Annotated in this window: 94 protein-coding genes and 6 pseudogenes; 61 read left to right on the top strand and 39 right to left on the bottom strand. The window is 60.7% G+C overall.

Translation table 11 applies throughout. From position 1 onward, the window contains the following. Nucleotides 1-142 precede the first annotated feature (142 nt). Entirely contained in the window at nt 143-934 is a 792-nt protein-coding gene (locus AACY31_RS18950) for a response regulator transcription factor (RefSeq protein ID WP_339481159.1), read from the top strand. 28 nt (nt 935-962) lie between these two features. Here AACY31_RS18950 and argC read toward each other — a convergent pair whose 3' ends face one another. After that, nucleotides 963-1,892, bottom strand: a complete 930-nt coding sequence (gene argC / locus AACY31_RS18945) for an N-acetyl-gamma-glutamyl-phosphate reductase (RefSeq protein WP_339492575.1) — start codon at nt 1,890-1,892, stop codon at nt 963-965. Between the two features lie 113 nt (nt 1,893-2,005). Here argC and AACY31_RS18940 point away from each other — a divergent pair, with 113 nt between their 5' ends. The 3 genes and pseudogenes from AACY31_RS18940 (at nt 2,006) to AACY31_RS18930 (ending at nt 5,262) form a co-directional block, all read left to right on the top strand. Then, nucleotides 2,006-2,890 carry a LysR family transcriptional regulator gene (locus AACY31_RS18940; protein WP_339481162.1) on the top strand — a complete coding sequence of 295 codons (885 nt, stop codon included), beginning with the start codon at nt 2,006-2,008 and terminating at the stop codon, nt 2,888-2,890. A 166-nt stretch (nt 2,891-3,056) separates the two neighbouring features. Beyond that, nucleotides 3,057-3,323: pseudogene (locus tag AACY31_RS18935) on the top strand (hypothetical protein); the annotation flags it as partial. Between the two features lie 79 nt (nt 3,324-3,402). Next, a complete protein-coding gene (locus AACY31_RS18930) occupies nt 3,403-5,262 on the top strand; it encodes an ABC transporter ATP-binding protein (RefSeq protein WP_339492574.1) in 1,860 nt (619 codons plus the stop codon). A 153-nt stretch (nt 5,263-5,415) separates the two neighbouring features. On the opposite strand, the gene AACY31_RS18925 is transcribed toward AACY31_RS18930, so the two are convergent. The 4 genes and pseudogenes from AACY31_RS18925 to AACY31_RS18910 all read right to left on the bottom strand — a co-directional run bounded on the left by AACY31_RS18925 (nt 5,416) and on the right by AACY31_RS18910 (nt 8,201). Then, entirely contained in the window at nt 5,416-5,859 is a 444-nt protein-coding gene (locus AACY31_RS18925) for an HIT family protein (RefSeq protein WP_339481164.1), read from the bottom strand. A 111-nt stretch (nt 5,860-5,970) separates the two neighbouring features. Further along, nucleotides 5,971-6,186, bottom strand: a pseudogene (locus AACY31_RS18920) (hypothetical protein); the annotation flags it as partial. Between the two features lie 18 nt (nt 6,187-6,204). Next, on the bottom strand, nt 6,205-7,545 hold the full coding sequence (locus AACY31_RS18915) for a sensor histidine kinase (RefSeq protein ID WP_339481167.1): 1,341 nt from the start codon (nt 7,543-7,545) through the stop codon (nt 6,205-6,207). Then, on the bottom strand, nt 7,542-8,201 hold the full coding sequence (locus AACY31_RS18910) for a response regulator transcription factor (RefSeq protein WP_339481169.1): 660 nt from the start codon (nt 8,199-8,201) through the stop codon (nt 7,542-7,544). The genes AACY31_RS18915 and AACY31_RS18910 overlap by 4 nt, the downstream gene beginning before the upstream one ends. Nucleotides 8,202-8,332: 131 nt before the next feature. Here AACY31_RS18910 and AACY31_RS18905 point away from each other — a divergent pair, with 131 nt between their 5' ends. The 7 genes from AACY31_RS18905 to fnr all read left to right on the top strand — a co-directional run bounded on the left by AACY31_RS18905 (nt 8,333) and on the right by fnr (nt 16,597). Then, nucleotides 8,333-8,668, top strand: a complete 336-nt coding sequence (locus AACY31_RS18905) for a PepSY domain-containing protein (RefSeq protein ID WP_339504960.1) — start codon at nt 8,333-8,335, stop codon at nt 8,666-8,668. Between the two features lie 85 nt (nt 8,669-8,753). Beyond that, on the top strand, nt 8,754-9,224 hold the full coding sequence (locus AACY31_RS18900; RefSeq protein ID WP_339492573.1) for a DUF2271 domain-containing protein: 471 nt from the start codon (nt 8,754-8,756) through the stop codon (nt 9,222-9,224). A gap of 25 nt (nt 9,225-9,249) precedes the next feature. Then, on the top strand, nt 9,250-11,430 hold the full coding sequence (locus AACY31_RS18895) for a PepSY domain-containing protein (RefSeq protein WP_339504959.1): 2,181 nt from the start codon (nt 9,250-9,252) through the stop codon (nt 11,428-11,430). Beyond that, nucleotides 11,420-12,379, top strand: coding sequence for an FAD:protein FMN transferase (locus AACY31_RS18890; RefSeq protein ID WP_339504961.1), 960 nt, complete (start codon nt 11,420-11,422; stop codon nt 12,377-12,379). Before AACY31_RS18895 ends, AACY31_RS18890 begins: the two co-directional genes overlap by 11 nt. Nucleotides 12,380-12,629: 250 nt before the next feature. Continuing rightward, nucleotides 12,630-13,973 carry an OprD family porin gene (locus tag AACY31_RS18885; protein ID WP_339481173.1) on the top strand — a complete coding sequence of 448 codons (1,344 nt, stop codon included), beginning with the start codon at nt 12,630-12,632 and terminating at the stop codon, nt 13,971-13,973. A gap of 584 nt (nt 13,974-14,557) precedes the next feature. Further along, nucleotides 14,558-15,706 carry an HD-GYP domain-containing protein gene (locus AACY31_RS18875; protein ID WP_339504958.1) on the top strand — a complete coding sequence of 383 codons (1,149 nt, stop codon included), beginning with the start codon at nt 14,558-14,560 and terminating at the stop codon, nt 15,704-15,706. 138 nt (nt 15,707-15,844) lie between these two features. Then, nucleotides 15,845-16,597: a fumarate/nitrate reduction transcriptional regulator Fnr gene (fnr, locus tag AACY31_RS18870; RefSeq protein WP_339481175.1), complete on the top strand. Its 753-nt coding sequence runs from the start codon at nt 15,845-15,847 to the stop codon at nt 16,595-16,597. Between the two features lie 183 nt (nt 16,598-16,780). Here fnr and AACY31_RS18865 read toward each other — a convergent pair. From AACY31_RS18865 to AACY31_RS18855, 3 genes and pseudogenes are all read right to left on the bottom strand, one after another. Further along, a pseudogene (locus AACY31_RS18865) lies at nt 16,781-17,331 on the bottom strand (MBL fold metallo-hydrolase); the annotation flags it as partial. Between the two features lie 111 nt (nt 17,332-17,442). Then, a complete protein-coding gene (locus AACY31_RS18860; RefSeq protein WP_339481177.1) occupies nt 17,443-18,333 on the bottom strand; it encodes a universal stress protein in 891 nt (296 codons plus the stop codon). Nucleotides 18,334-18,400: 67 nt separating this feature from the next. Further along, nucleotides 18,401-20,773 (bottom strand): phosphoketolase family protein, encoded by a 2,373-nt coding sequence (locus AACY31_RS18855; RefSeq protein WP_339481179.1) that lies wholly within the window; start codon nt 20,771-20,773, stop codon nt 18,401-18,403. A gap of 170 nt (nt 20,774-20,943) precedes the next feature. Between AACY31_RS18855 and AACY31_RS18850 the strand changes: the two genes are divergently transcribed. Further along, nucleotides 20,944-21,927, top strand: a complete 984-nt coding sequence (locus tag AACY31_RS18850; protein ID WP_339481181.1) for a zinc-dependent alcohol dehydrogenase family protein — start codon at nt 20,944-20,946, stop codon at nt 21,925-21,927. On the opposite strand, the gene AACY31_RS18845 is transcribed toward AACY31_RS18850, so the two are convergent. Next, nucleotides 21,917-22,810 carry a universal stress protein gene (locus AACY31_RS18845; protein WP_339492570.1) on the bottom strand — a complete coding sequence of 298 codons (894 nt, stop codon included), beginning with the start codon at nt 22,808-22,810 and terminating at the stop codon, nt 21,917-21,919. The two genes, AACY31_RS18850 and AACY31_RS18845, sit on opposite strands and share 11 nt — an antisense overlap. A 246-nt stretch (nt 22,811-23,056) precedes the next feature. Here AACY31_RS18845 and AACY31_RS18840 point away from each other — a divergent pair, with 246 nt between their 5' ends. After that, on the top strand, nt 23,057-23,620 hold the full coding sequence (locus AACY31_RS18840) for a GNAT family N-acetyltransferase (protein ID WP_339481183.1): 564 nt from the start codon (nt 23,057-23,059) through the stop codon (nt 23,618-23,620). 51 nt (nt 23,621-23,671) lie between these two features. Here AACY31_RS18840 and AACY31_RS18835 read toward each other — a convergent pair whose 3' ends face one another. Both AACY31_RS18835 and AACY31_RS18830 read right to left on the bottom strand, forming a co-directional pair. After that, nucleotides 23,672-24,583, bottom strand: a complete 912-nt coding sequence (locus tag AACY31_RS18835) for a universal stress protein (RefSeq protein ID WP_339481184.1) — start codon at nt 24,581-24,583, stop codon at nt 23,672-23,674. Between the two features lie 100 nt (nt 24,584-24,683). Further along, nucleotides 24,684-25,934 (bottom strand): MgtC/SapB family protein, encoded by a 1,251-nt coding sequence (locus tag AACY31_RS18830; RefSeq protein WP_339481186.1) that lies wholly within the window; start codon nt 25,932-25,934, stop codon nt 24,684-24,686. A gap of 257 nt (nt 25,935-26,191) precedes the next feature. On the opposite strand from AACY31_RS18830, the gene AACY31_RS18825 reads away from it, so the two are divergent. Genes AACY31_RS18825 through AACY31_RS18815 form a run of 3 tightly spaced genes read left to right on the top strand, consistent with a single transcriptional unit; the run spans nt 26,192 to nt 30,435 of the window. After that, a complete protein-coding gene (locus AACY31_RS18825; RefSeq protein ID WP_339481187.1) occupies nt 26,192-27,115 on the top strand; it encodes a universal stress protein in 924 nt (307 codons plus the stop codon). A gap of 60 nt (nt 27,116-27,175) precedes the next feature. Further along, a complete protein-coding gene (locus AACY31_RS18820; RefSeq protein WP_339481189.1) occupies nt 27,176-29,923 on the top strand; it encodes a cation-transporting P-type ATPase in 2,748 nt (915 codons plus the stop codon). 32 nt (nt 29,924-29,955) lie between these two features. Then, the gene (locus tag AACY31_RS18815; RefSeq protein ID WP_339481190.1) at nt 29,956-30,435 is read left to right on the top strand and encodes a hypothetical protein; all 480 of its coding nucleotides are present in this window, start codon (nt 29,956-29,958) and stop codon (nt 30,433-30,435) included. Between the two features lie 113 nt (nt 30,436-30,548). On the opposite strand, the gene AACY31_RS18810 is transcribed toward AACY31_RS18815, so the two are convergent. The 6 genes from AACY31_RS18810 to AACY31_RS18785 form a co-directional block, all read right to left on the bottom strand. Beyond that, complete coding sequence (locus tag AACY31_RS18810; RefSeq protein ID WP_339481191.1) at nt 30,549-30,836, bottom strand: cyd operon YbgE family protein; 288 nt, start codon at nt 30,834-30,836, stop codon at nt 30,549-30,551. Beyond that, the gene (gene cydX, locus AACY31_RS18805) at nt 30,833-30,955 is read right to left on the bottom strand and encodes a cytochrome bd-I oxidase subunit CydX (protein ID WP_339481193.1); all 123 of its coding nucleotides are present in this window, start codon (nt 30,953-30,955) and stop codon (nt 30,833-30,835) included. Before cydX ends, AACY31_RS18810 begins: the two co-directional genes overlap by 4 nt. 23 nt (nt 30,956-30,978) lie before the next feature. Then, the gene (gene cydB / locus AACY31_RS18800; RefSeq protein WP_339481194.1) at nt 30,979-32,115 is read right to left on the bottom strand and encodes a cytochrome d ubiquinol oxidase subunit II; all 1,137 of its coding nucleotides are present in this window, start codon (nt 32,113-32,115) and stop codon (nt 30,979-30,981) included. Next, on the bottom strand, nt 32,108-33,679 hold the full coding sequence (locus AACY31_RS18795) for a cytochrome ubiquinol oxidase subunit I (RefSeq protein WP_339481196.1): 1,572 nt from the start codon (nt 33,677-33,679) through the stop codon (nt 32,108-32,110). Before AACY31_RS18795 ends, cydB begins: the two co-directional genes overlap by 8 nt. Then, entirely contained in the window at nt 33,676-33,876 is a 201-nt protein-coding gene (gene cydP / locus AACY31_RS18790; RefSeq protein WP_139381059.1) for a cytochrome oxidase putative small subunit CydP, read from the bottom strand. Before cydP ends, AACY31_RS18795 begins: the two co-directional genes overlap by 4 nt. A 140-nt stretch (nt 33,877-34,016) precedes the next feature. Next, a complete protein-coding gene (locus AACY31_RS18785) occupies nt 34,017-35,339 on the bottom strand; it encodes a sigma-54 interaction domain-containing protein (protein WP_339504956.1) in 1,323 nt (440 codons plus the stop codon). Nucleotides 35,340-35,566: 227 nt separating this feature from the next. Here AACY31_RS18785 and AACY31_RS18780 point away from each other — a divergent pair, with 227 nt between their 5' ends. From AACY31_RS18780 to AACY31_RS18750, 7 genes are all read left to right on the top strand, one after another. Beyond that, nucleotides 35,567-36,445, top strand: coding sequence for an MBL fold metallo-hydrolase (locus AACY31_RS18780; RefSeq protein WP_339481199.1), 879 nt, complete (start codon nt 35,567-35,569; stop codon nt 36,443-36,445). Between the two features lie 40 nt (nt 36,446-36,485). Then, entirely contained in the window at nt 36,486-38,156 is a 1,671-nt protein-coding gene (locus tag AACY31_RS18775; protein WP_339481201.1) for a TIGR01244 family sulfur transferase, read from the top strand. 28 nt (nt 38,157-38,184) lie between these two features. Next, a complete protein-coding gene (locus tag AACY31_RS18770) occupies nt 38,185-38,988 on the top strand; it encodes a sulfite exporter TauE/SafE family protein (protein ID WP_339481203.1) in 804 nt (267 codons plus the stop codon). Nucleotides 38,989-39,031: 43 nt separating this feature from the next. Further along, entirely contained in the window at nt 39,032-39,466 is a 435-nt protein-coding gene (locus AACY31_RS18765; protein ID WP_339481205.1) for a YeeE/YedE family protein, read from the top strand. A 2-nt stretch (nt 39,467-39,468) separates the two neighbouring features. Further along, nucleotides 39,469-39,888, top strand: coding sequence for a DUF6691 family protein (locus AACY31_RS18760; RefSeq protein ID WP_339481207.1), 420 nt, complete (start codon nt 39,469-39,471; stop codon nt 39,886-39,888). A gap of 13 nt (nt 39,889-39,901) precedes the next feature. Further along, complete coding sequence (locus tag AACY31_RS18755; RefSeq protein WP_057448108.1) at nt 39,902-40,090, top strand: YgaP family membrane protein; 189 nt, start codon at nt 39,902-39,904, stop codon at nt 40,088-40,090. Between the two features lie 95 nt (nt 40,091-40,185). Continuing rightward, a complete protein-coding gene (locus AACY31_RS18750; RefSeq protein ID WP_339481210.1) occupies nt 40,186-41,277 on the top strand; it encodes an ArsO family NAD(P)H-dependent flavin-containing monooxygenase in 1,092 nt (363 codons plus the stop codon). 44 nt (nt 41,278-41,321) lie between these two features. Here the strand turns inward: AACY31_RS18750 and AACY31_RS18745 are convergent, their stop codons facing one another. Genes AACY31_RS18745 through AACY31_RS18715 form a run of 7 tightly spaced genes read right to left on the bottom strand, consistent with a single transcriptional unit; the run spans nt 41,322 to nt 47,616 of the window. Next, nucleotides 41,322-42,689, bottom strand: coding sequence for a sensor histidine kinase (locus AACY31_RS18745; RefSeq protein WP_339481212.1), 1,368 nt, complete (start codon nt 42,687-42,689; stop codon nt 41,322-41,324). Then, nucleotides 42,686-43,348 carry a response regulator gene (locus AACY31_RS18740; protein ID WP_092141796.1) on the bottom strand — a complete coding sequence of 221 codons (663 nt, stop codon included), beginning with the start codon at nt 43,346-43,348 and terminating at the stop codon, nt 42,686-42,688. Before AACY31_RS18740 ends, AACY31_RS18745 begins: the two co-directional genes overlap by 4 nt. Nucleotides 43,349-43,359: 11 nt before the next feature. Beyond that, entirely contained in the window at nt 43,360-44,004 is a 645-nt protein-coding gene (locus AACY31_RS18735) for a tetratricopeptide repeat protein (RefSeq protein ID WP_339481217.1), read from the bottom strand. Further along, nucleotides 44,001-44,810, bottom strand: coding sequence for an SDR family oxidoreductase (locus tag AACY31_RS18730; RefSeq protein WP_339504955.1), 810 nt, complete (start codon nt 44,808-44,810; stop codon nt 44,001-44,003). The genes AACY31_RS18735 and AACY31_RS18730 overlap by 4 nt, the downstream gene beginning before the upstream one ends. Next, nucleotides 44,797-45,471 (bottom strand): TenA family transcriptional regulator, encoded by a 675-nt coding sequence (locus AACY31_RS18725; protein ID WP_339492566.1) that lies wholly within the window; start codon nt 45,469-45,471, stop codon nt 44,797-44,799. The genes AACY31_RS18730 and AACY31_RS18725 overlap by 14 nt, the downstream gene beginning before the upstream one ends. Next, nucleotides 45,468-46,949 carry an AMP-binding protein gene (locus AACY31_RS18720; protein ID WP_339492564.1) on the bottom strand — a complete coding sequence of 494 codons (1,482 nt, stop codon included), beginning with the start codon at nt 46,947-46,949 and terminating at the stop codon, nt 45,468-45,470. The genes AACY31_RS18725 and AACY31_RS18720 overlap by 4 nt, the downstream gene beginning before the upstream one ends. Further along, entirely contained in the window at nt 46,939-47,616 is a 678-nt protein-coding gene (locus AACY31_RS18715; RefSeq protein WP_339481222.1) for a thermostable hemolysin, read from the bottom strand. The genes AACY31_RS18720 and AACY31_RS18715 overlap by 11 nt, the downstream gene beginning before the upstream one ends. A gap of 247 nt (nt 47,617-47,863) precedes the next feature. On the opposite strand from AACY31_RS18715, the gene AACY31_RS18710 reads away from it, so the two are divergent. Then, nucleotides 47,864-49,570 (top strand): amidase, encoded by a 1,707-nt coding sequence (locus AACY31_RS18710; protein ID WP_339481223.1) that lies wholly within the window; start codon nt 47,864-47,866, stop codon nt 49,568-49,570. A gap of 284 nt (nt 49,571-49,854) precedes the next feature. Beyond that, nucleotides 49,855-50,253 carry a VOC family protein gene (locus AACY31_RS18705; RefSeq protein WP_339481224.1) on the top strand — a complete coding sequence of 133 codons (399 nt, stop codon included), beginning with the start codon at nt 49,855-49,857 and terminating at the stop codon, nt 50,251-50,253. Nucleotides 50,254-50,416: 163 nt separating this feature from the next. On the opposite strand, the gene AACY31_RS18700 is transcribed toward AACY31_RS18705, so the two are convergent. From AACY31_RS18700 to AACY31_RS18685, 5 genes and pseudogenes are all read right to left on the bottom strand, one after another. Next, nucleotides 50,417-50,695 (bottom strand): GNAT family N-acetyltransferase, encoded by a 279-nt coding sequence (locus tag AACY31_RS18700; RefSeq protein ID WP_339481225.1) that lies wholly within the window; start codon nt 50,693-50,695, stop codon nt 50,417-50,419. A 78-nt stretch (nt 50,696-50,773) separates the two neighbouring features. After that, a complete protein-coding gene (locus AACY31_RS18695) occupies nt 50,774-52,828 on the bottom strand; it encodes a 2Fe-2S iron-sulfur cluster-binding protein (protein WP_339492562.1) in 2,055 nt (684 codons plus the stop codon). A gap of 382 nt (nt 52,829-53,210) precedes the next feature. Next, nucleotides 53,211-53,684: pseudogene (locus AACY31_RS28975) on the bottom strand (methyl-accepting chemotaxis protein); the annotation flags it as partial. A 114-nt stretch (nt 53,685-53,798) separates the two neighbouring features. Then, nucleotides 53,799-54,476: pseudogene (locus AACY31_RS28970) on the bottom strand (PAS domain-containing protein); the annotation flags it as partial. A gap of 174 nt (nt 54,477-54,650) precedes the next feature. After that, on the bottom strand, nt 54,651-55,556 hold the full coding sequence (locus tag AACY31_RS18685) for a transcriptional regulator GcvA (protein WP_339481228.1): 906 nt from the start codon (nt 55,554-55,556) through the stop codon (nt 54,651-54,653). 113 nt (nt 55,557-55,669) lie between these two features. Here AACY31_RS18685 and gstA point away from each other — a divergent pair, with 113 nt between their 5' ends. Continuing rightward, the gene (gene gstA, locus AACY31_RS18680; protein WP_339481229.1) at nt 55,670-56,287 is read left to right on the top strand and encodes a glutathione transferase GstA; all 618 of its coding nucleotides are present in this window, start codon (nt 55,670-55,672) and stop codon (nt 56,285-56,287) included. Nucleotides 56,288-56,378: 91 nt separating this feature from the next. Here gstA and AACY31_RS18675 read toward each other — a convergent pair whose 3' ends face one another. After that, a complete protein-coding gene (locus AACY31_RS18675; protein ID WP_339481230.1) occupies nt 56,379-57,335 on the bottom strand; it encodes a threonine dehydratase in 957 nt (318 codons plus the stop codon). Between the two features lie 92 nt (nt 57,336-57,427). Here AACY31_RS18675 and AACY31_RS18670 point away from each other — a divergent pair, with 92 nt between their 5' ends. The 13 genes from AACY31_RS18670 to AACY31_RS18610 all read left to right on the top strand — a co-directional run bounded on the left by AACY31_RS18670 (nt 57,428) and on the right by AACY31_RS18610 (nt 74,389). Beyond that, nucleotides 57,428-58,243 (top strand): helix-turn-helix transcriptional regulator, encoded by an 816-nt coding sequence (locus tag AACY31_RS18670; protein WP_339492560.1) that lies wholly within the window; start codon nt 57,428-57,430, stop codon nt 58,241-58,243. Between the two features lie 242 nt (nt 58,244-58,485). After that, nucleotides 58,486-60,360, top strand: a complete 1,875-nt coding sequence (locus AACY31_RS18665) for a 3-dehydroquinate synthase (protein ID WP_339481233.1) — start codon at nt 58,486-58,488, stop codon at nt 60,358-60,360. Beyond that, nucleotides 60,357-61,247, top strand: a complete 891-nt coding sequence (locus AACY31_RS18660; RefSeq protein ID WP_339481235.1) for a UbiA family prenyltransferase — start codon at nt 60,357-60,359, stop codon at nt 61,245-61,247. Before AACY31_RS18665 ends, AACY31_RS18660 begins: the two co-directional genes overlap by 4 nt. Then, on the top strand, nt 61,244-62,017 hold the full coding sequence (locus AACY31_RS18655) for an EboA domain-containing protein (protein ID WP_339481237.1): 774 nt from the start codon (nt 61,244-61,246) through the stop codon (nt 62,015-62,017). Before AACY31_RS18660 ends, AACY31_RS18655 begins: the two co-directional genes overlap by 4 nt. Before the next feature lie 39 nt (nt 62,018-62,056). After that, nucleotides 62,057-62,941: a TatD family hydrolase gene (locus tag AACY31_RS18650; RefSeq protein ID WP_339492558.1), complete on the top strand. Its 885-nt coding sequence runs from the start codon at nt 62,057-62,059 to the stop codon at nt 62,939-62,941. Next, the gene (eboE, locus tag AACY31_RS18645; RefSeq protein WP_339481241.1) at nt 62,938-64,167 is read left to right on the top strand and encodes a metabolite traffic protein EboE; all 1,230 of its coding nucleotides are present in this window, start codon (nt 62,938-62,940) and stop codon (nt 64,165-64,167) included. Before AACY31_RS18650 ends, eboE begins: the two co-directional genes overlap by 4 nt. Next, nucleotides 64,157-65,602: an alkaline phosphatase family protein gene (locus AACY31_RS18640; RefSeq protein WP_339504954.1), complete on the top strand. Its 1,446-nt coding sequence runs from the start codon at nt 64,157-64,159 to the stop codon at nt 65,600-65,602. The genes eboE and AACY31_RS18640 overlap by 11 nt, the downstream gene beginning before the upstream one ends. Continuing rightward, nucleotides 65,581-66,723, top strand: coding sequence for a hypothetical protein (locus AACY31_RS18635; protein ID WP_258690999.1), 1,143 nt, complete (start codon nt 65,581-65,583; stop codon nt 66,721-66,723). The genes AACY31_RS18640 and AACY31_RS18635 overlap by 22 nt, the downstream gene beginning before the upstream one ends. 10 nt (nt 66,724-66,733) lie before the next feature. Beyond that, nucleotides 66,734-69,118 carry a hypothetical protein gene (locus AACY31_RS18630; protein WP_339481245.1) on the top strand — a complete coding sequence of 795 codons (2,385 nt, stop codon included), beginning with the start codon at nt 66,734-66,736 and terminating at the stop codon, nt 69,116-69,118. Between the two features lie 117 nt (nt 69,119-69,235). Next, entirely contained in the window at nt 69,236-70,156 is a 921-nt protein-coding gene (locus AACY31_RS18625; protein ID WP_339481247.1) for a hypothetical protein, read from the top strand. A gap of 19 nt (nt 70,157-70,175) precedes the next feature. Further along, nucleotides 70,176-71,480: a hypothetical protein gene (locus tag AACY31_RS18620; RefSeq protein ID WP_339481248.1), complete on the top strand. Its 1,305-nt coding sequence runs from the start codon at nt 70,176-70,178 to the stop codon at nt 71,478-71,480. A 3-nt stretch (nt 71,481-71,483) separates the two neighbouring features. Next, entirely contained in the window at nt 71,484-73,301 is a 1,818-nt protein-coding gene (locus AACY31_RS18615) for a hypothetical protein (protein WP_339504952.1), read from the top strand. A 32-nt stretch (nt 73,302-73,333) separates the two neighbouring features. Further along, nucleotides 73,334-74,389: a hypothetical protein gene (locus AACY31_RS18610; RefSeq protein WP_339481251.1), complete on the top strand. Its 1,056-nt coding sequence runs from the start codon at nt 73,334-73,336 to the stop codon at nt 74,387-74,389. A gap of 324 nt (nt 74,390-74,713) precedes the next feature. On the opposite strand, the gene AACY31_RS18605 is transcribed toward AACY31_RS18610, so the two are convergent. Then, nucleotides 74,714-75,310: a TetR/AcrR family transcriptional regulator gene (locus tag AACY31_RS18605; protein WP_339504951.1), complete on the bottom strand. Its 597-nt coding sequence runs from the start codon at nt 75,308-75,310 to the stop codon at nt 74,714-74,716. A gap of 511 nt (nt 75,311-75,821) precedes the next feature. On the opposite strand from AACY31_RS18605, the gene AACY31_RS18600 reads away from it, so the two are divergent. The 8 genes from AACY31_RS18600 (at nt 75,822) to AACY31_RS18565 (ending at nt 86,854) form a co-directional block, all read left to right on the top strand. After that, nucleotides 75,822-76,835 carry an SDR family oxidoreductase gene (locus AACY31_RS18600; protein WP_339504950.1) on the top strand — a complete coding sequence of 338 codons (1,014 nt, stop codon included), beginning with the start codon at nt 75,822-75,824 and terminating at the stop codon, nt 76,833-76,835. A gap of 81 nt (nt 76,836-76,916) precedes the next feature. Next, nucleotides 76,917-78,437, top strand: a complete 1,521-nt coding sequence (locus AACY31_RS18595) for a class I adenylate-forming enzyme family protein (protein ID WP_339481256.1) — start codon at nt 76,917-76,919, stop codon at nt 78,435-78,437. After that, on the top strand, nt 78,427-79,038 hold the full coding sequence (locus tag AACY31_RS18590; protein WP_339481258.1) for an HAD-IB family hydrolase: 612 nt from the start codon (nt 78,427-78,429) through the stop codon (nt 79,036-79,038). The genes AACY31_RS18595 and AACY31_RS18590 overlap by 11 nt, the downstream gene beginning before the upstream one ends. A gap of 3 nt (nt 79,039-79,041) precedes the next feature. Further along, nucleotides 79,042-80,805, top strand: a complete 1,764-nt coding sequence (locus AACY31_RS18585; RefSeq protein ID WP_339481259.1) for an FAD-dependent monooxygenase — start codon at nt 79,042-79,044, stop codon at nt 80,803-80,805. Between the two features lie 118 nt (nt 80,806-80,923). Continuing rightward, nucleotides 80,924-82,039 (top strand): acyl carrier protein, encoded by a 1,116-nt coding sequence (locus tag AACY31_RS18580; protein ID WP_339504949.1) that lies wholly within the window; start codon nt 80,924-80,926, stop codon nt 82,037-82,039. Nucleotides 82,040-82,113: 74 nt separating this feature from the next. Further along, nucleotides 82,114-85,542 carry a beta-ketoacyl synthase N-terminal-like domain-containing protein gene (locus tag AACY31_RS18575; protein WP_339481261.1) on the top strand — a complete coding sequence of 1,143 codons (3,429 nt, stop codon included), beginning with the start codon at nt 82,114-82,116 and terminating at the stop codon, nt 85,540-85,542. Nucleotides 85,543-85,545: 3 nt separating this feature from the next. Beyond that, complete coding sequence (locus AACY31_RS18570) at nt 85,546-86,070, top strand: SRPBCC family protein (protein WP_339481263.1); 525 nt, start codon at nt 85,546-85,548, stop codon at nt 86,068-86,070. An 85-nt stretch (nt 86,071-86,155) separates the two neighbouring features. Beyond that, entirely contained in the window at nt 86,156-86,854 is a 699-nt protein-coding gene (locus tag AACY31_RS18565; protein WP_339481265.1) for an outer membrane protein, read from the top strand. Between the two features lie 72 nt (nt 86,855-86,926). On the opposite strand, the pseudogene AACY31_RS18560 reads toward AACY31_RS18565, so the two are convergent. Continuing rightward, nucleotides 86,927-87,055 (bottom strand): annotated as a pseudogene (locus AACY31_RS18560) (hypothetical protein); the annotation flags it as partial. Between the two features lie 203 nt (nt 87,056-87,258). Between AACY31_RS18560 and AACY31_RS18555 the strand changes: the two are divergent. Genes AACY31_RS18555 through AACY31_RS18540 form a run of 4 tightly spaced genes read left to right on the top strand, consistent with a single transcriptional unit; the run spans nt 87,259 to nt 92,408 of the window. Then, nucleotides 87,259-88,965, top strand: a complete 1,707-nt coding sequence (locus AACY31_RS18555) for a molecular chaperone HscC (RefSeq protein ID WP_339504948.1) — start codon at nt 87,259-87,261, stop codon at nt 88,963-88,965. Continuing rightward, nucleotides 88,962-90,626, top strand: coding sequence for a J domain-containing protein (locus AACY31_RS18550; protein ID WP_339504947.1), 1,665 nt, complete (start codon nt 88,962-88,964; stop codon nt 90,624-90,626). Before AACY31_RS18555 ends, AACY31_RS18550 begins: the two co-directional genes overlap by 4 nt. Continuing rightward, nucleotides 90,623-91,594, top strand: coding sequence for a DUF3829 domain-containing protein (locus AACY31_RS18545; protein WP_339493065.1), 972 nt, complete (start codon nt 90,623-90,625; stop codon nt 91,592-91,594). Before AACY31_RS18550 ends, AACY31_RS18545 begins: the two co-directional genes overlap by 4 nt. A gap of 25 nt (nt 91,595-91,619) precedes the next feature. After that, a complete protein-coding gene (locus AACY31_RS18540; RefSeq protein WP_339481270.1) occupies nt 91,620-92,408 on the top strand; it encodes a nucleotidyltransferase domain-containing protein in 789 nt (262 codons plus the stop codon). A gap of 87 nt (nt 92,409-92,495) precedes the next feature. Here AACY31_RS18540 and AACY31_RS18535 read toward each other — a convergent pair whose 3' ends face one another. The 4 genes from AACY31_RS18535 to AACY31_RS18520 all read right to left on the bottom strand — a co-directional run bounded on the left by AACY31_RS18535 (nt 92,496) and on the right by AACY31_RS18520 (nt 96,891). Continuing rightward, nucleotides 92,496-92,996, bottom strand: a complete 501-nt coding sequence (locus tag AACY31_RS18535; protein WP_339481271.1) for a GNAT family N-acetyltransferase — start codon at nt 92,994-92,996, stop codon at nt 92,496-92,498. A 337-nt stretch (nt 92,997-93,333) separates the two neighbouring features. Beyond that, the gene (locus AACY31_RS18530) at nt 93,334-94,578 is read right to left on the bottom strand and encodes a saccharopine dehydrogenase family protein (protein ID WP_018603827.1); all 1,245 of its coding nucleotides are present in this window, start codon (nt 94,576-94,578) and stop codon (nt 93,334-93,336) included. Nucleotides 94,579-94,603: 25 nt separating this feature from the next. Next, nucleotides 94,604-95,701, bottom strand: a complete 1,098-nt coding sequence (locus AACY31_RS18525) for a carboxynorspermidine decarboxylase (RefSeq protein ID WP_339481272.1) — start codon at nt 95,699-95,701, stop codon at nt 94,604-94,606. A gap of 254 nt (nt 95,702-95,955) precedes the next feature. Beyond that, entirely contained in the window at nt 95,956-96,891 is a 936-nt protein-coding gene (locus tag AACY31_RS18520; RefSeq protein ID WP_339481273.1) for a Ppx/GppA family phosphatase, read from the bottom strand. Between the two features lie 394 nt (nt 96,892-97,285). On the opposite strand from AACY31_RS18520, the gene AACY31_RS18515 reads away from it, so the two are divergent. The 4 genes from AACY31_RS18515 to phnE (AACY31_RS18500) are packed head-to-tail and all read left to right on the top strand — an operon-like array spanning nt 97,286 to nt 100,516. After that, entirely contained in the window at nt 97,286-98,137 is an 852-nt protein-coding gene (locus AACY31_RS18515) for a putative selenate ABC transporter substrate-binding protein (RefSeq protein WP_339481274.1), read from the top strand. After that, nucleotides 98,134-98,931 (top strand): phosphonate ABC transporter ATP-binding protein, encoded by a 798-nt coding sequence (locus AACY31_RS18510; RefSeq protein WP_339481275.1) that lies wholly within the window; start codon nt 98,134-98,136, stop codon nt 98,929-98,931. Before AACY31_RS18515 ends, AACY31_RS18510 begins: the two co-directional genes overlap by 4 nt. Beyond that, nucleotides 98,925-99,752, top strand: coding sequence for a phosphonate ABC transporter, permease protein PhnE (phnE, locus tag AACY31_RS18505; RefSeq protein ID WP_339481276.1), 828 nt, complete (start codon nt 98,925-98,927; stop codon nt 99,750-99,752). The genes AACY31_RS18510 and phnE (AACY31_RS18505) overlap by 7 nt, the downstream gene beginning before the upstream one ends. Further along, nucleotides 99,749-100,516, top strand: coding sequence for a phosphonate ABC transporter, permease protein PhnE (gene phnE, locus AACY31_RS18500; protein ID WP_339481277.1), 768 nt, complete (start codon nt 99,749-99,751; stop codon nt 100,514-100,516). Before phnE (AACY31_RS18505) ends, phnE (AACY31_RS18500) begins: the two co-directional genes overlap by 4 nt. 182 nt (nt 100,517-100,698) lie before the next feature. On the opposite strand, the gene AACY31_RS18495 is transcribed toward phnE (AACY31_RS18500), so the two are convergent. Next, nucleotides 100,699-101,622, bottom strand: coding sequence for a LysR family transcriptional regulator (locus AACY31_RS18495; protein WP_339481278.1), 924 nt, complete (start codon nt 101,620-101,622; stop codon nt 100,699-100,701). Between the two features lie 113 nt (nt 101,623-101,735). On the opposite strand from AACY31_RS18495, the gene AACY31_RS18490 reads away from it, so the two are divergent. From AACY31_RS18490 to yghU, 5 genes are all read left to right on the top strand, one after another. Continuing rightward, on the top strand, nt 101,736-102,731 hold the full coding sequence (locus tag AACY31_RS18490) for an aldo/keto reductase (RefSeq protein ID WP_339481279.1): 996 nt from the start codon (nt 101,736-101,738) through the stop codon (nt 102,729-102,731). Nucleotides 102,732-102,853: 122 nt separating this feature from the next. Then, on the top strand, nt 102,854-103,615 hold the full coding sequence (locus AACY31_RS18485; protein WP_339481280.1) for a substrate-binding periplasmic protein: 762 nt from the start codon (nt 102,854-102,856) through the stop codon (nt 103,613-103,615). Nucleotide 103,616: 1 nt separating this feature from the next. Next, the gene (locus tag AACY31_RS18480) at nt 103,617-104,960 is read left to right on the top strand and encodes a diguanylate cyclase (protein WP_339481281.1); all 1,344 of its coding nucleotides are present in this window, start codon (nt 103,617-103,619) and stop codon (nt 104,958-104,960) included. Between the two features lie 28 nt (nt 104,961-104,988). Then, entirely contained in the window at nt 104,989-105,723 is a 735-nt protein-coding gene (locus AACY31_RS18475) for a substrate-binding periplasmic protein (RefSeq protein ID WP_339492688.1), read from the top strand. Between the two features lie 43 nt (nt 105,724-105,766). Beyond that, nucleotides 105,767-106,606 carry a glutathione-dependent disulfide-bond oxidoreductase gene (yghU, locus tag AACY31_RS18470; protein ID WP_339481284.1) on the top strand — a complete coding sequence of 280 codons (840 nt, stop codon included), beginning with the start codon at nt 105,767-105,769 and terminating at the stop codon, nt 106,604-106,606. A 25-nt stretch (nt 106,607-106,631) separates the two neighbouring features. On the opposite strand, the gene AACY31_RS18465 is transcribed toward yghU, so the two are convergent. Together AACY31_RS18465 and AACY31_RS18460 are read right to left on the bottom strand one after the other, a co-directional pair. Further along, nucleotides 106,632-108,158 carry an FAD-dependent oxidoreductase gene (locus tag AACY31_RS18465; RefSeq protein WP_339481286.1) on the bottom strand — a complete coding sequence of 509 codons (1,527 nt, stop codon included), beginning with the start codon at nt 108,156-108,158 and terminating at the stop codon, nt 106,632-106,634. A gap of 215 nt (nt 108,159-108,373) precedes the next feature. Continuing rightward, nucleotides 108,374-108,583, bottom strand: coding sequence for a hypothetical protein (locus tag AACY31_RS18460; protein WP_339481287.1), 210 nt, complete (start codon nt 108,581-108,583; stop codon nt 108,374-108,376). A 258-nt stretch (nt 108,584-108,841) separates the two neighbouring features. On the opposite strand from AACY31_RS18460, the gene ribD reads away from it, so the two are divergent. Further along, nucleotides 108,842-109,369 (top strand): bifunctional diaminohydroxyphosphoribosylaminopyrimidine deaminase/5-amino-6-(5-phosphoribosylamino)uracil reductase RibD, encoded by a 528-nt coding sequence (gene ribD / locus AACY31_RS18455; RefSeq protein ID WP_339504945.1) that lies wholly within the window; start codon nt 108,842-108,844, stop codon nt 109,367-109,369. Nucleotides 109,370-109,506: the final 137 nt, after the last annotated feature.

Raw genomic sequence — 109,506 nt, 5'->3', positions numbered from 1 at the left:
CTTGCGGGTCTGCTTGCGCTTGCCGGCGTACTCGGCATCGGCGAAGGTCATCTGTTTCATCATTGAAAAGCTCGGCGACTGGTGTCCGGTGATTTTGCCTAATCAGGAAGTCTTTTTCAGAGTTTCCCTAAAGGGGTAGAAAATGCCGTTTGACCTGCACAGCCTGGCTTGGCATCGATCGATTGGGAAGCTGATCATGCAGCTCAATCGTCCAGATTTCTGGAGTTCACTTGTTCGCACATTGAATGAATATGTACAGATCGACAATTGGGTTGTATTGATTTTCAGCAACCAACACGTTCAGGTCGTTAGCCTTCCTGAGATCGCAGACGCGGAAGAAGTCGACGCATTCATTCATCGCTACGTGAAGGGTCTTTACTTGCTGGATCCGTTCTATATAGCTAATCGGGAAAATCCACAGAGTGGTTTCTTTCACCTATTGGATATTGCACCGGAATACTTTCTTGAAACCGAGTATTACCATCAGTACTTTGCACAGTACATCTCCAAGGATGAGGCGCAGTACAATGTCCAACTCGACCCCGACAGAACGTTATGCATGTCCATCGGCAGCAAAATCCACTTTAGCCAAGAACAAATAACCATGCTCGACATTATCAAACCGTGGGTGACTGCATTGATGCATCAGCGCATGGGTTTTGAAACTGACGTAGAAAAACACCTGATTGAGCCGCCTCTGTGGCCAGAAACGGTCAATCAGCTTGGCACGCAAATAACAGCACGCGAGAGTGACGTACTCCGTTTATTACTCAGCGGCTTCTCCAATAAAGAAATAGCCGGAAAGCTGTCCCTCTCGGCGGAGACCATAAAAGTTCACCGCCGCAACATCTACGCAAAATTAAATATCAAGTCGCAATCAGAGCTATTTGCTCGATTTTTCATGCCCCGGCAGAATATTCCCGCTACGCATTGATGTCAGGGCATCAGGCTGATTGGCGCGCTCATGCGCCTGCAAGCATCCAGTTCAGATTCTGCACCGCCGCGCCAGCAGCACCCTTCCCAAGATTGTCAAACACCGCAGCCAGCAAAACCTGCCCCGTCTCATCATTCTCAAACACCGACAACCGCAAATCGTCAGTTCCGTTAAGCGTTTGAGGATCAAGGGAGGTCAACGCTTTAGATTCCTGCATCGACATCACCTGTACATGGCGCGCATCGGCGTAGTGCTGCATCAAACACGCATGCAACTGACCCGCGTTCACGCCTGGTGCCAACAATCGGGTTTGCAAGGGTATGGTCAGCACGATCCCCTGCCGGAAAGCGCCATAGGCCGGCACAAACATCGGCCGCTCCGTCAGCCCGCTTTGCTGCTGAATCTCCGGAATATGCTTGTGTGCCAGCCCCAGCCCATAGACCTGAAACGCCGAGGCCTGTGCTGCGCCTGCTCCTTCATGCTCTTGCACGCCGACGCGCCCTTTTCCGGAATAACCCGACACGGCATGAATGCTCAGCGGGTAATCCTTGGGCACTAATCCGGCCTCCAGCAACGGGCGCAGCAATCCGATCGCCCCCGTTGGATAGCAACCGGGATTGCTGACCCGTCGCGCAGCGGCGATGCGTTGGACCTGTTGCCGACTCATCTCTGCGAAGCCATAGGTCCAGTCTGGATGGGTGCGGTGCGCCGAACTCGCATCGATCACCCGAACGGCGGCGTTTTCGATGGTCGCTACAGCGTCGCGTGCGGCTTGGTCGGGCAAGCAGAGAATGGCGATGTCGCAGTGGTTGATGGCTTCGGCGCGACGTTGCGGATCCTTGCGATGTTCGGGGCTGAGTGTGAAAAGCCGCAGATCGCTGCGCTCGCGCAGACGTTGATGGATTTGCAACCCGGTGGTGCCTTGGTCGCCATCGATGAATACAAGGGGACTTGCCATGGAATGCTCTCGGACATTGGAAATCAGGAGCCCAATCTTCAGCGACGCTCTAAGATAGTAAAAGTTGAATTTATAAACGATGAAATTCAGTTTTTCTGAACAAGGAATCGCTCATGCGCGAAATCAGCCTCGACCGTCTGCGCACGCTGGTCGCGATTGCCGACCTGGGATCCTTTGCCGAAGCGGCCCGTGTGCTGCACCTTGCACCACCCACCGTCAGTCTGCATATCGCCGACCTGGAGTCGCGCGTGGGCGGCAAGCTGTTGTCGCGCACGCGCGGGCGCGTTCAGCCTTCAGCGATAGGGAACACGCTGGTGGAACGCGCACGGCGCCTATTGGCAGACGCAGAGCAGGCGCTCGAGGACGTGGAGCGTCAGGTTCAAGGATTGGCCGGGCGCGTGCGACTGGGCGCCTCCACAGGGGCCATCGCACAGTTGTTGCCGCATGCGTTGGAGACGTTGAGCCAACGCCACCCCGCGATCGATGTACAAGTCGCGGTGCTCACGTCGCAGGAAACCCTCAAGAAACTTGCCGAGGGCGCTTTGGAGGTTGGTTTGGTTGCGCTGCCGCAGTCCCCGGTGAAGGGCTTGCGGATCGAGCCGTGGCGACGGGACCCAGTCATGGCCTTCCTGCCGGCTCGCTGGGAGTGCCCACAGGTTGTGACCCCCGACTGGCTGTCCGCTCAACCATTGATTTTGAATGACAGCACCACGCGCCTTTCGCGCTTGACTGCGCAGTGGTTCACCAGTGATGGCCGGCAGCCTGAGCCGCGCATTCATCTGAACTACAACGACGCGATCAAGAGCCTGGTGGCGGCAGGATATGGTGCGACGTTGTTGCCCCATGAGGCGGCCACGCCATTGCTTGATAACAGAATCGTCATGCGGCCTTTGAAGCCCTTATTGTGGCGTCAACTGGGGATTGCCCACCGCAGTCGGGACATCGAACGGCCTACGCAACATGTGCTGGATGTGTTGTGGGAGTTGAGTGCGCAGTGACTTTGTCAAAGGAAAACCCGGCATGCCGACAGTGGACATGAGGTATTCTGCGCGGCGTTAAACACGATCCAGGCCTGCGGTGTGCAACCGATGGTCACGCCCCCTTGATCGATCTGATGGCGCGCACCAGGAGGTCTGCATGTTGATTGGACATCGATTCGAGCGCACCGCCCAGAATGACCTGCTCCTTCTAATGGGTGTTTTCCTGGCACTATTGGAAACTCACGTCATCGCCTTGGTACCCGCTCTGTTTACCGGGCGGCTGCGCGTCGGCGCCTTTCGAACGGGCACGACCACCCTCTATTGGGCCGAGCAACCGCTCACCTCTTCATTCAACCTGCTGGTGGGCATGGCCGAGGTGTTGATCATCCAATTCATCGCCTGGGGCTGCCTGCGCACGGCGATCCAAGGCCGGATGAATTCCAATCCCTGAGAGCGGTCAATTCGACCACAGCGCCACATAAGCCTCAAAGCAGCCGTTAAATGGCAAAATGATCGTTTCGGAGACCCCCATGCTTCGCGTATTTGAACAAAGACTCGACCCCTTCCCACCCGACGAGGTACCGCCGCCACCCGAAGGCCTGGCTCGGTTTCTGTGGGCGTGCACACGGGGGGCCCGCGGTTACATCCTCACGTTTGCGCTGCTCAGCGCCGGTGTGTCGATCTACGAAGCCTGGCTGTTTTCCTTCCTCGGCCAAGTCGTGGATCTGCTCTCGACCTGGCAGGCCGGCGGTGAGGCGGCGGCGCAGGAGCGTCGCGTGCTGTGGGGCATGGGCATCGTCATGGTGGCCAGTATTGGGCTGGTGGCGTTGCGCACCATGGTGCAGCACCAGATATTGGCGATCAATCTGCCGTTGCGGCTGCGTTGGGACTTCCACCGCCTGATGCTGCGGCAAAGCCTGTCGTTTTTTTCCGATGAGTTCTCCGGCCGAGTCACCACCAAGGTGATGCAGACGGCGCTGGCCGTGCGCGACGTGCTGTTCACCCTGATCGAGATCGCACCCGGGATCGGCGTGTATTTCATCGCGATCATCGCATTGGCCGGTGGCTTCGCCCTGAAACTGATGCTGCCTTTCCTGGCCTGGATCGTGTTGTTCGGGCTGGCCATGCTCTATTTCGTGCCCCGCCTGGGGCAAGTCGGACAGGAACAAGCCCATGCGCGCTCCTCGATGACCGGACGTATCTCGGACGCTTACACCAACATCACGACCGTGAAACTGTTTTCCCACTCCAATCGTGAAGCGCACTTCGCGCGCGCGGCCATGGAGGACTTCAAGCAGACCGGCTTTCGCCAGATGCGCCTGGTCAGCCAGTTCGAGATTGTCAACCAAGCGTTGGTGGTGGGGTTGATCATGGCAGCAGGCGGTTATGCGCTTTGGCTGTGGCACCAGGGCGAAGTCGGCGCCGGTGCCGTGGCGGCGATCACCGCGATGGCGTTGCGTATCAACGGCATGTCGCATTGGATCATGTGGCAAATGACCTCGCTTTTCGAAAGCATCGGCACCGTGCAGGATGGCATGGCAACCCTGACCCACGGCCCCAAGGTGCAGGATGCGCCGGACGCCGGGGGGCTAGTGACCTCTGGCGGAGCGGTCACCTTCGACAATGTGAGCTTCAACTACAACGGGGAACGCCAGGTGCTCGATGGCTTGAACCTGAACATTCGCCCGGGCGAGAAAATCGGCCTGGTAGGTCGCTCCGGCGCGGGTAAATCCACGCTCATCAACTTGCTGCTGCGTTTCTATGATGTCGACAGCGGGCAGATTCGCATTGACGGACAAGACATTGCCCACGTGACGCAGGACAGCCTGCGCAGCGCCATCGGCATGGTCACCCAGGATACGTCCCTGCTGCACCGTTCCATTCGCGACAACATCGCCTACGGCCGCCCCGATGCAAGCGACACACAAATCCGCCGTGCCGCGGCCAATGCCCAGGCTGACGAGTTCATCAGCCAACTGAGCGACCGCCAAGGTCACAGCGGCTACGACACCTTGGTGGGCGAGCGCGGCATCAAGCTGTCGGGCGGCCAGCGCCAGCGCATCGCGATTGCTCGGGTGATGCTCAAGAACGCCCCGATCCTGCTCCTTGACGAGGCGACCAGCGCGCTGGATTCGGAAGTCGAAGTGGCCATCCAGGAAAGCCTCGATGACATGATGGAGGGCAAGACCGTCATCGCCATCGCCCATCGGCTGTCCACGATTGCGGCGATGGATCGACTGATTGTCATGGATGATGGACGCATCATCGAACAGGGTACCCACGCCGAATTGCTCGCCAAGAACGGTATCTATGCGCGGCTGTGGCACCATCAGAGTGGCGGGTTCCTGGGTGAAGACCGGTGTGAGACCGAGGTTATGGATCAGGTGTGAGCGTCCTTCGGCCCTGGGCAGACAACAGCCGCTTACTTTACCCATCACATCGCCCAATGCTGAGAGGCGCGCGAGACTAGGTTTGAGGCAAGGTCGCCGCCCGTCTTGATGAGTGGGGCACGCCCTGTGCCCCTTGCAGGCTCTTGCCCAGCGTCAGGCCCCCGAGCGAATGCGCTCGACCAGACGCGCCTGGAGTGCTTCCAGTTCCTCGGGATCCGCCTTGCCCCTGCCATGCACACCGGGCGCCTCACCTTCCCAACGAGGGATGATGTGCATGTGAATGTGATAGACCGTTTGCCCGGCCACAGCACCATTGAACTGCGCGACTTGAACCCCGTCCGGCTGCAATTCGTCCACGATGATGCGCGTCAGGCGCTGTACAGCAGACGTCATTGCGCCCAGGACAGCGGGCTCGACCTCAAGGATATTTCGCGCCTGGGAGGCTTTGGGGATGACCAGGACATGGCCGCGCGATTGAGGGAAAAGATCGAGGAAGGCCAACACATCGGCGTCTTCGTAAATCTTGTAGCACGGCGCATCGCCGCGAAGGATCAGCGCAAAAATGTTTTGCGGATCGTACTGACCGTGGAGACTCATGATCACTCCTTGAATGGGTTTAGAGAGGTTGGTGGGCTGCCGGTAAGAGATTTAGCACAGTCAGCGCCCTACTTGAAGCCAAGGGCTGGGCTTGCTCGAGATGGCGGCGGGTCAGTTAGCATCGGGGCTGAATGTCAAGCCGCTTTCGCCAGCCCCCAGCAGCGTAACGGCAATCAGCAAGTAGCGCTTATCAGTGCCGAGAAAACTTGGCGACACCAACGCCCCATGGGTATCGACGCCGTAGGCAATCCCGGCGTCGATGCCCATGGCCGAGCCCAGAGACATGGAATCGCTCATGTGGCCGACCTGCAATGGGAACACCGCCGCTGGCGAATGGCAGGCGGTTTAACCCGCAACGGTGGCAAGCGGTAGCCAGACCCGAACCTCAAACCCCTCCTGCCGGTCCTTTGCTGGAGACAACAGTTCGATTCGCCCATTGACCCCCTGCACAATCGTCTTGACGATCGCCAACCCCAATCCCGACCCACTGGTTTCGCTCTGACCGCGCACGAAACGTTCGGTCAGCCGCTGCAGGACGGCCACCGGCACCACCGCTCCGGCATTGATCACCCGCAGCAGCGCCTGGTCCGTGAGGGTAACTTCGATGGGTTGATCCATCGCACCGTACTTCAATGCATTCTCGATCAGATTGCGCAACAGGATGCCGAAGGCGTCCGGGTCGACGGTCGAATACACATGGGCCTGGGCAGGAAGTAGCAGCGCGATCTGACGGGTGCTGTTGTGGCGCCACTCATCCACCACATGAGCCAACAAGGGAACCAGGTCCTGGGGCGTTTGCGCGAGCAGTCCACCCCCTTCAGCCTTGGCCAATTGCATGAGTTTTTCCGATAACCGGGCCAATTCGCGCAAAGCGCTTTCGATCGTTTTCGCACGCAACCGCAACGGACCTTCAGGGGCCTCCTGGTACAGCCGCTGGACTTGCGCCAATGTCGCCGCCAAGGGTGTACGCAGCTCATGTGCGCTATTGGCGGTGAAGCTGCGCTCGGCCTCCAGGGCTTTGCGCAAGCGTTCCAGCAGGCGGTTGACCGCGTCCGCCAAGGGGGCGATTTCCGCCGGCAGCCGCGACACCTTGATCGGCGACAGGTCGCCCACCCCACGGGCCTCTACCGCGTAACGACAAACCAGCACGCTGCCCAGGCTCATGCGCACCAATAGCCAGGTCCCCAACAGGCTGATAGGGATCAGCGCCAATAATGGCCACAACAAGGCAAACAAGGCCTGCCGTGCGGCCCCGCGGCGATGGCGCAGTGGCTCGGCGACTTCGATGAATACCGTCCCACGCAGCGCACTGGCGCCATACAGACGGTACTTTCCAGTCCTGGAGAAACCTTCAATCGGATGCTTGCTGAATACCTTCGGGTTGGCATCGTGGGACTGCATCAGGACCCGGCCCCCAGCATCGCGCACCAGATAGCTCAAGTACTCCTTGTGCATCTTCAGGGTGGCAACCTGTTGCGCCTCGCCCGGGTTTTCTCGGTTGCTGATTTCCAGCACGGCCAAGGGCAGGATGCGTTGAGCCGTTTCCTCCAGTGCGCTATCAAAAACCTCGTTCAACTCATGTCGTACCCCACGCCAGGTGCCGACCGTCGCCACCAGCCAGAGCAACGTCATGCCCAGCGTCAGTCCCAGGCCCAGACGCTTTTGCAGACTGAAGGTCGTCTTCATGCCGACACCATCCGATAACCCATGCCCCGCACGGTCTCGATCAGGTCGCGCCCCAGTTTCTTTCGCAATCGACTGATATAGACCTCGATCGTATTGCTCTCGATTTCGGCGCCGAAGGCGTACAGCCGATCTTCGAGTTGTGCCTTGGACAGCAGCGCGCCGGGACGCTGGATGAACGCCTCCAACAGTGCCCATTCCCGCGCAGTGAGGTCCACGGCCACGCCGGCCCGATGCAACGTACGAGCCGTCATGTCGACGTGCAGTTCACCGAGCCTGATCTGGGGATTGGGGTTGCCGCTGTAACGACGGGCCACCGCAGCCACACGGGCCGACAGTTCAAACAGGTCGAAGGGTTTAACCAGGTAATCGTCGGCGCCGGCATTAAGACCGGCGATTCGATCAGATATCTGGTCCTGGGCCGTCAAGATAATCACCGCAGTCACGTCACCTGCGCTGCGCCGCTGACGCAGGAAGTCCAGCCCTCGACCGTCCGGCAACATCAAGTCAAGCAGGATCAGGTCATAAGCGGTGGTACTCACACTGCTGCGTGCATGGGCAAGGCTCTGCACCCAATCAACGGCATGGCCGTCATCGGCGATCTGCTCGCGCACCGCATCTCCCAACCTTGGCGAGTCCTCAACCAATAAAACCCGCATCGGGCAGCTCCTGTAGTCGTGGTGGTACCGCACCTTAGCGGCCTTACCTGACGTGAATCTGAAGATTCAGCTGGTTGTCAGGAATGCACCGTAGGGTATGCCTACAACGAAGCCCCGGCAGGAGACAGATCATGAAATCAGGTTTTATCGCCAGCACTGCGCTGATAAGTGTGCTTGCCAACGGTTACGCCTTGGCCGATGACGACTGCGGCGAACCGGTCAACGACTGGCAACCCCGGGAAACCCTGCGCCTGCAGGTGGAGCAGCGGTACGGCTGGACAGTGCAGCGCATCAAAGTCGACGACGGCTGTTACAAGCTCAAGGGCTTGGACCGCCAGGGCAATGTCATCGAAGCCCGCTACGCACCGGCATCGCTGCACCTGCGCAAGCTCGAGATCTACTTCCGGGACGATGAGGATGCCACCGCCTACCTCACCCCAGCCCCCGCCCCCGCACCCGCACCGTGACATTTCGACGCGTTGGCCCTGCCGTTCAGGTTGCTGTCAGCAAGCAGGTCCAGGCTCTCGCCCCAACGATCAAAAGGACAACCCCATGAAAAAAATCATCGCTGCAACCTGCCTCGCCGGCGCCATCATCCTGCCGGGGCTGGCTCAAGCCCGTGAAGTAACCCTCACAACCCAGCTCAAGCGCTACAGCGGCAACGATGCGTACCTGGCGATCTACGTCACCGACGCCAGCGGCCAATACCAGAAAACCCTCTGGGTGGCCGGCAAAAAGGCCAAGTACTACAAGCACCTGACCGACTGGGCCCGTGGAAGCAAGATGAGCCCGAGCGAGTACGACGGCGTCAGCGGCGCCAGCGTTGGCAGCGGCGACACACTCAACGTCAGCGTCGAGCTGGCAGACACCCTGATCGATGCCGGGTATCAGATCCGTATCGATAGCGCCGTCGAGGATAAGCGTGATGCCCGGGCCGACGTCAGCGTGCCACTGACCAGCGAAGGCGCAGGTAAGCCGGCGGCCGGTAATACCTACGTCGAATCCTTTACCTACGATCTGTAGCACCTGCCATTTGCGGAGGCCGAACATGCTTCGCCAGCTCCACGCCCTACCCGGTTTGATCGCCGCCCTTTTGGTCATGCTATTGGCCGTCAGCGGCGCGATATTGTCGCTCGATCCGGCCCTTGAACGGCTGAACAACACGTCCACTGCGGTCGGGCAGGTCAATGTCGCCCAGTTGGCGGGACGCGTCGCCGAGCACTTTCCAGCGGTGGAGCAGATCCAGCGTACGGCCTCCGGTACGGTTATCGTCTACTACAACCGTGACGGCGAGGTCGGCGCCGACGAGGTCGACCCGTTGACCGGTCAAGGCCTGGCACCGTACGAGCCCGGCACGTTCTTACGCTGGATGAAAGACCTGCATCGCTCGCTGTTCCTGGGTTCGCCGGGCCATGGGGTCGCGGGGGCCGGCGCGCTGGTCATGCTGATGCTCTTGGTGTCCGGGGCACTGTTGCTGGTCCGGCGCGTCGGCGGCTGGCGCAACCTGCTGCGTCCACTGCGGGGCAACTTCAGCCAGCGTTGGCATGCTGAACTCGGGCGGCTGGCGTTATGGGGGCTGCTGTTGTCGGCCTTGAGCGGGCTCTATCTGTGCGCCGTGACGTTCGACTTCATCGCCGACGGCAGCCAGGTCGAGCCCGCGTTCCCCGACCGCGTCAGTTCCGCCCCGGCCTTGCCGGTGGCGAACCTGCACGCTTTGGCGTCAATCGATCTGAATGACCTGCGCGAACTCGTCTACCCCAGTCCCAATAACCCGCAAGACGTGTTTTCCCTGCGCACGGCCCAGGGCGACGGTTATGTGGACCCGGCCAGCGGCACCCTGCTGTCGTATCAAGCCCATGACGGGATACACACCGTCTACGAATGGATCTATCGATTGCACACCGGTGAAGGACTGTGGTGGCTCGGCCTGCTGCTCGGCCTTAGTGCACTCTGCGTACCAGTGATGAGCATCACCGGCATCCTGATGTGGTGGCGTCGCCACAAAGCCGCGCCGAACATCCGTCATGACAGCACCGCGCAATCCGCCGACACTGTGATCCTGGTAGGCAGCGAAACCAACAGCACCTGGGGCTTTGCCAACACCTTGCATGAAGCCTTGCATCAAGCCGGCCACCGCGTTCACAGCGCGGCAATGAATCAATACGCCAACGCCTGCATCAACGCGCAGCGGGTGTTCATCCTCACCGCAACCCACGGTGACGGCAACGCCCCGGCCTCGGCTTCGCAGTTCCTGGCCCAATTGGCCAGCACCGGCCTGAAACCCGGCCAGGCGTTTGCCGTGCTGGGCTTTGGTGACCGACAGTTTGCCCAGTTCTGTCAGTTTGCTCACCAGGTGCAGGACGCCTTATTGCAGGCCGGTGGCACGCCGTTGATCGGACTGGACACCATCAACCGCCAATCCTCCCAGGAGTTTGCTCGCTGGGGCCACGCCGTGGGTGAGGTGCTGGGGCATGACTTGACGCTGATCCACACCGCACAGCCGCCACGCACCCAACAACTGATCCTGGTCGAGCGCATTGTCTATGGTGAACAGGTAGGCGCGCCCACTCACGTGCTGCGGTTCAAAGCCTCAGGGACATTACCGGCCTTTGAAGCCGGTGATCTGGTCGGCATCCTGCCCCCTGGCACCCCCCTCCCTCGGTTCTACTCGCTGGCCAGCAGCTCACAGGACGGCGTGCTGGAGATCTGCGTACGCAAACACAAAGGAGGCCTGTGCTCGTCATTCCTTCACAGCTTGGAGCTCGCAGCGCCCATCGACGCCTTCATCCAACCGAACCCACAATTTCGCCCCGCGTCGGGTGCGCACCCAGTGATCCTGATCGGCGCCGGTACCGGCATCGGGCCGCTGGCCGGTTTTATCCGGAACAACAAGGCCCACCACCCCATGCACTTGTATTGGGGCGGACGTAACCCGGACTCGGACTTTCTCTACGAAGCCGAGCTCAACCATTACCTGGCTGACCGTCGCTTGACGGCATTGCACGCGGCTTTTTCCCAGGTCATGGACCGTTCCTACGTGCAAGACCGGCTGATCAGCGACGCCCTGATGTTGCGACGGCTGATTGAAAAAGGCGCCCAGGTACTGGTTTGCGGCGGTCGCGAGATGGCCAAGGGCGTGATGCTGGCACTGGATGAAGTGCTGGCCCCTCTCAACCTGAATGTGCTGACCCTCAAGGCACAGGGGCGCTACCGTGAAGATGTCTACTGAATGGCGACGCTACAGTCTGAATGGCGAGACCATGGGCACGCGCTACACCGCCCTGTTCCATGCGCAAGCCGAACCGGATATCCACGCAATCAGCCACGCCCTGGCATGTGCCGTGGCCCGGGTGGACCAGCAAATGTCGACCTGGAAACCCGACTCGGACCTCAATCGCCTCAACAACGCACCTTTGCAAGAATGGATAGCCGTGCCCGAGGCACTGACCACGGTATTGTCTGCGGCGCTGCGCGTCAGCCGCCAATCGGACGGCGCCTTCGACATCGCCGTTGGTGATCTGGTGGACGCCTGGGGCTTCGGTCCCGGCGAGCGGTCCATCACCGAACTGGCGCCTGCGCCTGCGCCAACTCGACGCTCGACCCGTGCAGCGCTGGTCGTTGATTCACAACGCAACCAGGTGCGCAAACAGGCACCGCTTAACCTCAACTTGAACGGCATTGCCAAAGGTTTTGGTGTCGATGAGCTGGCCCGCTGCCTGGACAGGTTTGGCATCACACGCTACCTGGTAGGCATCGACGGCGAGATGCGCGCCCGCGGCAGCAAACCGGATGGGCAGCCTTGGGTCGTGGCCATGGAAAAACCTCGTCGGGGCGTGCGTGAGGTCATGGGTGTGATGGAACTCAGCGACGCCGCCATCGCCACCTCCGGGGATTATCGACACTGGGTCGACGTCAGTGGGCAATCCTTCGCCCACACAATGAACCCGGTCACCGGCGCCCCTCTGTGCAACGCACTCGCGGCCGTCACGGTGGTGTCGACCTCATGCATGCTCGCCGACGCCTGGGCCACAGCGCTGATGGTACTGGGCGAAACCCAAGGCCTGCGCCTGGCACAAGAACGCGGGATGGACGCATTGTTCGTCGTGCGCGACGGTTTTCAGCTCCAGGAAATATCCATAGTCGGCGGACGGTTGCAGGCTCAGGTCCAAACGCGCTGACGCCAAGTCTCAAGTGTTGGGGATCTACAATCGCTCCGGCAGTGAAACAAGGCCCAGCGCCGTACCTGAACGCAATTAACAACGTTTAACTCGCACGCTCGCGCCCCACGCCCAAGAATGAAGCCCTCTGCCCAGACCAGTTTCCTCAAGCGGGAAGCTGCCCGCCCACCATGCGGTGCGCCGGACATTTCCCACCTGGCTGCGCCTAGTGCCGCCCCTTCGCCCGCCCAATTTCACATGGAAATGAAGCATGTTGCCTGCACCACACCACTCAACCGTCGCCCTGAAGCCGCTCTGGCTGCTTACCCTGCTCAGCGGCAGCGCCGCGCCGGCAATGGCAGCTGAATTCGCACAACGCGCGCCTGGCTTTCTCGACGGGGCAACGCTGCAAGTCCTCAACCGCAACGTCTACCTCAACAATGACTATCGCACCCCGACCCCGGCAGGCAAAAGCTACAAACAGGAATGGGCCCTGGGCTTCATCGCCTCGTTCGAGTCCGGCTTCACCCCCGGCACGATCGGCGTAGGCATCGATGCCCACGCGTTCCTGGGAGTGAAACTGGACGGCGGCAAGGGGCATTCCGGAACGGGATTATTGCCGCTGGATGAGAACGGGCGAAGCGAGGACCATTACTCCAGCGCCGGCGGCGCGCTGAAATTCAACACCTCACGCACCACCCTGGCGGTCGGCGAAATGACGGTGCAGAGCCCGGTATTCGATACCGCAGACAAGCGCCTGCAACCCGAATACGCCAGCGGCCTGCTGCTTTCCAGCCGTGAGTTCGAAGGGGTCGACCTGCAAGCGGGTCACTTCAATGCGTTCAAGAATCAGGACGCTTCGACCAGCAAGGGTGATTTTTCCGGGTATGGGGCGACGACGCGCCACGGCGCCATCGACTTCATCGGCGCCGACCTGCTCACTGGCCAAGCCCTGGGCGGCGCGCTCTACGCCTCCGAACTGAGCGATACCTGGCGCCAGTACTATGCCAACCTGCATACCACCCTTGGCGAACTGTTCCTCGACGGCAACCTGTATCACACCCGCGACGATGGCAAAGCCATTGCCGGGGCCATCGACACCACCGCCTATAGCCTGAGCGGCAAGTACCGGCTCAATGCCCAGGCGTTCACCCTGGCCTATCAGAAAACCAACGGCGACACGCCCTTCGATTTCGTCGGCGGCGACTCCATCTACCTGGCCAACTCGATCAAATATGCCGACTTCAACGGCCCCGGTGAGCGTTCGTGGCAAGCGCGCTACGACCTTGACCTGGGCACCTTGGGCATCCCCGGCCTGAGTTTCATGGCCCGCTATGTGACTGGACGCGGGGTCGACGGCAGCCATGCCCCTCAAGGCGGTGCCTACAACCCATTCGATAGCGACACCGGCACTTACAGTCCGCAACAAGGCGCTGGCGGACGCCATTGGGAGCGCGACCTGGACCTGCACTACATCGTGCAGTCAGGCCCGGCCAAGGACCTGTCGTTGCAACTGTCCCATGTCACCCATCGCGCCAACAACAGCCAGGGCGGCGATGACATCGACCGGCTGTATATCGTCGTCCAGTACCCACTCAAGCTGGGGCCGTTCTGAGCCTGCCACAATTGATACCCAATACTTTATCCGTTATGGCGGCTTCACCGGTTTAACCGCGACAGACCGAAGCCGGCCTGACTATCACTTCCCAGTTCACCTTCAAGCCAATCAAGCCAGTCAAGCAGCGCGCCGACCTCAACCCGACCTTCCCCGCCCGGCCGGCTGAACACCGATACCGCATCAGGCAAAGGGACGCTTTCTACGCAAGGTCTCACCCACGCACCGCTCTCAAGCAGCCTTGGGCGGTGCGCCGCCACCCCCAACGCGATGCCATGTCCCGACCGCCGCCTGGCGCATCAAGGGATAGCTATCGAACACCGAGCCCTTGGGAGCGTCGAGGACTTGACAGCCCCTTCATTGCCCAAACGTTGTCGCGATCCGCGCCTGGCAACCTTGTACAAAACAGGTACAAACCGATACTAAGCAGGCTACAATGACATCACCATGACATCACCATGACATCAGCCATAACGGCGCATACTCCGCCTATCCTCAAGCAAGCGCCACTCCGGGAACGCTGAAAACAAAGCCAAGGACGTCCTGAGTAAAAGGGACACCGCGACTCCGAAAGAGCAAAGGCCATGTCGAACGATAAAGAAACCGAAAAACATTACATAAATAGCACTATCGAACCCTGTCGCTCTCGTTCCGAGTCCCCCTATTGGAACGGTCAACCCCCTCATCAAGACACCTCGCACGCCTCCCATTCCCTGGCCCCTCAGGCAAATGATGGAAATTTCCCCTCGATCAATAAGGCTGCTATTGCCAGTATCCAGGTGAGTTCTACGACGCTGAATGAAGAGCTGATCACGGCAAGGGAACTCTGTCGCCAATCGAAGTCGGCAGTCGTGGCGATGTTCAGTGATGCACGAATGGGGCGTGCCATTTCCATCGACCAAGCGGATAAGCTCGTCGACGATATAGCCCGTTCAATCATGCGTCACCCAAGTGCTTTCATCAGTCTGGCCCGACTAAAAACGGCGACTGAATATACGTATATGCATTCAGTCGCCGTCAGCGCCCTGATGATTGCCGTGGCTCAGCAACTGGATTTTCCTGAAGAGCTTATTCATCAAGCTGGACTTGCGGGTTTATTGCATGACATTGGCAAGATGGCCATTCCCGGCATCATTATTAACAAGCCGGGAAAACTGACCGATGATGAATTCGCGGTCATTCGTCAACACCCGCAGCTAGGCGCGCAAATATTGCGAACCTCGGCACCGCTGTGCGAAGCGGTGATTGACGTGTGCCTGCATCATCACGAAAAAATGGACGGGTCTGGCTATCCAGATCGGTTGATCGGTGAGCAGATCAGCCTCTTCTCCCGCATGGCGGCCATTTGCGATGTCTATGACGCAGTCACATCGGAGCGCCCCTACAACGAAGCCTGGTCCCCCGCCATTGCCATTCAAAAAATGTCGGGATGGAATCGACATTTCGATAAAACGGTATTCCAGGCCTTTGTGAAGTCAGTCGGTATTTATCCGGTTGGCTCCATTGTTCGCCTCAGCGGCGGCGCTATCGGCGTGGTCACCGAGCAGAACCCGTGTTCGTTATTGAGCCCAAAAGTAAATACCTTCTTCTCCACCTCTTTAAACGCCTACGTCACCCCCTCGATCATCGACTTGAGTGAACCGACCTCAAGCGAAAAGATCATTGAACGAATCACGGCAAAACAATACGGCTTCAAAAATACAGAAACATTGTGGAGCGGACGTCCCGCATAAAGCTGACACCTGGCGAAATAACCCAATTGCGGTCCCAGCTCAACGACGAATCGACCGAGGGCATGCCTTTAGTCGAAAAAAAACAAGCGCGACAGGATAGCTCTTCTATGCTTGGTCCACCCAAAGGAGCTCATCCGCGTGCCCAAGCCCGAAGCCCAACTTCTACATGTGCACTCCCTCAAGGCTGCTTGCTCCAACTGCAGCGTGCTTGAACTGTGCCTGCCCATTGGCCTGACGGGCGGTGAAGTGGAGCGCCTGGACACGCTGATCGCCCAGCGGGTGAAGGTCAAGAAAGGCGCAGCGCTGTATCGCACCGGCGATCCACTGCGCTCGTTGTATGCGGTGCGATTGGGTTTCTTCAAGACCAGCGTCCTTTCGGTAGACGGTCGCGAACAGGTCACCGGTTTCCAGATGCAAGGCGAAATGCTTGGCCTGGACGCGATCAGTACCGATCACTACGCCTGTAATGCCATTGCCCTGGAAGACAGCGAAGTCTGCCCGCTGCCTTTCAACCTCCTGGAAAAACTGGCCCACGACTTACCGTCGTTGCAGCACAACCTGAACAAACTCCTGAGCCAGGAAATCGTGCGCGATCACAGCATGCTGTTGATGCTCGGCAACATGAACGCCGACGAACGCCTGGCGGCGTTTCTATTGAACCTATCCCAGCGGCTTAACATGCGCGGTTATTCCCCCAGGGAATTCGTGCTGCGCATGAGTCGCGAAGCCATCGGCTCCTACCTGGGCCTGCGCCTGGAAACCATCTGCCGGGGCATCGCCCACCTGCGCCAGGAAGAACTGGTCGACATGCATGGGCGCAATGTCACCATTCTGAATTTGCCCGGTCTCAAGCAAAAAGTCGCCGGTTGCCATCGTCATGCGGAGCTGTGATGCCTGCTTCGCATGACATCTGATCCACATCAATGCCACTCAACGCCTCCAAGCCGAAATTAAGACTCAGCGTTCCAACCCTTCGTGAGCAAACCCGCTCCCACACCGGACCGTGGCGGGCACTAATCCGGCGACTGCAGAAAATTCCCTGTGGGAGCGGGCTTGCTCGCGAAGGCGGTCCACTCAGAGTTCGACGCTATCGCGGTACTCCGGCACCGACCAACCCAACTCGTCGCCAATGCGATGGCGCAAGACATCGGACGCATTGGGCTCCCCATGCACGACATAGGATCGGTACGTCCTTGCCATGGATGCGCACCGCAGGCTCGCCCGCCACAATCCTCACACCTCACACCTCACACCTCACACCTCGCCCCTCGCGTACCGCCAGCCTGAAAACCGGGCATCAGCAAGGTATTGATCGGGTCGGGTGCCAGGCTCTTGAGGTGGTGCAGCACTCGCCCGCCGGTGGCCATGCCACTGGCGGCGATGATCACCGCCGGGGTGCGTTGCAGGTCCAGGGCCATGGCGTCCTTGACCGAGCGCACCGGATGGGCGATGTGGCACATGCCTTCGCACTCCTCCTTGGAGAGGCGATGCTCGTCGCCAAAGCGCTGGTACAACCGAGTGACGTCGATGGCCATGGGGCTGTTGAGGTAGATCGGGATATCCGGGATCGCCCAGCGTTGTTTCAGGCGATACAAGTGGTACGAGTCAATACGACGCCGAGGAATGTCATGCGCATGGCGATGCGTCTGGATGATCGATAGTCAGTCTATTGGTCACATTGCTTGCCCGGGTTGCCGTTGATCTTTGTCAACAGCCCAGCGGTCAGGTCCGCTTCATCACACCGCCAGAACACTGCACGACACCTGGTAGAGGATGTGTTCGGTCGTGCTGCCCAATAGCCCATGCAGATCATTGTGCTGGAATCGCCCCATGACGATCACGTCCACTTCTTGCTCCAGGGCAAATTCACTCAGGGCCGAGACCGGATGGCCCAGTAGAAAGTGCCTGCGCTCGGCCGGCACGCCGAACAGGTGCGCCAGTTCCAGGAAGGTTTTTTCCAGGCTCATGCGCAGTTCCTTGCTGAGCTGCGACAGCGACAGGCCGCCACCGCCGGCATCCCCCAGATAGACTGACGACACCTCATAGGCGTAAACCAGATGCAGCTCGGCGTCGCACTGCAAGGCCAGCCCCATTGCCTGGCGGATGATCCGGTCATTCAGCCCGCTGTTCTGGGCAAATGCACTGGAAGGATCCACCGCCGCGACCACTTTGCGCGGCAGCGCATGACCGGTGGCCCCCACCAGGTACATCGGAACAGGACAGTTGCGCAGCAGTTGCCAGTCCAGCGGTGTGAAGAAAGCCCGCTTGAGCATGGGCTCGTGTTGCACCTGCTTGATCAGCAAATCGGGCTGGATCTGCGTGACGTGTTGCAGGATCTGCTTGCCCAGTTTCTGGGCCCATTCCACCTCAGTGGTGACCCGCAGGCCGCGGCGACGCATCTTGTCCGCCTCATCCTCCAACCAATGGCGATGGTCCTGGAGATAGTTCTGCCGCGCCTCCTCACGAGGCTCCTCTTCGAGCAGCGAAAGAATGTCCAGCGAAGGAATCAAGGCCGTGACATGCAAGTGCGCCCCGCTGGCTCCCGCCAGGGCCGCGGCGTGATGCAGGGCAGGCGAATGGCGTTGCGCCGGGTTGAGGATCAGCAGCAGGCGTTGATATTGGCTCATGATGGGTCTCCAAAGTCGGGCTCGAGCGCCACGGCGCAGCGTCGATGCCATGAGGCATGGTTGGCCGTCATTGCGGCGTCGGTGTCCAGCGCCAGTTCAAGACATCGGGCATGTCCTGTCCATGCTCGATGAGGTACAGCTGGTGCTTTTCCATGGTTGCCCAGTAGCGATCCCTGGCGCTGTCCACCAGCGGCTGCAACCGCGGCACGCGCTCGATGACATCGAGCGCCAACTGGTAGCGATCCAGATGGTTGATGACCGCCATGTCGAACGGCGTAGTGGTGGCGCCCTCCTCCATGAAACCGCGGACATGGAAGTTATCGTGGTTGTGACGCTTGTAGACCAGCCGGTGGATCAGCGACGGATAGCCGTGGAAGGCGAAAATCACGGGTTTGTCCACGGTAAACAACCCATCGAACTCGACGTCCGGCAACCCGTGGGCATGCTGCTGCGGCGGTTGCAGGGCCAACAGGTCGACGACATTCACCACCCGCACGCGCAGGTCGGGCACGTATTCACGCAGCAGCGTGACAGCGGCCAGGGTTTCCAACGTCGGCACGTCACCGGCACAGGCCATCACTACGTCCGGGTCATCGTCGTTGTTGCAGGCAAAGGCCCAGCGACCGACCCCGATCGAGCAGTGCCGAACGGCCGAATCGATGTCCAGCCACTGCCATTCCGGTTGCTTGCCGGCCACAATCACATTGATGTAATCGCGGCTCTTGAGGCAGTGATCAGCAACGGACAACAGGCAATTGGCGTCTGCTGGCAGGTAGATGCGCACCACGTCAGCGCTCTTGTTTGCCACCAGGTCTAGGAACCCCGGGTCCTGGTGGGAAAAGCCATTGTGGTCCTGACGCCAGACATGGGACGTGAGCAGGTAATTGAGCGAAGCAATCGACGCGCGCCACGGGATCTGGGCGGCGGTCTTGAGCCATTTGGCGTGCTGATTGAACATCGAATCGACGATATGGATGAACGCCTCGTAGCAGGAAAACAGCCCATGACGACCGGTCAGCAAATACCCCTCCAGCCAGCCTTCACACACTTGCTCGCTGAGGATTTCCATCACTCGGCCATCGCACGCCAGGTTCGTGTCGCCCGTCTCCAGCGCCGCCATCCAGGTTTTGCCAGTGACCTCGTACACCGCTTCAAGGCGATTGGAGGCAGTTTCGTCGGGGCCGAACAGACGGAAATTGCCTGCCCGCAGGTTCTGCTTCATCACATCGCGCACAAAACCGCCCAACACCCGGGTGGCCTCTGCCTGCACGCTACCGGGCGCGCACAATTGCACGGCGTAATCGGTGAAACGAGGCAGTTCCAGGGGGTTGAGGAGCAAGCCACCATTGGCATGGGGATTAGCACCCAAGCGCCTATGTCCCGTCGGCGCCAACGCGGCAATGTCCGGCAGCAACGCACCATGGTCGTCGAACAGTTCCTGCGGTCGATAGCTCTGGAGCCATTGTTCCAGCTGCGTCAAATGCATGGGCAGTTCGAAGTGGCTCAGCGGCACCTGGTGGGCGCGCCAGGTGCCTTCGACCTGCTGGCCATCGACGAATTTCGGACCGGTCCAGCCCTTGGGCGTGCGCAACACCAACATCGGCCAGAGCTGACGTTCCAGGGTACGTCCCGACGAGTCCGTGCGGGCCATGCGCTGGATTTCACGAATTTTGAGCAACATGCCGTCCAGGGTCCTGGCCAACTGCTGGTGCACCGTTTGCGGGTCGTCGCCTTCGACAAAATATGGATCGTAGCCGTAGCCATACATCAGGGCCGACAGCTCGTCTTCACTGATGCGCGAAAGCAGCGTGGGGTTGGCGATCTTGAAACCGTTGAGATGAAGAATGGGCAGCACGGCGCCGTCACGCCTGGGGTTGAGAAACTTGTTCGAGTGCCAGCTCGCCGCCAACGTGCCGGTTTCAGCCTCACCGTCACCGATAACGCAGGCCACGATCAGGTCCGGGTTGTCGAACGCTGCCCCATAGGCATGGGCCAGGGAATAACCCAGCTCCCCACCTTCGTGGATAGAGCCGGGAATTTGCGCCGAGACATGGCTGGATAAGCCATAAGGCCAGGAGAATTGCCGGAACAGGCGCAACATGCCGTTTTCATTCTGTTCCACCGAGGGATAACACTGGGTAAAGCTGCCCTCCAGGTAGCTCTGGGCAACGATGGCCGGGCCGCCATGACCGGGGCCGGTGATCAAGATCATGTTCAGGTCATGGGTCTTGATCAGGTGATTGAGGTGCACGTACATCAGATTCAGCCCCGGCGTCGTACCCCAGTGGCCCAGCAAGCGCGGCTTGACGTGATCGCGTTGCAGCGGTGTGTGCAGCAAGGGGTTGTCCTTGAGGTAGATCTGTCCCACGGCCAGGTAATTGGACGCGCGCCAATAGGCGTCAATACCTTCCAGTTGGTCGGGGCTGAGAAAATCGCTCATTACGTCCTCCGCAAAAAAACAGGGTTGCCATGTTTGATTCTGGAACGCAGGAATAAGCGTGACTTGATTTACATCAGAACCAGGGACGCTAAGGTCATACAAGGTGCTTGCTTGACGCCCTGACACCGCGCACTGGCATGGCGGGCGCCCGTTCACACAGGAGAATGCTCATGCGCGCCATGGTCCTGCACACGATCGGCCAGCCCTTGCAACTGGAGGAACGTCCCCAACCGACGCCTGCCGCCGGGCAAATGCTGATCAAGGTGCAAGCCTGCGGTGTGTGCCGCACCGACTTGCATCTGTTCGACGGTGAACTGCCCCAGGCCCGGTTGCCTCGGGTACCGGGCCACGAGATCGTCGGCGAGGTCAGCGCCGTTGGCGGGCAAGTAGCCTCGGACTGGATCGGCCGCCGGGTGGGTGTGCCCTGGCTGGGATGGACGTGCGGCGTGTGTGAGTTCTGCCGCTCGGGCCGGGAGAACCTTTGCGACCAGGCGCTGTTCACCGGCTGTCAGCTGGACGGCGGTTATGCCGATTACACCGTCGCCGATGCGCGATTCTGCTTCCCTCTCCCCGATACACTGGAGGCCGCCGAAGCCGCACCCTTGCTGTGTGCGGGGCTGATCGGTTTCCGGGCCTTGCAGATGGCGCAAAATGCCCCTCACTTGGGCCTTTATGGCTTCGGCGCCGCTGCGCACCTGGCGATCCAGGTCGCCGTGGGCCGGGGCCAGCAAGTCTATGCCTTCACCCGCCCCGGTGATGACAGCGGCCAGGACTATGCCCGTTCGCTGGGCGCGACCTGGGCCGGGGCATCGGATCAGGCACCGCCACACCTGCTGGACGCCAGCCTGATCTTCGCCCCCGTCGGCGAACTGGTGCCGCTGGCGTTGCAAGTTACCGCCAAAGGCGGTTGCGTGGTGTGCGCCGGCATTCACATGAGCGACATTCCCGCCTTCCCCTATCGTCTGTTGTGGCAGGAGCGCAGCGTGCGTTCAGTGGCCAATCTGACCCGTGCGGACGGCGTGGCGTTTTTCGAACAGATCCAGCGCACACCCGTGCATTGCAACGTGACCTGCTACCCATTGGTCCAAGCCAACCAAGCGCTGGAGCGTCTGAGGAGCGGACAGGTCAACGGGGCCATCGTACTCATCCCTTGACCGCCAGCACACTGCCCGGCAATGAGTACAAGGCACGTTCTGTCGTGCTGCCAATCAAACGCTCAAGACCGGCGCGGTGCGCAGTGCCCATCACCACGACGTCGGCCTCGAATTCGTCGATGAACTCGTGGATCACCGGCACCGGCAAGCCGACGATGAAGTGCCGACGCTCCGCTGGTACGCCACAGCGCCCGGCCAGGTTGATAAAGGCCGCATGCAGCGATTCGCGCAGGGCGTCGACAAAGTCGTCATCCCAGGCGCCGACCAGCAACGAGGCGTCGCCATTGAAGGCAGGCGACAGGTCGCAGGCATACAGCAGATGCAACGAGGCGTCGCATTGCCGGGCCAGCGCGGTGGCCGTCTGGACGATGCGCTCGTTCAAGGCATCGGCCTCGGGGTCCGAGGGGTCCACCGCCGCCACGACCCGCCGCGGCAAGCCGTGCACCGCCTGGTTGACCAGGTGCACCGGCACCGGACAGTCGCGCAACAAGTGACAGTCAAGCGGTGTGGCGAACACACGCTTGAGCAGCGGCTCGAGCGTGACGTCCTTGATCAGCAGGTCAGGCTGGAACTGCTCGACATAGCGCAGGATGTCCAGCAACGGATGGAGCGTCCAGACCACGTGAGTGGTCACATCCAGGCCTTCCTCCTTAAGCAGCACAGCCTCCTCCACCATCCAGCGCCGATAGCGGTGCAAGTAGCGTTGCTCATTCGCTTCATCGGTTTTTTCACCCCATAAGTGGGTGCGGGCCGGTGGCTGGACGAACGCGCACAAGTGCAGAGCCGCGCCGCTGGCCCTGGCCAGGGCACAAGCCCTGCGCATCGCCACGGAGGGGTGCAGATCAGGTTCGACGATCAATAGCAAACGCTGGTATTGCCCCATCGCACACCTCCATCGAGTCGATCATCTCAGGCCCGAAACCTCGCACCGGCCTTTTCCGACGCGATCTTCAGCGTGCGCCCATCAAGGCCCCGGACGGTTTGATCTGCATCAAAGGCAGGGCAATCGACGGACGGATACGTGGGCACTGATCCAGATCAGAATCGATCGCCGTGGCGGGCGTAGAACAGTATCGAATGCGTGGCTTTTTAGCGCACCGCACGTGCACATCCGAGGGAGGATCACACCATGCTCACTGTCAAAGACCACAACGAACGCGCCGCAGCCCTGTATGCCAGCATCAGTGGCAAGCACTGGATCCAGGCACTCAAGGACGGCCGGCATGTCTTGATCCGCCCGCTCAGGGAGCAGGACCGCCAGCGCGAATACGACTTCATCATGCGCCTGTCGCCGGAGTCTCGGCACATGCGCTTCCTGGCGCAGATCAATGAGCCAGGCACGGCGCTGCTCAATCAATTGATGGATGTCGATTGCAAGACCCACATGGCCTACATCGCCCTGGTCCATGACAACGGCGAGTTGATCGAGATCGGTGTCAGCCGCTATTGCGCGACCCAGGAGCACGAATGCGAGTGCGCAGTGACCGTCGCTGACCCTTGGCAACACCTGGGGCTGGGGACATTGTTGATGGAGCACCTGATCGACACCGCGCGTAAAAACGGCTACCTCCAGATGTACTCCGTCGACGCGGCCAGCAATGCCCCGATGCGAGAGCTTGCCCACAGCCTGGGTTTTGAAACCCACAGCGACCCCGACGACACCCGACAGGTCATCCACCGGCTCCACCTTTAGCCCGGACGCTGACGCGAGGCCTTGGTCCGGCCTCGCGCAGCGTTGATCCCGTCACGCTTGCGGCTTGATCGCCAATACGCTGCAGGGCGCCCGTTGCAGCAGGAACTCGGCGGTGGTGCCCAGGCGCTTGTCCAGGCCACGATGGGCCGTGGTGCCCATGACGATGACATCGATCTGCTGATCGGCGACGAACGTGCAAATACTGTTCAGCGGTGCCCCTTCGATGAAGTGACGCAACTTCGGTGCGACCCCGTGCCGCTCGGCCAGTGACTCGAACACCTCATGCTGTGCCTGGCCCAGCGCTTCATAGAGCCCGGTGGCCAGGGGCAACGCACCAATGCCCATGTCCGAGGCGTAGACAGCCGTCCAATCGAAGGCATGCAGCAACTCGACCTGGGCGTTGCATTGTTCAGCCAGTTTGACCGCGGCATCGACGATCTGGTCGTTGAACACCAGGTCCTGATCCTCGCTGCGCAGCACATCGACAATCGCCAGCACCCGCCGAGGCCGGGGGTTACGAGAATCCGTGACCAGATGCACTGGCACCGGGCAGTCACGCAGCAAGCGCCAGTCCAGGGGCGTGAAAAACACCCGCTTCATCGCCGGTTCCGGCTGCGCGTCCTTGATGATCAAGGCCATCGGCATCTCCTTGACGTATTGCTGCAAGGCTTGGAAGGCATCCTTGCTCCAAATCACCTCGCAGGTCACCTCGACGCCATGCCGGCGCGCCAGTTCGGCCTGTTGCCACAGCCAATGCCGATGGGTTTCCAGATAACCCTCACGCGCCTGCTTGACCTGCTCCGGGGCGAAAAGACCGGCCACCGAGAGCAACTCCAGGTAGTCGATCGCCACAATGTGCAGGGGCAGATCCAGCGCCAGGGCCAACTCGGTGGCGCGGTCGAACGCCGGCGTACGGATCATGGCGTCAGGCGCCAATAGCAACAACCGTTGAGTCTGGGACATGGAACACCTCGGTACGTGGCGACAGCCAACTAAAGGATTGAGGGCTCCAGAATGAACATAGGCCAGGGGCAGGTCTTGATCTTCATCAAACAGCCATCATTCAGGTCGACAAACTCGGGAGCAACAGCCCCGCCCACATCGCCAGCGTTACCAGCACCTGGCCGGGAATCACATACCCGGCGAACCTTCGCCCGCCACTGAGCCAGGCTACGACGCACTTGCTCAGGGAGTTGCTGCTCATCGCCATCAAGATCGGCACCGCAATGCCGTCGAAGGGCAACAACCCCCCCTTGGCCAGAGACGCGATGGAGGCTGTCGAGGCATGGGCGTCGAGCAACCCGCTGAAAACGGCGGTGACGGTCACCCCGGCCTGACCAAACGTATCGAGCATCGCCGACGACAGGACGGTGATAGCGGTCATCGCCAGGACCATGGTCAACGCCAGCTTGAGGCTAAAAGCGCCGCCGTGCTTGATGGTTTCATCGGCCCGCGCCCTTGGGCGGGGAAACATCAGCACGCCGGCGTAGAGCAATACCATCAGTATCGCGCACATCAACGGCCCCCACATCCAACGCAGCAGCGCGGGGTCCACGGCCACGAGAATCAGGCCCATTTGGGCCACCGTCGCCAGGTTGGATAACACCGCCGCCGCGCTCACCACCTTGAGATTGAGAGGCTCTTTGGCCGCGATACCGCCCATGGTCGCAACCGTCACGGTGGCAGAAGCGAACCCTGAGGCAATCGCACTGAGGGCATAGCCATAGCGGGTCCCCAGGGTTCGAACCGCGACGTGCCCCAGCGCACCCACCGCCATCAGCATGACGGTAAGGGTGCACAGGTTGCGCAGGTTGATGGCGTCATAAGGCCCGAGGAAACGATCCGGCGCCAGCGGTAGCACGACCAGCGCGGCGATCAACAGCACCAGGCCATCGCGCATCTCGGTGGCGGTCAACTGGTTGCGGGCAAAGTGGTGCAACGCCTGGCGGCTGGCGAGCAGCCCGGCCATCACCACCCCAATCGCGGTCGCCAGGCCCGGGTCGCTCGCACAGAGCGCGCCCAGTGCCAATACCGCGAACAAGGCCACCTCACTGGTAATCCCCGGATCCTTGTCAAGGTTTCGCCAATAGGCCACGCTCACCAACATGCCCAGGGCAAGGGTCATGCCTCCCAGCAACAAGGGACCGCCCGCCTGGACCGCCAGGTAACCGAGCACGGACGTGATGGCGAAGGTGCGCAGACCGGCGAAGTCGCGCCGCTCGCCCTCGCCTTTGCGTCGTTCGCGCTCAAGCCCCACCAGCAGGCCGATGCCCAGTGCGGCGGCGGCATTGGTGAACGCTAGGGTTTCAGTCATGGTAACGGCTCTCTCGCGCGGCTTGCGGTTGTCACTCAATCCAGGGGCACGAGCCAACTGCACTCATGTCCTGGGGCGACTGATCATGCTCAAACATAGCGCGATTGCCTCGCCGTTGCCGCCTTCGATGCAACGCGTTGAAGCGTGTTTGATGCAAATCAAGTTAGCGGGCGCCATGATGTTCATCATTGATGACAGACACCACGCCGCGCGAAACGTCGCCCGGTGCCAACAGGTCCTTGCCCAGGAGGTTTGTCATGTCTACGCAATCACGCTTGATGCTGGTCGTCTCGCCACTGATGGAACACAGCCCGGCGTTCGACCGGGCGGCCGCACTGGCCAGGGCCGAAGGCGCGGCGCTGCACATTGTCGCTTTTGACTACCTCGAAGGCTTGGCCACGGCCGCCCTGGTCAACGAGCAAGCACTGGAGCAGATGCGCCTGGGCTACATCGAGCGCCATCGGCAGTGGCTGGAGGAACAGGCCAGGCCCCTGCGCAAACTCGGTATCGAGGTCACGACAGAAGTGATGTGGGTCGAGCGCCCCCTGCAGGAGATCCTGGTCCACCTCAAGGAAGCGCCTATGGAAGCGCTGATCAAGTCGGTGGACCCTGAGTCGTGGTTTTCCCGACTGATGTTCACGCCGCTGGACGTGCATCTGCTGCGCGAATGCGAAGTTCCACTGCACTTCGTCAACCAGGTCGCCCACGCGCGTCCGCGCAAGATCCTGGCCGCCATCGACCCGTTTCATCAGGACGGGCGCTACGAAGGCCTCAATGACCGGATCCTGAGCGAAGCCAACAAGCTGGCCACCCGCTGCGACGCAACGCTGGAAGTCATCTACGCCTATGATCTTTCGTCCATTACCGCCGCTGAATACGGTTTTGGCAACGGTTCGATGTTCTTCTCCTCGACCCTCGCCCGCCAACTCTACGAGTCCCAGGGCGCCGCCTTCGATGCACTGGCCGAACGCAATGGCATCGCCCCGGATCAGCGACACATGATCATGGGGGACCCGGCCAAGGTGTTGGCGAACTACGCCGCGTCCCATGACATTGATGTCATCGTCATGGGGCGCGTGCGCTACGGCAACGTGGACAAACTGATCGGCAGCACCATCGAAGGCCTGCTGTACAAGCTGCCCTGCAGCGTGTGGGTCATTGCGCCGCAACAGATGGGCTGAAGGCAGAGCTGTGCCGATGACCTGTAGAACAACCGCTCCGTACTCACAGGAACGTGGCTGATGAACCGACCGAGCGATGCACCCGCGGCGCACCCGCCAACGCCCCCACAAAACCTGGCCTGGCACACGCTGCCCGCCGAGCAGGCGCTCAAATACCTGGGTGTCGATGAACAAGCCGGGCTGGACACGGCCGAAGTCCAGGCCCGGCTGGAGCGTACGGGGTTCAACCAGTTGTCAGCGTCTGCCCGGCGGCCCGCATGGCGGCGATTTCTGCTGCAATTTCACAACATCCTGATTTATGTACTGCTCGGTTCTGCGGCGATCACCGCAACGCTGCAACACCTGTGGGACACGGTGGTCATTCTCGCTGTCGTGGTGGCTAATGCAATCATTGGCTATGTCCAGGAAGGCAAGGCCGAACAGGCCATGGATGCTATCCGCAACATGCTGGCGCCTCGTGCAACCGTGATTCGTGCCGGCGAACGCCTGGGCATTGCAGGCGAAGAACTGGTACCCGGCGATATCGTCTTGCTGGAGGCCGGCGACAAAGTCCCGGCTGATCTGCGCTTGCTGCATGCCAACCGGCTCCAGGTCCAGGAAGCCATCCTCACTGGAGAATCCGCACCGGCTGAAAAAAATACCGAAGCGGTGCGCATCGAAGCAGCTCTGGGTGATCGTGCCTGCATGGCGTTCAGTGGCACCTTGGTGACCTGCGGACAAGCAACCGGGGTCGTTGTAGCTACGGCAACCTCGACTGAAATCGGGCGCATCAGCAACCTGCTGTCGGCAGTGGAGCCACTGACGACGCCCCTGATACAGCAAATGAACGTCTTCGCTCGCTGGTTGACGCTATTGATTTTGCTGATCTCCGGCCTGCTACTCGCTTATGGCCACTTTGTCGGGCATTACGCCTTCACCGAGATCTTCATGGTCGTGGTGGGCATGTCGGTCGCCGCCATACCCGAGGGATTGCCCGCCGTACTGACCATTACCCTGGCGGTGGGCGTGCGGGCGATGGCTCGTCGCAATGCCATCGTTCGGCGCCTGCCGGCCATCGAAACGCTGGGCTCGGTGTCGGTCATCTGCACGGACAAGACCGGTACCCTCACCCGTAACGAGATGATGGTGGCGTCCGTCGTCACCAGTGACCTGACCTTCACGGTCGACGGTGTCGGCTACCAGCCCTCGGGCAATATGAACCTTGCCGATCAGTTGATCGACACCTCCCACCACCCGGTGCTAGCCGAACTGGGGCGCGCGGCCAGCCTTTGCAATGACGCAAGCTTGAGGCAGCACGAAGACGCCTGGAAGGTCGAAGGAGACCCCATGGAGGGCGCACTGCTGGTGTTTTGCGCCAAGGCCGGCATCAACGGCGAAGAGGAACGCGGCACCTGGGCCCGCACTGATGCCATTCCGTTCGACGCCAAACACCGCTTCATGGCGACGCTGCATCACAACCATGACCGACAAGCCGCGATTTATGTCAAAGGTGCGCCGGAGCAGATTTTGACCATGTGCACGCGCCAACGGAGCAGCATAGGGGCAACGGCCCCGGTCGATGCCGACTATTGGCACGCGCAGGCCAATGTCATCGCCCGCAAGGGCCAACGCGTGTTGGCGCTCGCCGTCAGGTCAGTGCCGCCCGAGCACGCCATCCTGGAATTTACCGATGTACAAGGGACACTGACCTTGCTTGGCCTGGTGGGAATGATCGACCCGCCTCGCCCGGAAACGATCCAGGCAATCAAGCAATGCCAGGCAGCCGGCATTGTCGTGAAAATGATCACCGGGGACCACGCCGGCACCGCCTGCGCCATCGGTGATCAGATCGGTCTGGATGACCCCGACAAGGTACTGACCGGCAACGACCTGGACACCATGAGCGATGCCACCCTCAGGGAATCGCTCAAGCAAGTGAACATCTTCGCGCGTACCAGCCCCGAGCATAAGCTCCGGCTGGTGACATTGCTGCAACGCAACGGCATGACCGTGGCCATGACCGGCGACGGCGTCAACGACGCACCAGCGCTCAAACGCGCAGATGCCGGCATCGCCATGGGCGACAAAGGCAGTGAGGCCGCCAAAGAAGCCGCGGACCTGGTACTGGCGGACGATAACTTCGCCTCCATCGTGGCCGCGGTGCGTGAAGGACGGACGGTCTATGACAACATAAAGAAAGTGCTGAGCTGGACGTTACCCACCAATGCGGGCGAGACCATGACCCTGATTGTCGCGCTGCTGTTTGGTTTTACGTTGCCGGTCACACCGATACAGATCCTGTGGATCAACCTGATCACCGCCACCACGCTGGGTGTCGCGCTGGCGTTCGAACCGACCGAAGACAACACCATGCGCAGGCCACCGCGCTCACGGCAGGAGCCGTTGATCAGCGGCGCATTGGTCTGGCATATGGTGCTGGTTTCCATTCTGTTCCTGTGCGGTGTCTACGGCATTTTTACCTATGCCCTGGACCGAGGCTACCCCGTCGAACTGGCCCGCACCCTGGCCGTGAACACCTTGGTCGTGATGGAAATTTTCCATCTGTTCTTTATCCGCAATCTCTACGGCACGTCGCTGACCTGGAAGGGCCTTCGAGGTACGAAGGTTGTGTGGGCGACCATCGCGGTGGTGACCGTCGCTCAGTTCGCCATCACCTACGCGCCCCCACTGCAAGCCGTGTTCGCAACCCAAGCGGTCCCCTTCATGGACGGACTGCTGATCATCGCGGTGGGCATTGCGCTGTTCGCCATCATCGAGATTGAAAAACAGATTCGGCTGCGTTTAACCGAGCCTGATCGGCAACCGTGACGATCCCCACCCACCTCGCAAGGACCTGAACCATGAACGCATCCAAACTCGCCGCCCTCGCCCTGACCGCGGTGCTTTTCCCCACGCTAACCTTTGCCCAGCAAGCCACCGACGCCGCCATGCCGACGCCGCCATCGATGAGCATTGAACAATTTGATCAGCAGATGGCGAAGGCCCAGGAAAACCTGAAGAAGATGCAGGAGCAAATGAGCCTGATCCAGAAAACCACCGATCCGGTGCAACGCCAGCAACTCATGCAAGATCACCAGACCATGATGCAGCAAAGCATGCAGATGATGAATGGGATGATGGGGGGCGGCATGATGGGCGGCCACATGAAGGGGAACGGCCCGATGATGGGTTGGAAACAAATGGGCAACCACTATTCCCGGATGACGCCCGAGCAGATGAAGCAACACCAGTACATGATGGACAACTACATGGGCATGCAGCAAATGATGATGGAGCAGATGATGCAGCACCAGCAGAATATGGGTACGCCATCTCGCTAGACCTATCGCCCAGGGCGGTGCAAGGCCTCCAAATGCTGCCCGCCCCACCTGCTCCGTCGGCAGGTGAGGTTTTCGATAACCGTGTGGTCATTGCGGGGCTTGTCGTCAGGCTCTCAGTGCAAGAGCTTCAACGCGCCGGCAAGCGCCAGTGCCACCAGGCAGGTCCAGCCCGAGAACATCCTTCGCCAGACAAGCTTGCGCGGAATGAACCCCACCCCTCTTACAAAGGCCACGCTCATGGCGATGAACAATGCCGTTGCCAGCGCATGGTCGGCTTTCCCGTCCGGCGCCGTCATCAGTGGGGGGTAGAGCGTACAGGCCAGCATGATGGTCACCGCGACGGCCAGGCTCAGCCGATCAAGCCGTGAAGAGGGCTGGCCGTCAGCGACATTCGGCATCATGGCTGCGCCTCGTCACGGTCACTCCTGGCTCGAGCAGCCTCATTCTCGCCCCACATCGCATTGAGTATCGCCAGCAGCAGTGCGAAACCGACTCCCAGCATCCAGGCGAAATACCACATATTGCATCACTCCTTTGTCGACACTAGTACGCCGAATGTTCGTTGGCCTTGATCTGGCTGGCCGTGACTTTGCCCCGCATGACGCGATACGCCCAAGCGGTATAGATCACGATCAATGGCATGAAGAACAACGTGGCCCAGAACATGATGGCCAGGCTCAGATGGCTGGAAACGCTGTCCCACACGGTAAGACTCGCCGCAGGCATCGATGACGACGGCATGACAAAGGGGAACATGGATACCCCTGCCGTACCGATGACACCGACCACCGCAAGCGATGACGCGACGAACGCTGAAAGGGTACGGCGCCTCATCAGCAACAGCGCCGCACCGGCGGCGCCGGCCAGTCCAAGCGCGGGCAGCAGCCACAGCGAAGGATAGCGACCATAATTGGCCATCCAGGCCCCCGCCTCCCTCACGACCGACTTGCCGAGAATGTCGGGCAACCCGGCGGTATCCACGAGCGACGTGATGCGATACCCCTCGATCCATTGCAGCCAGATACCCGCCAGGATGAACGAACACACCAGCACGATCGCCGCGCCTACCGCGCCTTTTATCGCCCGGGACTGAATGTTGCCCTCCGTGCGATGGGCCAGGTACGTGCCCCCCTGCAGCGTAATCATGGCGCTGCTGACCAGGCCGGTCAGCAGCGCGAAAGGGTTGAGCAATTGCCAGAAGCTGCCGGTGTACGTTGACACCAGGTACTCATTGAAGTGAAACGGTACACCCTGCAGCAAGTTGCCAAACGCGATGCCGAACACCAGCGGCGGCACGGCCCCACCCACGAAAAGCCCCCAATCCCAGGTACTGCGCCATACCGGATGGTGGATCTTGCTGCGGTAGTCGAAACCCACCGGGCGGAAGAACAACGCCCAGAGCACAAGGATCATCGCCCAATAGAATCCGCTGAATGCAGTGGCATAGACCACCGGCCATGCGGCGAACAACGCGCCGCCCGCCGTAATGAACCAGACCTGATTGCCATCCCAATGCGGCCCCACGGTGTTGATCACGACGCGGCGTTCCATGTCATTGCGCCCCACAAACGGCAAGAGCGTGCCGACGCCCATGTCGTGGCCGTCCATGATGGCGAAACCTATCAGCAGGACGCCGACCAGCGCCCACCAGATGATCTTGAGCGTGAAGTAATCAAGCATGGTGAAGCTCCTTCAACTTGGCGTCGTGGACGTAACGACCGGTACCGAGGCTGCCGGGGCCCTGGCGGGCGAACTTGACCATCAGGAACATTTCCACCGCCAGCAGCACCGTGTAGAAAACGACGAACCCAGCCAGAGAGCCGTACAGGTTATCGACACTGAGGGTGGAAACGCTCATGTGAGTCGGCAACACACCGTAGATGGTCCAGGGTTGGCGGCCGTATTCAGCCACGAACCAACCCAGTTCGCAGGCAAGCCATGGCGCAGGCAGCATCAACAGTGCGCAGCGCAGTAACCCGCGATGATGTGGGCCGCTCGACTTCAAGGTGCTCCAGAATGCCATCCCAAAAAGCACGAGCATGGCAAAGCCCAGGCCGACCATGATCCGCAACCCCCAGAACATCGGGGTCACGCGCGGTACGGTGTCGTTCACCGCTTTGTCGATGATGGCTGGCGTGGCCTGGTTGACATCCTCGACGTACTTTTTAAGTAGCAGGCCAAAACCCAGGTCGGCCTTGTACGCTTCGAAGGTATCGAACGCGACCTTATCGGTGCGATCGGCGCGCAGCGCTTCAAGCGCATTGACGGCGGTAATGCCCCGCAGAATGCGCGCGCGGTTTTTCGCTTTGATGTCATGGATGCCCGGAATCTGCTTGCTGACCGAGCGCGTGCCGATCAAGCCCATCACCCACGGCACATCGAGTTCCCAGTTATTCCTGGACTCGGCTTCATTAATGCTGGCCACCAGGGTCAAGCCCGCCGGTGCAGGTTTGGTTTCCCACATGGCCTCCATGGCCGCCAGCTTCGTTTGCTGCGCCTCGCCCACCGTGTAACCCGACTCATCCCCCAGTACGATGACACTCAGCACCGAAGCCAGGCCGAAGGCGGCCGCCACTCGAAAGCTGCGCTTGGCAAACTCGACATCACGCCCCTTGAGCAAGTACCAACTGGAAATCGACAACACAAACATCGAGCCGGTGACATAACCGGCAGACACCGTATGGACGAACTTGGCCTGCGCCACCGGGTTGAAGACCACGGCCCAGAAATCCACCATCTCCATGCGCATGGTGATGTAACTGAATTGCGAGCCCACCGGGTTCTGCATCCAGCCATTGGCGATCAGAATCCACAGCGCCGACAGGTTGGTGCCAATGGCCATCAACAGCGTGACCAGCAAATGATGTTCTTTCTTCAGGCGATCCCAGCCGAAAAAGAACAACCCGATCATGGTCGATTCGAGAAAGAACGCCATCAGGCCCTCGATGGCCAACGGGGCACCGAAGATGTCCCCGACGTAGTGCGAGTAGTACGCCCAGTTGGTGCCGAACTGAAACTCCAGGGTGATACCGGTGGTCACGCCCAACGCGAAGTTGATACCGAACAATTTGCCCCAGAAGCGAGTCATGTCTTTCCAGATGACATTACCTGTCATCACGTAGACGCTTTCCATGATGACCAGCAGCCACACCATCCCCACGGTGAGCGGCACAAACAGGAAATGGTACAGCGCAGTGGCTGCGAACTGCAGCCGTGACAAATCCACCAATTGTTCTGAGATCACTTACTTGCCCCTTGAGCCGAGGTGGGTACGCCGAACCTGTCGCTGATGGTGTTCGAGTCAACGCTGACGCGCGAATCCTTGATGAACAGCCACCACAGCACTGTCAGCACGACCAGTTTGATCAGCACTGCTGTGAGCAGATGGCGACGCAGTCGTTTATCGGAAATAGTCATGGGGCAAGCATTAGCACGGCTCATGCCAACGCCGGGTTTGATTATTTATTCTTATAAAACAAGGAACTAGTGAAACCGCCGAAACTCGTCGGCTGGTATGGAGAGAAAAAAGCCTGCCAAACTGCCAGCGATGGCAGTCATTGGCAGTCAAGGCTCGATGGCGCTCAGGCCAGACCTTGTTCTTTCAACCGCCGGTATAACGTGCGTTCACTCACACCCAGGTGTTTGGCCAGTTCGCTGCGGGTGCCTCTGAAAGTGGCCACGAGCTGTTCCAGGTCCCTGCTATCGGGCGCAGGAGCCAAGGCTGGGGCCAACAACGCCACGGGGGGCGCGGGCAGATGCAAGGCGTGAATGACGCCGTCGTCGGCAAACAGCGCGGCTCTTTCCAGGACATTGCGCAACTCGCGGATATTGCCCGGCCAGGAAAACCGCTGCAATTGCATCAGCGCCTCGGGATCGATGGTCAGCCGACGCTTACCGGTCCCGGAACGTTGCAGGAACGAGTCCACCAACAAGCCGATGTCTTCAAGGCGATGACGCAAGGGCGGTAGATGGATGGGAAAAACGCTGATGCGGTAGTACAAGTCCTGCCTGAACTCGCCTTTCTCCAGCATCTTTTCCAATGGCTTATGGGTCGCGGCCACCAACCTGAAATCCGCGTGCAGGGTTTCTACACTGCCGACACGGCGATAGGTTCCAGACTCAATCAGTCGCAACAGTTTCACCTGCATGGCCAAGGGCACGTCGCCTATCTCATCGAGAAACAGCGTACCGCCCTGGGCGGTCTCCACCAGGCCCACCTTGCGCACGGTGGCTCCAGTAAACGCGCCCTTCTCGTGGCCGAACAGCTCGCTCTCGAACAAGGTTTCGGTCAAGCCGGAGCAATCAACCACGACAAAAGGTCCCGCGGCCCGCTCACTGGTTTCATGGACGGCGCGGGCAAACAGCTCCTTGCCTGTGCCGGACTCTCCCAGCAACAGCACCGGTAACATCGAGGGCGCTACCCGCTGCAGTTCCAACAGCGCCTGATTAAAGGCCGGCGAACTGCCCACCAGCCCTTCATTACTGGGCCGGGCCGAGGCGCTACGTACCAAGGTGAGCCGTTCCACATAAGCGCTGATGGCGCCATGTTCATTGAGAATTGGCCGCAGTTCCACGTCGACGTGTTCGGGCCCGCGCGGTGTGTGGTGAATGTGCAAGACCCGATCCGGACTGCGCATTTCCCTGGCCTTTTTCATCGGGCAGTTCTCGCCGGCCTGGTCACAAGGCACGTCGTAGTGGTGGGAAATCTGATAACACTTATGGCCAATGAATGGTTTGTCGGCGCTGCCGAACTGACGCAGGTAAGCCGTGTTCGCCGCCAGGATGTTGTAATCGGGATCAAGGACGATCATCGGCTGGGACTCGTGCTCCAGAAACGAGACCAGGGACTGCACCTGGTCTGGATGTGGAGGCAGGTCTTGGGTAGGCGACAGGCGGTGTGTCATTGCGGCTCCAGTGAATGCATCCAGCAGGGGTGACACTGCCACTATGCCAACAAATGCTGCCAATGGCAGTTTAATTGTCTGTAGATCGGCAGAGGCCTTGTCGAGACCCGTGAACTTAAATCAATAAAATCATGCAGTTAGGTTTTTATCCAAATCCGGGATCGACATGGCAGCATTATTGCTGTGTCTGTTCTTCAAGCGGCCGAGAGCCCCGAAGGAGACCGTTCATGACCGTAAAACCGCACGTCGAAGGTTTTTTCGATCCCGAGACCCACACCGTCAGCTATCTGGTGCTGGACGAAGCGACCCGCCAGTGCGCATTGATCGACAGCGTCCTGGACTACGACCCCAAATCTGGCCGTACCGCAACCACCTCGGCCGACAAGCTGATGGCCAGGGTGGTCGAGCTGGAGGCGAAGGTCGAATGGATTCTTGAGACCCACGTCCATGCCGACCATCTCACCGCCGCCCCGTACCTGAAGGAAAAACTCGGCGGCACAATAGGGATCGGAAGCCGGATTGCCGCCGTACAGGAAGTCTTCGGCACGCTGTTCAACACACGTGGGGAGATGCCTCGCGACGGCAGTCAGTTCGACCATCTGTTTGTCAATGACGAGTCATTTACTATTGGTACGCTGCAATGCCGCGCGCTCCACACGCCGGGCCACACCCCCGCCTGCATGACGTATGTCGTCAGCGACGGCCAGGAAACGGCGGCATTCGTTGGCGACACCTTGTTCATGCCCGACTACGGTACCGCACGGTGTGACTTCCCCGGTGGCAACGCGCATACCTTGTTCCGATCCATCAACAAGGTTTTGAGCTTGCCGGCCAACACCCTCCTCTACACCTGTCACGATTACCAACCCGGTGGCCGCGAGGTGCAATTTTCCAGCACCGTCGCCGAGCAACGTGCCGACAATGTCCATGTCCGTAACGGCATCAGCGAAGAAGCATTCGTGGCGATGCGCACCCAGCGCGATGCCTCGCTGGAGATGCCGACGCTCATCCTGCCATCGGTCCAGGTCAACATGCGGGCCGGGCATTTCCCGGAGCCGGAATCGAACGGCACGTGCTACCTGAAAATCCCGCTCAATCGACTCTGACGCCCCCCCTATAAGAAAAACAGTCATCACGGAGACATTCATGGACATCCGCCACCTTGCGTCCGGCCTCTCGATATCAGGGCAGATCCATCCCGAACAATTGAGTGAGATCAAAAACAGCGGCTATCGCGCCATCATCTGTAACCGCCCCGATGGTGAAGGCAGCGATCAACCTTTGTTTGCCGACATCCAGCGCGCAGCGCAAGCGATGGGCATCGAGGCGCACTACCTTGCGGCCGAGTCCGGCAAGGTGACCGACGAACAGGGCGTGACCTTCGGCAAATTGTTCGAGTCGTTGCCCAAGCCCGTGTTGGCGTATTGCCGCTCCGGCATGCGCTCGACCACGATGTGGGCACTGTCCCAGGCCGGCCAGCAGCCCTTGCCCCAGATTGTCGAAACAGCCAGCAAAGCCGGCTTCGACATAAAAGGCGTCATTCGCAGGATTGCCAACGAGGGCCGCACGCCTGTGGGCGTGGCCGAAGCCCGACATGCGGTGGTCATTGTCGGCGGCGGTGCGGCGGGCATCGCGGCGGCTTCGAGTTTATTGGCACGCGAGCCAGGCTTGGACATTGCCATCATCGATCCGGCGGATGTGCATTATTACCAGCCCGGCTGGACCCTCGTCGGCGGCGGCGTGTTCGAGGCGCACAAAACTGCCCACACGATGGGCGCGACCATTCCTCGGGGCGTGCACTGGATAAAAGCGGCTGTCGCAGCCTTCGAACCTGAAAACGACGCCATTATTCTCGATGGATGCCGAGTGGTCCGATACGAGCAGTTGATCGTGTGCCCGGGCCTTAAACTGGATTGGCATGCCATTGAAGGCCTGCCGCAGACGCTGGGGCGCAACGGTGTCACCTCAAACTATCTGTACCACCTGGCCCCCTACACTTGGGAACAGGTGCAGCAACTGCGCAGTGGTCGGGCCATTTTCACGCAACCGCCCATGCCGATCAAATGCGCCGGGGCCCCTCAAAAAGCGATGTACCTGTGCGCCGACCACTGGAGACGCCAAGGGGTACTCGGCGATATCGAGATCGACTTCTGCACCGCCGGGACAGTCCTGTTCGGCGTTCCCGACTACGTGCCGGCCCTGATGAAATACGTCCACGCCTATGGGATCGACCTGAGTTTCGGCAGTACGCTGACGTCTGTCGATGGACCGGCACAAACGGCGACCTTCAGGTGCGTCAAGGCCGACGGCAGTACTCACCTTGTGACGCACGACTTCGACTTACTGCATGTAGTGCCCCCCCAGGTTGCGCCGGATTTTATCCGCGTAAGCCCTCTGGCCGATGTGGCGGGCTGGATCGATGTCGATCCCGACAGCTTGCAGCATAAAACCTGGGCGAATATTCACGCATTGGGCGATGCGACCAATACCAGCAACGCAAAAACCGCGGCGGCGGCGCGCAAGCAGGCGCCCGTGGTCGCCCACAATGTGCTGGCGGCCATGGGCAAGGCCAAGGGCAGCGCCCATTACGACGGCTACGGTTCCTGTCCGCTGACCGTGGAACGCGGCAAGGTCGTGCTCGCTGAATTCACCTACGGCGGCAAGCTGGCCCCCAGCTTCCCGTCCTGGCTGATCGACGGTACTCAGCCTTCGAGGCTCGCCTGGCTACTGAAAGAGCGCATTCTTCCGCCGCTGTATTGGAAAGCCATGCTCAAGGGCCGTGAGTGGCTGGCGAAACCTGAACTGGCGGACCTATGAAATCGAACCTCCGCACCAGGAGACCGAGATGATTGCAGTCCTGCTACTGGGCTTTGCGGTGGGCGTGATCCTGGCGCTGACCGGTGCCGGCGGCGGCATACTCGCCGTCCCGTTCCTGGTTTTTGGCGTGGGCTTGAGCATGGCCGAAGCCGGGCCCATTGGTTTGCTGGCGGTAGGCCTGGCCGCCACCCTCGGCGCCGTGATGGGCCTGCGCAAAGGCATCGTGCGCTACAAGGCTGCACTGGTGACGGCCGGAGCAGGCGTCATCTGCTCGCCGCTGGGCCTTTGGTTGGCGCAGCGCACGCCCAACCGTCCGTTGACGATCCTGTTTGCCTTGTTGCTGATGTACGTGGCGTTCCGGGCATTGCAAAAATCATTGCCTTCGTCTGTCAGGAAAAAGGCATCCGAAACACGCAAACCGCCGCCCTGTGTCCTGGACGAAAATCGCGGCAAGCTCAACTGGACCGGCCCTTGTGCGTGGGCGCTCACGGCTTCAGGCATAGTCGCCGGGGTTCTTTCCGGACTGCTCGGCGTCGGCGGTGGTTTTGTCATGGTTCCGGCGCTCCAGCGGTACACCAATTTGACCACCCAGTCGGTGCTCGCCACATCGCTGACCGTCATCGCGTTGGTTTCCATGTCAGGGGTGCTGGCGAGTTCGGCGATGGGCCACCTGCAATGGCCAATAGCGCTACCCTTTTCCATGGGGGCCATCGTCGGCATGCTCGGCGGGCGCCTGGTCGCCGCCAGGTTGCCGGAACCCTATCTGCAAAGAGGCTTCGCCCTTGTGTCGACGCTGGTAGCGGTCGCGCTGCTGGTAAAAACCCTGGGTTGAATCGCGCAGTGAAATATCAACGATGGTGTACCGGAGAACGCTGATGAATCTTGACTGGTTCAACTTTACGCCTTGGTCATCCCTGGCCGGCGGTATGTTGATTGGCTTGGCGGCCAGCCTGTTCGTGGTCGCCAACGGCCGGATCGCCGGCATCAGTGGGCTGATCGGCAGCCTTCTGCAGCGTGGCAGCGAAGGGCTGGGCGAGAAGGCCCTGTTTCTCCTGGGTCTGCTCGTCGCGCCGCTGTTATGGGGCGTGTTTGCGAGGTTGCCGCCGATCGAGTTCCAGAGTGGCTGGTTCGGCCTGACTGTCGCGGGCCTGTTGGTGGGTGTAGGCACTCGTTACGGCTCGGGCTGCACCAGTGGTCACGGCGTGTGTGGCCTATCGCGCCTTTCACCGCGTTCGATGGCCGCCACGGTGTGTTTCATGCTCAGCGGTTTCGCCACGGTATTTGTCCTGCGTCACGTGATAGGGGTTTGAACATGCGCAAACTGACGGCATTCATCGCGGGCCTGTTCTTTGGCCTCGGGCTGCTCCTGGCAGGCATGGCCAACCCGAAAAAGGTGTTGGGTTTCCTGGATCTGGCCGGCACTTGGGACCCGTCCCTGGCGCTGGTGATGATCGGCGCGATCGGCACCGCCATTGTCCCGCTGGCCTGGGCGCGCCAACAGACTCATTCGCTGCTGGGCAGCCCCATGCAGTTGCCGGTCAAGCGCGAACTGGACCCACGCCTGATCGGTGGCAGCCTGGTGTTTGGCATCGGCTGGGGCATCGCCGGCATCTGTCCCGGCCCCGCCGTGGCCATTCTGCTGACCGGACACTGGCAAGCCTTTGTGTTCATGCTGGCCATGTTGGCGGGCATGTTGTTGTTCACCGCGCTGGAAACCCGGCGCGTCCATTGATCGGGAGATTGCCATGAAAGCCAACATCGGAACCATTGACCGCGGCGCACGTATTGCCGCGGGACTTGTCCTCATCATCCTGAGCCTGACGGGCTTGATCGGTGCGTGGGGCTGGATTGGCCTGGTGCCACTGGCCACGGGCATCTTTCGCTTCTGCCCGCTCTATTCGTTGTTGGGCATCAAGACCTGCAAACGTTGCTGAGGCGCACAACGGCCCTCCTCCTGGAACGGCCATTAACCTTGCAAGCCCCCCTTGGCGTCTTGCAACAGACTCCCTCGACCCAAGGAATCATCGCCATGCCCTGCCCACAGCCCGATACGTATGATGTTGTCATCATCGGAGGGGGCCAGGCGGGCCTGGCGGCGGCCTATTTCCTGCGACGCACGCCCCTGTCGTTCATCATCCTCGACGCCCAGGAAGAACCCGGTGGTGCCTGGCGCCATGGCTGGAATTCGCTGCGACTCTTTTCCCCGGCGACCTGGAGCTCGATCCCCGGCTGGATGATGCCCCCCACACAAGATGGCTATCCGTCGCGAGACCATGTGATCGATTACCTCAAGCACTATGAGCAGCGCTATGAATTTCCTAGGGTGCGGCCAGTGCAGGTCACTCGTGTAGAGCGGACAGAAACGGGCATGCGCGTTCATGCTCCTGACAGGCAATGGAACGCCCGGGTCGTGATCAGCGCAACGGGCACCTGGAGCAACCCCTACATCCCTCGCTACCCTGACGCGGCCTTGTTCGCTGGCCAGCAAGTGCATTCGGCGGACTATGTCGAGGCATCCCCTTTCGCCGGCAAGAAAGTCCTGGTGGTGGGCGGCGGTAATTCAGGGGCGCAGATTCTGGCCGAGGTGTCGAAAATCGCCAAGACCACTTGGGTCACTCCCCTCGAGCCGCTGTTTCTTCCCGACGAAGTGGATGGGCGCGTGTTGTTCGAGCGCGCCACCGAACGCTGGAAGGCCCAGCAGGAAGGTCGCGTCATCGACCAGCCTGTAGGAGGGTTGGGTGACATCGTCATGGTGCCGCCGGTGGTCGAGGCCCGTGAACGCAACGTCCTTCAGGCCGTCAGGCCTTTCGAGCGTTTCACCCGCAACGGCGTGATCTGGGTCGACGGCCACGAATCAGCGGTGGACGTGGTGATCTGGTGCACTGGATTCAGGCCCGCGCTGCAGCACCTGGATGCGCTGGGGGTGCTCAACAACGAGGGCCGCGTGGAAGTCGAGGGCACTCACTCGATACAAGAGCCCAGGCTGTGGCTGGTCGGCTACGGCGAGTGGACGGGTTCGGCTTCCGCCACTCTGATCGGTGTCACACGCACGGCACGCAGTTCGGTTGACGAGATAGTCGCCTTTCTTGCCGAACAATCTCCGGCCGATGCGCCTGCTTGAACCACCGCACGGGGCCGGTCACTCGTCATGGCCGCGAGGAACGCTTAGAAACGCGCTATTTCCAAGGTCGCACACAGCCCACCCTCGGTGCGATTGTCCAAGCGTATGCGCCCTCCCAGTCGATCCGCGATGGTGCGGACGATCGTCAGGCCCAGCCCCGCCCCCTGGTCATTGCCGCGACTATAGAACCGCTCGAAAAGCCGCTCACGCTCAGCCTCGTCGATACCCGGCCCCTGGTCTTCGACGGACAGCTCGTAGTGATCGTCTTTCCTGGCCAGTCGTACGGTGATTGTGCCGTTGGCCGGAGAAAAATTGGCCGCGTTGGTCACCAGATTGTTCAAGGCGATGTCGATGACCACCGGGTCGATTCGAACCGGGCCGATGTCATCGCTGACATCCAGCACCGGCTCGAGCCCCTTGCTTAACAACCAGGGCGTCAGTTGAACCAGGCTCGCACGAACCGTGGCGGGCAGGTCGATGGCCGCAGGCGTCGGAACACCCGCCTGCGGTTCGAGCCGCGCCATGGTGAGCAGTTGATTGACCAAACGCGTGGTGCGATCGACACCAGCGATCAGGTGTTCCAGGGACTCGCGACGGTTTTGCTCGCTCGCCGCCTCCATCAGGTTCTGTGCATGCACCCGCAGCACGGCCAAGGGCGTACGCATTTCATGGGCAGCGTCGGCAATAAAACGCCGCTCACGGCCCATCACCTCCTGGATCTGCGCCAAGACGCGGTTGAGGGCCGCCTGCATGGGCTCAAGCTCCGTCGGGAGCGGCATCATTTGCAGCGGTTCCAGTGAGCCAGGATGCCTGGCGCGCAACTTTGCCGCCATATCGACCAGGGGCTTGAGCCCCCAGCCAATGGCCAGCCAGATCACCGCGGCAAGCACCACGCTGCCGATCAGGTTGGGCACGACCGTGTGACGAACAATGCGATCGACCAGGTCGGCACGCACGTCGTCGCGCTCGCCCACCCAGATCGTCAAGCCGTATTGCGCATCGTCCAGCACGAACGTCCGCCATTTACGGTTCGTCTGATCCACGACGTCACTGAAACCGGGCGCACCCGGCGGTGAAGTGAACGACGGTGCGCTGGAGGTATGAACCAGCACTGCCCCCTGTGAGTTCCAGACCTGGAATGCGATCTTGCTTTCATAGGGATGACCATTGACTTCGGGCCCCGCTTGCCCCAACGCCGAATTGAACGCCTGATACAGCTCGGCGTGCTCCTTGCTCGCCATCGGCATGCGCATCACGCCCTGCAACAGCCGGGCATTCTGCGCCAAATGGGCATCGTAGACCTCGGCGATTTCGTGGTTGCTGTCATGTAGATTGAATACGGTGATGATCAACAGGCCAAGGAACAGCAGGCCGAGAATCAGCGTGAGGGTGCGACGCCGGATCGAACTCATCGACGCTCCTCCACCAGGTAACCGACACCACGAATGGTGCGGATCAGGTCGGTGGAGAATTTCTTGCGCAGGTGATGGATGTGCACTTCCAGCGTGTTGCTCTCGGCCTCCTCGCTCCAGCCGTAGAGCAACTGCATCAAATGATCGCGGGTCATGACGCGGCCCGGCGGCGAGAGCAGTTCATGGAGCAACTGATATTCCTTGGGTGTCAGGGCCACCGGCTTGCCCTGGTAACTGACTTGCTGGGTACCGGGGTTCAGGCTGATGCCGGCATGTTCGATCAACGCTTGGGCGCGGCCGGCGCTGCGGCGCAACAAGGCCCTTAACCGGGCCTTGAGTTCCGCCAGATCGAAGGGTTTGACCAGATAATCGTCGGCCCCGGCGTCCAACCCGGCGATGCGATCCTCGGTGGCATCCCGGGCAGTGAGGATCAGCACCGGCAGGTTGGAACCACTGTCACGCAAGCGCCGCAACACTTGCAGACCATCCATGCGTGGCAGGCCCAGGTCGAGCACCGCCAGGTCGAAGGCTTCACTGAGCAACGAATGCAAGGCGCTGCTGCCGTCCTGCACCCAGTCGACGGTATAGCCTTCGCGACTCAGGGCCTGATGGATGCCCTCGCCCAAGGCCACGTCATCCTCGATCAGTAATAAACGCACATGCGCTCCTGTCAGTTCAATTGCTTGTTCACATCCACCAGTAACGCGTCGATCTCCTTGCGGCGCCCGGCATCGGCGGTTTCTCGACCCGGCCGCGGTGCTGCCTGCAAGGCTTTTTGCAGCGCTGCCTTGGCTTCGCCATAGCGCTTTTGACGGTAGAGGTGATCGCCCCAAAAGTACAGGCTGTCGATGCCGTTGGGGTTGAGTTGCAAAGCCTGCTGGAGCAATTGCTCGGCCTTGTCCGAGTCGCCGAATCCCAGCGGCCAGCCCGGCACTCGGTCGTAGAGTGCGCCGAGGCTGGTGTAGGCCGAGCCTTGCAGGGCCTTGGGGTCCAGGGTCAGGGCTTTTTCCAGGTCGCCCTTGGCATCCTTGACCTTGCCCAGCGCGCCGATCCCGCCCTTGGCACCGGCCCAACTGCTGTTGACGATGCCGGACCAGATCCACGCTTCGGCCACCGATTGACGCGCCTGCTTGAACGCCGATGCCTGGACGGCGAGTTTTTCGAACGCATCGGCGCGTTGGCCTTCGGGCACTTCATATTGAATGTGGGCCCAGCGCTGCTGGATGTCGCCGAGACGTTGCTGGTCGGCCGCCTCCAACGCCCAGACGCTTTGGCTCAGGGTGCCGATCAACAGGCAAGCGAGGATTCTTTTCATGGTTTGAAGTGCTCGTCTTCGGGTTTGTGGCTGAGGCGGCGGACCAGCGGCAATTGCTTGCGCAGGCCTCGGTCCACCAAGTTGGGCAGCAGGCTGTTGAGGCCGACGAAAAAGCGTTCAGGCCACCCCAGATAGAGCTCACGACGGTCGCCGATAATCGCGTGGATTACCGCCGCCGCCACGGTTTTCGGGTCATCGACGTTGGCCTTGAGGGCCTGGTTGAGCGCATCGGCCGCCGGGCTGTTCATGGCGGTACGGGTGGCCCGGGGCGCCACGTAGAGCACCCCGACACGGGTATCGGCCAACTCCCGGCGCAGGGCTTCGGAAAAACCCCGCAAGGCGAACTTGCTGGCGCAGTAACTGGCATAGCCGGGGTAGCCGATTGATCCATAGGTCGAGCCGACGTTGACCACCATCGCGCTGTCAGCCTGCTTGAGCAGCGGCAAGAGCAGCTTGGTCAGGCAGATCGGCGCGCTGATGTTCAGCGCCAGCATGGCGTTGATCTCGCTGTCGTCGAGTTGTTCGAGCATGGCGAAGTGGTTCACCCCGGCGGCATTGATCAGCAGGTTGATGCCGCCCTGGGCCTGCGCGGCGACCAGCACTTTGCGCCGGTCGGCGAGGAAGGTCAGGTCGGCTTCGACCCAGTTCAAGTGCTGCGGATAACGTTCCAGCAACGGCTGCAAGGCTTCGTGATGCCTGGCCACGGCCAGCACCCGCGCACCACTGGCGCACAGCGCGGCAGCGATAGCCTGGCCAATTCCGCCACTGGCGCCGGTCAGCACGACACGCGTATCACACAGGCGCATGTTCATGCCCTCCATCACGCGGCAGGCCGCGGAACATGTCGGTGTACAACCGGTACACCACCTTGGAGGCATGGATCACCGCAGCCTGGTCCGCCGGATCGTCCAGCCGGTTCATCAAACCGCGATAGGTCTGCATATGCTCAATGTCCAGCGATCCATGGGAACTGAGGTAGCTGAACGCCGTGGGCGGCAATTCCAGGCGCTGACGGATGCTGTCGGCGGCATGGGTCGCCAGGGCGATACTGGTGCCCTCCAGCACGTTGACCATGCCGAACAGGCCTACCGGGTTGCCTCGGGCGATCAAGTCATAGAGGTAACTGACCATCAGCTCGATGGGCAACGAAGGCTGGCCGTTGCGCACCGCTTCCTTATCGCCACCGCACACGGCAATGTCATCCAGCACCCATTGTTCATGGCCGTACTCTTCGTCGATGTATTCGCACACGGCCTTGCGCAGCCATTCCAGGTGCGTTGGCAGGCGCGCCCCGCAAGCCATCATCAACGGCACCGTATGGCGCACGTGGTAATACGCCTGGATCAGGAAGCCCCGGTAACTGGCCTGACTCACCTGACCGTCGAGGGCGTCACCGATGATCGGCAGATTGAACAGGGTCTGGCGCTCTTGCTGGGTGGCTTCTTGCAACGCGTCAAAAAAACTCATGATGGGGATTCCTCGGACAAGGCAGATGAAATGAGCTGCGCGCGGTAATGCTCAACGATGGCCTCCCGGCGTGGCCGGCCATTGGCGGTGAGCATGCCGTTGGCTGCGCTGAAGGGTTGGTCCAGGCGCGTCCAGCGATGGACCCGTGCGTAATCGGGCAGCGTGCCGTTGGCCTTGGCCACGGCCAGCTCCAATGCTTGATCGGTACAGTCGGCGTGGGCGGGCCAGAGCAGTGCATGGTTGTGCGGCATGGCTTCGCCATAAACGAAGGCCTGGGCAATGTCACCGCCCTGGGTGAGTTCGGCTTCAACCCATTCAGGGTTCACGTTGCGCCCGAAACTGGTGACGAACTGGTGCTTCTTGCGACCACGCAGATAAAGGAAACCGTCTTCGTCGAACTCGCCCAGGTCGCCGCTGGGCCACCATTCGCTGACGTGCGGTGGCTCCCCCAGGTAACCGAGCAGCGTCGAGCCTTTGATCAGGACTTCGCCGTCATCGGCCAAGCGCACCTCCACATGGGGCAGCGGCTGGCCGACACTGCCGGCACGATGAGCCTGTGGCCGATTGAGGCAGACCACCGAGGCGCACTCCGACAGCCCATAGCCTTCAAACACCGGCAGGCCAACCCGCTGGGCCCGCTGCAACAAATCGTGGGACACCCGTGCCCCGCCAACGGCGGCGAAGCGCACGATGTGCGGGTTGAACATCTTCTGTTCGGCTGCCGTGACCAACATCAACAGCAGCTGCGGAACCAGGATCAGGCTCTGCGCTCGACGCTCGGCCAGGCACCCCAGCAGCCGCAACGGATCAACCCCGCTGGCGCCCTGGATACCGAGCGTCTTCTGGCTGGGCAGGCTCAGCATGGCACCGGCATACAACGCCGCGTAGCAGCCAAGGTTTTCCAGCAGAATCGCCAGGGGCAGCAACGCCAGGTGATGCCTGGCCTCGACCGGTTGGCTGGCCTGCTCCAGTTCACGGGCCACCCGCAACAGGCTGTCGGCGCTCAGGCAAACGCCTTTGGGCGTGCCGGTGGTGCCGGAGGTGAATGTCAGCTTGGCGGTGCCTGCCGGCAGACGACTCGGTCCGTCGAAGTGCCGCCGCCAGAACTCGCCACTGTGCTCGTATCCGGTAGCTTGCAGTTGCGCTTCGAATGCCGGCTCGGCAATCACTCGCTCGGCCTGGCTCTGTTCCAGGCAGTGCCGACGTTGCGCCTGGCTGAAAAACCCGGGCAGGATGACGCAGGTCAGCCCTTCGAACAGTGCGGCAAGGTCCCAGAGCATCACTTCGATGCCGTTGTCCAGGGCCAGGGCGACAACACTGATGTGTTCGTCGCGCAGGCGTTGCTGGCGGTACACCACTTCGGAATAAAGTGTCGCGTAGTCAAGCTGCGAGCCGTCACCCCACAGCGCCACGGCGTGGCCCCTGCGCTCAGCATGACCACGTAGGGTGCGCTTGAAGCGTTCCATTTCAGGCAACATGGCTGGTTTCTCCGAGGTCCGTCGGCAGTCCCAGGCGATTGAACAGGCCGGTATTGCGCAAATGAATGAAACCGGCGCGGATGTTGCCGACATGAACCCACGGCTGGCTCTCGTAGTAGCGACCCCATAGATGACGGTCGTCGCCGAGGCGCTGCGGGTCGGCCGGGCACAGCGTCGCAGGCTTGAGGCCCAGGCGGTGGAAGCTGTTGACCAAGCCGATGTTGCCCGTGAACGCAACCCACTCCAGGCCGCCCATGGCCAACAGATAAGTGATCGCGATGATGCTCAGCCGGGCGCTGCCCGTGTCGCTGGCGGCCAGGTTGCCAACCTCGACGATGCCGACGCGGTCCACCGGACGGTCGGCGGCGGCACTGATCAAAGGCTCGATGGGGCTGTCCAGGTAACGCTCGAGAAACAGTGGCCCCTGGGCGGCCCGGCGCACGCCAGCGGCTGCGCAGAGCGTGCCGCGGACATCGTCGAGCCCGAACAGCTCCGGCATGAAGTGCCGAATATCGGCGCCGTGGACCTGGCGAAAGCGCTGCTGGATGAACGCTTCGAACTCAGTTCGCCGAGGTTGCCCCGGCAAAGTCCGGTGCAAGTGGCGAACCGGCAGGCCGGCGTCGCCAAACGCCAGCGGCAGGTGGATGTTCCAGTCGAAATCGGGCATGGGTCAACGTTCTCCCTCGGGCTATTGGGAGAAAGTATCGGGGCCGTTTCTTAACGAAGTCTGAAGGTGGCAAATTTGGGGTCGGTCGAAAAATAGTCCGGTCAAACCCGGGCTGCCCTTGATCGTTTTTCCGTAGTACAGTAGGCAAAACCCGATAAATATCCACCTTGAGATGACCCTGACGTGCCAGGCCCCAACCTCAACGGACCCGCACACCCCATCATCCTCCTGCCGCGGCGGTAACTGCATGATCGACATCACCGAAGTTTCCATTGCCCAACTGCGCGCCGCGCTGGAATCGGGCCAGACCACGGCGGTAGCGCTTGTCCAGGCTTACCTGGCCAGGATCGATGCCTACGACGGCGCCGATACGCCCACAGCCCTCAACGCGGTGGTGGTCCGCAACCCCGATGCATTGAACGAGGCCCAGGCCTCCGATGCCCGGCGGGCCAGCGGTCAGACCCTGGGGCCGCTTGACGGCATTCCCTATACGGCCAAGGACAGTTACCTGGTCAAGGGGCTCACTGCCGCTTCCGGCAGCCCGGCGTTCAAGGACCTGATTGCTTATCGCGATGCGTTCACCGTCGAACGGCTTCGCGCCGCCGGGGCCATCTGCCTGGGCAAGACCAACATGCCGCCCATGGCCAACGGCGGCATGCAGCGCGGGGTGTATGGCCGTGCCGAGAGCCCATACAACGGCGATTACCTCACCGCACCCTTTGCCTCGGGCTCCTCGAACGGTGCGGGCACGGCAACCGCCGCCAGTTTCGCAGCGTTCGGTCTTGGGGAAGAAACCTGGTCGAGCGGACGCGGCCCAGCGTCGAACAATGGCTTGTGCGCGTATACACCATCGCGCGGCGTGATCTCGGTGCGTGGCAACTGGCCGTTGACGCCGACGATGGACGTCGTCGTACCCTACGCCAGAACCATGGCCGACCTGCTCGAAGTGCTGGACGTGGTGGTCGCCGAGGACCCGGACACCCGTGGCGACCTGTGGCGCCTGCAACCCTGGGTGCCGATTCCCAGCGTCGAGTCGGTTCGCCCGGCCTCGTATCCGAGCCTTGCCAGCAATCCGGGGGCGCTGGCCGGCATTCGGTTCGGCGTGCCACGGATGTACATCAACGCGGACCCTGAAGCCGGTACGGCAGAGTCCCCCGGCATCGGCGGCCCGACCGGGCAGCGAATCGTCACCCGCGCCTCGGTGATCGATCTTTGGGAACAAGCTCGCAAGGCCCTGGAGGCTTGTGGCGCCGAAGTGGTCGAGGTGGATTTCCCGCTGGTGTCCAACTGCGAGGGCGACCGTCCCGGCGCACCGACGGTGCTCACCCGCGGCCTGGTTTCCAAGGAATTCCTGCACCATGAATTGTGGGACCTGTCGGCCTGGGCATTCGATGATTTCCTGCGGGCCAACGGCGATCCAACGTTGAATCGCCTGGCCGACGTCGACGGCCCGAAGATCTTCCCCCACGACCCGGGCACCCTGCCCAACCGAGAGGACGATCTGGCCGCTGGCATGGATGAGTACGTAAAGATGGCCCAGCGCGGTATCACGCCGTGGGACCAGATCCCGACCCTGCCCGACGGCCTGCGTGGACTTGAAGAGACACGTCGAATCGATCTGGAAGACTGGATGGAGCGCCTGGGCCTGGATGCGGTGATCTTCCCGACCGTCGCCGATGTCGGGCCGGCCGATGCGGACATCAACCCGGCGTCTGCCGATATCGCCTGGAGCAACGGGGTCTGGGTCGCCAACGGCAACCTTGCCATCCGCCACCTGGGTGTGCCCACTGTCACCGTGCCGATGGGCGTCATGGCGGACATCGGCATGCCCGTCGGGCTGACGTTCGCCGGACGCGCCTATGATGATTCGACGCTGTTGAAACTGGCTGCGGCGTTTGAATCGATTGGCTCCAAACGCCTGATCCCACCTCGGACGCCGCCGCTGTCGGCTTGATCTGAGCATTGAGCTGGCTGGGTCTTGGGGTTGCTGCGCAGTCCCAAGACCCGGTTCTACAGCCGGAAATATTGTTGCATGGCACGGCACGGCCTCATCGCCGTACGATGCCTGGGATCGCGTCAACGCCACCTCGTGCTCCTCGATGACCGGCACCAGGCACCAGGCACCAGGCTTCTGAACCGGCGCTCTAACCACCCGGGCTTGGCAGCGCGATGACGCCTGTGGCAGCGTAGGCTGGAATTTCAAACAACCCTCGCGCTCACAGCAAAACGGTAGCCATCATGATCTCGCATGTTTTTCTAGGTATCGCCGATTTTGATCGCGCCTTGGTGTTCTATTCAAAGGTCATGGCAGGGCTGGGCCTGACATTGAAATTTAGCGACGCCCGCAAAGGCTGGGCGGGCTGGGTTGCCGAGCATTCACCTCGCCCGATCTTCGTGATTGGGAAACCCTTTGACGGCAAGGCGAACGAACCCGGCAACGGACAAATGGTGGCTCTGCTCGCACCCAGCCGGGAAGCCGTGAGGGACAGCTACGCGACAGCACTGGCACTGGGCGGGACGTGTGAGGGAGAACCCGGATTGAGACCCCACTACCACCCCGACTACTACGGCGCCTACTTTCGAGATCTCGATGGCAACAAGCTTTGCGTCTGCTGCCATGATTCGGTGTCGACTTAGCCGTGGCACCGCGGACAAGAACGTTGGCGAGACCTGTTTCCTGACCGTTTCGCCCCGGAGGCAATTACAGGAACTGGCGGCCGGCCAATGGTGAGGAATTTCCCGCTCTATTGGGCGTTGCTGAAAACCAAGCCGTTACCTATTGGGGGCTTTCTTTCCCTGCCTAGCCAATGTACGAATAAACAGCGAATTCAAACCCATTGAACGGAAAACAAGCGACCTCTTTCATCCCCATCTTCAAGTGCGCACGAAGCGACGCTTCATTGTCTTTACGTATGAAAAGAATACCTTCGCGCCCAGGCTCGCGCCGCCGAAGATCGGCGAACATTCGCTGGGCCAAGCCCTTGCCACGTTCTTCCTCGCCTACGCAGATCGGGCCATAGACATAGGCATCCGGTGCGCCAGGATAAGCGGTGAACATTGCCTGTACGATCTGATCCATAGACGACACCCAAACATTGCATTGCAACCAAGTTCGGGACATCTACGGCGAGGCGCCAGGACGAGTGCGCCGTGGGGCCTAGACCTCAAGCACCAACGGCTCACTCCCCCGGGCCGGCACGGCGCAACAGATCAGCACCTCACCTTCGCCAACCGGTTCGGCCGGCATGCTCAGATAGTGCACCTGGCCGCGGCTCAAGCGGGTTTTGCAGGTACCACAGGAGCCGCCACGGCAACTGAATTCCGGGTTCAGACCACGCGCTTCGGCCAACTCCAGCAGCGTCCCACTGCCGGGCTCCCAACGTGCCTCCTTGCCAGCGCTGGCGAACAAGACCTTAACCGCTTCATTAGCGGCCGGCACTTGCACCGGCGCAGGTACGCTGACTTCCAGATCCCGCACAAGCGTCGAGGGCCCGAAGGTTTCCGCATGGATGCGATCGTCAGGGATGCGCAGTTTGCGCAATTGGTCGTACAGCGCCTGGGTAAAGCTGCCCGGCCCGCACAAATAGAAGTCGTAGTCGTTGAACGGCAGCAGTTGCTTGAGCAGTTCCACATTGATCCTACCCGCCAGGTCATAGCCCTCAGCGCCCCCTGCCTCAGAGGCCGACTGGCTGACCATGCGCAGAACCTGCAGCTTGTCGCCGGCACGGGCGGCCAGTTCGTCGATCTCGTCACGGAAAGCCAGGTCGGCCACCGAACGGGCGCTTTGCACCAACCAGACCGGGCGCATGCGGCTGATGCGTTGGCCCTGATAAACCACCTCGCGCAGCATCGACAACAACGGGGTAATGCCCACTCCCGCCGCCAGCAAGACCAACGGACGCCGCTCGGTGGCCTGGACAGTGAAATGGCCCTGGGGCGCTCGCGCCTCAATCTCATGCAGCGCCTGCACCTGTTCATGCAGATGGGTGGACACCGAGCCATCGCGCTTGACGCTGATGCGCAGGAAATCATCCGACGGCGCGCTGGATACGCTGTAGGTCCGGATCGACGGCGTGCTCTGCCCTTTCAGTAAGATCCGCACCGGCAAATGTTGCCCGGCTTCAAACCGGGGCAACCCCAAGCCATCGCTCGCCTGCAAATAGAACGAGCGAATGTTGTAGCTCTCATCCACCACCCGCGCGACCCGCAACGCACGCCAGCGGCTACGCAGCGCCTCGGCCTGCAAGCGCTCGGCGGCCTGCTCCCAACTGCCGGTCATCAATGAATTGGGCGAGTCGCCTTCGTCCTGCTCCGTCCAGCGCAGCGCAATGGCGGCCGGGCGATAAACGATGCGTTGCGGGATAAAGCGCAACAGCCGCTCGGCGCCCTGGAACGCGCTGATATCGGGATCGTCCAGCAGCACTTGCGCCGAGCCACTCATTTGCAGCAGATCGCCCGTCTGGAAATCGACGAACACCAGCCCGGCCCGAGGGTTGAGCAGGACGTTGCCCAGCGTGTTGAAGAACAGGTTGCCGGAAAAGTCCGGAATGGTCAGCGATCCGTCTTCATCCATGCGCACAAACCCCGGCTTGCCACCACGATGAGAAGCGTCGACCTGACGTTCGCCATCGCGCACCACGTAGGTGGCGATATAGAACGAGTCGGCCGCCGTCACCAGGCGTCGCACCTGCGGGTCGGGCACGGTCAGTTGACGCGGCGCCACGATCTGCGCGTCGACAAAGTGGTACTGGCGCAGGTTGATGTAGCGAGGGCAGTTGCCATACGCCTGGCTCACTGAAATCTCGAGCCCCGGGGCAAGCTGACGGCGCACGACACCGTTCATGCGGTTGCGCCGGCGGGTGTGCAACTCGATGCCCAGCATCCCGATGGCATCGCCCTCGCCCATGCCCTCCTGGGCCGGGTCGTTCGGCTCAGGCGCGAGGTTGATGTGCAGGGTCTGCGGATCGGGCGAGTTCATGAAGCCCGGTTGCCCAGCGCGCAGGGTCGCCCAGACGTCGCCTTGCCGATCCACCACCCCCAATACCACAAAAGGCAGTTGGGCATAGAACTCCCGGTGCTGGTCCGGCATCCACCTGCGCGCCAGTTGCCGTTGACCGACACCGGCCATCATGTCGACTGCCCCGACGGAGCGCTGCAAGGCCAGCTCTCCTTCGTGCCAGGGTGAGGTTTGTGCTTGCACGACTTCGTCCATCAGCGACTCCTCGCGCTCGCAGCCTGAACGCCTGCAACAGTGCGCTACGGTTAGGGATTCTCCGCCACCTTCTGCACGGGTGTGCAAGTGGATGGCGTCATCTTCTGCCCAAAGCGACTGCGCAGGAATACGCACAAACTGCAATCCACCGTTTCATAAAATGGAAGGGTGGAAACAGGCTTATGAGTGCGGCGTGCCCATTAATGCGCGCGTGCCCTTACCGCGCCGGGAGCCCAGCGAGTTAATCAGGTGGATGATTCGCTTGACGATGGACAACCCCAGTCCCTCGACGTCCTTGTCACGGAAGTGGCGTACCCGTGCGAGCGGTGCTGCTTGAAGGGGGGCAAACGCATGGATCTCAGGGGCGAGGACTCAGCTCACCTCAACCCACCCAGCCGATAGCCGTTTTGGGAATCACCTCGGACTCGTCGAGCTTGGACGCAAACATGCTCACTGCCTCGAGTGCATCCGTGGTCCCGTTCCGGATTTGCACGATGACCGAGCCGGCCTGGTCTGCCAGGGTTACGCCGCGCAATGCGCCTTCATGGGTCACGTTCATGCTGGTGACGGCATCGCGGGTTTCGGAGAGGATCATGCCGATCATTTCGGCAATCTCAGAGGTGGAGCGACTGGTGCGCCCGGCCAGTTGCCGGACCTCGTCGGCCACCACCGCGAACCCCCTCCCCTGATCCCCGGCCCGCGCCGCCTCGATCGCCGCGTTGAGGGCCAGAAGGTTGGTCTGGTCGGCAATGCCGCGAATGGTGTTGACGATGGCCGTGATCTCTTCCGAACGCGCCCCCAGTTGCCCAACCAGACGCGCGGACGCGCCAATGTTGTCGGCGATCTCGCGCATCTCCTTGGCGGTTTGGTGGATCACCTGGGCGCCCTGCTCGGCCACGCGTTCGGTCTCGGCGGAGATGTGATACGCACGGGAAGCACCGCGCGAGTCCTCTTCGAATTTCTCCACCCGCTCGGTGATATCACTGGCGAACTTCACGATCTTGCACAACTTGCCTTCAGCGTCGTAGACCGGGTTGTAGCTGGCTTCCAGCCAGACGACTTTGCCGTTTTTGCCGAGACGCTTGAATTGGCCGCTGAAAAACTCACCCGCATTGAGACGCCGCCAGAAATCACTGTACTCCGAGCTACCGACCAGGCTCGGTTCGCAAAACATCCGATGGTGCTTGCCCTTTAGCTCTGCCAGCGAGTAGTTCATGACATTCATGAAGTTGTCGTTGGCAGTCAGGATGTTGCCGCCCAGGTCGAACTCGATCACCGCCATGGCACGATCAAGTGCCGCCAGCCGACCACGAGTTTCGGCCTCGTTGGCAACCTTGGCGGTGACATCGAGCGCGTACTTGACCACCTTCACGACGCGCCGTTGCTCGTCCACTACCGGGTTATAGCTGGCTTCCAGCCACACGTTCTGCCCTTGCGCGCTGCGGCGCTGAAACGTGCCGGAAACGAATTGACCGGCGCGCAACTGGTTCCAGAATTCACGGTATTCGGCGCTGCCCGCCAGCGCTGGAGTGCAGAAATCCCGATGGGACAGACTGGCCAATTGATCCGCTCGGTAGCCCATCGTAGCGAGGAAATTCTCGTTCGCCCTAAGGACCTTGCCATCGGGGCTGAACTCGATAACAGCCATCGACCGTTCCAAGGCGCCGACCAGTCCTTTGTAGGTTGCCAATTCGGCCGTCCTAGCCGTCAGTTCATTTTTTAGTGTTGTATTAAACATGACGTACCCTCGGTGAACCCTGAAAGTAAGCGGACCTCGTTCTTATATCGGCTCGCTGACTGACGGCTGAACGGCACGGTGTAATCATGTTTCGGCGCCAAACCCCGCCGAATCCATCAACCAGGTTCTAAAGGCCTGCACTTTTGGGGTGTCGGCTGTTTCATGCGGGCTCACGAAATAGAAGCCGAGTTCAGATTTCAATCGCAGATCGAAGGGGGCAACCAATCGCCCGGCCTTCAGGTCGTCCTCGACATAAGTCGAACGCCCGATGCAGACCCCCAGGCCGTCAACCGCAGCCTGAACAGCCATCATGGCAAGGTCAAATGTCAACCGGCTGCCTTCGGCCAGTTTTTTCGGTTGGCCGGCGGCACTCAACCAGGCACTCCAGTCATCGTGGGTCACCCCGCTGACCTGCAACAAAGTGTGCTGGGTCAGATCGTGCGGACTCTCTAAGGCTGTCGGACCTTGCAGCAGTCTGGGGCTGCACACCGGAAAGATTTCGTCGGCCATCAGCCAGTCAGCCCGCAACCCCTTCCATTCGCCGGAACCGTAACGAATGGCCGCGTCGACGCCGCCTTTACGAAAGTCCACCCGTTCGGTGGATGCCGTAACGCGCACATCAATGTTGGGATACGCCTGCTGGAAAGACGCCAGTCGCGGCAACAACCATTTGGAGGCAAATGAAACCAGGGTACTGATCGTCAAGACGCTGTTATTGCGGCTCTCGAGCAACGTCTGCGTGCAATAGCGCAGCTCATGGAATGCCGCACGAACGCCAGGAAAATAGTCATGGCCTTCATTTGTCAGAGCCAGGCCATCCTTGAGCCGCAGGAACAAGCGCACGCCCAGTTCCTCTTCGAGCCGGCGGATTTGATGGCTGATGGCGGTTTGTGTGACGTTCAGCTCTTCTGCGGCCTTGGTGAAGCTCATGTGCCTGGCGGCTGATTCGAATGCTTTCAGGCCATTGAGGGAAGGTATTCGGGTGGCCATGGAGGTCTGACTTACTCATGAGATTTTGTCATACGCTAGCACCGAAGATGTCCTTTGAAAATGTTCCAGCCCTCGTGGATTCTGGCGGCACGTCCCCCGACCTTGAGGAAACCATGAAACTGTACTTCGCCCCCATGACCTGCTCATTGTCCCCGCACATCGTGCTGCGGGAATTGGGCCTGCCCTTTGAATTGATTCGGGTCGACAACAAGACCAAGCAAACCGCCGACGGGCTCGACTTCCTGACCATCAACCCCAAGGGCTACGTGGCAGCCTTGGTGCTGGATAATGGTGAAGTCCTGACCGAGGGTGCCGCCATCGTCCAGTACCTGGCCGATCTGATTCCCGCAAATGCACTCGCGCCGGCCAACGGCACCTGGGAGCGGGTCCGCCTGCAGGAATGGTTGAACTTCATCACATCCGAGATCCACAGCGGATGTGCGCCGCTGTTCAACGCCGAGATTGCAGAGCCGACCAAGGCCATCTTCAGGGCGAAACTGTTCAGGCGCCTGGATTACCTCAACCAGGCCCTTGAACAACAGGATTACCTGATGGGCACCTTTGGCCTGGCCGACGGCTACTTGTTCACCGTCTTGAACTGGCTGCCGTTGTTCAATATCCAGATCAGCGACTGGCCGGCACTGGCGGCGTTCATGGCGCGAATCGCCGCACGCCCCAGCGTCCGGGCGGCCATGGCCGCGGAGGCGGCATCCACTCTCAGTGCGATCTGACCCGCCGCTATCGCGAGCAAACTCGCTCCCCAAGGGGGTTGTGGTGCATGCAATGTCTGCGAGCGACTCAATAAAGCGGCTCTGAAGCGGTTCAACCAATCAACTTGGCATACACCGGCCGGTCGATATTCCCACCGGACAGAATCACCGCCACCCTTTTCCCCCGCATCGCTTCACGCTCCTGCATCAGCGCTGCCAAGGCGGCAGCACCGGCACCTTCGGCGAGGTTGTGGGTGTCGGTGTAATACGCCCGCATGGCTCCGGCAATTTCAGCATCGCTGACCGCTACGATTCGCGCCGCCGCGGCCCCGTAGATGGCAAAGGCCTCGGGAACGGGTCTGCGCACGGCCAGGCCGTCGGCAAAGGTATTCGCCGAACCGGTCTCACATAGCGCACCCGTTTCAAACGACACCTTCGCCGCAACGGCCTCGGTGGACACCACGCCCACCACGTGGGTCTTCAAGCCCAAGGCATCGCGGGCGGCGATGACCGCGCAAATCCCCGAGCCACAGCCTATCGGCACATAGACGGTGTCCAGGTCCGGCACCGCGCTGAACAGCTCCAGCCCATAGGTTGCCACGCCCTTGACCAACTCGGGATGGAACGGCGGCACCAGGTAGAGGCCATGCGCTTGAGCCAGGCGTGCGGCTTCTTCACGGGCCTCGTCGAAATCGCGGCCATACTCGACCACCTCGCCGCCAAAACCGCGCATGGCGTTGTTCTTCTCCACCGAGTTACCTTGCGGCACGACGATCAACGCTTTCAAACCCAATGCAGTGGCCGCCAGCGCCAGGCTTTGGCCATGGTTGCCGCGAGTCGCCGTGACGATGCCTTTTGCCTCTGGGTGCTCGTGCTTGAGCCAGCGCACAAAGGTCAGGCCGCCGCGCACCTTGAAGGCCCCCGTCGGGGTGTGATTCTCGTGCTTGACCCACACCGTGCAACCCAGCCGCTCAGCCAACAACGGCCAGGCGTACTGGGCGGTGGCGGGCATGACTTGGTAGAGGTGGTGGGCAGCGTGTTCGATGTCGTCGCGGGTCAGTGTGTGCATGATGGGCCTCCAGGTTTTGCCCAGTCTAATCAGGGCGCCACCGGCGGGCTTTCAGAAAACTGACCTGACTTTCAGGCCCTCTCTTCACTACTATGCTGTTCATGAACCCTCGAAACCGCCAACCGCCGCCCTCACCTGAACCGGTCCGTCGTATCGAAGCTGGGCCCTGGGTGATCGAATTGCTGCCCGGCTGCGCCTACGCCACCCGCTATGTCGCAACCCAGTCGGCGATCGGCTTTGCCTTCGACAGCCAGCGCGGCCTGCACGCCATCGGTAGCGACCGCGTGCAGCCCTTCGAGGCGACCCCCAACGGCCTGGCATTCGTCCCTGCCGAATGCGACGTGTTTTCCGAATCCCCCAGGGGCGGTGAATACCTGCGGGTCGTGCGCACCGACGGTGTGGCGTTGCCGGGGCAGCATGCGTTCAACAACCGTATCGACTCGCAGGCCATCACCCTCGCGCTGAGAATGCGCAGCGCACTGCTGCGTGCCACCCCAGAGGATGATTGGGAGGCCTGGACGCTCGGATTGGCTGAACGGGTGAAGGACCACAAGACATTATCGGCATACCCCCACGGCGCCCTCACGGGCAGACGAATGCGCCTGCTCGACGAGTTCATCGACGCCGGTCTCGACCGTCCGCTAGGGGTAAAGGAAATGTCCGGACTGCTTAGCTTGTCCGAGGGCTATTTCATGCGGGCATTCAAACAGGCAACCGGCCAAAGCCCCCACAGCTACCTGATCGACCGGCGCCTGGCCAAGGCACGGGCGCTGATGCGTGACGCCGCCGCCCGACTGACCGATATCGCGCACACCTGCGGTTTCAACTCCCAGGCGCACATGACCACGCTGTTCAAGCAACGCCTTGGCGTCAGCCCGGCGCAATTGCGCGGGTATTCGAAGCCCTGAACGAGCGGGACAAACCGCTGATACCGGTCATCTGAAAAGCGAAGTGGCACGCCAAATCAAATTGCCATCAGATGGCCTTGCAAAAACACCCGGGCCGTCTAGATTCAAACCTGTCTCCAACCACATCATCAACCACACCTGAGAGCCCTTCGAGCGAGAACGTCTATTGGCCTAACACACACACTTGGCGTTGCTTTCAATTACTGACACGGAATCAGTCATAACAACAAGAGGGATGCTTGATGAAGCATGGCCGTGGGTATCGTTTGCTCTCGCAAAAAGGAGCAGCCAGACATTTCTGGCTGTCATTGGTTTGCTTTTCAGCCCTGGTGATCGCCAGCTTCTTGCTGTTCGAACAACAGATCCAGGACTTCCTGACCCATCTCAACCTGTACCTGCCCTCGACGCCCGCGCAGAAACTCTACCTGGCGATGTTACTGATCGCCCTGCTGACGCTGGACGTGGTGCTGCCGGTGCCGTCGAGCATGGTCGCACTGCTGGCCGTGGCCATGCTCGGCAGCGTGGGGGGTTACCTGGCGATTTTCGTGGGTCTGTGTCTGGGCGCCGGGCTGGGCTATGCGCTGGGAGCCGGTTATTTACGCTTGCTGTCCGGCCGCCTGGGCCTGCATCAACGCCAGCCGGGGCAACTGGCGTACCGGTTGGGCACACTGTCGTTGATCTGCCTGCGCGGGGTCCCGGTATTGGCGGAAACCTCGGTCGTCGCCGCCGGCATGCAACGCTACCCACTGCGCGCGTTCATCCTGGTCACCACCCTGGCCAACGCCGGCCTTGCATTGGCTTACAGCGCCATTGGTACCTTTCTCGTCGAGCAGAACGCGCTGTTGGTGACCCTGCTCGCCAGCATGGTATTGCCCGGGCTGTTCATCGCCGGGTACAGCCTGTTCAAGAACCTTCGCCGGCATGACGCGCAGCAAGCGTTGCACGGGCGCTTCAAGGTCAGCTACGACTACCCGGTGGTGTTCACCGATCATGTATTCGATCCGCTCAATCCCTGCCTGCACCGCCAGCTCATGGCCGGCCACAGGGGCCCGGTCACGGTGTTGATATTCGCCGATGAACAACTGCTGGACAGCGCCCCGCACCTGCTGGAACAGATCAACGCCTACTTCGCCAGCCACTTTCCAGACCTGCACCTGCAGGCGCCGCCGATCGCGGTTCCGGCCGGCGAGTCGAGCAAGGATTCACAGGTGTTGCAGCGGCTGTACACCGACATGCTGAAACATGGCTTGGACCGGCATTGCCATGTGCTGGCCCTCGGTGGCGGCGCGGTGCTGGATGCGGTGGGCTACGCCTGCGCCACCTTCCACCGCGGCATTCGCCTGATTCGCATCCCAAGCACTGTGCTCGCCCAGAACGACGCTGGTATCGGCGTGAAAAACGGCATCAACGCCTTCGGCCAGAAGAACCTGCTCGGCGCCTTCTATCCCGCCACCGCGGTCATCAACGACTTTCAATTGCTGACCAGCCTGACCCGGCGCGACCAGATCGCCGGGCTGGCCGAGGCGGTCAAGGTGGCGCTGATCAAGGACCAGGCGTTTTTCCAGTGGATGGAACAGCAGGCCGACGCCCTCGCCCACTTCGAACCAGGGGCCAGCCGCTATGCGATCCGCCGCTGCGCCGAATTGCACCTGGCGCACATCACCGGTGCCGGCGACCCATTCGAACGCGGTAACGGGCGGCCATTGGACTACGGGCACTGGGCCGCCCATAAACTGGAGAATCTCTGTCAGCACCGACTGCGCCATGGCGAAGCCGTCGCGGTGGGCATGGCCCTGGATGGGCTTTACGCCAATGCCCTGGGGTTGTTGAGCGACAGCGACACCGAACGGGTGCTGAACCTGCTGCTCAAGCTCGGCTTCTGCCTGAACCCGCCGGAGCTGACCTTGAAAGATGCACTGGGGCGCTCGCAGGTTTTGCTGGGGCTGGAGGAGTTCCGCCAGCATTTGGGCGGACAACTCTCCATCCCCATGCTCAGTCGGATCGGCGAGTCGGTGGACTTGCATGAAATCGATACCGCGCGAATGGAGCAGGCCTTGCAGCGCCTGTCCACCCAAGTCGACCTTGCCCCGACCCTGAACGAGCGCTGTGCGCAATGAACCAGACGGCGCCGACCCTCAAGGCCTGGCTGACCCTCGGCCGTGTGTCCAACCTGCCCACGGTGTGGACCAACACCCTGGCCGCCGCCCTGCTCGCCAGCAGCGCCGGGGCCCTGGCACCGCCGTCGTCCCTGGTGTGGATCCTGCTACTGGCGGCACTGTCGCTGCTGTACCTGGCCGGCATGCTGTTGAACGACCTGTTGGACGCCGACTGGGACCAACAACATCATAATCCCCGCCCCATTACCCTGGGCCTGGTCAGCCGCCAGCAAGTACGGTTGGCCACTGCGTTGTTGCTGGTGCTGGCCGCGGCCTCGCTGCTGGGCCTGAGCCGACTGATCGAGCAGCCGCACTGGCTGCTGGCCAGCGCCACCCTGTTGGTGGGCTGCATCCTCGGTTACAACCTGCTGCACAAAAAATACACCCACAGCGTCTGGCTGATGGGTGCCTGCCGCTCGGCGCTCTACCTCACCGCTGCGGCCAGTCTGGCGGTGCCACCCGAACCGATCTGGCTCTGCGCCATTTTGCTGGGGGTCTACATCAGCGGCCTGACCTACCTGGCTCGCCAGGAACACCGCAACCAACTGATCAGCCGCCTCCCCCTGCTGCTGATGCTGAGCCCGCTGGCCTTGGCGATCTACGCCGGCAGCGCCTGGTTTTGGCCGGTGCTGCTGTTATGGCTGGGCTGGTTGGGCTGGCACTACTGGCGCAACCTGGCCAACCCACGGCAACGGCAGGTTCGCGCCTTTATCGGCGCCGGCTTGGCAGCCCTGCCGCTGTTCGATGCCCTGGTGCTGGCCGTGGCTAACCAGCCCTTGGGCAGCTTGTTATGTGTCCTGGTGTTTTTCCTGCTTCCTCATTTCCAACGCTGGATCAAACCAACATGAACACGGACGTGACTGCACCGGCATCGGCGGCCCTCGACATGCGCCACGACTGCCTGAACGAACAACGCCAGCATTTCATCCGCCAGTTCGAGGAAACCGAACGGCGATGGTGGCATCAGGCACAGGAACGGCTTGCCCGACACCCGGACGCCAACACCGCGGCGCTCATGAGCAGCCAATGCAAGCGCAACCTCAAGGAGCGTGCGCAGCCCGGCAGCGACGGCTGGAGCAACGTCCAACTGGCGCGGGCGTTGCTGCTGGCCCAGGTGCTGGAGCAGCAGCCCGCCGCCGGGCAAATCCCCCTGTTGCACCAATTGTTCCTGTGGGGCGACGACCAGGAAAAAATCGCCACCTTGAAGGCCCTCGATTGGCTCGATAGCTGCGGGGTGTGCGTGGAGCTTGCACGCCAGGCCGGGCGCACCAGCAACAGCCAGGTGTTCGCCGCCCTCGCCCTGGACACCGCCTACCCGTCGCGTCACTACAACGAACAGGCCTTCAACCAACTGGTGTTGAAAGCGCTGGGCATGGGCCTCGATGTACGACGCCTGATCGGCCTGGCGCAACGACAAAGCGTCACCCTCAACCAGTTGGCCCTCGACCTGTTGGACGAACAACTCGCCGCCGATCGAACGGTGTCCGCCGGACTGCCCCACGTGATTGCCTTCGATCTGCTGAGCCCGGCGCAACGTCAGCGCCTGGCCGGTCTGGGCCAGCAACGACGCTTGCCGGCGCAATGGCACAAGCACCTGGGCGGCGTTTCGCCGAGTTGATGCCCAACCGTCCCCCGCTTTTTTTGACGAGGATTCACCATGCTCAAGTACTTCGACCCGCATATCCATATGGTCAGCCGTACCACTGACGATTACCAGAACATGGCGGCCGCCGGCATCACCGGGGTGATCGAGCCGGCCTTCTGGCAGGGTCAGGCCAGGACCAGCGTCGGAAGCTTCATTGACTATTTCGACACCTTGCTGGGCTGGGAGCGTTTTCGCGCCAGCATGTTTGGCATCCATCACTTCTGCACCATTGGCCTGAACCCCAAGGAGGCCAATGACCTGTCGGTGGCCAATGAGGTGCTGGAGATTCTGCCGCGCTACCTGGTGAAAGACGGCGTGGTGGCGGTCGGTGAAATCGGCTACGACGACATCACCCCGGAAGAGGATCGCTTTCTCGCCGCCCAATTGGAGCTGGCCAAGCAATTCAATCTGCCGGTGCTGGTACACACCCCGCACCGCGACAAGATTGGTGGCACCAAGCGCACGCTTGCGGTCATCCGCGAGGTCGGCATTGCCGAGCACCTGGTGATCATTGACCACCTCAACGAACTGACGCTGCCCCTGGTGCTGGACAGCGACTGCTGGCGCGGCCACTCCATCTACCCCAATACCAAGATGTCGGAACAGCGCATGGTCGCGCTGCTGCAGCAGTACGGCACGGAAAAAATGGTGGTCAACAGCGCCGCCGACTGGGGCATCAGCGACCCGCTCAAAGTGCCCAAGACCGGCCAGGCGATGCTGGTCGCAGGCTTCAGTGAAGCGCAAGTCGAACAAGTGCTGTTCCACAACCCGGTGGACTTTTTCGCCCAGAGCGGCCAGTTGGACAAAACCCTGGTCAGCACGCCCCTGCCCATCGATCAACGGCGACAGTGGCAGGACAACTCCGCCCTGCGCGGCCAGGAACCGGTGATCAAATGAGTGCCCGCACGGGTTGGACGGCCATGCAGATCGGCTATTGCAGCAACGTGCACCCGACCCATGACCTGGGCGGGCTGCGCGCATCCGTCGAACGGCATTTCCAGACCGTACGCACATTGCGCGGGCTCGACACCCAGGACAGTGGCTTGTGGATCAGCGCCCGCGCCGCCGCCGAACTCCAACAAGCGCCGGCCCGCGCGGATTTCCTCGACCTGCTGCAACGCAGCGGACTGCGCCTGACATCACTCAATGGGTTCCCCTACGGCCAATTTCACCAAGGCGCGGTGAAAGCCGACGTCTACCTGCCCAACTGGGCCGATCCGCAGCGGCTGGCGTACAGCCTGGACCTGGCTCGATTTCTCGCCCAGGCCCTGCCAGCGGACTGTGCCCAGGGGGTGATCTCCAGCCTGCCGCTAGGCTATTCCGCCCACTGGAGCCCGACGCTACAGCAACGTGCCGAGCACCAACTGCGCGAGCTCACCACCGCGCTGGCGCGTCTACAGCGGGAGACGGGCAAGAAGATCGTGGTCTGCCTGGAAATGGAGCCCGATTGCGTGCTGGAAAACACCGACCAGGCCATCGCCTTCTTCCGCCACTGGCAAGCCACGGACCCGCACCATGAACACCTGGCGCTGTGCTTTGACGTTTGCCACCAGGCCGTGATGTTCGAAGACTGCTATCAATCACTGGACCGATTGCGTCAGGCCCAGGTCCCCATCGGCAAGATCCAGTTATCCAATGCACTGATTTGTCATCTGCCTGAGGACGAGCACAGGCGCGAACAGGTGCTCAAAACGTTGAGCAGCTTTGCCGAGCCCACCTACCTGCATCAAGTGAAGGCCCGCGATGGGCGGGACCGGTTGTCGGCCTGGGCGGACCTCCCCGCGGCCCTGGATGATTGTGAGCAGCGCCGCGCCTCTCATCCCGAACTGAGGATTCACTTCCACATTCCGCTGTTCAGCGAACACCTGCTGCTGCCCGAACTCAGCGGCAGCCAGCTTGCCCTGGCGCAGACGTTCGAATTTTTGGCCGACCATGGGGATGTTCGCCCCGTACTGGAAGTGGAAACCTACAGCTGGGGCGTCCTGCCCAGCCAGCTACGGCCCACGACCGAGCACGCCCAACTCCAGGGCATCGCGGCGGAGTTGCATTGGGTCGAGGATCAGTTGCAGCAACGCCGCTTGCTGCAACCTCAAGCGCTGGAGGTTCGTGCCCATGCGCGCTGATCCTGTGCGCCAGCCGCTGCTGCTGATCAACGTGGTCGGCCTGACGCCCGCGCTGTTGGGTCCCGCGACACCCTGCATCAATGCGCTGTTGAAAACGGCCAAGATGGCCACGCTGCAACCGGTGTTCCCGGCGGTCACCTCGACCGTGCAGGCTTCGATCCTTACCGGACAGCCACCATCGGAACACGGCATCGTTGGCAACGGCTGGTATTTTCGCGATCAGGCCGAGGTACGTTTCTGGCTGCAACCCAACGCACTGATCCAGGGGGAAAAGGTCTGGCAGACCCTCAAGCGTCAGTACCCCGGGTTTCGCTGCAGCCAGTTGTTCTGGTGGTACAACATGTATGCCGACGTGGACGCCGCCATTACCCCTAGGCCACATTACCCGGCCGATGGCCGCAAAATGTTCGGCCTGTATTCGACGCCGGCCTCGTTGCATAAGCGTATCGAGCAGCAGATCGGCGAATTTCCCTTTCCAGGTTTCTGGGGCCCGGCGGCCGGCATTGCCTCGAGCCGCTGGATCGTCGATTGCGCCATCACCGAATTCCAGCTCAACCGCCCCGACCTGCAATTGATCTACCTGCCCCACCTCGACTACAGCCTGCAACGCCTGGGGCCCGATCACCCGGCGATTGCCGACGAGGTACGCGCCATCGACAGCGAAGTCGGGCGTCTGCTGGCCTTTGCCCAAGCGCAAGGCGCGGCGGTGATGCTGCTGTCTGAATACGGGATCGAAGCCGTCTCCCAATCTATCTCCATCAACCGGTTATTGCGCGCCGAAGGCTTGTTGCAGGTACGTCAATCGCTGACCTGGGAGTTGCTCGACCCCGGTGCCAGTGCCGCGTTTGCCGTGGCCGATCATCAGGTCGCGCACATCTACGTGAAACAGGCGCACGACATCCCTCGGGTCAAGGCGCTGTTGCAACGCCAGACCGGCATCGAGCAGGTACTGGATAAAGCCGAACAACAGGCCTGGCAACTGGATCACCCCCGTAGCGGCGAGCTGGTGGCCGTGGCCGCCGCCGGTTACTGGTTCGATTACTACTACTGGTTCGACGAGCGCAAGGCTCCCGACTTTGCCCGCACCGTGGACATTCATCGCAAGCCAGGTTACGACCCGCTCGAGCTGTTCATCGACCCGGCCATTCGCTTCCCGACATTGAAAGTGGCGCGCCGCCTGCTCCAGAAAAAGCTCGGCTTTCGCTACTACATGGACCTGATTCCGCTGGACACCCGCCTGGTCCGCGGCAGCCATGGCCGGCTGCCCGCGAGCGAGAAGACCGGCCCGCTGCTCATCACCAATTGTGATCTGGCGTTGCCGCAGCACCTTGCGGCCACGGCGGTGAAGCAACTGCTCCTGGAACACTTCCGGGGGCACCCTCATGCCGATACGGCGAATGCCAAGGAGCTTCCATGCGGCGAGCCATTTCCATAACTGTTCTCAGTGCCCTGGCCGGTTTGGCCCAGGCACAGGACACCAACAACTTCGATTGCAGCAACTTCCTGCAGTTTGGAGCAGACATCAACCAGACTCGGACCGCGTTTGCCCAGAGCCCCGAGACCATGGCCTGGAACTGGTTCGTCTGCTTGAACCAACCCAGTACCGCGCAAAGCAGCAATCTCGTGTGGGAGATGATGAAGCCCTCGGACCAGGTCTACCTGCCCAACGGCGCTCCACCGGGCACCTATGACAGCTCCGCGCCGCTCCCGGACGCGGTGGTGACGCAAGCCAAGGCACAAGGCATGGACCTGTCCCGATCCTTCCATAACATCAATGCCACCCAACAGGTCGATGGCCTGATCCTGCAAATGGGCGGTGCCGTGCCCGATCCCCAACAAGGCCATCCGGTACGCTTTCAGTTGCTGATGGGCAAGGACACGTTCGATTACGTCGTGAAGAAGCAGGTCTACAACATGAATGGCCAGGCCGCCCTGGCCAACGACCTGGACTTCCCCCCCACCGCCTGGGAGTTGAAAGCCGCGTGGCTGTGGATCGGCACGGACACGACCTACCGACAAACCCTGGTGAACGACGGCTACTACATTGCCCAGGCCTACTACCGGCAGGACGACGGTACTTACCAGGTCGGCTATGTGGCATTGAGCGGCCTGCATGTCGTCAACAAACTGAATGCCGACTGGGTCTGGACCACCTTCGAAAACATCAACAACAGTAAATACACCGTCACCAATGCCGCCCCGCCTGCGCCGATGACCAACACCACGGGGCCGACCCCGGCCGCCAAGCCGGTGAATGCCAGCTTCCAGGCCAACAATCGGAACCTGTCGAAGTACGAGTTGATCGGGGTCGAGTTCCAACCCATCACCCAGGTACTGGCCAACTCACAACTGGAATCGGCGTTCCAGAACACCTCGTCCTGCCTGGCCTGCCACGGCACCGCCGCTTACTCGAACGACAAAGGCTACTTCAATTTCGCTCTGAACCAGGGGGGCGGCATCGTCTATCCCACCACCCCGCTGCCGCCCTCGGCATTCGATGGCTACAAAAAACTGGACTTTGTCTGGTCGCTGAAACGCGCCCAGTGGCAACGCTAAGGAGCATGACATGAGCGTATTGAATTTCCCCCGTATCTACCTCAACGGCCATATGTTCTGGAACCCGCCAACGGCCAATAACAATGACGTGTATCCGCTGTATGACGCGGTCAACGCGGACATCAACTGGCCGTTCATGAGCCACTTCGACATCAACGCCGCGAACGCCCCCACCCTACTGATGCCCTGGGCCATCAAGCCCCTGACAATGGCCGAGCTGCCGGCCTATATGCTGCAGGTACCGACCAATGCCAACCCGAAAACCTACCCGTACATGCCCGCCGAATGGGATCTGTTTGGCGACAACGCCTGCGGCACGGTGAGCTACAAAGGTACTCGCTCAACGATCATTGGCGGCGAGCTGCAGGCCAACACCTACATCACCGAGGATGCGTTGGTTGGCAGGGACTACCAGCTGCTCGGCAATCCCTTTGGCAGCAACGCTCCGACTGCCGCGCGCTTCGTGGACGTCAGCCCGTGGCAGAACACCTTCACCGCGTTGTACTTCGACAAGCTGATGCTGGGGGATACCACCTGTGGCCTGACCCTCAATCGCCAGTATCGGATGATGGACCGGTTCCTGAATTTCAATTGGGGCGCCTTCGGTGGCCTGGTGTATGTCACCACCACCTGGCAGTCCTGCTTTCCCCAGGAAAACCTGGAATGGGTCATCGGCGATTCGGCGCTGCTGAGTAACCTCCAGCAGCAGATGAAGCTGCAAGGGGCGAAGGGCCTGATGTTCAGGTTCTCCACCTACCTGACCTGCTACGACAGGAACGGTGTTTTCAACGACTTCCCGTACGTCAACACCCGTTCCAATGCCCCCTCGGATACGGCTCGTCTGCAAGCGATGTATCAGAAGGGCCTGGACAACGTTTCCGGCATTTTCTTCAACCCCGCCTACAGCCGCACCGCCGCGACCCTGGGCCTCTGGTTCGCCGACGAATACCCGACCGCCCCCGCCGGCCTGCGCCTGGTGCCCGCGAAGGCCGTATCTGTTGTTCAACCAGGCGGGGCTCCCCAAAACGCCACACTGGGCGTGACTTCGGTGCAGATTACCGGCAACACCCTGTCGCTGGATCTGGCCAACACGTTCCCGTTCTATCCGGTAGAGCCCGATGCCCCCATCCTGACCGCCGAAAAATTCCAGGCCGGCGACTATCAACTGGGTGTACGCGAGGGTGATCAATTCACGCCGGTCGTGGACTTCGGTTTCGACCGATATAACCAGGCAGCCTTCGACAAACGCTCCGGCCTGCAGGACTTCCCCCTCAGCGACGCGGACCTGACGAAACTACAACCAGGTCATCCATTGGAGCTGCGACTGAAGCCCACAGCCGCCCCGACACCGGTGATCGCCGCCACCCAACAGACCTGGACCGCCGAAGTGGTGGAGAGCGGCAGTTTCATCGACGTGGGCGACCACAAGACACTGACCATCATGGTGCAGAAAAATGGTCAGCCGGCGGCCAATACCACGCTGTGGGTGGCGGAATATGGTAACCCCTACATGGTGACCACCAGCGACTACTACCTGGCCTCCAGCAACGCGGCCAATTTCACGCTGTTCTTCGACCACCCGAACGACCCCAACCTGAACAAGGCCAATCTGCCGAACTTCAATAACGCGCCGCCCGTACAAAACTATCTGGCCGAAGGCAGCGGCCGCCGACTGACCGCGCTGCAGAATACGGATCAGTCCAGTGGAGACCCGATCGGTTATCAGCAATTCCTGCAGGGCGACGGCAAACCGGTCACGATCGACTTGCACCCTTGCCTGGCATTCGATGCCGGCGTCTACGCCACCGGAACCCTGAGCGACGACGTCCACGCCACCCCGGTGGATTACTCCTATGTAACGACTACGACCGACGCCAACGGCATCGCCCAGGTGAGCTTCAGGGCCGTGGCCCCGGGCTTCCCGACCTTGCGCTTTTTCGTCAAGGAAGGCACCAGCGATCCGGTCATTCCCTTCAGCTTTCCCCTGCCCCAAGCCTACATCGACTTCCTCACGCCGCTCCGTGTCCTGCCCTTGGACCTGCAGCTGCAACAGGACTTCATCAACTACTGGAACACCGTCTACAAGGATCAGAACGCCGCCACGCAGCTGTGGGAGGGCTTCCTCTACCCACGCATCCTGCAGACCTTCTATTACCTGTACCCGATCATGAACAAGTACATGCCGCTCAACTCCCAGGCACGTGTCGAAGGCGCCATCGACCAGTTGATTGTGCTGATCAGCAAGCCCTACCAGGAGGAAAGCACGCTCTCGATGCCCATCACCCGTGACATGTCCCAGAGCCGTCGTGCGGTATTGGAGCTGTGGGCCAAGAAGCTGGTGAAGCGCAACTACCCGCCACAACAACTCAAGATGAGCGATTACGACAACCTCTGACCGTAACGCTGTTCATCCCAGGAGGATAAACCACTGTGGGAGCGAGTCGGTGGGAGCTGAGCTTGCTCCCACCGACTCGCACACAGTGTCACTTGGTACTTTTCAAAGGAATGACCTATGAAAACCAGTCTCTTGAACCGGTTGTTGCTGTTGATCCTGCTGTTCAGCCCACCTCTGTTCGCCGAGGACAGCGGCGCGGTGTACTTCACCATGGGGGTGCACAACACCGAGGGCTGCAACGAACAGAATGGCAACTGCATCGCCAAGCGCGCCCCGGGCGACCCTTCCGATCCTTTTTTCCCGGCGTTCTGGATCAGCGATTGGACCATGTACCGGGTGATGCACAACTACGAAAAAAACCCGCCGCCCTATAGCAATCCGCCCTCCACCCTGACCCCGGCGGACTACACCGTCTCCCAAGGGACCAGCTACTACGACACGGCCTATATCCCGGCCGATGGCGACGGCTTCGGTGCGATGATGGAGCACTATGAGAAGTACTGCCTGCCGATCTTCCCGATCAAGAACAACAACTACACCTGCTCCTTCGTGTCCCTGGGCAACAAAGCGTACTTCCTGACCTACCCGCAGGATCGCCCCAAGGACATGCCGGCCTGCTGCATGTTCTCGCCGATGAATCATCCGCCGCGGCAAAACTTCATCCAGCACCTACCCTACAGTGCCGAGCGCAGCAAAAACCTCAACGGTAGCGTGCAGGCCTACGCGCTGGACCTCCAATCGCCGCAGGGTCCGATCCTGTTCGGTTATGCCTTCTACAAAAAGATGTTGGGGCACCCGCCCTACCGGCAACCCCAATCGTTCTTTTTCTCCGGTGACACCAGCGTCGCCAATGCCCCCATCGTCAGCCAGAACTACACCAACTTCCGCACCGCCAAACCGGACCCGGCCCAGACCTGGGCGCAGGTGGCCGCGATGTGCCCGGCGAATCCACCACCCTGCCAGTTGTTCGAGCCACCGGCTTCACAGAGCAACGGGCAAAAGGCGCAGTGGAACAAGCTCATGCAGCGCAAACCCTGACCAATGACGAGGGATCGCCATGAACACTTCAGTGCGTTTCACCCTGGTACTACTGGGTTTAGCCACTCTTCCGGCCCTGGCCCTGGAGCAATCCCAGGAACACGCCTTGCGACAGGCGCAGGCCACCAGCCTGAATTGCCAACCGCCCAGCACCGCGCCGGCGGCCAACGCCAGCCAGGATCTGTTCGATCAGTACAGCTGGCAGCTGTTCATCGCCGTGAACTGGCCCGCCCAGGCGGGGCAGCGCGGTGATCCCGACTGCAGCAAACAACCGGGGGACCCTGGCTACACCGTCTGGCAGACCTACAAAACCGTGGAAGAAACCTTCCTGCCACTGGGGGCCGATCCAGGGCCCTGGAACACCCCGCAGCTTGCCAAGAGTCTGGGCATCATCAACATCGCCGCGCTGAAGAACAGCTCCCTGGTAAATGCCGTCGACCAGGCCGTCGGCGGTTGGCTGATCGACCAGGCCGGCAACCCGACCTACTACGACATCTCGGCCAACGAGACCTCCTACAACTACATCGTCGCCAACCAGTTCTATAACGCCGATGTGGTTTCCAAAGCCAACAACATCAACTTTCCCTACGGGGTCATCGAGGTCAAATCGAGCTGGCGCATCCTCACCCCCAACGACAATGCCAGCCACTACCTGACCATGTTGGCGCGCGTGGCCACGTTCGACGACCAAGGCCAGCGCACCGGCGTCACCGAGGCCTACCTGGGCCTGGTGGGGCTGCACCTCATCACCAAGGTGAACGGCTATCCGCAGTGGATCTGGTCGACCTTCGAGCAGATCGACAACGTTGCGCCCAAAGCACTGGTGAACGGTGTGTGGGCCGACCAGCCGGCCTCCGGCACGGCCTATTCCTACTTCAACGCCAGCGCCCCGCCAGCCACCCTCAACCAGTCGCCCTGCGACTGGCAGACCCAGGGTGCGCACCTGGTCTGCGTGCCCAAACCTGGCACCACTTTCCAGACCCCGAACCCATTGAACCGGTACACCCCGATCGCCGAGATCACCAACGAGGTCAACGCCCGCTACCGCAGCGACCCGGACCTGCAACGCAGCGTGTTGAAGTACTACCAACTCATCACCACCCAGCGCCCGCTGATGCCGGACAACCCCAGCAACCCGCTGGGCCAGCCGACCCCCGCCCTGTCGGCCAACGTGACCATGGAAAGCTACATCCAGCCCAACAGCAGTTGCATGAACTGCCACTCCATGGCGACACCGGTCAAGAGCCCCTACAAATCCGATTACTCCTACCTGTTCAAATTCGCCAATGCGCCTGTCGGCAACACCATCAAGGACGAGGAATAACTCATGAGCATCCTGAACGGACCACGGCTGAACTTCTGGGGCGGCATCCGCACCGACGTCAGCCTGCCGAACAACTCCCCGACCATTCCTTACGATGGCAACGATGACTGGCCGCTCTTCGACCTGACCACCTCGACCCTGGCACCGGGCGCCGAGCCCTACACCGATGACCAGTTGAACAACATGATCAATGCTCCCGCCGGCAACTACTACACCGCCGGTGGCTGGAATCACTACGGGCAGCATGTCGTCGACATGCAGAATGCCCTGATCAGCTCCCAGGGCATCCCCGGCAGCATCAACACCACCGGCGACCTGGTGGGCCAGGCCGTCTATTTGCTCGGCTCGGTGGACCCGGTGACCGGCCAGGGGCCCGTTTCCGGCCCGATGATGGTGGACTTGGACCCCACCGCCTCGACGACCACCCAAATCTTCGTCGGCGGCCTGCAAATCGGTGGCAACGACAACATCCAACTGCTGATCCGCAGCAACACCGTGTGCAGCAGTTTCGACGTGGCGGGACGTGTGCTGCTGCCGAAAAAAATGGACGCGCCGGGCTCTTTCCACGCCAGCGGCACCTTTCAACTGACCTTTCCCTTGAGCAGCATTGTCAGTTGGAACCAGAACAGCAGCGGCCTGCGCTCGATCATCCAGGCACCGGGGGCGACGGGCATCGTCCTGCGTTTCGTCATGTTCGAAATGTGCCCCGCGATGACCACCGAACAACTGGACGCTGACTATGCCGCCGGCCGGTACACGCCCAACCCGAGCATCGGTCGGGTCATCGGTACACTGGCCCCGGCCTTCGCCGACGAGCCGTTGAACTGCCAGCCGGGCCGGCAACTGGTCAACCAGAGCACGGGCAATGCCGGCTATGCCGACCTGGACAACACCGGTTACCTGAGCATCGACATGGTGAATGTCATTCCGAAGGAAACCTTCCGGGCCGTCAGGGACGACATCACCAGCCCGATCGGACCCAACGCCAATTACGGGACCGTGACCATCAGCGCCGGCGCCACCCCCCTGATGACCCTGGAGCCGACCAGCCGCTTTTTATTCGACTACTACGTGTATGGCGGCATCGTCGACCTGCCCCTGACCGCCGACCAGCTACAGGCAGTACGGACCTCTGCCTTGACGATCAACGCACCGGGCAAGGTCGCCGGGACCACGTTGCAAGCCACTGAGTCGACCTATCGGATCTATGCCGACCAGCGCAACGTCTACTTGGAGGACTACCCCAACGGTCTGTCGATCACCTTGCAGGTCAGGTACCTGGGTGGGGCGGTCCCCAGCCCCACCGAAATCGGCCTGAAGGCAATCCCGGCAGCGGATCCTCCCACGTACAAAGAACCGCAGTACTGGGACTTCCTCGACTACCCTGACTCGCTGACGGTCAGCGCCGGCCAGCTTTCAGCCAGCTTCCCCGTCACCGTCAAACCGGGCAGCGCCGCCCAGGCCGGCTTCGTCGCCCTGACCTGCACGGCCAACGGCCTCGACAGCAGCGCTTACTTCACCAACTTTCGCAAGTACGCCCAGACCGACTTCGGCATTCCCCAGGGCACCACTATCACCTGGCCGCTGATGTACCCCAACGTCCTGCGCTTTCACTACCTGGCGTTCCCCGCCATGTCGCGCTATATCCCGCTGAATCAGCCCGACGCCATCATGGGCGCCAAGAACCCCATCCTCGCCCGCACCTCGGACGCCTACAAAGGCACCACGCTGTTCATGCCGGTGGTGCGCTCGATGTCGCCCTGCCAACGGGCGTTGCTGCGGGCCTATCTCACCGGTGAACCGTGGCAACCGCCGCAATGACCGTATCCCCTGCTCATTCACGGAGAGAGCCTATGCCCGTTCCCCTTCAGATCCCCGCACACCCCGGGGAAAGCCTGCGCCCCAGCACCTTTGTCGCCGAGGACCTGCTCAACCCTCGCGGCCTCTGCCTGCAAGCCGACGGCAGCCTGCTGCTCACCGAAGCAGGCTCGGGATTGCCCGACCAACCCTTCAGCGGCCGTATCAGTCGACTGCGACCGGATCCGCAGCGACCCGGCGCCTACCTGCCCCGCGAAACCCTGGCGCAAGGGTTTCGCGCGATGAACATGCAGGCGCGCATGCTGCGCGATGAAATCATGGGGGTGTCGGACATTGCCTGTGGTGACGGACGCTGCCTGGTCAGCCAGACCGATTACATCACGGGCTCCAAACTGCTGGACCTGCAATTCACACCGCCCGAACCGGTCTTTCATAGCCGTGGCAACCTGAATGCGCTGTGCTACCACCCGACCCGCCGCAGTTGGCTGGCCGTCAAGCCCGATACCAATCAGTTGGTGGAGTTCGTCACAGGCCAGCAAGAGCGTGTGCTGGTCCAACTGCCCGAACTGGATCAAGGCCAGGAAGCCGTTCCCGTTACCCTGGTGTACGAACCGGCGACAGACGCCGTGCTGATCAGCCTGTTCTCGGGCGAACTGCACAGCGACCCGAGCCGCAAGGGCATCGACTTTGCCGAGAAAGCCGGCCAGGTGATCCGGGTCTGGCCCGCCAACGCCAGGATCGACATCCTGATTCGAGGCCTGCAACTGCCCACCGGGCTGGCGCTGCGCCCCAACGGCCAACTGCTGGTGCTGGAACTCTGCGAGCGCCTGCAACAACCGCTGCTCCCCGACTGGAACGGCGAACCCCTGCATGGCGGCTTTACCCGCTTCAGTGGACGACTGCTGAGCTGCGACTTGCTGACAGCCCAGGTCACCGTGCTCGCCCGCGACCTGGATACCCCTTCCAACCTGTGCCTGTTACCCGACGCGGTACTGGTCAGCGAAGGCATGGGGCTGGTCGGGCGGCCACTGCCTACGCCAGATGGAAGCGTGGTGCCGTTAAACGGCAGACTTCGGCGGGTGCAACTCTGAACAAACACTCAAGGCCGTTTTTGCTTGCGTCAGCCAGCGCTGACCATCACGCCACCATTCGCCATGACAACCGATACAGCTGGCACGGTCCGACGCCAGTAACGCAACCACCTACACCGCTTTCGCGAGCAGGTTGGCTCCCACAGGGGGATTGGCGATGGACGAAAATCTTGCAGCCGCCCCCAAAAAACGTGGAAGCGAGCTTGCTCACGATGACAGTTGTACGGTCAATATCGATTCATGGGACCGTCGATCCAGGCAGCGGTATTAGCGAACCAGATGCTGGACACCCGTCGCTGGTCCATCAGCAAGGCTAGCGGAGGACTACAGGGGTTCTGCAGTCTGGATGAGCGAGTTCAACACCAGCTTGATTTCAACAGCTGGGTCTTTATGCCCTTGCAATATCAGGCCTTCCGCCAGGGCAGTGAAGGTTTTGGCAAGCGCGGCGCAGGCCAGCGGCGGCTTTTTGCCGGCATGATTGAATATGATGGTAATCAACTGGCCCAAGGCCTCGCTGTTTTCCTCATGCAAGTCGTAGTAATGCGGCGAGAATTCTTCATCGCGCAAGGCGATCAATTGCAACTCGGCATCGAGGATCGCACAGCGGGTATTGTTCTTCAGCGTGTCGATATAGGTATTCAAGCCGTGGCTCAACTGCTCCGCCGAATATCCCGATGCCAAGGTCGTACTCAGTCGGTCGATCTCAACTCGCTTGAAGCGTTGAGTCAATTGCAGCAGCAAGTCCGATTTACTTGAAAAATTTGAAAAAAAAGCGCCTTTGGAAAAGCCCGCCTCTTCGGAAATAACGTTGACGCTGGCGGCATGAAAGCCCTTCCGAATCATCAGCTCAGTGGCTGTGTCGAACAATTTATCTCTTGTTACTTGCTGGCTCTCTTCTCGACCTAGTCTCTTTTTAATCACGCCCTCGGCTCCTTTGGCCAAACAAGATAGCTATGTGTAACTGAATGCAACGAATCGACTACTCACTGTACAGAGCCCGTTTTCGCCATCATATCTTATACGCGCCTTGTTCTATCATTTACATTTTAACTTTCAGGAAGTGCCATTTATGTCCCTAGAAGTTGGTACAGCCGAAAGGGCACGCTAGATGGGCTACCAACCACGGTGTCTGCTGGGATACGGGTGAATCAAAATCTTCGCTTCGCCCCACTTGATGATTCCCTATCGTCCCGTTGAGCGGCTCAAACCGGGTATTTTCCTGCCCTCCACCACGCGCTGGAACGTAAAAAACCGGGCATGAAGTCCGGTTCAGAGCCGTCCGTTCTACAATCCGACGAAATACCACTTGATTTTCAGATACCGAATGGTTTTTAATTGCGCCGTTGGTGGAGCCCAACGCCTGATCAGCGCATCGAGTCAGTGACACCGCTCTCGATGCCATACCAGGTCACCTCACAGGAGCGGGATTTTAATGGAATATGCCTTCGTTACAGGCGCTACTGGCCTGCTCGGGAATAATGTCGTTCGCGCGCTGTTAAAGCGGAACATCAAAGTAAAAGCGCTGGTTCGTTCCGTAGAGAAAGCCAGAAAACAGTTCGGCAACTTGCCTGTGGAGTTGGTCGAAGGCGACATGCTGAATATCGAGGCCTTCGCCCATGCCCTGCAAGGGTGTGATGCCCTGTTTCATACGGCGGCCTATTTCCGCGACAGTTACAAAGGCGGGAAACATTGGCAAAAACTGTACGACACCAATGTGACCGGCACCGAGCGCTTGTTGCAAGCCGCTTATGACGCCGGTATCCGTCGTGCAGTCCACACCTCTTCCATTGCCGTATTGAAAGGCAATCGGGATCAAGTGATCGATGAAACCATGTCTCGCAGTGAGTTGGAGGCTGACGATTACTACTTGAGCAAAATACTGTCCGAACAGAAGGTCCAGGAATTCCTGACGCAGCACCCGGACATGTTTATCGCCATGGTCCTGCCAGGGTGGATGTTCGGCCCCGGCGATATCGGTCCTACTTCCTCGGGACAGTTCCTGCTCGACTTTGTCGGACAAAAATTGCCCGGTGTTCTCCCCGGCAGCTTTTCCGTTGTCGATGCCCGGGATGTGGCCGAACATCAAATCGCGGCCATCACCCGCGGCAGGTCCGGAGAGCGCTACCTGGCCGCTGGCAATCACATGGACATGAAGAGCATTTTCCAGGCGCTGTCCAGCGTCAGTGGCATAAAAGCCCCAGAACGAAAAGTGCCCCTGTTCATGCTGCGAATCATCGCGCTTATCTATGAAGGTTATTACCGGATCACCAAAAAACCGGTACTCATCAGTACGTCCACGGTCAAGCTCATGGAGCAAGAACAAGGCCGCACTCATTTCAGCCATAACAAAAGTTCAAGGGAATTGGAGTGCAAGTTCCGTCCCGTTGCTGAAACCCTGACCGATACGCTTGATTGGTACCGGAATAACAACTACACAGATGCTTAATTGAAACAATTTAGCTATAGCCTGCCTCTGTAGTACTTTTTTTGACTAGCCATACATCCAAGGATTGAGAGAGGTTGGTAAATGAAAAGCCTTTCATATAAAGAAGGTTTTCTGCATCGCTTTGTCGGTTTTTCGGAATCGTTCCCCGAGCAAGTTGCTATTCGGCATCTGGACACGGAAGAAGATACCGTTACCTATCGCGAGTTGCGCATCAAGGCTGAACAATGCAATGGCGCCCTTACAGCGCTCGGTGTATTGCCTGGCGACAAAGTAGCGCTGGTGTTGCCCAATGGGGTGGCGTTCATCGCTTATTACCTGGCGATCATCGGGCGGGGTGCCATTCCGGTCATCCTCAACTACAAGTTGACGCCCTTCGAAATGACCAGTGTCGTCAGCCTCGCCAGGCCGACGCTCGTGGTCACGACCGAAACGCTATGGGTGCAACACAGTGAGGTATTCCAGGCCGGCAATGGCGTCAGGCACTCCTTGGTACTGGAGGGTGGGAGCGAACTGTCATCGCCCTTGCCCGCCAACGCAACGGCCCTCTCTCAACTGCCTTGCCAGATCGAACCCTTGTTGTTGCCCGAGGGCAATCCGATCGTCTCGGTACAATTCACCTATCGAGGCATTGGCAGGCCCCTGGCTGTTTCTCACCGCTATCTCGACCTGACGCAATCGAGCGATGGGTTGCATGAGCACTTTCATCTGCAAGGCGTCGGATCCGTCCATCTGGTGACGCTGCCGCTGTATGCCATCTTCGGCTTGTCCGTGATGATGGTGTTTCCCCTGAGCATCGGCGCCACCCTGCTGATGACCAACACCCTGCTCAATCGAGACCTCGCTGAAGTCCTGTCCGAACATCAGGTCACCTTTGCCTGCCTGGTGCCCGACGTCATTCGCTACTTCAATACGCGTCTGGCCAAACGCAAAGGCGCGCTCTTGCCGTTGCACCCACGGCTGATGATTTACTCGGGCGGCAGCCACCTGCCGGCCGATGAAGCCGAGAAGCTAGGGAAACTGCTGGGGTGCAATCCGGTGCTGCAGGGCTATGGATTGACCGAAAGCATGCCCGTGATTGTCCAGAGCTCGGTTGGTACGGTGCACCGTGGCGCCATGGGCCAGCCGATCAGCGGTGTGCAGCTACGAATCGTCGATGCCCAGGGCCAGGACGTGGCGCCTGGGCGCATCGGTGAACTGCTGATACGCGGCTCGATGGTGATCGACGGCTACAACGATGCCGAGGACACCAATGCGCGGTTCTTCCGCGATGGTTGGTTCCACAGCGGTGACCTGGTCTGGCAGGACGACGATGGGCATGTATTTTTCTATTGCCAACGCCTGCGAATCTCGAAGATCAAGGCGCAGATGGTCGACCTGGTGGAAATCGAATCCATCGCCCTCAAGCACCCTGACGTGGTGCGCGCCAAGGCTTATATCGTCCCGGACCACAAGGAAGTCAACGTACTGCACCTGTGTGTAGAAGGGAACGGCGAGCTGACCCAGAACGCGCTGTCCACCCTGCTTTCGGGCTACCTATCGGGCTTCAAGCTGCCCAAGACCATCGAGATTACTTCTCTCAAGGAAGAGGCACATGCACGCTAACAGCACACAACCGGTCCTGGCCGTTTTTGACTTCGACGGCACATTGACCGACCGGCACACGTTCTGGCGCTACATGCGTTTTATCGTGGGCACCCGTTCGTTCTGGCTCAGAATCATTCCCCTGCTGCCCAAGATGCTCAGCGTGATCGTCGGCATCACCCCGCTGATGCAGGCGCGCCTGGCCTTCATTGCCTGTTACCTGGGCGGCCTGTCGGTGGAGCAAGAGCGTGAGCATGCCAGGTATTTCATCAGCGAGCAGTTGCCGCTCTGGCTCAGGCCCGAGGCGCTGCGGCGGCTGCAATGGCATCAATCCATGGGGCACGTCACCGCGCTGGTCAGCAATTCGCCGGAAAACTACCTGATCCCCTGGGGCCAGGCCGCGGGTTTTGACTATGTGTGCGGCACCCGCCTGGCAACGGCAAAGAACAAACTGACCGGCGGGATATCCGGTACCAACTGTGTAGAGCGAGAGAAAGTCACGCGGCTCAAAGGCTGCTTGAGCAACCTTGATGATTTTTACATTTATGCCTACGGCGACTCATCAGGCGACGATGCCCTGCTCGGCATTGCCAACTCTCCCTTCTACAGAAACTGGTACTGATCGATGAACACTCTGAACACGTTAGCCCCCAAGCATTTCAAGCGACCTGGCAGCGCCCCGACCGTGATGATCGTCGGCGCCGGCCCTATTGGCCTGTCCCTGGCAATTCTGTTGAAGAAATGGGGCGTGTCGTTCCGCATCATCGAAAGGAACGCCGGCCCCTCGACGGCGACCAAGGCAATGGCTATCCATTCCCGGACCCTGGAAATCTTTCGGGACCTGGGCGTTGCCGAGCAAGCCATCAGCGACGGCTTCACGATCAACCAGTTTTCGGTGCAGTCGAATGCCAAGCGGGTACTGAACTACAACTTCTCTTACCTGGATGCGACCTATCCCCTGCTCCTGAGCCTGCCACAGCCGCAAACGGAAAAAATTCTCCTGAAGCGACTCAAGGAACTGGGTGCCGAGGTGGAGTGGAATACCGAACTGGTGGACATAGAAAACCTGCCGGGTTCGGTGCGCATGACGCTCAAGCATGCCGACGGCACCGACGAACACTTCACCAGTCGTTGGGTGGCCGCATGCGACGGTGCTCGCAGCAACATCAGAAAACGCCTGGACATGACCTTCGAAGGCTCGTCCTACGACCGCTTCTTCATGCTCGCCGATGCCGACATCGAGTGGTCCGGCAGCAAGGATGAGGGCGCATTCTTCCTCGGTGCGCAGGACGGTTATGTGGCCGTTGCACCGATCAGCGCCCAATCCCGTTATCGGTTGTTCATCGAAATGCCCTACAACCTGCCGCCAGAAGGCGAGCGTCCGTCCTTGAGCCTGGAGAACTTCCAGCGCTTGTGCGAAGGGCGTGGGCAGAAGATGACGCTGTCCAACATTTCATCGACCACCATCGCCTCTTTCCAGCATCGCCGCGTGCAATCGATGCAACAAGGCTCCGTGTTTCTGCTGGGAGACTCGGCGCATATCGGCAGCCCCATCGGTGGGCAGTGGATGAACCTGGGGGTTTCCGAGGCCTATAACCTGGCCTGGAAAATGGCCTATGTCGATCAGGGCCTGGCGAATCCGTCCTTGCTGGACAGCTACAACGAAGAACGCTATCCGGTTGCCCTGGAAGTCGAGAACACCGCACACCGGCTGACGGGACTGATTACGGTCAGGCGTCGCGCCCTGGTCTGGCTGCGCGACAATGTCCTGCCGCTGTTGAGCAACCGGAAAAAGGTCCAGCGCAAACTGCCGTCGATGATTTCCGGTCATCAGTATCACTACAACAAAAGCGAGTACATTCAAGAATCGCTGACAAAGAAGCAGCGCAAAAACTGGAGCAAGAAAGGAAAGAAACCCGAGTTCCAGACCGCACCGCCTCGCGCCGGGCAACTGGCGCCCGATGTCGAATTATGGCAACTGCAAGGGATGCCAAGCAAACGCTTGATCGACTTGTTCCACGGGACATTCACGCTGTTGATTTTCAGCGCAACCGATCAGTTTTCCCCGTTGCTGCCAAGCTACTACACGCTCGCCAAGTCGGTGGAAAAGGACTACCCAGGCATCAAGGCCTATTGCGTGATCGACGCCTTGAACAGCGCCGGCCTGCCGGCTTGGCACTCAACGTTGCTGGACCCCGATTGGCGCCTGCACAAGCGCTACCACGCCAAGGAAGGCACGATGATGCTGATTCGTCCTGACGGCTATATCGCTTTCCTCGGCGCCGATGCAATAACGCTGATGACGTATCTGAACGTAAGGTCCGGGTTGCTCAAGGGCGCCAAAAAAACAATAACTTGCGAGACCGACGCAGTGGAACTCCAACTTTAAGTCGCTCCATGGCTACTGCCAGTTTTATGAATTGATATAAACAAGGCCCTGCCCTGGGCCATGATTTTTGATCTTTCTTACTTATAGAAATATCGACCGACTTGGTTAGGAGAATCTTATGCGCTTGCAACTTAATGATGTTGTGCAGGAATTCATCGTGTCCAATGGGAGGATAGCCCATAGTTATTTCTCTCTTTCCGAAAAGATTATTGATTCACTGTGCGAATCCAACATCGCTAAAGAATCGATATTGCTGCAACTTCTGGAACAGGCTGAAACAGTCACTGCGCATTATTTCAATGCTCATCAACAAGTCCTTGAAGGCGTTTATGCCAATGGGAACGAAGCGCCTGCCAGCAACAGTGTTCCCGTGCTGGAGCCGGCTCACTCGAACCCGACAACACCGACCCCGACGCCTGCCGCCGAAGCCGAAGCCGAAGCCGAAGCCGAAGCCGTTGAACAAGCTACCGCACTCAGCTACGGGCAATGGTTGCGCGCCGAAATCAGCTCGGTCACTGGGTTCCAAGCGCAACAGATCGACTTCGATCAAAGCTTCGAGAGCCTGGGGATCGACTCGCTGGGACTGGTGGATATGTTCGAATCCTTGGCCCAGCACTTCCCGGAAAAGAAAGAGCTGACCTCGCAGCTCTTCGATGCCCCTACCCCGACCGCCTTGCTGGCACGGCTTGAAGCCGATCCGCAGGCGCCAGCGGTGGATGTCCAAGCGTGGGTATTGGAGCAATTGGCGAGCATCACCGGCTTTACGGTTGAGCAGATCGACCCGACACAAAGCTATGAAAGCCTGGGCCTGGATTCGCTGGTGCAGTTGGACTTCCTGGAGTCGGTGGTCGCCATGTGGCCGCAGCTCAAGGCCCACGGCACCGAGCTGGCCAACGCCAAGTTCCCACAGGCAACCATTGCCCTGATTCAAGCCGCCCTGGCCGATCCAAAACCGCAGGCAGCGCCTGACGTCGAGCCTTCACCGGCCACAACGGACACTCAAGGGCCGGAACAAAACCTGCTGCTCAACGCCCTGTCTCCGTTGATCCCGGGCACTGCGCAGTCGATCGACATCCAGACGCCGTTCGCACAACTGGGCCTCAACGGCTTTGCCCGAGAGGCGCTCTGCCAATCCATGGCGCAACAGTGCTCTACCAGCGAGTTTGCCGGCGAAGCGCTGATGTCCCGTCGCACGCCCCAGGATGCCTTGTCACTGCTGGCCAGGCTGAGCTGAGCCCCGTAGCAACAGGAATGGAATCCGGGTGATCGAACAGATCACCCCGCATTTTGGCGACCAGGGAGACAGGTATGAATGACGCAGTAACAACAGCGGGCGATTTTTGCTTCAGCGCGATGGCGGGCGAATTTCCGGGGGCACCGTCCACGGATGCGCTTTGGCAATTGCTCTCGCAAGGGCAGATCGCACCGATCGAATCGATGCCGACACGCTGGGAATTGGACAAGGCATCAATCTATTCAAGCACGACCGGCGAGAAGGATCGCACGTATCTGGACAGCGCTTTTTGCCTGACCGATGACGCCTCGACCCCGTCACGGCACGAAGGACGACAGGTCGCCATTGGCAAAAAAGTGATCCAGACGCTGCTCACCCAACTCGCCGCGCAAGGCTCGGCGCTGAGCAGGGAGCGCACCGCGCTGGTGGTCGCAACCTCCTGGAGTGACGAGAGCTATTTTGTCACCGGCGCGTCCGGAAAAGCCGCCACACCGCCGGGCTTCACGCCGGGTGAGCAAGTGGCAGAGCTGGCGGCCGCCTTTGCCTTGGGTGGGCCGGCGTTATCGGTAGACACCGCGTGCAGTTCGTTCCCCTATGCCCTGGATATGGCCCAGGCGCTGGTCAACAGTGGCCAGGCCGACAACGCGATTGTCATGGCCCTCAACACCGTGCTGCCACCGGCGCTGTTCCTGGGTTTCTCGCAGTTGACGGCTTTTTCCGCCCGCGCGCGGATGGAAGCATTCGGTCAGGACGCCGACGGCATCGTGCCGGGCGAATGTGCCGTGGCCTTTCTGGTCGAACCGCTGGCCCAGGCCCTGACGGCGCAGCGTCGTCCCCTTGGCGTGCTGCGCGCCTTGGGCATGTCCGCCGACGGCGCCGAAGGCTCGGTGTTTGCACCAGGCAAACAGGCCCAGTACTCGGCCTACCAACGTGCCTATCGCGGCCTTGATCCACGCGATGTGGACTACATCGAGACCCACGGCACCGGTACACCGCTGGGGGACGCAACGGAGCTGGCCTCGCTGAACAGCTTCTTTGCCCCCCATCGCCCGGACGGCAAGAAAATCACCATCGGCTCGATCAAGTCGGTCATCGGCCATCCCCTGGCCGCTGCCGGAGGTGCTTCGCTCGCCAAAGCATTGATGATACTGCGCCATAAAGGCATTCCCCCGCAGCCCGGTTACCGCCCCAGCACAAAGGTCGACGAGACCTGCCTGCGACTCGCCACCCAGCAGGTTCACCCGCTGGAGGAGCATCAATCTGCAATCCGGATTGGCATCTCCAGTTTTGGTTTCGGCGGTGCCAACGCGCACCTGGTGGTGGATGAATACATTCCCGACAACCACCCTGCCGCGCCACTGACCGCCCCGGCGAGCGCCAGCGGCGTGGTGATGCTGGACCTTGCCATTGTCGAGGCAGAAGCAGCGCTGGGCAGCCACCGTTCCTTGCAGTCATTCCAGCAGCAACTCGATCAACCCGCCGCCCCGTCGGTGATGTTCCCTTATGGGCGTTTCGTTGATTACACCCCGGCACCCGGCCAACCGCTGCTGGGAAAATTTCTCGCACAAGACCACGTCATCGATATCGATGGCTTTGGCATGGGCCCCAAGCCATTGGCACATGTCGACCCGTTCAAGCTGTTGATCACCGATCGCGTCAATCATTTGCTGCGACGCTTGCCAGGCGTGGCCGGTTCGCCCGGCACAGCGATGGTCATGTGCTGCAACATGGGTGGCGAGCGCTTCAGCAATGCCTACAGCAGCGCCCATAACTTCTATTCCCGGGCGCAAGGTACGGCACCGGGCGTCGAGGTGACGGACGTGGCAACCATGCTGCCGAACATGTTGTCCGGCTACCCGGCGCAGATTTTTGACTTCAAGGGGTTCCATCAGACCCTGGTCGGCACCGCGGGCCTGTTCTGGCAAACCTTGCTGGCCTCGCCGCAATGGTTCAACGACGGCATTACCACGCTGCTGCTCGGCGCCGGGCGTTTTGTCAGCGGTGAAATCGAGGTCGAGCGCGCCCGGTGCAGCACGATCACGCAAGGTGAAGGACTGGGGCTGATCGCGCTGCGTCGCTATCAACCGGATGCCGCTGACAACCCCCTGCTAGTGATCCGTGCGGCGGTCCTCGCCCACGCTGCCGGCTCGTTGGAAGACGCTTGCCAACGGTTGGGCAAAGCGCCGAGCGACTATCCGAACGTTGACGTCTGTGAGTTGCAGCCTGCTGCGACGCCTGCCAGTGGATCACTGCAGGAGATGACCGGCTTCCTGGCTGAAGCCAGTGGCATCGAAACCCTGTTGGCGGTGATGTTGAAGGGCGCGACCCATTCCGTGATTGAGGTGCGCGACGCCGGCAAGACGGTGATGTGGTTGTTTACCGAGAAGCTTCGCCAATGGAGCCCGACGGCGGCCGAGGCCAGTTCGCCCATCAAACATCCCTTCATGTTGCGCTTTGCCCATTCGTCATCCCACGAACTGCAGCAGGTCATCACGTCTGCCCGGCCTGTCAGCCTGGTCCGCGAAGCGCCGAACGATGGCGTCGACGTGCAGCAACTCAGCGACATGCTCACCAGCACCCTGCTCTCCGGGCTGCGGGTGCGGGTTCGCGCCATGGAAAGCCTGTTCGCCCTGCACCGTGGCGACGCCAGCCAGCGCCCGACGCACTGGCAGCGCCGCGCGGAACATATTGTGATCGCCAACGCCCAGCGCAGCCCACAGTCGCTGCAGGCCCAACTGGTGGTGGATGAAGCGCACCCGTACTTTTTCGATCATCCCCTGGATCACATCCCAGGCATTTTGTTGCTCGAAGGCGTGCTGCAACTGATCGAACTGGCGATGCCCCCTCTGAGCGGGCGGGTCGCCTACATCAAGACCCTGACGATCAAGTTCCAGCAATACGTACAGAAGCAGGGCGTGATCGATCTGTATGTCGAGCGAGGCCAGGATCCCCAGGTGTTCAATGCGAAGGTCATGCAGGCCGGGAAAGTGATGTGCACCTGCGTCCTCGGGATGGCCTACAGCTCAGCGTTCGAGACATCGCCAGCCGGTGAATTCACCGCCACGCCCTGCCGTAACAAGGCACTGTTGCACAAGGCCAGGGAGGAGAACGTCATCGTCAGCGACATGAGCAGCGTCGCCCAGGGCCTGAGCGTGGACACCGTGAAGCTGCCACAGGAACACTTCTTCCAGGCAGGTGATCCCGGGCACTATTCGATGGTGTATTTCCTCGAAGTCGCTCGCCAGTGCTACATGCAGATCGCCCACAGCCATCTGCGGATTCCACTCAATACCCCGATGAATCTGCTGGCCTTGAGCTTCACCCTGGATCGACCCATCCCCAGGAACAGCCCGCTGTCATTGGCGCCGCAGGCTGGCTTGGATGCGTCGTTCCAGGCATTCAAGACCAACCGCATCTATATCGACCTGTTCAACCGGGGCGAAAAAATCGGTCAAGCGACCATTACCGCCCAGGTGCTGAGTCAATCCGCACCGGCAGCCTGAGCCTTGAATGAATCAACCCTCCTGCATGACCGTGCCCCTCACAACCAAGGTGTCGCCGTGAACGATGTCAAAGTGCAAATCATAGTCAAATCGCCCCCTTCTGAAATCTGGAAGATCTGGAGCAATTTTGCAGAAGCGCCGTTATGGGATACCGACGTTCGCCAGTGTCAACTCGACGGCCCTTTCCAGGCGGGGACACGCGGCAAATGTGTCCTCAAGAACGGCTTGAACATGCCACTGAAACTGGAAGCCGTGAGCCTGCACGAAAGCTATCGCAACAGTGCACGGCTGCTTTGGATCGACCTCGAATTCGATCATCAGATGCGCAGGTTTTCTGCCGATGAAACCCATGTCATCCATAGCGCGAAAATTTCCGGACCGTTGAGTTTTCTCTATCGCGGACTGCTGCGCAAAGCGTTGGCCGCCGCGATGACCACGGCACTGGACAACCTGTGCACGCTGGCTGAACAACGGGCCATCGGCGCTCCGGGGCACGCGAAAACCGCGACGCCTTTGCACCTGATGTGAATACCTCCCGGAAGGACGCGCGCTGAACGCGTCTTCCCGGACGCGCTTCGCTTACTTCTCGATAACAGCACATTTCGGATCTCGCATGAATCTACAGAAAAACACCCAATATCTTGTCATGGCCATCGTTGGTCTGGGGGCTATCGCACCCGCATCGAGTTTCGGCGACAACCTCGGCCCCTACGTCAGTGGCATGGGTGGCGTGAACTGGGTCGCTAAACAGGATCTGACCCAGAACAACAACGATTTCGTCGAGATGGAATTCAATCAACCGCTGCACTCCGGCTACGCTACCGGACTGGCACTGGGCTGGCGGTTCCCGGTCGGCCTACGGCCCGAGGTGGAACTGAGCTACCGCCGCAATACCCTGGACCAATTCAATAACCGGGTCTACGAGGGCGGAGGCAGTATTGAGGGTAAAGGCGAAGAGCAAGCCAGCAGCCTCATGGCCAACCTCTGGTATGACATCCCGAACCTGCCTGCCCCCTTGAGCCGCTTCACACCTTATGTGGGCGGTGGCCTGGGCTACGCGGTGCTGACCATCAAGGGCCTGGAAGCAGGCGGCGTCGAGTTCGGCGGCACCCATCGCGACACCGTCTCGGCCTGGCAACTCGGGGCCGGCATCGCTTACGAGCTTAGCGAGCATTGGTCCATGTCCCTGGATTACCGCTACTTCAAGACCGGCGAAGCGAACTTCGGCAAAATCCAGGGCCTGCCCCCGGCTGATGTGGAAACCGAATACAACGCCCAGTCCTTGATGCTTGGTTTGCGGTACTGGATGTAAGCGCTAGATGGATTGGCGCCTGGCCTTGGTCAGGCGTCGATTATCATCCCGACTAACGCAAAGTGCCTGGCGCCCAGCTTGTTCAATCATTGCCTCAGGTATCAGGCGCTCCAGTAACAGCGTCATCCCCTCTCGGAACAGCGGGTGTTCGTCTGCCACGATGATCCGACAAATCTTCTGGCCCCGAAACGCGTCGTTCATTGCGCCTCAAACTGCATCTTGATGACTTCACTGATTCTCTGCGCAACGCCATTGGCCAGCGGCGTGACGGATCGGATCGACTTCATGCAAACTCGCCCATGATCACCCCAAAGTTTCCCATGAATACGCCGATACATGCCTGATAAACTGACCGGCTCGCAGATAGCCCCTTGCGACGCATCGATTAAGGAGATCCAACGGACATGATTGTCGGCATTGACCTGGGCACCACCCATAGCCTGATCGCAGCATGGCGCGACGGCGCGGCGCAACTGGTGCCCAACGCATTGGGCGAGTGGCTGACACCGAGCGTGGTAGGCCTGGACGACGAAGGCCGCGTCATGGTCGGCCGCGCGGCGCTGGAGCGCCTGCAGACCCATCCCCAGGTCACCGCCTCGCTTTTCAAGCGCTACATGGGCAGCGCCCGCCTCACCACGCTTGGTCATCAACAGTTCAGGGCCGAGGAACTCTCGGCCATGGTATTGCGCAGCTTGCGCGAGGATGCCGAGCGGCATTTCGGCGAACCAGTGGAAGAAGCCGTCATCAGCGTCCCCGCCTACTTCAGTGATGCCCAGCGCAAGGCCACGCGAATTGCCGGTGAGCTGGCGGGCTTCAAGGTCGAGCGACTGATCAATGAACCCACCGCAGCCGCACTCGCCTATGGCTTGCACCAGCGCGATAACGCCAGCACCTTCCTGGTTTTCGACCTCGGCGGCGGGACTTTCGACGTGTCCATCCTGGAGCTGTTCGAAGGCATCATGGAAGTGCGCGCCAGCGCCGGCGACAACTACCTGGGCGGGGAAGATTTCGACACGCTGCTACTCCAGGATTTCGTTGCCGCACAGACGGGCAACACCGAGGGGCCACTGGCCCTTGAAGACGCGCAGCTCTACGGTCGGCTGCGCCGTGAAGCCGAACGCGTGCGCAAATCCCTGGGCCAGGAATCAAGCGCAACGTTTGCAGTACGCCAGGGCGAGCGCGAATGGCGTCGCGAATACACCCAGGCCGGTCTGACCGATCTGTATGCACCCCTGTTCAGCCGCCTTCGAGCCCCTATCGAAACCGCTTTGCGCGATGCCCGTATCCGCGCCAGTGAACTGGACGAAGTGTTGCTGGTGGGCGGCACCACCCGCATGCCCCTGGTGCGTAAATTGGCCGCCAGCCTGTTCGGACGTTTTCCCTCGATCCAGCTCAACCCCGATGAAGCCGTGACATTGGGCGCCGCCGTGCAGGCAGGGTTGAAAAGCCGCGACGCGGCACTTGAAGAAGTCGTGCTCACCGACGTCTGTCCTTATTCCATGGGCATCGAAATTACGGTCGAGTATGGCGGCAAGCTCGAAAGCGGCCATTACCTGCCGATCATCGAACGCAACTGCGTGGTGCCCGTGAGCAAGGTCAAGCGCGTGTTCACACTCCAGGACCAGCAAAAGGTCGTACTGCTGAAGGTCTATCAGGGCGAAAGCCGTCGGATCAGTGAAAACATTCTCCTGGGCGAACTGGAAATTCCGGTGCCGCTTATGCCTGCCGGGGAAGTGGGGATCGACGTACGTTTCACTTACGATACCAACGGCCTCCTGGAAGCCGATGCGCAGATCGTCCAGACGGGAGAACAACGCAACCTGGTGATCGCCAATAACGCCGGCGTGCTGGATAGCGAAGAGATCAGCCAGCGCCTCAAGGCCCTGGAAGCGCTGAAGATCCATCCACGGGATGAACAACCCAATACCTTGCTGATCGCCCGGCTGGAACGTCTTTACCAGGAAAGCCGCGGTGATCTGCGCCAACAGATCGATGAGCTGGCTACCCGTTTCGCCCAGATGCTCGATACCCAGGAACTGCACGACATCCGCGCGCTTCGGCTGCAGATCAGCGCGCAACTCGACAGCCTTGAAGAAGGTGTCTGGCGATGACTTGCTGGGTGGTACTCGGGCTGCCCGAAGACGCCGATAAGCGCAGCATCAAGCGCCAGTATGCAAGTCTGCTCAAACAGCATCGCCCAGACGAAGATCCCGAAGGTTTCCAGCGCCTGCGTGAGGCTTACGAGCAGGCATTGGAATGGGCTGACTGGCAGCAGGACGTGGCCGTCGACGAAGAACAGCCCGCCCCCATCGAGCTGCCCCTCATGGAACTGCCAACCCCGAGGCAGGCACCGACAGGGCCCTCCCCCAGCCAGCGTCTGGCGGCGCAATGCCTGGAGGCGATAGACGCGACCAACCTCGCCAGCCGCCTGACGCAGGCGCGTCTTTATGCCTGCGAGCGTGAATTCGAACACGGCCTGCTGGAGTTTTGCCTGGCGCAGGAAGATACCTACGACCTGGCCGAAGCGGCCATTGCCCAATTGCACTGGCTGACCCCTTGGCAACGCGAGGACCTGCCCAGCGCCGCCACCGAGCAACTGCGCGGCAGGCTCATGGATCTGGCATGGTCTCGCCTGACCGGGGCCTGGCACGATAGTCAACGCTTTCTCGATGTCGCCCGCCAGCTCGACGCCAGTCCTTGGCTACAGACCCTGGACGCTCGGCAATGGCTGAACCGCTGCCTGGCCATGGCCCTGCTGCAAGCACCGACTTGGTCCGAGCAGTTGTTCGATGCCATCTGCGCACAACAGGGCTGGAAGCAGACCGGCCACCATAGCCCGTGTCCAGAACCCTGGTGGAGTCAACTCCTGGCGCGCAGCCATTGCGCCACGTTCCTGGCGCAACAGGCTCGCCTCACTCAGTTCTTCGACAGCAGCGAGTCCCAGGCCTCGCGCATGCTGTTTGGATCACTCGATGAAGACGCCCGAGTGCGTTTGAGCATGACCTTCAGCGCTGCGGACTGGGATGCCTGCGATACGCTGTATCGCACCGTTCAGCTTCGCTACCCGCAGATACTGCACGAAAAGCCACAACTGAGCCCGGACAACTGGCGTGCGCTGCGGCGCCAGCCGCCGATCCTGGCCGTGCCATTGGCCATACTCGGCACTTCGATCTGCATGAGCTGGCTCTATGAATATCGACTAGGCGGCTCGTTCTACACCAGCGTGATCGATATGTTGCTTCGCGCCCTGCTGCTGGGTGTCGTCGGCTGGGGACTTCACGCAGTGTGCAAGAAACTGAGCCGCAAGGCCTGGCGCCTGGACGATTGGATAAATGTTCGTTACGGCCGCTGGCTGAGTTTACGACGGCCCTCCCCGTTGCCGATCCGCGAAAACCTCTGGGTCGCGCTGCTGGGCGGGCTCATCTACGTAGCCGGCGGATTGCCCGGGGCGGCGACCTATTTCGCAATTCTCGGTGTGCTGGGTGCCTTGAGCCGGCGCGCGCCCTTCGAACGCGGCAAGTCTATCCTGACCCGACTCTATGACCGGGTGCCTGGCGATGTGCTTATCGGCCTGTTCCTGGGCATGCTCGTGCCCATGGTCTTGTTGGGTAATACCTGGGCCAACGGCGTGTATCTGGGCAAGAACGAAGGCCTCCAGGTCTGGCCACAGCGCATCTGTGCTGCTCGAGAGTCGACGGCTTCGCCGTGCCCAGCGGGACTTTCTGCAACCCAGTGGCAAGCTTTCAAGGAACCCCAGGTCAATCAACCATGATCAGTACCCGCGCATTCATCACGGCGGTTGTCGTGCTACTGACGATGACTTGGCTGGTCCAGCGCCTGGCCGGGCCGACGAACGACGATAAGGAAAACCGCGCACATTGGGCCGAGGTACAGGAAATAAGTACCTGCCTGGTGGACGGCGCGGAGCTATTTGAGCAACGCTATATCGACTACCGTACCCCCCAGGCCTTGCCGGAGGAGGAATGGATTCGCAGGATGAGATTCAAAGGCTTCGGCATGGGCTCGGGCATCGACGCCGAGGAGTTCATCCGGCCTCAGGGTAGGTCGCCATCACCCTGCAAGCATGGGTTTAGTGGCGGCGAGCCCGGTAGCCTGCAGGCCCTCGCTCGAAATTACATCAAGGCCTATGACGACCTGCGTCCCATCGCCCAGACCGCCGAACTATGGCTGAACAACCATCGCGATCAGCCTCAGCCTGGCGAGCTCGAAAAAGTGGATCGTGCCCTGACCCTGCATCTGCAGGACGCGCGCGCCCAGGCGATACCGTTGCGCCAGGCGTTGGAGCAGCCGCAGCTGCAGGTACGTGAGCAACAGCTGGCATCCATCGAAAAGCATCAGGGACAGGACCAGCATTGGCACACGCTGCGCTTCATGATCCTCGCCCGCCAGACCATCAACGGCCTCGACGCCATGACCGAAGGGCCCCCCCTGACGCCGCAACAACTGCTCACTCTGCATCATTCGCTGGCAACCAACTGGACGGAGACCGAAGCCTTCGTGCAAGCCCTGCCCCGTCTGCGCTCGGCTAACGGTGGCCCGCCCGTGTGGAACAAAATCAGCCTGGCAGCCAAGGAATGGCTTGCCGCCCTCGAACGTTTGCAACAACACTGGGCGTCTGGAGACGACGCCGCGGAACTGAACCAGGACCTTGCTGCTGCACGGGCCGGGTATGACGAATTGCGGATGCGTTACAACGCTGCGGTGCAGCTCCAGTATTGAAAACTCATTGAGTTGGAGTGGGCCTATGGTTTCCATAGCTGTAAAGGAAGAAGTCCGGGAACGTCTGCGTCGTGCCGAGGACGAGCATGCAGTGAAGATCCTGCTTGCCGTAGAATCAGGCAGCCGCGCCTGGGGATTCGCGTCCCCCAATAGCGACTACGACGCACGCTTCATCTACGTCAATAAACCTGAGTGGTATCTCTCGGTCGGCCTTGAGGAACAACGTGATGTCATTGAATACCCGATTGTTGATGACATGGACATCAATGGCTGGGATCTGCGCAAGGCCTTGAGGCTTTTCTGGAAGTCAAATCCGGGGTTTGTCGAGTGGGTTCAGTCCACCATCGTCTATGAACACTCCGGCTCCTTCCACGAACGTGCCAAAGCGTTACTACCGCAGGTGTACTCGGTTGAAAGCGGTATCTACCATTATCGCAGCATGGCAAAAACCAATTACCGGGGGTACTTGCAGGCTGCTGAAGTACCGCTAAAAAAATATTTCTACGTACTGCGGCCATTGCTATCGGTACGGTGGCTGGAGCGCTTCGATCAACCCGCCCCCATCGAGTTTGACAAGCTGCGCGAAGTCATCGACGGCGAGCCCGAGTTGCACCTTGCCATCGATGACTTGCTTGCGCTCAAGCGCGCATCACCAGAAATGGGGCTTTCGCCTCAGATCATGCCTATTCAGAAATTCATTGAGCGGGAACTGAATAGACTTGAGGAGATCAAGCCGACCCGTAGCGAGCGCAAGGAAGTAGAGCCGTTACTGTCGGAACTGTTTCGCTCGGTACTGAAGGAAACGTGGAGATAACCCAAGTCATTGGCTTCATCGAAAGTCGCTTGGACGAATTTAAAACGTACAAGCGCCCCCTAACACGGTCCAGCGTGAATCAAATTTCTAGATCGAAAGCGCAAAGCGGCCTCCACCCTCGACTTCCTCGCTACCCAACAGCGCTTCAGGCACAAACCCGCACCGTTCAAGGACCTTCCTTGAGCCGACGTTGCTCTCATAGACATAAGCCACCAGTTGCGTAAGCGCCCAACGCATCCGTGCCGCCTCGATCAGATGTTTCAGGGCCTGCGTTGCCAGCCCTTGCCCGCAAACGCGTTGATCAATGCGATAGCCCACTTCGGCGCAACCGTGTGGTGAATGGATGCCTTTCAAATTCGCTCGCCCGACGATTCTCCCGCAGGAATCTTCGATCAAAAACGGGTGCCAGGCGCCCTCGGCAAAATCGGCCAGATAGCTTTCAATGTGATCAGTGACGCCCGTCCGTGAATAAAAGGCTGGGGCGCGGGCGTCGATATGCGACTCGAACCATTCACGGTTGAGGATCTCGAAGGCCAGAAGCGCTTCGACGTCGGTACTCTCCAGCTCGCGAATCCTGAATGGTGTCACTGATTGCTTCTCCCGGGGCTGAAGCGCAATCGTAAGGTCGAGTGATGGTTCATGGCGAGGATTTCTGCTTGAGCGGTCTTGTGTTGGGGGGGCTGCTGCGCAGCCCAGCGGGGCGGTGCGACGTTTCGCTAAATCCCCTCGCCACAAGGTTATTCATTTGACGCGGGACATAAACGAAAAATGCTCCGTACCTTTCGATACGGAGCATTTCTTCAAGACTTCCGCGGATTGCCAGGGCTTCACGCGACGGTGAGTCTCCTGGTTCAATCGCCTGCAGAATTCAGAGGGATTCTGCATCTCCTATCGGGGAGTCGGAACGGAACCTGCCTGGCGTCCTTCAGGCGTTTTGGTTCCAGGGACGGTCTCCATGCTCGTCCTTGATGCGCGTCGGCAAGCCCATCACATCCAACGCCTCGAGGAACGCCTCGGCGGGCAGCTCCTCGACGTTGACCATGCGCTGCACGTCCCACTCGCCACGGGCCACCAGCAAGGCTGCGGCCACGGGTGGCACGCCTGCGGTATAGGAAATACCCTGGCTGTCGGTTTCGGCGTAAGCGTCCTCGTGGTCGGCCACGTTGTAGATGAACATCTCGCGCGGCTGGCCATCCTTGACGCCCTTGACCAGGTCACCGATGCAGGTCTTGCCGGTGTAGCCCGGCGCCAGCGAACTCGGATCAGGCAGCACGGCCTTGACCACTTTCAGCGGCACGACTTCCAGGCCTTCGGCGGTCTTGACCGGTTGCTCGGAGAGCAGGCCGAGGTTCTTCAGTACGGTGAACACGTTGATGTAGTGCTCGCCGAAGCTCATCCAGAAACGCACGTTGGGCACGTCGAGGTTCTTCGACAGCGAGTGCACTTCGTCGTGGCCGGTCAGGTACAGGTTCTGCGAGCCTACGACCGGCAGGTCGTCGGTGCGCTTGACCTCGAACATGGTGTTGCTGGTCCACTGGCTGTCCTGCCAGCTCCACACCTGTCCGGTGAACTCACGGAAATTGATTTCCGGGTCGAAATTGGTGGCGAAATATTTGCCATGGGAGCCGGCATTGACGTCGAGAATATCGATCGAATCAATGCGGTCGAAATGCTGTTGCTGCGCCAGTGCCGCATAGGCATTGACCACACCCGGGTCGAAGCCCACGCCGAGAATGGCGGTGATGTTCTTTTCCTGGCACTCCTGGAGGTGGTTCCACTCGTAGTTGCCGTACCAGGGCGGCGTCTCGCAGACCTTGCCCGGTTCTTCGTGGATGGCGGTGTCCAGGTAGGCCACGCCGGTATCGATGCAGGCACGCAGCACCGACATGTTGAGAAAGGCAGAGCCGACGTTGATGACGATCTGCGACTCGGTTTCGCGAATCAGCGACTTGGTCGCTTCGACATCCAGAGCGTTCAGTGCAAAGGCCTTGATGTCGGCGGGTTGCTTGAGGCTACCCTTGGCCTTGACGCTGTCGATGATGGCCTGGCATTTGGAGATGTTGCGCGACGCGATAGCAATACGACCGAGTTCGTCGTTGTGCTGCGCGCACTTGTGGGCCACCACCTTGGCGACACCTCCTGCACCAATGATAAGTACGTTCTTCTTCAATTTCTTCATTTCTCCTTCCGCCAGCTCAAGACAGGCTGGACAGATAGTCGTCGTAAACAAACTCGCGAACCACCTCGACGCTGCCGTCGAGTTGCTTCACTACGATGGACGGCATTTTCAGGCCGTTGAACCAGTTTTTCTTGACCATGGTGTAGCCCGCTGCGTCGATGAACGACAGCCGATCGCCGATGGACAGCGGACGATCGAATTGGTACTCGCCGAAAATGTCTCCGGCCAGGCAGGATTTGCCGCACACCATGTAGGTGTGTTCGCCCTCGCTCGGTGCCAGCTTAGCGTCCAGGCGATAGATCAGCAGATCGAGCATGTGCGCCTCGATGGAGCTGTCCACCACGGCCAGGTGCTTGCCGTTGTAGAGCGTGTCGAGCACGGTGACTTCCAGCGATGCACTCTGGGTGATCGCGGCCTCGCCCGGCTCCAGGTAGACCTGCACGCCATATTTTTGCGAGAAGGCCTTGAGCCGTGCGCAGAAGGCGTCCAGGGCGTAGCCCTCGCCGGTGAAGTGAATGCCGCCACCGAGGCTGACCCACTCGACCTTATGCAGCAAGTGACCAAAGCGCTCTTCGATAGTGCCCAACATCTGGTCGAACAAACCGAAATCGCCGTTCTCGCAGTTGTTGTGGAACATGAAGCCGGAGATATGCTCGATGACTTGCTCGATTTTCACCGGATCCCATTCGCCCAGGCGGCTGAACGGTCGCGCCGGGTCGGCCAGCAGGTAATCGGAGCTGCTCACTTGCGGATTGACCCGCAGGCCGCGGACCTTGCCGGCCGACACTTCGGTGTAGCGCTGCAACTGGCCGATGGAGTTGAAGATGATCTTGTCGCAGTTGGCAAGCATCTCCTCGATTTCATCGTCAGCCCAAGCGACGCTGTAGGCGTGGGTCTCGCCCGCGAACTTCTGCCGGCCGAGCTTGAGTTCATAGAGCGACGACGACGTGGTGCCGTCCATGTACTGCTGCATCAGGTCGAACACCGACCAGGTGGCGAAGCACTTGAGCGCCAGCAAGGCCTTGGCCCCGGACTGCTCACGCACGTAGGCGATCTTCTGCATGTTCGCCAGCAGCTTTTGTTTGTCGATAAGGTAGTACGGGGTTTTGATCATTTTCGAGGCCTCCGGGCAAGGCGAGCCAAAAAAGGATGCGCATTGTGCCTTCACTGACTGCAGATCGAAAGAGCGAAAAGCCCCGTTCACGCAATCATCCTGATCCAGGCCCACGCTTTGCGATAACCGGACATACCGACTGCCCAGGCGATGAAATGCTGGATGATCGGGTAAAGAAGGGGTCGCCGAAGAGGCGTCGATGCTCGAAATCGAGCCATCGCCGATAGACGGCAATGGGCAACAACCGTCCGTGATCAGTGCTGATGCATCAGGTCATGCAGAACGCCGAACCTCAGGCCCGGCTCGGAAGCAATCATCTGCGAGATACCGAAGACCTTGAATGCCGCCAGCATGATCGCCAGGCCACCGGGCAGGATGCCCAGGCGATGGCTTTGCAAGCCGGCCAACCTGAGCTGGTCGACATGGCCGACTTCCAGCAACCGCAGCGACAGACGCAACAATCCACCGTAGGTAATGCCGCCTTGCCCAACATCGTTGAAACCATTGGCCTTGAGCACTTTGGTCAACATCCGCGCCGTACCGGAAGAACCGATTGCCTGCTGCCAGCCCTGGGCGCGATAACCCGCCGCGACTCTTTCAAACTGCAGGACAGCCACTCGCTCCGCCTCCAACAGCGCCTGGGCGGTGATGCATCCGCCCCGAAAGTAACGCGCACCAAAGGTGCCACTGCCGATGGCGATGCTTTCCGTCAGCAACGGTTGAGCGCCCTGCCCCAGAATCAATTCGGTCGAGCCACCGCCGATGTCCACCACCAGCCGCGGGTGCTCGACACCGGGCACCGTATGGGCAACACCGGCGTACACCAGCCGCGCTTCTTCATGCCCGGACAGCACGTCGATCCGAAACCCCAGGTGCCGCTCGGCGCTGGCCAGGAACAGCTGGGCATTCGCCGCTTCGCGCACGGCACTGGTCGCCACCGCCCGCACCCGTCCGGCTTCAAAGCCACGCAGTTTTTTGCCGAATCGGGCGAGCGCCTGCCAGCCCCGATCCAGCGCCAGCTCGTCCAAAGCCCCGGCCTGCAGGCCCTCGGCCAATCGGACAGGCTCGCGCAGGGTTTTCACTTCCTGGATCATCAAGCGTCGATTGCGCTTGACCGACTGGCCGATCATCAAGCGGAAGGCGTTAGAACCCAGGTCAATGGCCGCGAACAGAGGGGCGTCGCCTTTCATAGCGGTGTTCCTTGATTCATCAGCCAGCAGGCACAGGCGCTGCGGACTTTCCACGATGGTTTGCGAGGATCCTGCCATGGATTCGATGACACCTGGATGACACCCCTGGCGCTCGGCCATGGAAAACAGACGCGTGCCGACGAAATTTCGGCGAGCCCCGGCCTTCGAGCGCAATCGATAAAACCCGATCGTGAAGGCATCGACACCACCGCCATCTCCACACACTGGCCCACTGCTATCGCGGGCAGGCTTGCTCCCGCAAGGGTTTGGGTGAGTTCAGGGCAAGAAACGGTTAATATCGCGCTCTTTCGTCTACCCTCACAGAGCGGCGTACCGCCCTCCACGTGGGCGTGATGCGTCACCATTCCTTGCCTTCATGTACCGGAGATCCTCCATGCTCAAGCGTTCCCTGGCATTGGCCGTCGGCGTTGCCCTGTCGTTTTGCAGCCTGCTGTCCCTGGCCGCCGACACCCTGAAAGTCAGTGCAATTCCCGATGAGGCGCCGACCGAGCTGCTGCGCAAGTTCAAACCGCTGGGTGCCTATCTGGAACAGCAAACCGGCATGAAAGTCGAATTCGTCCCCGTCAGCGACTACCCCGCCGTGGTCGAGGCACTGGCCACCGACCGGATCGACATGGCCTGGCTGGGGGGGTTCACCTTTGTGCAGGCACGCCTGAAAACCGGCAACGCCATCCCCCTGGTCCAGCGTGAACAGGACGCCCAGTTCACCAGTAAATTCATCACCGCCGACCCGGCCGTCAAATCCCTCGCCGACCTCAAAGGCAAGACCTTTGCCTTCGGTTCGGTGTCGTCGACGTCCGGTAGCCTCATGCCGCGCTATTTCATGCTCAAGGACGGCATCAAGCCTGAAAGCTACTTCAGTCGCGTAGGCTACTCCGGCGCCCATGACGCCACCGTCGCCTGGGTCCAGGCCGGCAAGGTGGACGCTGGCGTGCTGAACGCCAGTGTCTGGGAAAAACTGGTCGCAGCCGGCAAGGTCGACACAACCAAGGTCAAGGTCTTCGCTACCACCCCTGCCTACTTCGACTACAACTGGACGGTGCGCGGTACCCTCGACCCAGCGTTGGCGGCCAAGATAAAGGCCGCCTTCCTGGCACTCGATCCGGCCAACCCGAAGGACAAGGAAATCCTCGATCTGCAGGCCGCCAGTCGCTTCATCGAAACCAAGCCTGAGAACTACAAGGGCATCGAGGAAGCCGCACGCGCCGCCGAACTGCTCAAATGACCCTGCAACTGACCCAGGTCAGTGTTACCCATGCCAACGGCGTCCAGGCGCTGCGGGGCATCGACCTGCACATCGGTGCCGGCGAACAGGTCGCCATCATCGGCCCGTCTGGCGCGGGCAAGTCAAGCCTGCTCAACCTGCTGGCCACCGCCCTGCGCCCAGGTAGCGGCGCGCTGCAGTTGCTCGGCGAACGCGCCTGGCAACTGTCTGCCCGCCAGCGTCAGCGCCTGCGCGCTCGCATCGGCCTGATCCACCAATCGCCGCCGCTGCCGCCACGTCAACGCGTGGTCACGGCGGTCCTGGCCGGAAAGCTCGGTCAGTGGGGCATCGGCAAAAGCCTGTTGAACCTGCTGCATCCGCTGGATATTCCAGGCGCCAGGGCGGCGTTGGCCCGGCTGGACCTGGGCGACAAATTGTTCGCCCAATGCCAGCAGCTGTCGGGCGGACAGCTGCAACGCGTGGGCATTGCCAGGGTGTTGTATCAGGCGCCAGAGGTGCTGCTGGCCGATGAACCGGTTTCGGCCATGGACCCGGTATTGGCCCAGCACACGCTTTCGGTGCTGTGCCGCCATGCCCGGGAGCACAACGTCACCCTGGTCGCCAGCCTGCACGCGGTGGAACTGGCCTTGGCCCACTTCTCCCGGGTCATTGGCCTGCGTGATGGACAGATCCTGTTCGACCTGCCAACCGAAGCGGTCGACCGCCAGTTGCTCGACGCCCTCTACGCCAACGAACAGCTACAGTCTTCGCCAACGCCCCCCTCTTCCTTGAGCGTGCAGATCCCCCGATGCTGACACGCGATACCCGAGACCCCGCCACCCGCCCGCGCCTGCTGCTCAGCCTGCTGGCCCTCGTGCTGCTGTGGCCGGGCATCCAGTTCAGCGAACTGGACCTTAGTGTGTTGGTGGCGAGCGACAGCCAGAGTGAAATGGGCCGGTTTGTAGCGGCCTTCTGGCCTCCCGCCCATGGCGACGAATTTGTCGAACTGCTGTGGCAAGCCACCTTGCAGACGCTGGCGATCGCCACGGCCGGCATGGCGTTGGCGTTGCTATTGGCGGTGCCCGCGAGCCTGCTGGCCAGCCGCGCCCTGTCGTTGTCGGCGGCCTCCCGTGCCGGACACCCAGGTTATTGGGGCCAACTGCTGCGCTGGCCGGTGCGCGGCCTGCTGATCTTCCTGCGCAGCGTCCCGGAAATTGTCTGGGCCTTGCTCTTCGTCCGTGCCGTCGGCCTCGGCCCTACGGCTGGCGTACTGGCGATTGCCATTACCTACAGCGGCATGCTGGGCAAGGTCTATGCAGAAATCTACGAGTCGGTCGACCAGCGTCCGGCCCACGCGCTCCTGCAATCCGGCAGCAGCCGGCTCGCCGCTTTCTGCTATGGGATCCTGCCCAATGTCGCGGCGGAGCTGTTGTCATACACGGTGTATCGCTGGGAATGCGCCATCCGCGCCTCGGTGGTGATGGGCTTCGTCGGTGCCGGTGGCCTGGGCCAGCAAATGGACCTGTCGCTGAGAATGTTCGCCGGCGGTGAAGTGGCCAGCCTGCTGCTGACGTTCCTGGCGCTGGTGCTGCTGGCCGATCAACTCAGCCGCCTGCTGCGCTGGAGGCTGGCATGAATCGCCTGATCAACGCGGTCATTGTCCTGTGCATCGGTGCGGCAGTCGTCGTCTCGTTCCGCTACCTGGGCATCGACCTCGGCGAGCTCGGCGACAGCCGCAATTTGCACCAGATGGGCGCTTATGCGCAGCGTTTTCTCAGCCCGGACCTGAGCCTGGGCCATCTGAAGGCGATCGGCCACGGCGCCCTGGAAACCCTCGCCATGTCGGCCCTTGGCACCCTGCTCGCGGCGGTCTTCGGCCTGCTATTGGCCTTGCCTGCGGCCGGGCGTTTTGGCTGGCCGCTGCAGAGCGCTTCGCGGCTGGTGCTCAATGCCTTGCGCGCGGTGCCAGAACTGGTGTGGGCGGCGTTGATGGTCCTCGCCGCCGGGCTCGGCCCCAATGCCGGCACCCTGGCCTTGGCCCTGCACACCACCGGTGTGCTCGGCCGGCTGTTCGCCGAAGCCCTGGAAAATACCCCATCCGAACCGGCCGACGCCATCCGCCTGCAAGGTGGCAATGCGGTATTGGCGTTCTGTTACGGCACGTTACCCAACCTCCTGCCCCAGCTACTGGCCTATGTCCTGTACCGCTGGGAAAACAATATCCGCATGGCCAGCGTGCTCGGCTTCGTCGGCGCCGGGGGCTTGGGGCAAATGCTCTACGTCAGCCTCAGTCTGTTCCAGGAGGCCCAAGGCAGCACGGTGATCCTGGCGATGTTGCTACTGGTTTTCGCGGTCGATACGTTGAGCAGTTGGAGTCGCCAACGCTGGGTCAAGGCTTGAGAGCCTGGGGCGTGAAGCCACGCTCACACTGGCCCTGAGTAGGAGCAGGCGAAGCCTGCGATCTTTTGATCTTTTGATCTTTCGCTTGAGACTCAAGTGTTTTTGGGAAGATCGCAGCCTCGTTGCACTCGACAGCTCCTACACAGTTCCTACACAGCGCCTATACCGCGCCTACTCGGTTTCTACACCCTCTCCATCAGCGCCTCCTGCGCATCCGCCTCGCCGTGCAACAGCTCGATCACCCAGTCGATAAACACCCGAACCCTGGGTGACAGCTGTCGATGGGGCGGGTACACCGCAGAGATCGGCCAGGTTGGCACGTTGTAATCCTCAAGTACCTGAACCAACCGGCCCTCGGCCAACTGCTGTTGCACGTGATAACGCGGCGCCTGGATCAAGCCGAATCCCGCTTCACAGGCCGTCACATAGGCGTCGGCATTGTTGACGTTCAGCTCACTTGGCAATTGCATTTCGCGAACCCGCCCCGCCACCTCGAATTCGAACGGGAAGAACCGCCCATTGCCGGACGCAAACCCGATGGCCCGGTGCGCCGTCAAATCCTCCAACCGCCCGGGCGTGCCGGCGCGGGCCAGATAGCCGGGGCTGGCACACGTCAGTTGATGCAGGCGCACGATGGGGCGCGCCACCAGCGCCTGGTCGACGACATTGCCGGCGCGGATTGCACAATCCACGCCCTCGCGCTGCAGATGGACCTGACGGTCATGGAAGCCGATGTCCAGTTGCAACGCTGGGTAACGGCAATAGAAATCCGGCAGGCGCGGCACGATCCAGGTGCAACCAAAGGCGATGGGCATGTCCACTTTCAGGGTGCCGCGCGGCTGGCTGCGTTGCACCGACAACGAACTTTCGAGGTCATCGAGGTCGTCCAGCAACTGGCCGCTGCGCTGGTAATACGCTTGCCCATCAAGCGTTGCCCGCACCTGCCGGGTGGTGCGCTGCAGCAGTTGCACCCCTAGATGCGCTTCCAATTGCTGGATCAGCAGGCTGACGGTGGCCCGCGGCAGCCCAAGGTCATCGGCCGCCTTGCCAAAACCGCCCAGTTCAACAATGCGCCGGAACACCTGCATGGCCTGTAATCGGTCCAATCTCGCGCCTCACTATTTAGATATCACGAACAGTTAAACCAATAATCATGGATTTATCCAGGAAACCGTTTGATAGAGACTGCACAGGTCGTTCATTTCCAGGAGCTATCAGCATGAAGACTCGCCAACTCGGCCATCACGGCCCGCACGTTTCCTCCATCGGCCTGGGCTGCATGGGCATGTCGGACTTCTACACCACGGGCGTGGACGAGCGCGAAGCGATTGCCACGCTCCACCGCGCCGTGGAACTGGGTGTGACGCTGTTCGACACCGCCGACATGTACGGGCCGCATACCAACGAAGAATTACTCGGACGGGCCCTGCGTGGCAAACGTGAAGGCCTGTACCTGGCGAGCAAGTTCGGCCTGGTGCGCAGCAGCGATCCCCATGCCCGTGGCGTCAATGGCCGTCCTGACTACGTCCGGCAATCTATCGATGGCAGCCTCAAACGTCTCGATACCGATTACCTCGACCTTTACTACCAGCACCGCATCGACCCTGAAGTGCCCGTCGAAGACACCATCGGCGCCATGGCCGAGCTGGTCAAAGCCGGCAAGGTTCGCCACATCGGGATCTCGGAAGCCAGCGCCGAGACCATCCAGCGGGCCCACGCCGTGCACCCCCTGGCAGCGGTGCAAAGCGAATACTCGCTGTGGTCCCGTGAGCCCGAACACAATGCCGTGCTCGACACTTGTCGGCGCCTGGGCATTGCATTCATCGCCTACAGCCCCTTGGGCCGGGGCTTTTTGACCGGCGAGCTGAAATCACCGGAGGACTTCGCCGCCGATGACTATCGCCGCTTCAACCCGCGCTTCCAGGCCGACAACTTCAATCGCAACCTGGCCCTGGTAGCGCGGGTCAAGGCATTGGCCCTGGACAAGGGCATCAGTGCTGCGCAGTTGGCCTTGGGCTGGGTATTGGCCCAGGGTGACCATGTCATCCCGATCCCCGGCACCAAGCAGCGCAAGTACCTGGAAAGCAATGTGGCGGCCGTTTCGGTGATGTTGAGCGCTGACGAACTGGCCCAACTGGATGGGATTTTCGCAGGCGAAGGTGCCGTGGCGGGCGACCGATACCAGGCGCACACGATGACGCTGTTGAACGGTTGATCCTACGGCGGGGCCGACCATTTCGACAGGCCGGATTCAAGCCGGCGCCAGCCCAGCCGATAACCCTATTAAGAATAGCTACCAGACCTCCGGGTTCTGCCAGTTGCATAGGGTGATAATCAATGGGTTTGCCGCTTAATCGCCTACTGGTGTGGGGCGTCCTGATGTTCCTCGCTGCAAGCGCTTGCGCGGCAGAGACGCCGTTGCGCATCGTGACGGAGGAACTGCCGCCCTACAACATGACGCAGAACGGCCGAGTGACCGGCATGAGCACCGAGGTGGTCCAGGCCGTGCTCAAGGAAGTCGGCATCGACGCGCCACCTATCCAGTCCATGCCGTGGGCCCGGGCCTACGAACTGGCGCTCAATGAACGCAATGTATTGATCTACTCGATCGTCCGCACGCCTGCACGCGAGCCGCTTTTCCAGTGGATCGGCAGCATCGGCCCGACGCAGTGGTACATCTACTCGCTGGCGGACCGGCCGGTGAAACTCGACTCGCTGGCCGATGCCCACGGGCACCAGATCGCCACGGTCAATCAGGACGTGGGTGAGCAATACCTGATCTCGAAGGGTTTTCGCATCGGCAAGGAATTGCAGTCGAGCACCAAGTACGAACACAACTACCGCAAGCTCAAGGTCGATCACGTGGAGCTGTGGATTTCCAATGAGCTCAACGCGCTGTACCTGACGCGTCAAAATGGCGAAGACCCGGACAAGTTGCTGATCCGCTCGCTCGCGCTTCCCGAGATAAGCAGCGCCGACGGCTTGAGCATGGCGTTCAGCCGCAATACGCCGGCCGATACGGTGGCGAAGTTCCGTGCTGGCCTCGAGGCCATCCGGCGCAATGGCGTCTACGATGCCATCCTGCGCAAATGGTTATGACATGGATGCCAATTTTCGTAAGGCCTCCTCCCTACAACCAGAGACCAAAGCGTTCAGCTCCCTAGGACGCCGCCTGGTATTGGCAACGCTGTTGTTCTGCCTGCTTTTTACCCTGGCAATGGTCACCTGGCGTACCTGGTTGGCCTGGGAAAACAACCTGGCGGAAATGAATTCGGAACTGGCCCTGATCGACCAAGTGTTCCAGAACACCCTGGCCCATGCCATTTGGGAACTGGACCGTGAATCCCTCGACCAACAAATCGCCAGCGTCGCCATGGCAGCACCCGTGGGTCGCGTGGTGTTGAACATCCTGCGCCCCGGACAAGCGCCTGAAGTCATCGAGGTCAATCGATACGCCGTCGATCAATCAGGCGTGGTGCCGGTGTTGCATCGCCAGCTCATCGCACAACCCTACGCCGGGGCCCATGAAATAGTCGGTGCGCTGACCATCGAAGGCGACGATAACCTGCTGTGGGAGCGCCTCTGGGACGAAGCACGCAGCATCGTCATCACCCAGCTCATCCAGTCCTTGCTGCTGGCCGGGTTGATCATGACCGTGTTCAACCGCCTGGTGACCGTGCATGTGGTGCACATCGCCCGGCACCTGGGCGAACTGGCGCCGCAAGCCCTCAAGTATCACCTCAAGCTGCAACGGGCGGTAAAGCGCCAGGACGAGCTGAGCCTGCTCGAATTCCAGGTCAATACACTCCAGGACAATCTTCGCGCCCATTTGGAACGTCAGCATTCGGACGAACTGGCCCTTGCCGCCAGCCGCGACCAAATGGCCGAACTGGTCGAGGCCCGCACCGCAGAATTGAAGGCGGCCAACCAGGCCCTCGAAGCGCTGTCACGTCACGATGATTTGACGGGGCTGGCCAATCGTCGCTATTTCGACGAGTTGAAGGACATCGAGTTTCGCCGGGCGATACGCCACAGGACCCCGCTGGCCGTGCTCATGTGTGATGTCGATTTCTTCAAGATCTACAACGACACCTACGGCCACATGCAGGGTGACTTGTGCTTGAAAGAGATCGCCGAGACCCTGCGCAGCGTGTTCGGCCGCTCTGGTGAACTGACCGCGCGCGTAGGCGGTGAAGAGTTCGTCGTGGTCCTGCCCAACGTCGACGCCGCCCAGGCCTGCGAGGCCGCCCAACGTTTGCGTACAAGCCTGGCGGAGCGTGAACTGCCCCACAGCGGTTCCAAGGTATCGCCGTTTGTCACCGTGAGCATCGGCGTCGCCGAGCTGGACCCGGAGACCATGGACCACTTCGATCAACTGCTGCAACGCGCCGACCAGGCGCTGTACCGGGCCAAACACAAGGGACGCGACTGCGTTGCCCTGTAAAAACCATCGCGCGCCATGAGGTCTGCATATGCACATTCGCCTGATACTCTGTTCATGCTTGCTACTCACCTCGATCAGCCTGCAAAGCCACGCCGAGACGATCGAAGTCGTGACCGAAGATTCCCTCTATGCCTACCTGCATGACGACAAGGTCGTCGGGCCGGGCAGTCGTATCGCCGAAGAAACACTGAAAAACGCGCAGCTCACCGACTACAGCCTGACGCTGTACCCGTGGGCCCGGGCCTACGAAAAGGCGCTGCACGAGCCTAACGTGTTGATTTTCCCGCTGGACCGCACCCCGGCCCGCGAGCAGTTGTTCAAATGGGTCGGTGAAATACATCGGGTGGCGAGCCGACTCTATAAGCTGCGAGACAGTGAAGGCATCGCCGTCAACAACCTCGAGGATGCCAAGCAGTACAGCATCGGCGTGGTGCGAAACGACGCCAAACAGATTTACCTGCAACAGCGTGGGTTTACCCGACTGGTCATCTCGTCCAACTACCACGACAACTTTCAAAAACTGCTGAATCGCCAGATCCAGTTGCTGCCGATGCCGGAGAACACCGCGCGCCTGATGAGCAAGGATGCCAAAGTGGATTTCACTTCGCTGGAAGAGGTCTATACCCTCGACGAGCAACCCCACAGGGTCCACCTGGCCTTCAGCCTGAGCACTCCGGACGAAGTCGTCGCCAAGGCCCAGCGCGCTTTCGAGCAGCTCAAGGCTTCTGGTGAAGTGGCGCGGATCATGCTCGAACAGCGGTAGACTCTGGGGGATCACACCACAAGCAACGATGAGGTATGTCCCGATGAGCCAAGCGTCCTACGTTCCGCCCAAGGTCTGGAAAAATGACGCCCCGTCTGGCGGCCAGTTCGCTAGCATCAACCGCCCTACCGCTGGGCCGACTCACGAAAAAACCTTGCCGATTGGCAAACACCCGTTGCAGCTCTATTCCCTGGCCACGCCCAATGGCGTGAAGGTGACCATCCTGCTGGAGGAACTGCTGGCGTTGGGTCATACGGGCGCGGAATACGACGCCTGGCTGATCCGCATCAGCGAAGGCGACCAGTTCTCCAGCGGTTTTGTCGAGGTCAACCCCAACTCCAAGATCCCGGCCCTGCTGGACCGCAGCGTGGAACCTGCCACCCGTGTCTTCGAGTCCGGTTCGATCCTGCTGTACCTGGCGGAAAAATTCGCCGCCCTCCTGCCCACCGACCCGGCGGGCCGCACCGAAACACTGAACTGGCTGTTCTGGCAGATGGGCTCTGCCCCGTACCTGGGTGGCGGCTTCGGGCATTTCTACGCCTATGCGCCGGAGAAATTCGAATACCCGATCAATCGCTTCACCATGGAGGCCAAGCGTCAACTCGACGTCCTGGATCGCCGCCTTGGCGAAAGCCAATACCTGGGAGGCACCGACTACACCATTGCCGACATCGCGGTCTGGCCTTGGTATGGCCAACTGGTGCGCAACAACGTGTACGGCGCCGCCGAGTTCCTGAGTGCCCACGAATACACCCATGTGCAGCGCTGGGCCGAAGAGATCGCCAAACGACCGGCCGTCCAGCGCGGACAGCGGGTCAACCGCACGTGGGGTGACGAAGCGAGCCAAGTGCCAGAGCGGCATGAGGCTGGGGATCTGGACTGAGGGCCAATCGCCACACCTGACGCGTTCAAGCCGGCAGTGTCAGGCCCCGGTCGCTGAAATACCGGCTCAACGTTGCCGCAGACGCGTGGGGATCCGCCAGGGCGACGTAGGTATCGGGACGCAGCAGATAAGCGGCGTCCCGACACAACCCGGCTTTATGATGCTCATCCTGCCAGGTGAACGTGTGCAGGGGGATCTGGTGCTGGCAGCTCCAGGCTTCCAGATCCGCCCGGGCCTTACCATAGACATGCACCTGCCAGCCGATGGACGCGAGCGGTTCGTAGTTGTCGGCGCCCGGCACCGGAACCCATGGCAAACGGTCACCGCCCAGCACGTCACCCGCCTTACCGGCACTCAACGGGCTCTCGTGATAATTCAAGGTGGTTTGGGACACCATCCGGAACAGGTACTCACGCACGTTCTCGCGTTTATAGGCAACGCTCGCAAAAAGCGGGGCGATGCGTGTGCGCACGAAGTCGGCAAAATTGCCTTGGGTGGTTGCAAAGGTGAACAGCCGGTCCGTCGTTTCCACCAGTTTTTGCGCAAACGCCTGGCGTTCGGCCTGGTAGCTGTCGAGTAACGCGTCGGGGGCCTGTCCCTTCACGACCGCCGCCAGTTTCCAGGCCAGATTGATCGCGTCGAGGATGCCAGTGTTCATGCCTTGGCCACCGGCCGGGCTGTGGACGTGTGCGGCGTCTCCGAGTAGAAATGCCCTGCCCCAGCGAAACTGATCCGTGACGCGATGATGAACCCGGTAGGTGGAGAACCAATTCACGTGATTGATCCTGATGTTCAGGCCGTTGATGGCGTCATGACCAACGTCCTCGAACGTGAGCGTCTCTGGAAGTTCTGCGCGTTCATCGCGAACCGTACCGATCAGGCGATATTGGTCAGTTTCGCCATAGAAAAACGCCAACACGAATTCGGATTTATCAAAAGCGATATGGGCCTCATCCGCAGGTTCGAAACCGCTGGCAGACACGTCCGCCACGTAGAACAGCTGCTTATAGGTACCGCCCTCGAAGCCGCTTCCCACCTGATGACGCACGAGCGAACGCGCGCCATCGCATCCTGCGAGGTAAGCGGTCGTGAGCGTTTCTTCGCGACCCTGGGCGTGTTGCAAGCGCGCGGTAACATGCTCGCCACGGTCCTCGAAGGACACCAGTTCGGTCTGCCGCTCGACTTCGACACCCAGGGTCTGAAGCTGCTCGACCAACAGCCGCTCATGACGGTCCTGGGGGTAAATGAGGACAAAAGGATAAGGCGATACATCCCCACCAGCGTCCACCAACGCAATCCGCGCCTTGCGTTTCCCCCGGGCCCACAGGTTCATGGCTGGGGTTTTGTACCCGGCCTCGATGACCGCACCGGCCATGTCGAGCTGGCGATAGAGTTCAAGTGTGCGGGCCTGGACGGCCATGGCACGCGAGGTTTCCCCCGGTCCGCGACTCTTGTCGACAATCCTGACAGCAAGCCCCTGCCGGGTGAGCCATAAAGCCAGAACCAATCCAGTAGGACCGGCTCCCACAATGAGAATGTCCGTTTGCGCCATGTTCAAGCCTCTGGAGGACGGATGACTCTGGAGGCACTTAATAATGGTCGAGGAAGGCCGGATGTCAACGAACGGGCGGCGGGCAAGCTGACTGCATGGGTTCTGTGGCTACTGTGGGAGCTTGCTCGCGAAGGCGTCATGACATTCAACATCGAAGTCGACCGACACACCGCTATCGCGAGCAGGCTCGCTCCCACCCGTTTTTCATCAGGTGTTCAGCGCTTGGTCGCCAGCTTATACCCAGCACCCGCCGACGCCGGAGCCGTTTCATTGGCCAGCGCAAAAACACACTCATCCAGATAAGGCCTGACATCCGCCCATTTCCTGCGATCGGCGATAAAACCTCTCAGCTTCTTGCCCGCATCCACGACATCCGGTTCATGGGCCATCAGCATGAGCCTGACTGGGGCTTTTTGTGGCGGCATCGCTTCAGATCCTATGCAGTCGGAGGTCAGAATGCCGCATCGAGCACCGAGCCGGTAATCGGGTTCTCAAGGAGTGCACGCGACCGGCTTTTTTCCTTTTCCTGGGGTGTCGTTTGTGCTGTTGATGCCGTGAACCAGGCCCAACTGCACAGCGAATGTTCTGGATGTTGGCGTCGTCGACTTGAACATTGTTGGAGCCGCATCGTAGGGCTAAACACTGTATTCTGACCGCGTTTTGTCGCTACCAAGGACCCAGGTATGTCGCTTCCCGGCGAGCACAATGCTTTCTCCGACATAGACGGATTTTTCATGAAACAGGCTCTGGATCAAGGCAGACGCGCACTGCCTGATTGCCTGCCCAATCCGCCTGTAGGGTGCGTCATCGTGCGCAGTAACTCGATTATTGCCAGTGGCTACACCCAGCCTCCGGGACGGCACCATGCAGAGGCGATGGCGCTGTCAAAACTGGAACAAAATTTCGACGAACTGACGGCTTACGTTACGCTGGAGCCTTGCTCATTCGCGGGCCGAACACCTTCATGCGCCCTGGCGTTGGTGAGCGCGGGCGTTACCCGAGTTTATGTTTCGATGCTGGATCCCGACCCTCGCAACGCTGGAGCGGGTGTCGCGATGCTTCGACGAGCAGGAATAGACGTTACAGTCGGCCTACTCGAAGAGCAGGCCCGTCGGGATTTGGGCCCGTATCTGCACGACGAGCAGCCGGCTGGCCAGCACAAAACCATGAAAGCCTTATCAATTGTGCGCCCTAGGGATGGTCTGAAATAGCCGGATGTTTTCCGGCTATCGAGCCGTCAGTACTTTTCAAAAAACGACCCGCGTCGAAATTTGATCCATTTTCTTCATTTTTCAGCCCTTCCGGGCGCAGCAAGGCGCTTCGCAGCGCCCATTTGCTGTATTACACG

Origin of the sequence: Pseudomonas sp. RL_105y_Pfl2_101, assembly GCF_963970585.1 — a bacterium.
Lineage (GTDB): Bacteria > Pseudomonadota > Gammaproteobacteria > Pseudomonadales > Pseudomonadaceae > Aquipseudomonas.
The sequence above is the reverse complement of the archived record's forward strand: the minus strand, read 5'-3'. Positions and strand labels throughout refer to the sequence as shown.

What these genes read in the sequence shown, in the direction of transcription:
- AACY31_RS18950 (WP_339481159.1), top strand. Translation starts at nt 143, where the DNA reads ATGCCGTTTGACCTGCACAGCCTGGCTTGGCATCGATCGATTGGGAAG.
- argC (WP_339492575.1), bottom strand. Translation starts at nt 1,892, where the DNA reads ATGGCAAGTCCCCTTGTATTCATCGATGGCGACCAAGGCACCACCGGG.
- AACY31_RS18940 (WP_339481162.1), top strand. Translation starts at nt 2,006, where the DNA reads ATGCGCGAAATCAGCCTCGACCGTCTGCGCACGCTGGTCGCGATTGCC.
- AACY31_RS18930 (WP_339492574.1), top strand. Translation starts at nt 3,403, where the DNA reads ATGCTTCGCGTATTTGAACAAAGACTCGACCCCTTCCCACCCGACGAG.
- AACY31_RS18925 (WP_339481164.1), bottom strand. Translation starts at nt 5,859, where the DNA reads ATGAGTCTCCACGGTCAGTACGATCCGCAAAACATTTTTGCGCTGATC.
- AACY31_RS18915 (WP_339481167.1), bottom strand. Translation starts at nt 7,545, where the DNA reads ATGAAGACGACCTTCAGTCTGCAAAAGCGTCTGGGCCTGGGACTGACG.
- AACY31_RS18910 (WP_339481169.1), bottom strand. Translation starts at nt 8,201, where the DNA reads ATGCGGGTTTTATTGGTTGAGGACTCGCCAAGGTTGGGAGATGCGGTG.
- AACY31_RS18905 (WP_339504960.1), top strand. Translation starts at nt 8,333, where the DNA reads ATGAAATCAGGTTTTATCGCCAGCACTGCGCTGATAAGTGTGCTTGCC.
- AACY31_RS18900 (WP_339492573.1), top strand. Translation starts at nt 8,754, where the DNA reads ATGAAAAAAATCATCGCTGCAACCTGCCTCGCCGGCGCCATCATCCTG.
- AACY31_RS18895 (WP_339504959.1), top strand. Translation starts at nt 9,250, where the DNA reads ATGCTTCGCCAGCTCCACGCCCTACCCGGTTTGATCGCCGCCCTTTTG.
- AACY31_RS18890 (WP_339504961.1), top strand. Translation starts at nt 11,420, where the DNA reads ATGTCTACTGAATGGCGACGCTACAGTCTGAATGGCGAGACCATGGGC.
- AACY31_RS18885 (WP_339481173.1), top strand. Translation starts at nt 12,630, where the DNA reads ATGTTGCCTGCACCACACCACTCAACCGTCGCCCTGAAGCCGCTCTGG.
- AACY31_RS18875 (WP_339504958.1), top strand. Translation starts at nt 14,558, where the DNA reads ATGTCGAACGATAAAGAAACCGAAAAACATTACATAAATAGCACTATC.
- AACY31_RS18860 (WP_339481177.1), bottom strand. Translation starts at nt 18,333, where the DNA reads ATGAGCCAATATCAACGCCTGCTGCTGATCCTCAACCCGGCGCAACGC.
- AACY31_RS18855 (WP_339481179.1), bottom strand. Translation starts at nt 20,773, where the DNA reads ATGAGCGATTTTCTCAGCCCCGACCAACTGGAAGGTATTGACGCCTAT.
- AACY31_RS18850 (WP_339481181.1), top strand. Translation starts at nt 20,944, where the DNA reads ATGCGCGCCATGGTCCTGCACACGATCGGCCAGCCCTTGCAACTGGAG.
- AACY31_RS18845 (WP_339492570.1), bottom strand. Translation starts at nt 22,810, where the DNA reads ATGGGGCAATACCAGCGTTTGCTATTGATCGTCGAACCTGATCTGCAC.
- AACY31_RS18840 (WP_339481183.1), top strand. Translation starts at nt 23,057, where the DNA reads ATGCTCACTGTCAAAGACCACAACGAACGCGCCGCAGCCCTGTATGCC.
- AACY31_RS18835 (WP_339481184.1), bottom strand. Translation starts at nt 24,583, where the DNA reads ATGTCCCAGACTCAACGGTTGTTGCTATTGGCGCCTGACGCCATGATC.
- AACY31_RS18830 (WP_339481186.1), bottom strand. Translation starts at nt 25,934, where the DNA reads ATGACTGAAACCCTAGCGTTCACCAATGCCGCCGCCGCACTGGGCATC.
- AACY31_RS18825 (WP_339481187.1), top strand. Translation starts at nt 26,192, where the DNA reads ATGTCTACGCAATCACGCTTGATGCTGGTCGTCTCGCCACTGATGGAA.
- AACY31_RS18820 (WP_339481189.1), top strand. Translation starts at nt 27,176, where the DNA reads ATGAACCGACCGAGCGATGCACCCGCGGCGCACCCGCCAACGCCCCCA.
- AACY31_RS18815 (WP_339481190.1), top strand. Translation starts at nt 29,956, where the DNA reads ATGAACGCATCCAAACTCGCCGCCCTCGCCCTGACCGCGGTGCTTTTC.
- AACY31_RS18810 (WP_339481191.1), bottom strand. Translation starts at nt 30,836, where the DNA reads ATGATGCCGAATGTCGCTGACGGCCAGCCCTCTTCACGGCTTGATCGG.
- cydX (WP_339481193.1), bottom strand. Translation starts at nt 30,955, where the DNA reads ATGTGGTATTTCGCCTGGATGCTGGGAGTCGGTTTCGCACTGCTGCTG.
- cydB (WP_339481194.1), bottom strand. Translation starts at nt 32,115, where the DNA reads ATGCTTGATTACTTCACGCTCAAGATCATCTGGTGGGCGCTGGTCGGC.
- cydP (WP_139381059.1), bottom strand. Translation starts at nt 33,876, where the DNA reads ATGAGCCGTGCTAATGCTTGCCCCATGACTATTTCCGATAAACGACTG.
- AACY31_RS18785 (WP_339504956.1), bottom strand. Translation starts at nt 35,339, where the DNA reads ATGACACACCGCCTGTCGCCTACCCAAGACCTGCCTCCACATCCAGAC.
- AACY31_RS18780 (WP_339481199.1), top strand. Translation starts at nt 35,567, where the DNA reads ATGACCGTAAAACCGCACGTCGAAGGTTTTTTCGATCCCGAGACCCAC.
- AACY31_RS18775 (WP_339481201.1), top strand. Translation starts at nt 36,486, where the DNA reads ATGGACATCCGCCACCTTGCGTCCGGCCTCTCGATATCAGGGCAGATC.
- AACY31_RS18770 (WP_339481203.1), top strand. Translation starts at nt 38,185, where the DNA reads ATGATTGCAGTCCTGCTACTGGGCTTTGCGGTGGGCGTGATCCTGGCG.
- AACY31_RS18765 (WP_339481205.1), top strand. Translation starts at nt 39,032, where the DNA reads ATGAATCTTGACTGGTTCAACTTTACGCCTTGGTCATCCCTGGCCGGC.
- AACY31_RS18760 (WP_339481207.1), top strand. Translation starts at nt 39,469, where the DNA reads ATGCGCAAACTGACGGCATTCATCGCGGGCCTGTTCTTTGGCCTCGGG.
- AACY31_RS18755 (WP_057448108.1), top strand. Translation starts at nt 39,902, where the DNA reads ATGAAAGCCAACATCGGAACCATTGACCGCGGCGCACGTATTGCCGCG.
- AACY31_RS18750 (WP_339481210.1), top strand. Translation starts at nt 40,186, where the DNA reads ATGCCCTGCCCACAGCCCGATACGTATGATGTTGTCATCATCGGAGGG.
- AACY31_RS18745 (WP_339481212.1), bottom strand. Translation starts at nt 42,689, where the DNA reads ATGAGTTCGATCCGGCGTCGCACCCTCACGCTGATTCTCGGCCTGCTG.
- AACY31_RS18735 (WP_339481217.1), bottom strand. Translation starts at nt 44,004, where the DNA reads ATGAAAAGAATCCTCGCTTGCCTGTTGATCGGCACCCTGAGCCAAAGC.
- AACY31_RS18730 (WP_339504955.1), bottom strand. Translation starts at nt 44,810, where the DNA reads ATGCGCCTGTGTGATACGCGTGTCGTGCTGACCGGCGCCAGTGGCGGA.
- AACY31_RS18725 (WP_339492566.1), bottom strand. Translation starts at nt 45,471, where the DNA reads ATGAGTTTTTTTGACGCGTTGCAAGAAGCCACCCAGCAAGAGCGCCAG.
- AACY31_RS18720 (WP_339492564.1), bottom strand. Translation starts at nt 46,949, where the DNA reads ATGTTGCCTGAAATGGAACGCTTCAAGCGCACCCTACGTGGTCATGCT.
- AACY31_RS18715 (WP_339481222.1), bottom strand. Translation starts at nt 47,616, where the DNA reads ATGCCCGATTTCGACTGGAACATCCACCTGCCGCTGGCGTTTGGCGAC.
- AACY31_RS18710 (WP_339481223.1), top strand. Translation starts at nt 47,864, where the DNA reads ATGATCGACATCACCGAAGTTTCCATTGCCCAACTGCGCGCCGCGCTG.
- AACY31_RS18705 (WP_339481224.1), top strand. Translation starts at nt 49,855, where the DNA reads ATGATCTCGCATGTTTTTCTAGGTATCGCCGATTTTGATCGCGCCTTG.
- AACY31_RS18700 (WP_339481225.1), bottom strand. Translation starts at nt 50,695, where the DNA reads ATGGATCAGATCGTACAGGCAATGTTCACCGCTTATCCTGGCGCACCG.
- AACY31_RS18695 (WP_339492562.1), bottom strand. Translation starts at nt 52,828, where the DNA reads ATGGACGAAGTCGTGCAAGCACAAACCTCACCCTGGCACGAAGGAGAG.
- AACY31_RS18685 (WP_339481228.1), bottom strand. Translation starts at nt 55,556, where the DNA reads ATGGCCACCCGAATACCTTCCCTCAATGGCCTGAAAGCATTCGAATCA.
- gstA (WP_339481229.1), top strand. Translation starts at nt 55,670, where the DNA reads ATGAAACTGTACTTCGCCCCCATGACCTGCTCATTGTCCCCGCACATC.
- AACY31_RS18675 (WP_339481230.1), bottom strand. Translation starts at nt 57,335, where the DNA reads ATGCACACACTGACCCGCGACGACATCGAACACGCTGCCCACCACCTC.
- AACY31_RS18670 (WP_339492560.1), top strand. Translation starts at nt 57,428, where the DNA reads ATGCTGTTCATGAACCCTCGAAACCGCCAACCGCCGCCCTCACCTGAA.
- AACY31_RS18665 (WP_339481233.1), top strand. Translation starts at nt 58,486, where the DNA reads ATGAAGCATGGCCGTGGGTATCGTTTGCTCTCGCAAAAAGGAGCAGCC.
- AACY31_RS18660 (WP_339481235.1), top strand. Translation starts at nt 60,357, where the DNA reads ATGAACCAGACGGCGCCGACCCTCAAGGCCTGGCTGACCCTCGGCCGT.
- AACY31_RS18655 (WP_339481237.1), top strand. Translation starts at nt 61,244, where the DNA reads ATGAACACGGACGTGACTGCACCGGCATCGGCGGCCCTCGACATGCGC.
- AACY31_RS18650 (WP_339492558.1), top strand. Translation starts at nt 62,057, where the DNA reads ATGCTCAAGTACTTCGACCCGCATATCCATATGGTCAGCCGTACCACT.
- eboE (WP_339481241.1), top strand. Translation starts at nt 62,938, where the DNA reads ATGAGTGCCCGCACGGGTTGGACGGCCATGCAGATCGGCTATTGCAGC.
- AACY31_RS18640 (WP_339504954.1), top strand. Translation starts at nt 64,157, where the DNA reads ATGCGCGCTGATCCTGTGCGCCAGCCGCTGCTGCTGATCAACGTGGTC.
- AACY31_RS18635 (WP_258690999.1), top strand. Translation starts at nt 65,581, where the DNA reads ATGCGGCGAGCCATTTCCATAACTGTTCTCAGTGCCCTGGCCGGTTTG.
- AACY31_RS18630 (WP_339481245.1), top strand. Translation starts at nt 66,734, where the DNA reads ATGAGCGTATTGAATTTCCCCCGTATCTACCTCAACGGCCATATGTTC.
- AACY31_RS18625 (WP_339481247.1), top strand. Translation starts at nt 69,236, where the DNA reads ATGAAAACCAGTCTCTTGAACCGGTTGTTGCTGTTGATCCTGCTGTTC.
- AACY31_RS18620 (WP_339481248.1), top strand. Translation starts at nt 70,176, where the DNA reads ATGAACACTTCAGTGCGTTTCACCCTGGTACTACTGGGTTTAGCCACT.
- AACY31_RS18615 (WP_339504952.1), top strand. Translation starts at nt 71,484, where the DNA reads ATGAGCATCCTGAACGGACCACGGCTGAACTTCTGGGGCGGCATCCGC.
- AACY31_RS18610 (WP_339481251.1), top strand. Translation starts at nt 73,334, where the DNA reads ATGCCCGTTCCCCTTCAGATCCCCGCACACCCCGGGGAAAGCCTGCGC.
- AACY31_RS18600 (WP_339504950.1), top strand. Translation starts at nt 75,822, where the DNA reads ATGGAATATGCCTTCGTTACAGGCGCTACTGGCCTGCTCGGGAATAAT.
- AACY31_RS18595 (WP_339481256.1), top strand. Translation starts at nt 76,917, where the DNA reads ATGAAAAGCCTTTCATATAAAGAAGGTTTTCTGCATCGCTTTGTCGGT.
- AACY31_RS18590 (WP_339481258.1), top strand. Translation starts at nt 78,427, where the DNA reads ATGCACGCTAACAGCACACAACCGGTCCTGGCCGTTTTTGACTTCGAC.
- AACY31_RS18585 (WP_339481259.1), top strand. Translation starts at nt 79,042, where the DNA reads ATGAACACTCTGAACACGTTAGCCCCCAAGCATTTCAAGCGACCTGGC.
- AACY31_RS18580 (WP_339504949.1), top strand. Translation starts at nt 80,924, where the DNA reads ATGCGCTTGCAACTTAATGATGTTGTGCAGGAATTCATCGTGTCCAAT.
- AACY31_RS18575 (WP_339481261.1), top strand. Translation starts at nt 82,114, where the DNA reads ATGAATGACGCAGTAACAACAGCGGGCGATTTTTGCTTCAGCGCGATG.
- AACY31_RS18565 (WP_339481265.1), top strand. Translation starts at nt 86,156, where the DNA reads ATGAATCTACAGAAAAACACCCAATATCTTGTCATGGCCATCGTTGGT.
- AACY31_RS18555 (WP_339504948.1), top strand. Translation starts at nt 87,259, where the DNA reads ATGATTGTCGGCATTGACCTGGGCACCACCCATAGCCTGATCGCAGCA.
- AACY31_RS18550 (WP_339504947.1), top strand. Translation starts at nt 88,962, where the DNA reads ATGACTTGCTGGGTGGTACTCGGGCTGCCCGAAGACGCCGATAAGCGC.
- AACY31_RS18545 (WP_339493065.1), top strand. Translation starts at nt 90,623, where the DNA reads ATGATCAGTACCCGCGCATTCATCACGGCGGTTGTCGTGCTACTGACG.
- AACY31_RS18540 (WP_339481270.1), top strand. Translation starts at nt 91,620, where the DNA reads ATGGTTTCCATAGCTGTAAAGGAAGAAGTCCGGGAACGTCTGCGTCGT.
- AACY31_RS18525 (WP_339481272.1), bottom strand. Translation starts at nt 95,701, where the DNA reads ATGATCAAAACCCCGTACTACCTTATCGACAAACAAAAGCTGCTGGCG.
- AACY31_RS18520 (WP_339481273.1), bottom strand. Translation starts at nt 96,891, where the DNA reads ATGAAAGGCGACGCCCCTCTGTTCGCGGCCATTGACCTGGGTTCTAAC.
- AACY31_RS18515 (WP_339481274.1), top strand. Translation starts at nt 97,286, where the DNA reads ATGCTCAAGCGTTCCCTGGCATTGGCCGTCGGCGTTGCCCTGTCGTTT.
- AACY31_RS18510 (WP_339481275.1), top strand. Translation starts at nt 98,134, where the DNA reads ATGACCCTGCAACTGACCCAGGTCAGTGTTACCCATGCCAACGGCGTC.
- phnE (WP_339481276.1), top strand. Translation starts at nt 98,925, where the DNA reads ATGCTGACACGCGATACCCGAGACCCCGCCACCCGCCCGCGCCTGCTG.
- phnE (WP_339481277.1), top strand. Translation starts at nt 99,749, where the DNA reads ATGAATCGCCTGATCAACGCGGTCATTGTCCTGTGCATCGGTGCGGCA.
- AACY31_RS18490 (WP_339481279.1), top strand. Translation starts at nt 101,736, where the DNA reads ATGAAGACTCGCCAACTCGGCCATCACGGCCCGCACGTTTCCTCCATC.
- AACY31_RS18485 (WP_339481280.1), top strand. Translation starts at nt 102,854, where the DNA reads ATGGGTTTGCCGCTTAATCGCCTACTGGTGTGGGGCGTCCTGATGTTC.
- AACY31_RS18480 (WP_339481281.1), top strand. Translation starts at nt 103,617, where the DNA reads ATGGATGCCAATTTTCGTAAGGCCTCCTCCCTACAACCAGAGACCAAA.
- AACY31_RS18475 (WP_339492688.1), top strand. Translation starts at nt 104,989, where the DNA reads ATGCACATTCGCCTGATACTCTGTTCATGCTTGCTACTCACCTCGATC.
- yghU (WP_339481284.1), top strand. Translation starts at nt 105,767, where the DNA reads ATGAGCCAAGCGTCCTACGTTCCGCCCAAGGTCTGGAAAAATGACGCC.
- AACY31_RS18465 (WP_339481286.1), bottom strand. Translation starts at nt 108,158, where the DNA reads ATGGCGCAAACGGACATTCTCATTGTGGGAGCCGGTCCTACTGGATTG.
- AACY31_RS18460 (WP_339481287.1), bottom strand. Translation starts at nt 108,583, where the DNA reads ATGCCGCCACAAAAAGCCCCAGTCAGGCTCATGCTGATGGCCCATGAA.
- ribD (WP_339504945.1), top strand. Translation starts at nt 108,842, where the DNA reads ATGTCGCTTCCCGGCGAGCACAATGCTTTCTCCGACATAGACGGATTT.